The 99,742-nt window shown below is 30.5% G+C and carries 100 protein-coding genes, 1 riboswitch and 1 other annotated feature; of the genes, 6 read left to right on the top strand and 94 right to left on the bottom strand.

The window, feature by feature from the left end:
* Nucleotides 1-125: 125 nt before the first annotated feature.
* The 14 genes from ispG to KIB46_RS03735 all read right to left on the bottom strand — a co-directional run bounded on the left by ispG (nucleotide 126) and on the right by KIB46_RS03735 (nucleotide 15,084).
* Nucleotides 126-1,175, bottom strand: a complete 1,050-nt coding sequence (gene ispG / locus KIB46_RS03800) for a flavodoxin-dependent (E)-4-hydroxy-3-methylbut-2-enyl-diphosphate synthase (protein WP_291670906.1) — start codon at nucleotides 1,173-1,175, stop codon at nucleotides 126-128.
* 14 nt (nucleotides 1,176-1,189) lie between these two features.
* Nucleotides 1,190-2,203 carry a M50 family metallopeptidase gene (locus KIB46_RS03795; protein ID WP_156558848.1) on the bottom strand — a complete coding sequence of 338 codons (1,014 nt, stop codon included), beginning with the start codon at nucleotides 2,201-2,203 and terminating at the stop codon, nucleotides 1,190-1,192.
* A gap of 11 nt (nucleotides 2,204-2,214) precedes the next feature.
* Nucleotides 2,215-3,375 carry a 1-deoxy-D-xylulose-5-phosphate reductoisomerase gene (gene dxr / locus KIB46_RS03790; RefSeq protein ID WP_156558847.1) on the bottom strand — a complete coding sequence of 387 codons (1,161 nt, stop codon included), beginning with the start codon at nucleotides 3,373-3,375 and terminating at the stop codon, nucleotides 2,215-2,217.
* A 19-nt stretch (nucleotides 3,376-3,394) separates the two neighbouring features.
* On the bottom strand, nucleotides 3,395-4,360 hold the full coding sequence (locus tag KIB46_RS03785) for an AI-2E family transporter (protein WP_363290124.1): 966 nt from the start codon (nucleotides 4,358-4,360) through the stop codon (nucleotides 3,395-3,397).
* Nucleotides 4,361-4,445: 85 nt separating this feature from the next.
* A complete protein-coding gene (locus tag KIB46_RS03780; protein WP_291670905.1) occupies nucleotides 4,446-5,240 on the bottom strand; it encodes a phosphatidate cytidylyltransferase in 795 nt (264 codons plus the stop codon).
* Between the two features lie 15 nt (nucleotides 5,241-5,255).
* The gene (locus KIB46_RS03775; RefSeq protein WP_156558844.1) at nucleotides 5,256-6,026 is read right to left on the bottom strand and encodes an isoprenyl transferase; all 771 of its coding nucleotides are present in this window, start codon (nucleotides 6,024-6,026) and stop codon (nucleotides 5,256-5,258) included.
* A 69-nt stretch (nucleotides 6,027-6,095) separates the two neighbouring features.
* Entirely contained in the window at nucleotides 6,096-6,653 is a 558-nt protein-coding gene (gene frr, locus KIB46_RS03770) for a ribosome recycling factor (protein ID WP_291670904.1), read from the bottom strand.
* A 10-nt stretch (nucleotides 6,654-6,663) separates the two neighbouring features.
* Nucleotides 6,664-7,377 (bottom strand): UMP kinase, encoded by a 714-nt coding sequence (pyrH, locus tag KIB46_RS03765; protein WP_027097532.1) that lies wholly within the window; start codon nucleotides 7,375-7,377, stop codon nucleotides 6,664-6,666.
* 70 nt (nucleotides 7,378-7,447) lie between these two features.
* Nucleotides 7,448-8,359, bottom strand: a complete 912-nt coding sequence (tsf, locus tag KIB46_RS03760; RefSeq protein WP_027097531.1) for a translation elongation factor Ts — start codon at nucleotides 8,357-8,359, stop codon at nucleotides 7,448-7,450.
* Nucleotides 8,360-8,448: 89 nt separating this feature from the next.
* Nucleotides 8,449-9,150: a 30S ribosomal protein S2 gene (gene rpsB, locus KIB46_RS03755; protein WP_156558843.1), complete on the bottom strand. Its 702-nt coding sequence runs from the start codon at nucleotides 9,148-9,150 to the stop codon at nucleotides 8,449-8,451.
* Between the two features lie 307 nt (nucleotides 9,151-9,457).
* Entirely contained in the window at nucleotides 9,458-10,234 is a 777-nt protein-coding gene (gene codY / locus KIB46_RS03750; RefSeq protein ID WP_156558842.1) for a GTP-sensing pleiotropic transcriptional regulator CodY, read from the bottom strand.
* Between the two features lie 153 nt (nucleotides 10,235-10,387).
* Nucleotides 10,388-12,493 (bottom strand): type I DNA topoisomerase, encoded by a 2,106-nt coding sequence (gene topA, locus KIB46_RS03745; protein WP_156558841.1) that lies wholly within the window; start codon nucleotides 12,491-12,493, stop codon nucleotides 10,388-10,390.
* Between the two features lie 41 nt (nucleotides 12,494-12,534).
* Complete coding sequence (gene dprA / locus KIB46_RS03740) at nucleotides 12,535-13,545, bottom strand: DNA-processing protein DprA (RefSeq protein ID WP_156558840.1); 1,011 nt, start codon at nucleotides 13,543-13,545, stop codon at nucleotides 12,535-12,537.
* A gap of 15 nt (nucleotides 13,546-13,560) precedes the next feature.
* Nucleotides 13,561-15,084, bottom strand: coding sequence for a YifB family Mg chelatase-like AAA ATPase (locus tag KIB46_RS03735; RefSeq protein WP_156558839.1), 1,524 nt, complete (start codon nucleotides 15,082-15,084; stop codon nucleotides 13,561-13,563).
* 151 nt (nucleotides 15,085-15,235) lie between these two features.
* Here KIB46_RS03735 and KIB46_RS03730 point away from each other — a divergent pair, with 151 nt between their 5' ends.
* A complete protein-coding gene (locus KIB46_RS03730; protein ID WP_156558838.1) occupies nucleotides 15,236-15,601 on the top strand; it encodes a YraN family protein in 366 nt (121 codons plus the stop codon).
* A 495-nt stretch (nucleotides 15,602-16,096) separates the two neighbouring features.
* Here KIB46_RS03730 and KIB46_RS03725 read toward each other — a convergent pair whose 3' ends face one another.
* The 20 genes from KIB46_RS03725 to pta form a co-directional block, all read right to left on the bottom strand.
* Nucleotides 16,097-16,903: a ribonuclease HII gene (locus KIB46_RS03725; protein WP_156558837.1), complete on the bottom strand. Its 807-nt coding sequence runs from the start codon at nucleotides 16,901-16,903 to the stop codon at nucleotides 16,097-16,099.
* Between the two features lie 16 nt (nucleotides 16,904-16,919).
* The gene (gene ylqF / locus KIB46_RS03720; protein ID WP_291670903.1) at nucleotides 16,920-17,762 is read right to left on the bottom strand and encodes a ribosome biogenesis GTPase YlqF; all 843 of its coding nucleotides are present in this window, start codon (nucleotides 17,760-17,762) and stop codon (nucleotides 16,920-16,922) included.
* An 81-nt stretch (nucleotides 17,763-17,843) separates the two neighbouring features.
* Nucleotides 17,844-18,191 carry a 50S ribosomal protein L19 gene (rplS, locus tag KIB46_RS03715; protein WP_291670902.1) on the bottom strand — a complete coding sequence of 116 codons (348 nt, stop codon included), beginning with the start codon at nucleotides 18,189-18,191 and terminating at the stop codon, nucleotides 17,844-17,846.
* Nucleotides 18,192-18,311: 120 nt separating this feature from the next.
* Nucleotides 18,312-19,028 (bottom strand): tRNA (guanosine(37)-N1)-methyltransferase TrmD, encoded by a 717-nt coding sequence (gene trmD / locus KIB46_RS03710; protein WP_156558835.1) that lies wholly within the window; start codon nucleotides 19,026-19,028, stop codon nucleotides 18,312-18,314.
* Complete coding sequence (rimM, locus tag KIB46_RS03705) at nucleotides 19,018-19,515, bottom strand: ribosome maturation factor RimM (protein WP_156558834.1); 498 nt, start codon at nucleotides 19,513-19,515, stop codon at nucleotides 19,018-19,020. Before rimM ends, trmD begins: the two co-directional genes overlap by 11 nt.
* A gap of 58 nt (nucleotides 19,516-19,573) precedes the next feature.
* The gene (locus KIB46_RS03700; protein ID WP_027097519.1) at nucleotides 19,574-19,801 is read right to left on the bottom strand and encodes a KH domain-containing protein; all 228 of its coding nucleotides are present in this window, start codon (nucleotides 19,799-19,801) and stop codon (nucleotides 19,574-19,576) included.
* A 46-nt stretch (nucleotides 19,802-19,847) separates the two neighbouring features.
* A complete protein-coding gene (rpsP, locus tag KIB46_RS03695; RefSeq protein ID WP_027097518.1) occupies nucleotides 19,848-20,093 on the bottom strand; it encodes a 30S ribosomal protein S16 in 246 nt (81 codons plus the stop codon).
* A 36-nt stretch (nucleotides 20,094-20,129) separates the two neighbouring features.
* Complete coding sequence (gene ffh, locus KIB46_RS03690; RefSeq protein ID WP_291670901.1) at nucleotides 20,130-21,485, bottom strand: signal recognition particle protein; 1,356 nt, start codon at nucleotides 21,483-21,485, stop codon at nucleotides 20,130-20,132.
* 19 nt (nucleotides 21,486-21,504) lie between these two features.
* Nucleotides 21,505-21,834, bottom strand: coding sequence for a putative DNA-binding protein (locus KIB46_RS03685; protein ID WP_027097516.1), 330 nt, complete (start codon nucleotides 21,832-21,834; stop codon nucleotides 21,505-21,507).
* Between the two features lie 81 nt (nucleotides 21,835-21,915).
* Nucleotides 21,916-22,827: a signal recognition particle-docking protein FtsY gene (gene ftsY, locus KIB46_RS03680; RefSeq protein WP_291670900.1), complete on the bottom strand. Its 912-nt coding sequence runs from the start codon at nucleotides 22,825-22,827 to the stop codon at nucleotides 21,916-21,918.
* 17 nt (nucleotides 22,828-22,844) lie between these two features.
* The gene (smc, locus tag KIB46_RS03675) at nucleotides 22,845-26,399 is read right to left on the bottom strand and encodes a chromosome segregation protein SMC (RefSeq protein ID WP_291670899.1); all 3,555 of its coding nucleotides are present in this window, start codon (nucleotides 26,397-26,399) and stop codon (nucleotides 22,845-22,847) included.
* A gap of 15 nt (nucleotides 26,400-26,414) precedes the next feature.
* A complete protein-coding gene (locus KIB46_RS03670) occupies nucleotides 26,415-26,510 on the bottom strand; it encodes a DUF4044 domain-containing protein (RefSeq protein WP_195259236.1) in 96 nt (31 codons plus the stop codon).
* Between the two features lie 124 nt (nucleotides 26,511-26,634).
* Complete coding sequence (locus tag KIB46_RS03665) at nucleotides 26,635-27,633, bottom strand: radical SAM protein (protein WP_291670898.1); 999 nt, start codon at nucleotides 27,631-27,633, stop codon at nucleotides 26,635-26,637.
* Complete coding sequence (gene rnc / locus KIB46_RS03660; protein ID WP_156558831.1) at nucleotides 27,626-28,324, bottom strand: ribonuclease III; 699 nt, start codon at nucleotides 28,322-28,324, stop codon at nucleotides 27,626-27,628. The genes KIB46_RS03665 and rnc overlap by 8 nt, the downstream gene beginning before the upstream one ends.
* Before the next feature lie 98 nt (nucleotides 28,325-28,422).
* Complete coding sequence (acpP, locus tag KIB46_RS03655; RefSeq protein WP_027097511.1) at nucleotides 28,423-28,653, bottom strand: acyl carrier protein; 231 nt, start codon at nucleotides 28,651-28,653, stop codon at nucleotides 28,423-28,425.
* Between the two features lie 84 nt (nucleotides 28,654-28,737).
* On the bottom strand, nucleotides 28,738-29,736 hold the full coding sequence (gene plsX / locus KIB46_RS03650; protein WP_291670897.1) for a phosphate acyltransferase PlsX: 999 nt from the start codon (nucleotides 29,734-29,736) through the stop codon (nucleotides 28,738-28,740).
* Nucleotides 29,737-29,791: 55 nt separating this feature from the next.
* Nucleotides 29,792-29,974 (bottom strand): 50S ribosomal protein L32, encoded by a 183-nt coding sequence (gene rpmF / locus KIB46_RS03645; RefSeq protein WP_027097509.1) that lies wholly within the window; start codon nucleotides 29,972-29,974, stop codon nucleotides 29,792-29,794.
* A 2-nt stretch (nucleotides 29,975-29,976) separates the two neighbouring features.
* The gene (locus KIB46_RS03640) at nucleotides 29,977-30,486 is read right to left on the bottom strand and encodes a DUF177 domain-containing protein (protein ID WP_156558829.1); all 510 of its coding nucleotides are present in this window, start codon (nucleotides 30,484-30,486) and stop codon (nucleotides 29,977-29,979) included.
* Between the two features lie 97 nt (nucleotides 30,487-30,583).
* Complete coding sequence (locus tag KIB46_RS03635; RefSeq protein ID WP_291670896.1) at nucleotides 30,584-31,780, bottom strand: acetate kinase; 1,197 nt, start codon at nucleotides 31,778-31,780, stop codon at nucleotides 30,584-30,586.
* A 27-nt stretch (nucleotides 31,781-31,807) separates the two neighbouring features.
* Nucleotides 31,808-32,809 carry a phosphate acetyltransferase gene (gene pta / locus KIB46_RS03630; RefSeq protein ID WP_291670895.1) on the bottom strand — a complete coding sequence of 334 codons (1,002 nt, stop codon included), beginning with the start codon at nucleotides 32,807-32,809 and terminating at the stop codon, nucleotides 31,808-31,810.
* 214 nt (nucleotides 32,810-33,023) lie between these two features.
* Here pta and KIB46_RS03625 point away from each other — a divergent pair, with 214 nt between their 5' ends.
* Nucleotides 33,024-34,235: a nucleotidyltransferase gene (locus KIB46_RS03625; protein WP_291670894.1), complete on the top strand. Its 1,212-nt coding sequence runs from the start codon at nucleotides 33,024-33,026 to the stop codon at nucleotides 34,233-34,235.
* A gap of 50 nt (nucleotides 34,236-34,285) precedes the next feature.
* Nucleotides 34,286-35,461: a sporulation integral membrane protein YlbJ gene (gene ylbJ / locus KIB46_RS03620; protein WP_291670893.1), complete on the top strand. Its 1,176-nt coding sequence runs from the start codon at nucleotides 34,286-34,288 to the stop codon at nucleotides 35,459-35,461.
* Here ylbJ and KIB46_RS03615 read toward each other — a convergent pair.
* The 6 genes from KIB46_RS03615 to KIB46_RS03590 all read right to left on the bottom strand — a co-directional run bounded on the left by KIB46_RS03615 (nucleotide 35,441) and on the right by KIB46_RS03590 (nucleotide 41,204).
* Nucleotides 35,441-35,986 carry an ATPase gene (locus tag KIB46_RS03615; protein WP_156558824.1) on the bottom strand — a complete coding sequence of 182 codons (546 nt, stop codon included), beginning with the start codon at nucleotides 35,984-35,986 and terminating at the stop codon, nucleotides 35,441-35,443. The genes ylbJ and KIB46_RS03615 overlap by 21 nt on opposite strands.
* A gap of 13 nt (nucleotides 35,987-35,999) precedes the next feature.
* Nucleotides 36,000-36,479 (bottom strand): pantetheine-phosphate adenylyltransferase, encoded by a 480-nt coding sequence (coaD, locus tag KIB46_RS03610; RefSeq protein WP_156558823.1) that lies wholly within the window; start codon nucleotides 36,477-36,479, stop codon nucleotides 36,000-36,002.
* A 10-nt stretch (nucleotides 36,480-36,489) separates the two neighbouring features.
* On the bottom strand, nucleotides 36,490-37,038 hold the full coding sequence (rsmD, locus tag KIB46_RS03605; protein WP_156558822.1) for a 16S rRNA (guanine(966)-N(2))-methyltransferase RsmD: 549 nt from the start codon (nucleotides 37,036-37,038) through the stop codon (nucleotides 36,490-36,492).
* A 66-nt stretch (nucleotides 37,039-37,104) separates the two neighbouring features.
* Nucleotides 37,105-39,141 carry an ATP-dependent DNA helicase RecG gene (recG, locus tag KIB46_RS03600; RefSeq protein ID WP_291670892.1) on the bottom strand — a complete coding sequence of 679 codons (2,037 nt, stop codon included), beginning with the start codon at nucleotides 39,139-39,141 and terminating at the stop codon, nucleotides 37,105-37,107.
* A gap of 51 nt (nucleotides 39,142-39,192) precedes the next feature.
* Nucleotides 39,193-40,842: a DAK2 domain-containing protein gene (locus tag KIB46_RS03595; RefSeq protein WP_156558820.1), complete on the bottom strand. Its 1,650-nt coding sequence runs from the start codon at nucleotides 40,840-40,842 to the stop codon at nucleotides 39,193-39,195.
* 11 nt (nucleotides 40,843-40,853) lie between these two features.
* The gene (locus tag KIB46_RS03590) at nucleotides 40,854-41,204 is read right to left on the bottom strand and encodes an Asp23/Gls24 family envelope stress response protein (RefSeq protein WP_027097498.1); all 351 of its coding nucleotides are present in this window, start codon (nucleotides 41,202-41,204) and stop codon (nucleotides 40,854-40,856) included.
* A gap of 197 nt (nucleotides 41,205-41,401) precedes the next feature.
* On the opposite strand from KIB46_RS03590, the gene rpmB reads away from it, so the two are divergent.
* Nucleotides 41,402-41,593, top strand: a complete 192-nt coding sequence (gene rpmB / locus KIB46_RS03585) for a 50S ribosomal protein L28 (RefSeq protein WP_027097497.1) — start codon at nucleotides 41,402-41,404, stop codon at nucleotides 41,591-41,593.
* A 272-nt stretch (nucleotides 41,594-41,865) separates the two neighbouring features.
* Here the strand turns inward: rpmB and KIB46_RS03580 are convergent, their stop codons facing one another.
* The 19 genes from KIB46_RS03580 to KIB46_RS03490 form a co-directional block, all read right to left on the bottom strand.
* Nucleotides 41,866-42,501, bottom strand: coding sequence for a thiamine diphosphokinase (locus KIB46_RS03580; RefSeq protein WP_156558819.1), 636 nt, complete (start codon nucleotides 42,499-42,501; stop codon nucleotides 41,866-41,868).
* The gene (gene rpe, locus KIB46_RS03575) at nucleotides 42,501-43,151 is read right to left on the bottom strand and encodes a ribulose-phosphate 3-epimerase (RefSeq protein ID WP_156558818.1); all 651 of its coding nucleotides are present in this window, start codon (nucleotides 43,149-43,151) and stop codon (nucleotides 42,501-42,503) included. Before rpe ends, KIB46_RS03580 begins: the two co-directional genes overlap by 1 nt.
* Nucleotides 43,145-44,014 carry a ribosome small subunit-dependent GTPase A gene (gene rsgA, locus KIB46_RS03570; protein ID WP_291670891.1) on the bottom strand — a complete coding sequence of 290 codons (870 nt, stop codon included), beginning with the start codon at nucleotides 44,012-44,014 and terminating at the stop codon, nucleotides 43,145-43,147. Before rsgA ends, rpe begins: the two co-directional genes overlap by 7 nt.
* Nucleotides 44,015-44,146: 132 nt before the next feature.
* Complete coding sequence (gene pknB, locus KIB46_RS03565) at nucleotides 44,147-46,126, bottom strand: Stk1 family PASTA domain-containing Ser/Thr kinase (protein WP_291670890.1); 1,980 nt, start codon at nucleotides 46,124-46,126, stop codon at nucleotides 44,147-44,149.
* A gap of 1 nt (nucleotide 46,127) precedes the next feature.
* Entirely contained in the window at nucleotides 46,128-46,847 is a 720-nt protein-coding gene (locus KIB46_RS03560; protein ID WP_156558815.1) for a Stp1/IreP family PP2C-type Ser/Thr phosphatase, read from the bottom strand.
* Between the two features lie 19 nt (nucleotides 46,848-46,866).
* Entirely contained in the window at nucleotides 46,867-47,910 is a 1,044-nt protein-coding gene (gene rlmN / locus KIB46_RS03555; RefSeq protein ID WP_291670889.1) for a 23S rRNA (adenine(2503)-C(2))-methyltransferase RlmN, read from the bottom strand.
* 8 nt (nucleotides 47,911-47,918) lie between these two features.
* Nucleotides 47,919-49,238 (bottom strand): 16S rRNA (cytosine(967)-C(5))-methyltransferase RsmB, encoded by a 1,320-nt coding sequence (gene rsmB, locus KIB46_RS03550; protein ID WP_291670888.1) that lies wholly within the window; start codon nucleotides 49,236-49,238, stop codon nucleotides 47,919-47,921.
* A gap of 12 nt (nucleotides 49,239-49,250) precedes the next feature.
* Nucleotides 49,251-49,940 carry a zinc metallopeptidase gene (locus KIB46_RS03545; RefSeq protein ID WP_156558812.1) on the bottom strand — a complete coding sequence of 230 codons (690 nt, stop codon included), beginning with the start codon at nucleotides 49,938-49,940 and terminating at the stop codon, nucleotides 49,251-49,253.
* Between the two features lie 14 nt (nucleotides 49,941-49,954).
* On the bottom strand, nucleotides 49,955-50,881 hold the full coding sequence (fmt, locus tag KIB46_RS03540; RefSeq protein WP_156558811.1) for a methionyl-tRNA formyltransferase: 927 nt from the start codon (nucleotides 50,879-50,881) through the stop codon (nucleotides 49,955-49,957).
* Nucleotides 50,882-50,898: 17 nt separating this feature from the next.
* Nucleotides 50,899-51,342, bottom strand: a complete 444-nt coding sequence (gene def / locus KIB46_RS03535; protein WP_156558810.1) for a peptide deformylase — start codon at nucleotides 51,340-51,342, stop codon at nucleotides 50,899-50,901.
* Nucleotides 51,343-51,353: 11 nt separating this feature from the next.
* Nucleotides 51,354-53,561: a primosomal protein N' gene (gene priA / locus KIB46_RS03530; RefSeq protein ID WP_291670887.1), complete on the bottom strand. Its 2,208-nt coding sequence runs from the start codon at nucleotides 53,559-53,561 to the stop codon at nucleotides 51,354-51,356.
* Between the two features lie 45 nt (nucleotides 53,562-53,606).
* Nucleotides 53,607-54,797 (bottom strand): bifunctional phosphopantothenoylcysteine decarboxylase/phosphopantothenate--cysteine ligase CoaBC, encoded by a 1,191-nt coding sequence (coaBC, locus tag KIB46_RS03525; protein ID WP_291670886.1) that lies wholly within the window; start codon nucleotides 54,795-54,797, stop codon nucleotides 53,607-53,609.
* 2 nt (nucleotides 54,798-54,799) lie between these two features.
* Nucleotides 54,800-55,018 (bottom strand): DNA-directed RNA polymerase subunit omega, encoded by a 219-nt coding sequence (rpoZ, locus tag KIB46_RS03520; RefSeq protein ID WP_156558807.1) that lies wholly within the window; start codon nucleotides 55,016-55,018, stop codon nucleotides 54,800-54,802.
* Nucleotides 55,011-55,634, bottom strand: a complete 624-nt coding sequence (gmk, locus tag KIB46_RS03515) for a guanylate kinase (RefSeq protein WP_291670885.1) — start codon at nucleotides 55,632-55,634, stop codon at nucleotides 55,011-55,013. Before gmk ends, rpoZ begins: the two co-directional genes overlap by 8 nt.
* 1 nt (nucleotide 55,635) lies before the next feature.
* On the bottom strand, nucleotides 55,636-55,905 hold the full coding sequence (gene remA, locus KIB46_RS03510; RefSeq protein WP_027097482.1) for an extracellular matrix/biofilm regulator RemA: 270 nt from the start codon (nucleotides 55,903-55,905) through the stop codon (nucleotides 55,636-55,638).
* Nucleotides 55,906-55,924: 19 nt separating this feature from the next.
* Nucleotides 55,925-56,806 (bottom strand): YicC/YloC family endoribonuclease, encoded by an 882-nt coding sequence (locus KIB46_RS03505; protein ID WP_156558805.1) that lies wholly within the window; start codon nucleotides 56,804-56,806, stop codon nucleotides 55,925-55,927.
* An 869-nt stretch (nucleotides 56,807-57,675) separates the two neighbouring features.
* Nucleotides 57,676-59,043, bottom strand: coding sequence for an NCS2 family permease (locus KIB46_RS03500; RefSeq protein ID WP_156558804.1), 1,368 nt, complete (start codon nucleotides 59,041-59,043; stop codon nucleotides 57,676-57,678).
* Nucleotides 59,044-59,123: 80 nt separating this feature from the next.
* Nucleotides 59,124-59,221, bottom strand: a riboswitch (purine riboswitch).
* A gap of 86 nt (nucleotides 59,222-59,307) precedes the next feature.
* Complete coding sequence (locus KIB46_RS03495) at nucleotides 59,308-60,303, bottom strand: asparaginase (RefSeq protein ID WP_291670884.1); 996 nt, start codon at nucleotides 60,301-60,303, stop codon at nucleotides 59,308-59,310.
* A 190-nt stretch (nucleotides 60,304-60,493) separates the two neighbouring features.
* Complete coding sequence (locus KIB46_RS03490; protein WP_291670883.1) at nucleotides 60,494-60,895, bottom strand: PBECR2 nuclease fold domain-containing protein; 402 nt, start codon at nucleotides 60,893-60,895, stop codon at nucleotides 60,494-60,496.
* Between the two features lie 151 nt (nucleotides 60,896-61,046).
* On the opposite strand from KIB46_RS03490, the gene KIB46_RS03485 reads away from it, so the two are divergent.
* Entirely contained in the window at nucleotides 61,047-62,072 is a 1,026-nt protein-coding gene (locus KIB46_RS03485) for a branched-chain amino acid aminotransferase (RefSeq protein WP_291670882.1), read from the top strand.
* Between the two features lie 32 nt (nucleotides 62,073-62,104).
* Here KIB46_RS03485 and spoIVA read toward each other — a convergent pair whose 3' ends face one another.
* Nucleotides 62,105-63,583, bottom strand: a complete 1,479-nt coding sequence (gene spoIVA, locus KIB46_RS03480) for a stage IV sporulation protein A (protein WP_156558800.1) — start codon at nucleotides 63,581-63,583, stop codon at nucleotides 62,105-62,107.
* Between the two features lie 244 nt (nucleotides 63,584-63,827).
* Here spoIVA and KIB46_RS03475 point away from each other — a divergent pair, with 244 nt between their 5' ends.
* Nucleotides 63,828-64,352 (top strand): hypothetical protein, encoded by a 525-nt coding sequence (locus KIB46_RS03475; RefSeq protein ID WP_156558799.1) that lies wholly within the window; start codon nucleotides 63,828-63,830, stop codon nucleotides 64,350-64,352.
* A 31-nt stretch (nucleotides 64,353-64,383) separates the two neighbouring features.
* Here KIB46_RS03475 and KIB46_RS03470 read toward each other — a convergent pair whose 3' ends face one another.
* The 34 genes from KIB46_RS03470 to KIB46_RS03305 form a co-directional block, all read right to left on the bottom strand.
* Nucleotides 64,384-65,376 carry an NAD(P)H-dependent glycerol-3-phosphate dehydrogenase gene (locus tag KIB46_RS03470; protein ID WP_156558798.1) on the bottom strand — a complete coding sequence of 331 codons (993 nt, stop codon included), beginning with the start codon at nucleotides 65,374-65,376 and terminating at the stop codon, nucleotides 64,384-64,386.
* Nucleotides 65,376-66,695 (bottom strand): ribosome biogenesis GTPase Der, encoded by a 1,320-nt coding sequence (gene der, locus KIB46_RS03465; protein ID WP_156558797.1) that lies wholly within the window; start codon nucleotides 66,693-66,695, stop codon nucleotides 65,376-65,378. The genes KIB46_RS03470 and der overlap by 1 nt, the downstream gene beginning before the upstream one ends.
* Nucleotides 66,695-68,029, bottom strand: coding sequence for a DUF512 domain-containing protein (locus tag KIB46_RS03460; RefSeq protein ID WP_156558796.1), 1,335 nt, complete (start codon nucleotides 68,027-68,029; stop codon nucleotides 66,695-66,697). The genes der and KIB46_RS03460 overlap by 1 nt, the downstream gene beginning before the upstream one ends.
* 351 nt (nucleotides 68,030-68,380) lie before the next feature.
* Nucleotides 68,381-69,043 (bottom strand): phosphate signaling complex protein PhoU, encoded by a 663-nt coding sequence (gene phoU, locus KIB46_RS03455; RefSeq protein WP_156558795.1) that lies wholly within the window; start codon nucleotides 69,041-69,043, stop codon nucleotides 68,381-68,383.
* Between the two features lie 15 nt (nucleotides 69,044-69,058).
* Nucleotides 69,059-69,808, bottom strand: coding sequence for a phosphate ABC transporter ATP-binding protein PstB (pstB, locus tag KIB46_RS03450; RefSeq protein ID WP_156558794.1), 750 nt, complete (start codon nucleotides 69,806-69,808; stop codon nucleotides 69,059-69,061).
* 9 nt (nucleotides 69,809-69,817) lie between these two features.
* Nucleotides 69,818-70,699, bottom strand: a complete 882-nt coding sequence (pstA, locus tag KIB46_RS03445) for a phosphate ABC transporter permease PstA (protein WP_156558793.1) — start codon at nucleotides 70,697-70,699, stop codon at nucleotides 69,818-69,820.
* Nucleotides 70,699-71,589 carry a phosphate ABC transporter permease subunit PstC gene (pstC, locus tag KIB46_RS03440; RefSeq protein ID WP_291670881.1) on the bottom strand — a complete coding sequence of 297 codons (891 nt, stop codon included), beginning with the start codon at nucleotides 71,587-71,589 and terminating at the stop codon, nucleotides 70,699-70,701. The genes pstA and pstC overlap by 1 nt, the downstream gene beginning before the upstream one ends.
* Nucleotides 71,590-71,608: 19 nt before the next feature.
* Complete coding sequence (locus KIB46_RS03435) at nucleotides 71,609-72,478, bottom strand: phosphate ABC transporter substrate-binding protein (protein ID WP_156558791.1); 870 nt, start codon at nucleotides 72,476-72,478, stop codon at nucleotides 71,609-71,611.
* Between the two features lie 189 nt (nucleotides 72,479-72,667).
* A complete protein-coding gene (locus tag KIB46_RS03430) occupies nucleotides 72,668-74,344 on the bottom strand; it encodes a HAMP domain-containing sensor histidine kinase (protein ID WP_291670880.1) in 1,677 nt (558 codons plus the stop codon).
* Between the two features lies 1 nt (nucleotide 74,345).
* Entirely contained in the window at nucleotides 74,346-75,044 is a 699-nt protein-coding gene (locus KIB46_RS03425; RefSeq protein ID WP_156558789.1) for a response regulator transcription factor, read from the bottom strand.
* A 12-nt stretch (nucleotides 75,045-75,056) separates the two neighbouring features.
* On the bottom strand, nucleotides 75,057-75,791 hold the full coding sequence (gene pgeF, locus KIB46_RS03420; protein ID WP_156558788.1) for a peptidoglycan editing factor PgeF: 735 nt from the start codon (nucleotides 75,789-75,791) through the stop codon (nucleotides 75,057-75,059).
* 145 nt (nucleotides 75,792-75,936) lie between these two features.
* The gene (gene nrdR, locus KIB46_RS03415) at nucleotides 75,937-76,389 is read right to left on the bottom strand and encodes a transcriptional regulator NrdR (protein ID WP_027097462.1); all 453 of its coding nucleotides are present in this window, start codon (nucleotides 76,387-76,389) and stop codon (nucleotides 75,937-75,939) included.
* Between the two features lie 75 nt (nucleotides 76,390-76,464).
* Entirely contained in the window at nucleotides 76,465-76,731 is a 267-nt protein-coding gene (locus KIB46_RS03410; protein ID WP_156558787.1) for a YlmC/YmxH family sporulation protein, read from the bottom strand.
* A 312-nt stretch (nucleotides 76,732-77,043) separates the two neighbouring features.
* Nucleotides 77,044-77,817, bottom strand: coding sequence for an RNA polymerase sporulation sigma factor SigG (gene sigG, locus KIB46_RS03405; protein ID WP_049179053.1), 774 nt, complete (start codon nucleotides 77,815-77,817; stop codon nucleotides 77,044-77,046).
* A gap of 81 nt (nucleotides 77,818-77,898) precedes the next feature.
* Nucleotides 77,899-78,603, bottom strand: a complete 705-nt coding sequence (gene sigE / locus KIB46_RS03400; protein WP_156558786.1) for an RNA polymerase sporulation sigma factor SigE — start codon at nucleotides 78,601-78,603, stop codon at nucleotides 77,899-77,901.
* A gap of 11 nt (nucleotides 78,604-78,614) precedes the next feature.
* On the bottom strand, nucleotides 78,615-79,418 hold the full coding sequence (locus KIB46_RS03395; protein ID WP_291670879.1) for a sigma-E processing peptidase SpoIIGA: 804 nt from the start codon (nucleotides 79,416-79,418) through the stop codon (nucleotides 78,615-78,617).
* Between the two features lie 366 nt (nucleotides 79,419-79,784).
* On the bottom strand, nucleotides 79,785-80,906 hold the full coding sequence (gene ftsZ, locus KIB46_RS03390) for a cell division protein FtsZ (RefSeq protein WP_156558784.1): 1,122 nt from the start codon (nucleotides 80,904-80,906) through the stop codon (nucleotides 79,785-79,787).
* Between the two features lie 13 nt (nucleotides 80,907-80,919).
* Nucleotides 80,920-82,137 (bottom strand): cell division FtsA domain-containing protein, encoded by a 1,218-nt coding sequence (locus tag KIB46_RS03385; RefSeq protein WP_291670878.1) that lies wholly within the window; start codon nucleotides 82,135-82,137, stop codon nucleotides 80,920-80,922.
* 294 nt (nucleotides 82,138-82,431) lie between these two features.
* Nucleotides 82,432-83,487, bottom strand: coding sequence for a type IV pilus twitching motility protein PilT (locus KIB46_RS03380; protein ID WP_156558782.1), 1,056 nt, complete (start codon nucleotides 83,485-83,487; stop codon nucleotides 82,432-82,434).
* Between the two features lie 100 nt (nucleotides 83,488-83,587).
* Nucleotides 83,588-84,286 carry an RNA polymerase sporulation sigma factor SigK gene (sigK, locus tag KIB46_RS03375; protein WP_027097454.1) on the bottom strand — a complete coding sequence of 233 codons (699 nt, stop codon included), beginning with the start codon at nucleotides 84,284-84,286 and terminating at the stop codon, nucleotides 83,588-83,590.
* A 138-nt stretch (nucleotides 84,287-84,424) separates the two neighbouring features.
* Nucleotides 84,425-85,963, bottom strand: coding sequence for a penicillin-binding transpeptidase domain-containing protein (locus KIB46_RS03370; RefSeq protein ID WP_291670907.1), 1,539 nt, complete (start codon nucleotides 85,961-85,963; stop codon nucleotides 84,425-84,427).
* Between the two features lie 123 nt (nucleotides 85,964-86,086).
* On the bottom strand, nucleotides 86,087-86,704 hold the full coding sequence (udk, locus tag KIB46_RS03365; RefSeq protein WP_156558781.1) for a uridine kinase: 618 nt from the start codon (nucleotides 86,702-86,704) through the stop codon (nucleotides 86,087-86,089).
* A 22-nt stretch (nucleotides 86,705-86,726) separates the two neighbouring features.
* Nucleotides 86,727-87,962 (bottom strand): U32 family peptidase, encoded by a 1,236-nt coding sequence (locus KIB46_RS03360; RefSeq protein ID WP_156558780.1) that lies wholly within the window; start codon nucleotides 87,960-87,962, stop codon nucleotides 86,727-86,729.
* Between the two features lie 5 nt (nucleotides 87,963-87,967).
* Entirely contained in the window at nucleotides 87,968-88,612 is a 645-nt protein-coding gene (locus KIB46_RS03355; protein WP_156558779.1) for an O-methyltransferase, read from the bottom strand.
* A gap of 14 nt (nucleotides 88,613-88,626) precedes the next feature.
* Complete coding sequence (gene mltG / locus KIB46_RS03350) at nucleotides 88,627-89,679, bottom strand: endolytic transglycosylase MltG (RefSeq protein WP_156558778.1); 1,053 nt, start codon at nucleotides 89,677-89,679, stop codon at nucleotides 88,627-88,629.
* 82 nt (nucleotides 89,680-89,761) lie between these two features.
* Nucleotides 89,762-91,588 carry a translational GTPase TypA gene (typA, locus tag KIB46_RS03345; protein ID WP_156558777.1) on the bottom strand — a complete coding sequence of 609 codons (1,827 nt, stop codon included), beginning with the start codon at nucleotides 91,586-91,588 and terminating at the stop codon, nucleotides 89,762-89,764.
* 136 nt (nucleotides 91,589-91,724) lie between these two features.
* Nucleotides 91,725-93,392, bottom strand: coding sequence for a ribonuclease J (locus KIB46_RS03340; protein WP_156558776.1), 1,668 nt, complete (start codon nucleotides 93,390-93,392; stop codon nucleotides 91,725-91,727).
* A 40-nt stretch (nucleotides 93,393-93,432) separates the two neighbouring features.
* On the bottom strand, nucleotides 93,433-93,894 hold the full coding sequence (locus tag KIB46_RS03335; protein ID WP_156558775.1) for a Fur family transcriptional regulator: 462 nt from the start codon (nucleotides 93,892-93,894) through the stop codon (nucleotides 93,433-93,435).
* A 25-nt stretch (nucleotides 93,895-93,919) separates the two neighbouring features.
* Complete coding sequence (locus tag KIB46_RS03330; protein ID WP_027097445.1) at nucleotides 93,920-94,189, bottom strand: DUF1292 domain-containing protein; 270 nt, start codon at nucleotides 94,187-94,189, stop codon at nucleotides 93,920-93,922.
* 75 nt (nucleotides 94,190-94,264) lie between these two features.
* Nucleotides 94,265-94,684, bottom strand: coding sequence for a Holliday junction resolvase RuvX (gene ruvX / locus KIB46_RS03325; protein WP_156558774.1), 420 nt, complete (start codon nucleotides 94,682-94,684; stop codon nucleotides 94,265-94,267).
* Nucleotides 94,685-94,736: 52 nt separating this feature from the next.
* Nucleotides 94,737-94,994 carry an IreB family regulatory phosphoprotein gene (locus tag KIB46_RS03320; protein WP_156558773.1) on the bottom strand — a complete coding sequence of 86 codons (258 nt, stop codon included), beginning with the start codon at nucleotides 94,992-94,994 and terminating at the stop codon, nucleotides 94,737-94,739.
* A 133-nt stretch (nucleotides 94,995-95,127) separates the two neighbouring features.
* Nucleotides 95,128-97,767 (bottom strand): alanine--tRNA ligase, encoded by a 2,640-nt coding sequence (gene alaS, locus KIB46_RS03315; RefSeq protein WP_291670877.1) that lies wholly within the window; start codon nucleotides 97,765-97,767, stop codon nucleotides 95,128-95,130.
* A 52-nt stretch (nucleotides 97,768-97,819) separates the two neighbouring features.
* Nucleotides 97,820-97,998: a binding site (T-box leader), on the bottom strand.
* 73 nt (nucleotides 97,999-98,071) lie between these two features.
* On the bottom strand, nucleotides 98,072-99,103 hold the full coding sequence (locus KIB46_RS03310) for an AI-2E family transporter (protein ID WP_291670876.1): 1,032 nt from the start codon (nucleotides 99,101-99,103) through the stop codon (nucleotides 98,072-98,074).
* On the bottom strand, nucleotides 99,081-99,581 hold the full coding sequence (locus KIB46_RS03305; protein WP_156558770.1) for a PRC-barrel domain-containing protein: 501 nt from the start codon (nucleotides 99,579-99,581) through the stop codon (nucleotides 99,081-99,083). Before KIB46_RS03305 ends, KIB46_RS03310 begins: the two co-directional genes overlap by 23 nt.
* Nucleotides 99,582-99,742 lie beyond the last annotated feature (161 nt).

Raw genomic sequence — 99,742 nt, 5'->3', positions numbered from 1 at the left:
AATGGATATTTATGTATATTGGGAGATGCTTTTGCATCTCCTTTTATTTTTATCTAGTTTTTATTACTATCTCTGCCTACTAAAATTATACTCTAACGATAAATTTTTACATCAATTAGGTTTAATTAAAGCAACTTTATTTCCTTCATTAATTCTTCAATTAAATCCTCTTCTTTGCACTTTTTAATTATTTCACCTTTTTTAAATATAATTCCTTCGCCTTTACCTCCAGCTATGCCAATATCAGCCTCTCTAGCCTCTCCTGGTCCATTAACTATGCATCCCATAACTGCAACTTTTATATCTTTATTATTGCCTTCAAGTCTTCTCTCAACTTCATTTGCAATTTCAATAAGCTTTATTTGTGTTCTTCCACATGTTGGACAAGAAACAAATTCAAGCCCACCCTTTCTTAACCCCAAAGCCTTTAACATTTCCTTTGCAACTTTAATTTCCTCAATTGGATCACTTGTAAGGGAAACTCTTATAGTATCTCCTATTCCTTCTGCAAGTAATGTACCAATACCTATACTTGACTTTATTGTTCCTCTAAATGGAGTTCCCGACTCAGTAACTCCTAAATGAAGAGGATAATCAACCTTTTCACTCATAAGCCTATAAGCATCTATCATCATTCTAACATCTGAAGATTTAATAGAAATTACTATATCCTTAAAATCTACTGCTTCTAATATTTTAACATGAGCTAATGCGCTTTCTACTAATCCTTTAGCTGTAGGCTTTCCATCTCTCTCTAGAATCTCTTTTTCTAAAGAGCCTGAATTCACACCAATTCTTATTGGAATATTTTTAGCTTTACAAGCTTCAGCAACCATTCTAACTCTTTCAATACTTCCAATATTCCCCGGGTTAATCCTAACTGCTGATATACCATTTTCAACAACTTTTAGAGCTAATCTATAATCAAAATGTATATCTGCAACTACCGGAATAGGTGATTGTTTTACTATTTCTTTAATTGCTTCCGCAGCCTCCATATCAGGCACTGTACATCTTATAATTTCACATCCTGCATTATAAAGTTCTCTAATTTGCTTTAATGTAGCCTCAACATCTCTTGTATCTGTATTAGTCATAGATTGGATTGTAACAGGAGCATCTCCTCCTACATATACCTTTCCTACTTTTACTTTTCTTGTTAACTTTCTATCCATTTTATCCTACACTCCTAAAAACTAATAGGGAAAATTATATCCTTTATTGTTACTAATATCATAATTCCTATCAGTAGCATAAATCCTACTGTATTTAGAACCCCTACTATTTTATCTGGTACCTTTCTTCTTGTTATTAATTCTATAAATAATATAACTGCCCATCCACCATCTAAAGCCGGGAATGGTAATAAATTAAACACTGCTATGCTAACAGAAAGTATTGCAACTAGCTTCATTAAATTCCACACACCTACTTCTGCTGCACCTGCTGACATCTTAATTATTGTAACAGGACCTCCAACGTCAGTTTTTAAATTGGCTTCTCCTGTAAATATCATTTTTAACCCTTTAAAAGTTTGAGAAATCAAAGATGCAGTTTCATTAAAACTTTCCTTTATACTGCTTAATATACTAGGATTTTCTTCACCCTTGAAATAAACTCCTATCATATACCTTCCTTCATCCTCTATATATGCAGGTTGTATCGTTACTGTATCTTTTAATCCTCCTCTTTCATACTCAAGGTCTATTGTTTTGCCTTTATTCATATTTACGCCAACAGAAATATCGCTATTTGTAAACACTTTACTTCCATTTACTCTAGTTATTTTGTCTCCTGGCATTAATCCTGCTGAAGCAGCTGGTGTTCCAGCCTCAATTCTATCTAAGCTTGTAGTTACAAATCCAAAAATATTAAATATAGTACTTAAAATAACTATTGCTAATACAAAATTCATGAAAGCTCCAGCTAAGATTATAGAAATTCTTCTTAATGGTGATTTAGCTGAAAAACTCCTTTCGTCATCTACAGCCTCTTCTTCCCCTAACATTTGAACATATCCACCTATAGGTAATAACGAAAGAGAATATCTTGTTTCCTTCCCTTGATGTGAAAGTATCTTTGGTCCCATACCTATAGAAAATTCAACAACCTTAACCCCATTTAATTTTGCTGCTATAAAGTGTCCAAATTCATGTACTATGATTAATAAACCAAACCCTAAAATCGCCAAAATATAATTCAATGTCTTTCCTCCTAACCTCTATTACACGCTACATACTCTCTTACTTTTTTATCTAATTCAATTACGTTATCTAAGGATAACTCTTTTTTGCATTCAACACTAAAGTAATTTATAGCTTCTTCAATAATATCTCCTATTTCTAAGAATTTTATCTTCTTATCTAAGAAAAATTGCACAGCAACTTCATTAGCAGCATTTAAAACTGTTGGAACTAAGCCACCCTTTTTTCCTGCTTCATACGCAAGTCTTAGACATTTAAATGTTTCTAAATCTGGTTTTTCAAAAGTTAATTTTGATATTTCCCAAAAATCAATAGATTTAGCTACTTCTTCTTTTCTTTCTGGATAATTCAATGCATATTGTATAGGAAGCCTCATATCTGGAGATCCAAGTTGAGCTATTATACTTGCATCCTTATATTCAACCATAGAATGTATAATACTTTGAGGATGAACTACAACTTGAATATTATCATAACTACAATTAAACAACCAATGAGCTTCAATTACTTCAAGGCCCTTATTCATTAATGTAGCTGAATCTATTGTAATCTTCTTTCCCATACTCCAGTTTGGATGATTAAGAGCTTCTTCTAAAGTTATCTCCTTTAAATCATCTATCTTTCTTCCTCTAAAAGGGCCTCCAGATGCAGTTAATATTATCTTCTTTAAACTATCTAAGCTATTCCCTCTTAATGACTGAAATATAGCACTATGTTCTGAATCAACCGGAAGAATTTTCACTCCATTATCCTTTGCTGCCTGCATAACTAATTCACCTGCAACAACAAGAGTTTCCTTATTTGCAAGAGCAATGTCTTTCTTTGCTTCAATAGCTGCCATTGTCGGCTTTAAACCTATCATACCTACAACTGAAGTAACAACAATATCTATTTCTTCAAGGGATGCTATTTTTATTAACCCTTCCATTCCTTCAAGAATCTCAATATCAAAATTATTCTCAGTGCAATATTCTTTTATCTTTAAAGCTGAGCTACTATCCATCATTCCTACATATTTCGGCTTAAACTCATTTATTATTTCTATCATCTTTTCTACAGATGAATTAGCAGTTACCCCAATCAATTTTAACTCTTTATTAGATTTTCTAATTACATCTAAAGTTTGAAGTCCTATTGACCCTGTTCCCCCTAATATTGAAAGTTTCTTCATGTCTTTATCCTCCTAATTGCTACTTATCTTCTCCATAGATTATATCCTTAGCTAGAATCCCATACATAGGGCCTACAACTATTCCAAGAATCCCAAATAACTTAACACCTATATATATAGATAATAAAACTAATAAGGGATGTAATTCTAGTTTATCACTTAAAAATTTTGCTTCAAGCACTTCTCTAATAACTTGAACTAAAATATATAAGCATATCAACCCAAAAGCTACTATATAATCTTCCACTATAATATTGTATATTATTATAGGTACAAATACAATTATTGTTCCTACATAAGGTAATATGTCTAATATTCCACAAATAACTCCAAGTAAAACTGCTTTTGGAACCCTAAACATTATGAACCCTATAATTATTTCAAGGGTTGACATTAATACTAATATAGCTTGAATACCTATCATTTCCTTAAAGTTACCACCTTGATACTTAGCTTTATATAATATATCTCTTGGTATTAATCTTTTAACTAAATCCTTCATTTTTTCTTTATCCACTAAAATAAAAAAAGCACATATATTGCCTATAAAGAATGCTGCTATTCCTTCTCCTGTTGTTATAGCACTTGTTTTTATAAAATCCTGATTTAATATAGATATAACACTACCTGCAATACTTTTTCCATCTCCTATATCAATAAATCCAATATAAGTTCTAATTAAATCTTCTATAAGTTTAATATTTCCCTCATATAATTTTTTTAATAAAATGAATATACTACCACCAAGATAAATAATAAATATAACTAAAGCTAAATTTACAAATAAAATTGATAACGCTCCGGCAATTTTATCATGTATATTTAACTTTATAAAAAACTTGTATAATGGACTTGCAATGAGAAACATTATAACCATCCATATAAAGGGTTTGAAATAGTATTTTATAATTAATGTTAGAATCGTTATTATTAATAAAAGCATAATCAAATCAATTAGTTTTTTATATCTTCTTATAAACTCCAAAAAACCCCCTCCCTTGCACATACATTAAAATATATGCAAAGAAAAGGGGTTATATTTGCAGAAATAAAACATAATATTTTTTAATTTACAATGCTAATATAAAAGTTAAGTAATAGAATACTATTAATCCTGAGAATAATATTGAATCAAACCTATCTAATATACCACCATGACCTGGAATAAGATTACTATAATCCTTTATTCCTACATATCTTTTTACAGAAGATGCTACTAAATCACCAAACTGACTAAACACTCCACATAATGCTCCTATAATAAAGAAATGATATATTGGAAAAGTAGCTATATATCCTTGAGCAACAAATCCTAATATTCCACAAGAAATTGTTGATCCTATAAGTCCTCCAATAGAACCCTCTATAGTTTTCTTAGGACTTACTTTTGGGCATAACTTTGTTTTTCCAAATAATCTACCAGCATAATATGCAGTTGTATCTGTCATCCATGATCCTATAAATATTAGCCATACATAAAAAGCTCCACCGCTTTTTTCACTTACTAGGTATATAAAACTAAACAAAATGCCCACATATAAGAATCCTAGCAAAGTAATTGCAACATCAATAAATGTATACTTTAAGTCTACTACAGGTATTATTAAAAGTATAAATGTTGCTAAAATTATCATAAAAATAAGCTTTTCAAAATCATTATCAAACAAATAGAATAGTATTAATAAAATATATCCTACCATTTCAATTGGTTTAAAGTCTTTTTCTTTTAACGCTTTATAAAATTCATACATTCCTAAAGCAGATAAAATGAAAGTAAATATTTTTAGAGGTAAACCTCCCCAAAATATAAATAATATAAATGGTGCTATCATAAGTGCACCTAGATATCTGTTATCTGATTTCAATACCTTCACCCCAATCTATTTTATTCCACCAAAACGTCTATCTCTGTTTTGGTAATCATAAATTGCTCTTTGTAAATCATTCTCCTTAAAATCAGGCCAATTAATATCTGAATACCAAAACTCTGAATATGCACATTGCCATAAAAGAAAATTACTTAATCTTTGTTCTCCTGATGGTCGAATTATTATATCTGGGTCTGGCATTCTTGCAGTATATAAATAATTATTCACTAGAATATCATCTATATTATTTATATCTATTTTTTCATCTTTATAATCATTGGCTATTGCTTTTATTGCTCTTATAATTTCATCTCTTCCACCATAATTTAAAGCTACATTCATAACTATTCCATTATTATTTTTTGTTCTTTCTTTAGCTCTCTCTATTTCCCTTATGCACTCTTCTGGTAGTTTAGAGATATCTCCAAGAACATTTATAACAACACCATTTCTATCTAATTCATCTATTTCTTGCTTTAAGTATTGAACAAGTAACTTCATTAGCGCTCCAACTTCTTCTTTAGGCCTCTTCCAATTTTCAGTTGAAAATGCATATAAAGTCATGTATTTAATGCCAAGTCTATCCCCTTCTTTAATTATGCGTCTTATTGTTTCTACACCAGCTTTATGCCCCATAGTTCTTGGAAGATTTCTTTGTTTTGCCCATCTTCCATTACCATCCATTATAATAGCTACATGTTTAGGGATATTATTCATATCTAATTCTATATTTTCGTCATTATCCAAGCTATTCTTTTTCTTATTCTTAAAAAAACTAAACAAGGTTGGCCCCTCCCATAATATCTAATTAACAAAAAACCTGCCCTTGGAGCAGGTTTTTTATTTGCTAGCCTAAATTGACATTATTTCCTTTTCCTTAGCTGAAATTATGTTGTCAATTTCTTTAACGTAAGAATCAGTTATTTTTTGAACTTGATCCTCACCCTTCTTAACTTCATCTTCTGACATATCTGAATCCTTCTTTAATGCTTTTATCTTTTCATTAGCATCTCTTCTTACAGATCTAACTGCAACTTTAGCATCTTCACCTGTCTTTTTAACATTCTTAACTAAGTTCTTTCTAGTTTCTTCTGTTAATTCAGGTATTATTAATCTTATTACTGAACCATCATTTGAAGGATTTAATCCTAAATCCGACTTAAGTATAGCTCTTTCTATATCTTTTAGTAATGGTTTTTCCCAAGGTGTTATCATAAGTACTCTTGGTTCTGGAGCAGATACATTGGCAACTTGATTAAGTGGACATAAGCTTCCATAATACTCTACTTGAATTCTATCAAGCATAGTTGGATTAGCTCTTCCTGCTTTCATAGTCGATAACTCTGAATTAAGAACTGAAATAGTCTTTTTCATTTTTTCTTCTGAATTCTTAATAATGTCCTTGATCATTTTAACCCTCCTACTTTTTTGATACAAGCGTTCCTATTTTTTCGCCTTGTGCAGCTCTTTTAATATTTCCAGGTTCATCTAAACCAAATACAAGTATAGGAATATTATTATCCATACATAAAGAAGTAGCTGTTGAATCCATTACCTGTAATCCTTGTTCAAGAACCTCTATATATGATAGTGTATCATATTTTTTAGCATCTGAATACTTATGAGGATCCTTATCGTATACTCCATCAACTTTTTTAGCTAATAATATTACATCTGCTTCTATTTCTGCTGCTCTTAATGCTGCAGTTGTATCAGTTGAAAAATAAGGGTTTCCAGTTCCTGCGGCAAAAATTACAACTCTTCCTTTTTCAAGATGTCTCATAGCTCTTCTTCTAATGAAAGGTTCTGCAACTTCCTTCATTTCTATAGCCGTTTGTACTCTTGTCATTACTCCAACTTGTTCTAATGAATCTTGTAATGCTAAAGCATTTATACAAGTAGCTAGCATTCCCATGTAGTCAGCAGTAGTTCTATCCATACCTTCACCGCTTCTACCTCTCCAAATGTTACCACCACCAACAACGGCACCTACTTCAATCCCCATATTCACAAGTTCTTTAATTTCTAAAGCTATTCTTGTAGCTACATTAAAATCCAAACCGAATCCATTTTCTCCAGCTAAAGCTTCACCTGATATCTTTAGCATCACTCTTTTATACTTAGAATTAGACATCTCTATACCTCCAACGTAAATTCCTATATCTTTAAAAAAAGAGAACACTTAGTGTTCTCTTTGGTTTTAACTATTTACCCATTTGCTTTGCAACTTCTGCAGCAAAATCTTCAACAACTTTTTCTATACCTTCGCCTCTTTCAAATCTTACGAAGCTATTAACAGTGATTGGAGAACCAACTTCTTTAGATTTTTCTTCAACAAGCTTTGCTATGCTCTTATCTCCATCTTTAACCCAAGCTTGATCTACAAGACATACTTCTTTATAGTATTTCTTGATTCTTCCTTCAACCATTTTATCAACGATCTTTTCTGGTTTTCCTTCATTAAGAGCTTGAACTCTGTAGATTTCTCTTTCCTTTTCTACAGCTTCCTTATCAACACCTTCTTCATTTAAGAATAATGGGTTTGCAGCTGCAACTTGCATACAAAGTTCTTTAGCTAAATCTACAACTACTTGAGATTCAGTTTCGCATCCTAATTCAACAACAACACCAATTCTTCCACCACCGTGAATATAAGTTTGAACTGCACCATTAGCAACTTCAACCTTCTTGAATCTTCTTACTGTCATGTTTTCACCTAAAGTAGCAATTAAAGCAGTTAAAGCTTCTTGAACTGTTTGTTCTTCATTGTACTTTTCGTTTAAGAATTCTTCAACAGTTGTAGCTGTTGTATCAACAACCATCTTAGCTAGTGAATCAGCAAAAGCTACAAATTGTTCATTAGCAGCAACGAAATCTGTTTCACAGTTAACTTCTACGATACCAGCCTTCTTATTATCTTCTGTAATATATGTCTTAACAAGACCTTCAGCAGCAACTCTTCCTGCTTTCTTTGCAGCAGCAGCTAATCCTTTTTCTCTTAAGAATTCTACAGCCTTTTCTATATCTCCATTAGTTTCTGTTAAAGCCTTTTTGCAGTCCATCATTCCTGCGCCAGTCATTTCTCTTAATTCCTTAACTGATTTTGCAGTTATCATATTCATTTCCTCCTTTATATTAAGTAACCCTTATCATTTAGGTTAAAAGGTAAATGAAGAATACTTCACCTACCTTTTTACATAGCTAATTATTCAGCTAATTGCTCACCTTGTCTTCCTTCGATGATTCCGTCAGCCATTTTAGCAGTTATTAACTTAACGGCTCTTATAGCATCATCGTTACCTGGAATTACGTAATCAACTTCTTCTGGGTCACAGTTAGTGTCAACTATAGCTACTACAGGAATTCCTAAAATCTTAGCTTCTGAAATAGCATTCTTTTCTTTTCTTGGGTCAACTACGAACATAGCTCCGATGTTTTCGCAGTCTAAGTTTCTGATTCCACCAAGGTTCTTTTCTAACTTTTCTAATTCTCCCTTAAGCTTTATAACTTCTTTCTTTGGAAGAACTTCGAAAGTTCCATCTTCTTGCATTCTTTCGATTTCAGCTAATCTCTTAATTCTAGTCTTTATTGTTTCGAAGTTAGTTAACATTCCACCTAACCATCTGTTGTTAACAAAGTGCATGTTTGATCTTATAGCTTCTTCTTGGATAGCTTCTTGAGCTTGTTTCTTTGTTCCAACGAATAAGATATCTTTTCCTTCTGCAGCAACTTCCTTAATAAAGTTGTAAGCTTCTTCAGCTTTCTTTACAGTCTTTTGTAAATCTATGATATAGATTCCGTTTCTTTCTGTAAAGATGTAAGGAGCCATCTTAGGGTTCCATCTTCTAGTTTGGTGACCAAAGTGTACACCAGCTTCTAATAATTGTTTCATTGATATTACTGACATTTTCTTACCTCCTGGTTTTTCCTCCACTACCTTCTTCACAAGCAGCCACCTAATAGGCACCAACTACCTGCATTGGGTAATGTGTGTATTTTATTACCTTTGTTAGTATACCATAAGGTTCTTATTGTATCAACAAAATTTTATATTATTTTTATCCTTCTTAAAATAATATAAAAAATACTCATTACGATTTTCCCCTTCATAAAAATAACTATTCATAAAATACACTTTTTCACATAATTATGTATTTTATCATTTTATATATTAAAAAATCTGTATCTAAAACAGATACAGATTTTAAAACAAACTATTTAATCTTTTTCAACTCATCTAATAACTTTTCATTAAGTATTCTTATATGAGTTCCCTTCATTCCAAGAGATCTTGACTCTATTACCCCAGCACTTTCAAATTTTCTTAAAGCATTAACTATAACACTTCTTGTTATACCAACTTTATCAGCTATCTTTGAAGCTACTAAAAGCCCTTCAGTTCCATCTAATTCATCAAATATATGCTCTACAGCTTCAAGTTCTGAATAAGATAAAGTACCAATAGCTAGTTGTACAACAGCTTTTTTTCTTGCTTCTTCCTCTATCTCAACTTGTTTTCCTCTAAGCATTTCTATTCCAACTATTGTTGCACTATATTCAACTAAAACTAAATCATCGTCAGTAAACCTTCTACCAAATCTTGCAAGTTGTAACGTTCCTAATCTCTCTCTATTTCCCACTATAGGAACAATTGTTGACAGCTTGTCTTCTGCCATACAGTCTCCTTCACCTTCAAAAACACAAAAGCCCTTATTAGGTAAATTAGATATGGTTTCTGTAATATTAAGAAGCTTTTCATTGTAATCAGCAGGAAATCTTCTTTCTTCTATTACTTTCTTCTTCATCACGTGACATTCGAAATCTTTCGCAAAAGTATATCCTAGTATTTTTCCTTTTCTACTAGCAATATACACGTTACATTCTAACACTTCGCTTAAAAGCTTACATATATCTTCAAAAGCAACTGGCTCTGTTCCTGATTTCTGCAATATCTTGTTCAACATTCTTGTTTTACTAAGTAATGATGACATATAACTCCCCCTTAAATAATCTATCAAAATTCAAGTATATTTTAATTTTTCATAATTTTAAAAATTTTTATTCTTTTTTTACTATAGACTATTTCAGTTTATCACACAGATCCGTTTATTTCAACTCCATTTTTGTTCTTTCGACATTGCTCACTATTGATTTTCGTCTTTTTCAGTTTTTTCTTCCTTCTTAATAACTTCTTTATATCCACATTCACTATTTGAACATTGTACATAATTTCCATCTTTTTTAGAATATTTCAAAACCATATACGCATTACACTTAGGACATTTGTCTTTTACTGGTTCATTCCAACTTACAAACTTACATTCAGGATATCCTGAACAACCAAAGAACTTTTTACCTTTTTTACTCTTCTTAACCACAATCTTTTTACCACATTCAGGACATGGCACATCTAGCTCTTCCACTATTGGCTTAGCATTTTTGCATTCAGGATAACCTGGACATGCAAGGAAGTCACCATATCTTCCTCTTTTTATAACCATCATTCTTCCACACTTATCACATGGAACATCACTAACTTTATCTTCAATAACTACTTTTGCCACTTCTTTTTCAGCCTTATCTATAGCTATCTTTAATGGTTTGAAGAATTCATCTACAACTTCTCTCCATTCTTCGCTCCCCTCTTCAATGTGGTCTAGCTTCTTTTCCATTTCAGCCGTAAACTCTACATCTACAATTTGATTGAAGTAATCACTTAAGATTTTATTCACTATAAATCCTAACTCTGTAGGAATAAGATTCTTCTTTTCTCTAAGTACATATCCTCTACTTAATATTGTTGAAATAGTAGGTACATATGTACTTGGTCTTCCTATTCCCTTTTCCTCCATAAGTTTTACAAATGAAGCTTCAGTAAATCTTGCAGGAGGTTGAGTAAAGTGTTGCTTTCCTTCTATAGATTCCTTCTTTAAAACTTCTCCCTCTTCTAAAACTGGAAGAATAACTCCTTCAGCATCTTCTTCATTAGAATACTGATATAATTTCATAAACCCATCAAAGTCAATTGTTGATCCACTAGCTTTAAATTTATAATCACCATTCATTATATCTATTGAGTTTGTATTCAATCTACATGAAGCCATTTGACTTGCCATAAATCTATTCCAAATTAATGTATATAATTTATATTGCTCACTAGTTAAGTTTGCTTTTGCAACCTCTGGAGTAATTTCAACATAAGTAGGCCTAATAGCTTCATGAGCATCTTGGATATTTTTCTTTCCTTTATACTCCCTAGGTTTTTCTGGTGAATATTCTTCTCCATAAGTACTCTTAATAAATTCTAAAGCCTTTCCTTGAGCCTCTTCTGAAATTCTAACAGAGTCTGTTCTCATGTATGTTATAAGTCCAACTGTTCCATGCCCCTTAACTTCAACACCTTCATATAAAACCTGTGCTATAGACATGGTTCTCTTTGTCATAAAATTAAGCTTTTTACTTGCTTCTTGTTGAAGTGTACTTGTAGTAAATGGTGGAAGTGGATTTTTAACCTTTTTACCTTTTTTTATCCCAGCTACTACAAATTCACCTTTTTCTAGTTCTTCAACTATAATTTTAGCTTCATCTTCATTTTTTATTTCAATCTTTTTGCTATTTTTTGTAGATAACTTAATAGGAAATTTCTTCCTTTCCTTTTTCATTACACAATCAACTGTCCAATACTCTTCTGCATTAAAAGCTTTTATCTCTTCTTCTCTATCACAGATAAGTTTTAAAGCGGCTGATTGAACTCTACCTGCACTTAACCCCCACTTTACATTTCTCCATAAAATAGGACTAATTTCATATCCAACTAGTCTATCTAATACTCTTCTAGCTTGTTGAGCATCCACTAAATTTATATTTATTTTTCTAGCTTGTTTTATTGATCCTTTTACAGCAGTTTTAGTAATTTCATTAAATACTATTCTACATTGAGAATCTTCTGATATCTTTAAAAGATTTGCTAAATGCCACGAAATTGCTTCTCCCTCACGGTCAGGGTCAGTTGCAAGATAAACTTTATCAGCTTTTTTTGCTGCTTTTCTTAACTTATCTATTAATTCTCCCTTACCTCTTATTGATATATACTTCGGTTCATAATTATTTTCTATATCAACGCCCATCTTACTTTTAGGCAAATCTCTAACATGCCCCATAGATGCTTCAACTGTATAATTTTTTCCTAAATATTTTGCGATTGTCTTAGCCTTTGCAGGTGACTCTACTATAACTAAATTTTGACCCATATAAAAACTCCATTTTTATGGAGCCTTCACCCCCTTAAAACTCACGTAATCTTTGCATAATAATTGCCAGGAAGGCTAACTATTTCATTTCTAATTTGCATTTCAAATAATACCTTAAACAAAGCAGCCCTGTCAATACAAGACTTTTCAACGATTTCATCTATATGTGTTGGTGACTTTGCTATAACAGATAATATTTTTCTCTTTATTGGAGATATTATTCCTTCCTTCTTTGGAATTTTTAATTCCAAAATAGAATATAAGTCCTCCATTCCACTAAAAATCTGTGCACCATCCCTAATAAGCTTATTACATCCATTACTTCCTTTTGAAAAAATTGATCCTGGAACAGCCATTACTGATTTCCCTTGTTCTGCAGCATAATTAGCCGTAATTAAAGAACCACTTTTACTTGATGCTTCTGCAACTATTACTAACCTACTTAACCCACTAATTATCCTATTTCTCATTGGAAAATGGTATGGAAGTGGCTTAGTGCCTGGTAAAAATTCTGAAATAATCAATCCAGTATCTTCAATCTTTCTAAATAATGATGCATTTTGTTTAGGATACACAACATCTATACCACACCCTAAAACAACAATAGTGTTTCCACAATCTTCTAATGCTGTTTTATGTGCTACTGAATCTATCCCTTTAGCACCACCGCTTATTATTGTGATATTATAGCTAATTAATTCTTTTGTCAATAGTTTTGTAATTTGTGCGCCATACTGAGTACACATTCTTGAGCCAACTATACCAACTATATCTTCATTAAGTAATTTTATATTTCCTTTATAAAACAAACCATATGGTGGTTCATCTATATTTTTTAAATCCTCAGGATATTGCCAATCATTATATGTAACAAGACCTATATTTTCTTTAGCTAATATCCCTGCATATTCCTCTGCATCTTGTAATGAAACATTGCTAAAAGTACTATTTAATTCATCATAAACAACTTTTTCGTTTCCATATCTCTCAATAAGAGATATTTTATTCGAATTTGATATATTTAACATTATTAACCATATCTTATATTTCATAAACTGTCTACCCCCTTACACAATTTCTCCATGATAATCTCTCCTATAATTTATTCCCTCTAGAATATTTTCTTCTAATATATCTTTATTTCCATCTAGGTCCGCAATAGTTCTAGATATCTTTATAAGCTTTCCATATCCTCTTAATGAAGGACTATTTAAATCAAAATAATTTTCTAGTATTCTCTCTATATTTTTTGAAACTCTACACAATTCAAAAACATCTCTTCCTCTTATTTCTGAATTATATTTATATTTAGTTCCTTTTAACCTTTCTCTCTGAAATTCTATTGCCTTAGTTACTCTCTCTTTCATTTTCAAGGAAGAATACATTTCATTATTATTTCTTATTTCTTTATATCCTACCTTTGGTACATAATTATATACATCAATTCTGTCCCTTAAAGCTTTTGACATTCTATTTAAATATTTCATTTTTTGATTTTCACTACAATTACATCCATCTACATCCCCATTTTCTAACCCACTCTTACCACATGGACAAACATTAAATGAACCTACCATTATAAAATCACAGGGTAATTCATAGCTTCCATATAATCTATTAATTTTAATTTTTCCTTCTTCTAATGGTTCCCTCAAAACCTCTAGCACATCTCTTTTAAACTCTAATATCTCATCTAAAAACAGTACTCCTCTATGAGCCAAAGTAATTTCTCCAGCTTTAGCAATATTTCCACCACCAATTAAAGCTCCTTTTGTAATGGAGTGATGAGGATTTCTAAATGGTCTTTTTACATTATATAATTTATCACTACCTGCTATACTATAAACCTTAGCAACCTCAAGCTCTTCCTCTTTATTTAAATCAGGTAATATAGATGGAAGCGCATTTGCTAACATAGTTTTTCCTGATCCTGTACTACCGTAAATAAGTATATTATGATTTCCTGCAGCAACTATCTCCATTGCTCTTTTAGAACTTTCTTGCCCTATAATATCACTGAAATCTAAATATTTTTCATTAGAAACTTCTTCTAATAAAAAAGAATCATAAGGCAACATATCTTTGTAATTCAAAAAAGATATACTTTCTTTTAAATTACTAAAAGGATAATATTTTGCTTCCTTGATGTACTTACATTCATTTAAGTTTTCATAAGGTAGTACAAAATTCATTTTACCTTCACTAACACCAGCTAGTATTATTGGCAGTGTCCCCTTTACCCCTTTAATATCTCCTGCTAAAGATAACTCTCCAAACAGAATGTAATCTTCTATATACTTAGAGTTAATTTGTCCAGAGCAAGCTAGTATACCAATAGCAATAGGTAAATCTAATAATGAGCCTATCTTTTTTACATCTGCTGGTGCTAAGTTAACTACTATCCTTCCTAGAGGAAATTCAAATCCACTATTTACTATTGCTGATCTCACTCTTTCTTTTGCTTCTTTTATAGCAGCATCTGGTAATCCAACAATACTAAAGTACGGAATTCCTCTTGTAATATCAACTTCAACATCTATAAGCTGTCCTTCTAATCCAGAGTAGGTGGCACTAATTATTTTTATTGCCATGCGCTCAATCCCTTCTATACAATTTCCTTTTAGATTATTACCAATATAATTTATACTAAACATAAAATCTAGCTTAGATAAACTAAATAAGGGTAATAATTATTTATATAAATATATAAACACTTAAATATATAAATATGGGAGTTATAAAATGAAAAATATGAACAAACTAATAGGCAACCACGGTGAAGACATTGCCGCTAATTATTATTTAAACAATGGCTATACTACTCTTGATAGAAATTTTCTAATAAAGAAAGGCGAGCTGGATCTAATTGCTAAAAAAGATGATGTCATTGTATTTGTTGAAGTAAAATCTAGAAGCAATAACTCATTTGGTACACCTTGTGAATCTGTAACTTTCTCAAAGCAAAAAAATATAAAGTACTTATCTAAATGCTATTTATCTATTCATAACCTCTATAACTATTATGTTAGATACGATGTAGCAGAAATATATTTTAACTACTACGATAATTCATATAAATTAAATATAATAAGTGATGCTTTTAGATAAAATTAAAAGATTAAAGGAAACCATGTTGAAGTTCACCTTGCCCATACAAAGTAACGTTAAAATTCTTGTGGTACTTTTAAAATCTTAGAATGTATTGATTTTATTAACTACACTGTAAACAAAATGAGAAACAACTCATGGTCACCATATGCTTGTGTTGGGGAGGCTATTGCTACTGGTAGGTATAACATTCTCAAATGGTTTGCACCAAGACACTGTACAACTATATATATCTTGGATCTATGGCTGTAAAAATACAAATTCACCAATGAAACTACGTATAAATACAAAGTTTACTAGATTTACTAATTTATCTACAATTGAAACTGAAGCTGAATACTCTCCCAAGAAGATTTATTTTAATTACACTTAGCAATTTAAACAACTTCAAGTGTTTAAATCATAAATACAGATTAGTTCAATTTGTTATTGCAATTTATAATATAAAAAACAAAAAGAACCCTTAAATAAAACTTTAGAGTTCTTTTAGATAATTTATAATATTTTTGTCAAAAAACTTTTTCTATGTATTTTACATGGCCCAATTGTTTTTAAAGCTTCTACATGCTTAACAGTTCCATATCCAGCATTTTCATCAAAATAATATTCAGGATACTTCTTCGAATATTCTTTCATCAAGTTATCTCTATATACCTTTGCTAAGATTGAAGCAGCAGCAATAGTAGCACTTTTAGCATCACCTTTAATAACATATTTATTCTCTATAGTAATATTTTTTACTAAATAACCATCAGACAAAACTAAATCAGGTTTTATTTTTAAACCATAGCAAGCTTCTAAGAATACATTATTGTTACAGTAAGCAATTCCTTTACTGTCTATATCTTCATTTGATGCTTGGGCTATATGATATGCAAGGGCTTTTTCTTTTATTATTTCGGCTAATTCTTCTCTCTTCTTTTCAGAAATCTTTTTAGAATCATTTAGCCATAAAATTAGTTCATCATCAATTACATTTAAATCTAAAATTACAGCGCAAGATACAATAGGACCAGCAAGTGGACCTCTTCCTACTTCATCTACCCCTGCAATATATTGATAGTTTCCAAAATTCTTATCAAAAGCATACATTTCTTTAACTCTAGAAATCTCTTTCATAATTTTATCTCTATTCTTTTGAAGAGATTCTCCTAGTTTCACAACATTTTTTCTACTATCAGAAAGAAGTAAATCTATGTACCTTTTAATTAATTTACTATTATAATCTTTTTCTATATTTATATTAGAAACAATTTTCTTTATCTCATTAAACTTAAGTTGATTAAAATCTACACTATTCATACCCTAATACCTTTCACTATGGACGTTCCAAAGTTATATTTCCAATTTTTCCGCCTCTAAATTCATCTAAAAGAATAACTGCTATTCTCATATAATCAATTTCGTTGCCCTTCATTAAACATCCTCTTTTTCTAGCTATAGCATCCAAAGTATATAAAGGATTTTCAAAAATCTCATCTATCTTATATCTTTCTTTTAATTTTTCAGGATAATAAGTTTGTAATCTTTCTACAAGCTTATAAGCTAATTCTTCTGAATCCATTACTTCATCCTTAATAGCTCCAGTAAAAGCAAGATTTAATGCTGTTTCTTCATCTTCAAACTTTGGCCATAAAACACCTGGAGTATCAAGCATTTCTACACCTAATGGAGTTTTTATCCATTGCTTATTTTTAGTAACTCCAGCTCTATCTCCTGTTTTAGCTATATTATTCTTAGCCATTTTATTTATAAATGTAGACTTACCGCAGTTAGGAACTCCTACAACCATTACTCTTGTTATTATTTTTACTAAACCTTTTGCCTTTAATCTATCATGCTTTTCTTTTAACAACTCCAGAATTGCAGGCTTAATTGCATTAAGACCACTTCCAGTTAAACAATTAACTTCAAGTACCTTAACATTTTCAGAGGATAAGTGCTTAATCCATTGCTTTGTAACACTCTTTTCTGTTAAATCACTCTTGTTTAATAAAATTATTCTTGGCTTATCTCCCACCAATTTATCTATATCTGGATTTGCTGAACTTCTAGGAATTCTAGCATCTCTTATTTCTATAACAGCATCCACTAACTTTAAATTTTCTTTTATTTCTCTTTGAGTCTTTTTCATATGACCTGGAAACCAGTTTATTGCCATATAATTTCCCTCCTTCAGGCTAGTTTAATTCTAAATATTAAAAAAGGAGACTTCATAAAAGTCCCCATTTTTATAAAGAAATTATCTAACTAATTCTTTAACCTTAGCAGCCTTACCTACTCTGTCTCTTAAGTAGTATAACTTAGCTCTTCTTACTTTACCTCTTCTAGTAACTTCAATCTTTTCGATGATTGGAGCGTTCATAGGGAAAGTTCTTTCAACACCAGTTCCGTAAGCAACTCTTCTTACAGTGAAAGTTTCTCTAATTCCACCGTTTTGCTTCTTAATAACTGTTCCTTCGAAAGCTTGAACTCTTTCTCTGTTACCTTCTTTAATTTTTACGTGAACTCTTACGTTGTCCCCAACGTTGAATTTTGGTAAATCAGTTCTGATTTGTTCTTGCTCTATAGCTCTTAATATTTCGTTCATTGTGCATTCCCTCCTTAAAGATAATTTGACGTTCTTACCGAAGCCTAGTTCAGCAGAGGAGCGCCCGTACTAGCACAAACTATATTCTAGCATACAACTTTATCTAACGCAACATAAATATTATAATCTATCATCCTTTAAAATTTTTATATCCTCTTTAGTAAGTTGTATATTTTTATAGAGATCTTTTCTTCTTTCTTTTGTTATAAGTAAAGATTGTTTTCTTCTCCACTTTCTTATATTTTCATGATGACCAGAAAGCAATACCTCTGGTACTCTTTCACCTTCATATACTTCTGGTCTAGTATATTGTGGATATTCTAATAAGCCATCAGAATAAGATTCATCCATAAAACTTTCTTCTTTACCTAAAACACCCGGTATAAGCCTTAAAACAGAATCAATAACAGGAATAGCTGCCATTTCTCCTCCAGTAAGAACAAAATCCCCTAAAGATACTTCCATATCAATATGCTTATATGTTCTTTCATCTATACCTTCATAATGACCACATAAGAAAATTAAATTTTCTTCTTTTGAAAGTTCTTGTGCCATTTCTTGATTAAATGTTTTACCTCTAGGTCCTAGAAAAATTACCTTTCCTGAATTCTTTTCTTTTGCGGCTTTTATAGAATCAATTATTGGTTGAGGTGTCATAACCATTCCTGCACCTCCACCATATGGATAATCATCAACTTTCTTATGTTTGTTTAAAGAATAATCTCTTATATTATAATACTCTAAATTTACAAGACCTTTTTGCCTTGCTCTTCCTATAATAGAATGATCAAATATGGAAAACATCTCTGGAAAGAGAGTTAAAATACTAATCCTCATCTTGCCATTCTCCTACTGGTCTTATAAGAACTTTCTTTTCATCTATATTAACATCTAACACTATATCTCTTAGAACTGGAATTAATAATTGTTTAGGTTTCTCAATCCAATAAACATCATTATTAGGAGTTTGTAGTACATCGTATATTTTACCTAGATTTTTTCCATTTGTATCATATACTGTACATCCAACTAAATCTACAACATAATAAGTATCCTCTGGAAGTTCAGGCTCTTGATCCCTTAAAACTTGTAAATACTTTTGTTTATACATTTCCGCATCATTCATAGAGTCTATTCCCTCTAATTTAAGAATAACTCTATCCTTTTGAAACTTTACTCCTTGAATTTCAACCCACTTATCATCAATTAAAACTTTTCCATATCTTTTAAAATTGTTAACATCATCAGTAAAAGCCATTACCTTTACTTCTCCTTTTATTCCATGAGTATTAACAATTTGACCCACTTTGAAATATTCACTCACACTTGTTCCCTCCTGTGTAAATGTATAAAAAGAGTTAGGGTGTACCTAACTCTTTCATTTAGATTATTTCTACTACTACTCTTTTTTCTTCTTTAATTGCTGCAGCCTTTACTACGGTTCTAATAGCTTTCGCTATTCTTCCTTGTTTCCCAATAACTTTACCCATATCATCTTGAGCAACTTTAAGTTCTAAAATAATTGATTGCTCACCAACTACTTCATTTACTTCAACTTGCTCCGGATGATCAACTAAAGCTTTGGCTAATATTTCAACTAATTCTTTCATATAGTGCCTGTAATTATACGATAACTACAGTGTTCACCTCCAAAAATTACTTGTTAAGGCCTGCTTGGTCGAATAATCTCTTAACTACATCTGTAGGTTGAGCACCATCGTTTAACCATTTAGTAGCTTTTTCTTCATTAATCTTAACTTCAGCTGGTTCAGTTATTGGATTGTAGTATCCAATTTCTTCGATGAATCTACCATCTCTTGGGCTTCTTGAATCAGCAACTACTATTCTGTAGAAAGGAGCCTTCTTAGCACCCATTCTTCTTAGTCTTATCTTTACTGCCATTGTAATTTCACCTCCTTTTAAAATATACTTATATTTCTAACTCATGAAAGGCATTTTTCCAAATAAACCTTTTCTAGATTTCTTTGTTAATGATTTAACCTGTTTCATTTGTTTCTTCATTGCTTCATAGCCTTTAATAAGTTTATTAACTTCTTGAATTGTTGTACCTGCACCTAATGCAACCCTCTTCTTTCTAGAAGATGATCCAATTAAAAGTGAAGGATTTCTTCTTTCCTTTAAAGTCATTGATTGAATAATAGCTTTAGTTTTATCTAATTGCTTTTCACTCTTTTCAAAATCAATTTTTCCAACATTTTGAGACTCCATTCCAGGAATCATCTCCATAATCTTGTTTAAAGGACCAAGCTTTTTCATCTGTTCCATTGCAGTTAAAAAGTCTTCAAAATTCAGTTCATTGGTCATCATCTTCTTAGCTAAGTCACCAGCTTCTTTTTCATCAATAGCCTCTTGTGCCTTTTCTATTAAAGACAATACATCTCCCATTCCCAAAATTCTTGATGCCATTCTCTCTGGATGGAAAACTTCGAAATCGCTCATTTTTTCCCCTACACCAATATACTTAATTGGCTTTTCAGTAATGCTTCTTATTGATAAAGCTGCACCACCTCTTGTGTCACCATCTAGCTTTGTTAAGATAACCCCTGAAACATCAAGTTCTTTATTAAAACTTTCCGCAACATTAACAGCATCTTGACCAGTCATGGAGTCAACAACCAATAGTATTTCGTTAGGTTCAACTGCTGATTTCACATCTTTAAGTTCTTGCATAAGCTCTTCATCAATATGTAATCTACCAGCTGTATCTATAATAATTACATTATTACCATCATTTCTTCCTTGTTTAATTGCTGCCTTAGCAATGTCAACAGGTGACACTTTATCTCCCATAGTAAATACAGGAATATCTATTTGTTTACCAACTACTTGTAATTGCTTAATTGCTGCAGGTCTATATATATCACATGCAACTAATAAAGGTTTTTTATTATCCTTTCTTAATTGAAGTGCTAATTTTCCACACATAGTTGTTTTACCAGCACCCTGTAAACCTACTAGCATAATTACAGTTGGTCCATAACTTGAATAATTTAATTTACTCTCACTACCGCCCATAAGATTAGTAAGTTCTTCGTTAACTATTTTTATAACTTGTTGCCCTGGTGTTAAGCTTTCTAGAACGTCGCCTCCAACACACTTAGAACTCACATTAGATATAAAAGTTTTTACAACCTTATAGTTAACATCTGCTTCTAATAAAGCAAGCTTTACCTCTCTCATAGCCTCTTTTATATCTTTTTCATTAAGCTTCCCTTTTCCCCTTAATTTCTTAAAGGTACTTTGAAGTTTTTCTGATAATCCTTCAAAAGCCATATTAAACCTCCTAAATATATTACAACTCTTCTAACTTAAATCTTAATTCTTCAAGTTCTTCATTAGATAAAGAATACTTTTCTTTAAAGTCTTTTAAAAGAACTGTAATCTTTTTTTCACGTTTTATACTCTTTTGAAGTAAGTGAAGCTTACTCTCATATGATAGAAGTAGCTTGTAACATCTTTTAATTAAATCATGGATAGCTTGACGGCTTGTGTTATTTAATTCAGCAATTTCAGCCAAGGATAAATCCTCATTATAATAAAGCTCCATAATGTTACCTTGTTTTTCTGTTAATAATGGGCCATAAAAATCCATTAATAAAGAAATTTCAACTCTATCTTCCATATAATCACCTTACCCACAAAAGAGATAATAACAGAATAATTTATGGGTGTCAAGTATTTTTACTTAACACCTTTAGAAATATTAAAATAAAGCTTCTGCAAAAGCTTCTGCATCAAATTCTTGTAAATCCTCTATACCTTCTCCAACTCCAATATATCTAACTGGAATATTTAAGGTTTGTTTAATTGATATTACAACTCCACCCTTTGCAGTACCATCTAACTTTGTAAGTATTATTCCGTCGATAGGACATGCTTCCATAAATTGTTTTGCTTGTATAACAGCATTTTGTCCTGTTGTTCCATCCAATACTAATAAAGTTTCTTTTTTAGCTTCGCTATATTCCCTATCAATTATTCTATTTATTTTTGACAATTCATTCATAAGGTTCTTTTTATTATGAAGTCTACCTGCAGTATCACAAATAAGTAGATCTACATTTCTTGATTTTGCAGCAGTTACAGCATCAAAGACTACAGCTGCTGGGTCTGACCCTTCACTTTGCTTAATTATATCAACACCAGCTCTTTGACTCCACACCTCTAGTTGGTCAATGGCAGCAGCTCTAAATGTATCAGCTGCTGCTAAAAGAACTTTTTTACCTTCTGCTTTATTCTTAGCTGCAAGTTTTCCAATAGAAGTTGTTTTACCAACTCCATTAACACCAATAACTAAAAGAACCTTTTTGCCTTCTTGATCTTCCTCTACTTCAGAGCCTTCCATCATCATCTCTTTAATAACAGATTTTAATGTTGGAATTACTAACTCTGTATCATTTATTTTTTCTTTTCTAATCTTATCTCTTAGCTTTTCTATGATTTCCATAGTTGTATCCATACCAATATCAGAAGTTATTAAAATCTCTTCTAACTCTTCATATAAGTCCTCATCAATTGTTACTGCCAACTTTAAAGCTTCGTTAATCTTATCAGTTAATCCATTTCTTGTTTTTGATAATCCATCCTTAAGTTTGTCAAATAATTTTCCAAACATACTTCTTCCTCCTAGTTCTATTTTGTTAAGTCTACTGATACAACCTTTGATATACCCTTCTCCTCCATTGTAACGCCATACATTACATCACTAGCTTCCATTGTACCTTTTCTGTGAGTAATAACTATAAATTGAGTTCCTTTAGAGAATTCTTTTAAAAATTCAGCATATCTATATACATTAGCATCATCAAGTGCTGCTTCAATTTCATCTAATATACAGAATGGGGTTGGCTTCATCTTTAATATTGCAAACAATAATGCAATAGCAGATAAAACTTTTTCTCCACCTGACATAAGATTAATATTTTGAAGTTTCTTTCCTGGTGGCTCTACATTTATGTCTATATTAGCAGTTAGTTCATCACCTTCTGCAAGAATAAGCTCTGCACTCCCCCCCTTAAATAATTCTTTAAAAGTTTCATTGAAGTTTTTATTTAACACCTTAAAATTGTCTTTAAACACTTCCTTCATTTTGCTAGTCATTTCATATATTACAGATAACAGTTCTTCTTTTGATTTTTGTAAATCTTCTTCTTGAGAAGACATAAACTCATACTTTTCTTTAACTTCATCATACTCTTCAATTGCAGCTAAATTAACAGTTCCAAGAGCTGTAATTTTTCTTTTATAACTATTAATACTTTCTTTTATATCATGGACATTCTCAATATCTATTGCTATTTCTTCTGCTTCAGCTAATGTTAGGTCCAATTCCTCATTTAACTTTGTGTAATGATTATCTCTTTCCATTTCATATTTAGCTCTCTGTACTTCTTGCTTGTTTAATTCACCTTCTTCTTTATTTATTATATCTAAGGTTTCATTTATTAAACTATCTTTAACCTTAAAGTCTTCTTTTAATTTAGCTTTTTCTACTTCCTCTTCTTTAAAACTTTCCTCAAGTTCAATAAGTCTATTCTTCTCTATCTCAATTCTATCTAATCTTTCATGTATATTATTATTTAAGATTTGAATATTCTCTCTATTGTCTTTATTTTCATCTTCCATGAACTTAGCTTTTGAGATATTTTCATCTATTTCTTTTTCTTTCTTTGATATTTCACTTAACTTACCAGTTAATGCTTCATCTAAAGACGCCTTATTAACCTTAAGTTCAGTAATATATTCTCTTTCTTTATTAAGCTTCTCCTTAGCAACCTTTACGTCCTCTTCTAGGGATATAGCTCTTTCTTTATTCCAACTATTTTGCTCTTCTATTTTTTCTAGTTCATTAGTTTTTTCCTTTAATTTATCATTTAAGCTTTGTATATCTTCGTCATTTCTTTTAGACTCAAGCTTAGAAACCTCTAAACTATTTTTTAACTTTTCAGATTCATTTTTTAAAGAAATTATTTCAGATTCATTCTTTGCAACCTCAACATTTTTAGCATGAATTTCATCTCTATCATTTAATATACTTTCATCTAAATCTGACACTTTCTTTTTAAAACTATTGTACTCATTTAGGGATTCTTGTAATTTTTGCTTTTTACTTTCTAACAGTTCACCTATCTCTTCAATTTCTCTTTTTCTTCCAAGAATATTAGTATGCTTACCCTGTATACTTCCCCCAGTTAAAGCTCCTCCTGGAGATATTAATTCTCCTGATAAAGTTACTATTCTATAACTATTGTTACTATTTCTTGATAATCTTAAGGCTGAATCCATATCTCTACATACAATAGTTCTTCCTAAAACATTATTAATAGCTTTAGTATACTTATCTTCATATTTTATTATATCTGATGCTATTCCAATAAATCCTTCCATTGAAGTAATTCTTGTATCCAACGACAGCTTGTTTCCTCTTATATTGTCTAGTGGTAAGAATGTTGCTCTTCCTATATTATTCTTTTTCAAATAATTAATAAGATCTTTTGCTATCCTTTCATTCTCAGTAATTACATTTGATATCCCCGCACCTAAAGCTATTTCTATAGCTGTTTCATAATCTTTTTCAACAGTAAAAACTTCTCCAAGAACTTTAGTGCCATCTGCTTTTGGTGTTAAGCCCTTCTCTATTCTTTCCATAAGAATTTTTACTGATCTATTATATCCTTCATAATGCTTTTCTAAATTGGATAACATATTTTTATTTGCTTCAAGTTCATTAATATTTTTATTAAGAAGTTTTATCTCATTATCCTTTTTGGTTATTTTAGAATTTAATATTCCTATTTCTTTTCTCTTCTCATATATAGAAGCTTCTAAATTTCCTATTTCACCTTTTATTGTCTCTACTTTATTTTTCAAACTTTCTAAAGTAGCTATATTTATCTTTATATTTCCTTCTAAAGACTGAATAGAAGATTTTAATGTTTGTTCCTTCTCAATCCTTAACTTAATTTCATTATTTATTAATGTAACAGAGTTTTTAATTTCAGAATTACCTCTTAATAACTCAAATTCATCCTCTTTTAATTTTTTAAGTTCTTCATCCATATTATTAATATTTTTTATGGATTCGCTATTCTTATTTTCTAATAAAGAGATTTCTTCTTCCTTCTCTCTTTGTTCTTCTCTTTTTATTAAAAGTTCTTGTTCAACTCTATCTCTTTCCTCTTTTATAATAGAAATTTTATTCTTATACTCATCTAAACTTAAAGTATTCTTCTCTATTATAGTTTCAAGATTTTTTATACGCTCTCTAAATACATCTATATCATTTGAGATTTTAGATATACTTTCTTTTTTCTCATAATACTCAGCTTTCTCTTGTATTGTCTTATTTTCTATTCCTTCTATCTTACTCTCTATTTCTTTTAACTTTTCTTTTTCAGTTAATAAAAGATTTTTCTTTTCATCTAATTTATTTCTCTTTTGTATTACGGCTTCACTATACTCTTTTAATGTCTTTTCAATATTATTTATATAGTGAACTAATAAAGATACTTCACTTACTCTTAACGTATCATATAACCCTCTATATTCAATAGCTTTTTCTCTTTCTATTCTTAATGGTTCAATTCTCTCTTCATATGTAGATATAATATCTCTAATTCTCACAAGGTTTTCATCTGTATTAGAAAGCTTCTTTTCAGCTTCTTCTTTTCTAGATTTATACTTTACAATACCAGCTGCTTCCTCTAATAAAGCTCTTCTTTCCTCAGGTTTTCCACTAAGAATAGCTTCAATCTTGCCTTGTCCTATTAATGAATATCCTTCTTTACCTATACCAGTATCCATAAATAGCTGAGTAATATCCTTTAATCTACACTTAGTTCCATTTAAAAGATATTCAGTCTCACCTGATCTAAATATTCTTCTTGAAACAGTAATTTCATTATAATCAGAACTTAATGAACCATCTGTATTATCAAGAGTTAAAGATACTTGGGCTAACCCTACAGGTTTTCTATATTGAGTTCCTGCAAAGATTACATCCTCCATCTTTCCTCCTCTTAATGTCTTTACACTTTGTTCACCCAAAACCCATCTAACTGAGTCAGAAATATTACTCTTCCCACTTCCATTGGGTCCAACTACAGCAGTTACACCTTTTTTAAACCTTAATTCTGTTTTGTCTGCAAAGGATTTAAATCCTCTTATTTCTAGCGACTTTAAAAACAATACGCCCACTCCTTACTAGTGAAATATAGCTGGAATTAATCCCAAGATAAAAATAATCACCATAAATGTTGCTAATATATATTTCAATTTATCTCTTGTCTTCTTTTTCATAAAAACACTTCCTATCTTCTTTATAAGTTTATCTTAACCTTGTACAAAATTCAATATTTCTTAACTCTTAAGAATAAAATAACCCGAATTATAAAGTTTTTTATAATTCAGGCTACCTCTCCACTTATTTAAAAACAATCTGTCCTCTTTCTAAAGTGTCATCTCTTTGAACATCTATTTTGAATCCCTCAGATAATAACTCTTTAAAATACTTTTTCTTATTTGCATATAACTTACTTAAATCCCTACTATTTAAACAGATTATTCCCTTTTTACTTTCCTTAAACTCTTCACGTATTCTATCACTAATGAGACTACCTTCAACTAACTCTCTAAAGGCTGGATGGAACGGACCGTCTACAATATCTTTTCCTTCTGTAATAGTATCTGTAGGCTGAAGTCCTATTCTTATAACTTGAACACCAGCTTCCAAATACATTTTATATAACTTTTTACATATAGAAACCGCTTCATCTAGTGTATAAGGAATATACTCTCCCCTATTATACATAACTGCCATTGGAGTATCCTTAATAACAAGAGAAGGATATATTCTACAAATGTCAGGCTTCATACTAATAGACCTTTCAACTGTTTCTATGTCTTTTTCAAAACTATCTCTAGGTAATCCAGGCATAATTTGATGCCCTAGTGTAAAGCCATACTCTTTTATAAGTTTTGATGCATCTTCAACCTGTTTTATTGTATGTCCTCGTCCTGCACCTATTAAAACATCCCCAACTAAGGATTGCACTCCTAATTCAATTATGTCTACACTGTAATCTTGTAAATAACTTAGTATATAATCATTAATATAATCTGGTCTAGTTGACATTCTTATCTTATCTATAAGACCTTTATCTTTATATTCTTTTGCAACAGAAAGCAACTCTCTTTGTTTTTCTTCTCTTATTCCTGTGAATGTTCCTCCAAAGAATGAAATTTCTATAGTTGCCTCTTTATTATCAATTGTTTGTAAATATTCTTCAACAGTATCGTATACCGTTTGGGTTGTAACACTTTCTTTTGATCCTGTTATTCTATCTTGGTTACAGAATACGCACTTATGTGGACAACCTTCTTGTGGTACAAACAAAGGTATAATATAATAATTTTTACTCATCAATTACCTCCAGTTTAACTAGTGCTTCTTTTGCTGCATTTTGTTCTGCCTCTTTCTTGCTATATCCTTCTCCACTTCCCAATAATTTACCTTCTACATATAAGTTGACAAAAAACTTTCTTCTATGTGGTGGTCCCTCGTGTCTACAAAGTTCATATTTTATATCAATATCTCCATCCTTTTGTAAGTATTCTTGCAACTTAGTTTTAAAATCCAAAATTATCTTATTATCTATAGCTTTTTTAATAATATCATTAAAATTAGATAGTATAAATTCCTTAGCAACTTCTAACCCCTTATCAAGGTAAATAGCTGCAATAATAGCCTCCACTGCATCAGCTTGTATAGATATTCTATCCCTACCACCAGTTAATTCTTCACCTTTGCTCATCATTATAAAGTCAGATATTCCAAGCTTTCTTGCAACATTATATAAGGAGTTTTCACAAACAATTAAACTACGTAATCTCGTTAGTTCTCCTTCTAATTTGTTTTTATAATTTGAAAATAAATATTCTGTAATTGTTAACTGTAACACAGAATCACCTAAGAACTCTAATCTTTCATTATATTGAGATTCCTTAAACTGTTTTGCATATGAGCTATGAGTAAAAGCTGTTTGTATTATTCTTTTATTATTAAAATTTATCTTCAAGTTTTTTTCTACATTACTTAAATTAAAGTTATTCATACATACCTCTCTTCTAAGTTTATTCTTCAATCTTTAGCTTACTAATAAATTCAAGAATAAACTAAAATACAAAATCCCGCGAAAGATGCGGGATTACATTATTCTTCGTGATGAGTTTTTACATAATTCACAACATCTCCAACTGTTTTAAAGTTTTCAACGTCTTCATCTGGAATTTCCATTTCTAGTTCATCTTCTAAAGCCATAATAAGTTCAACAATATCTAATGAATCCGCATTTAAATCGTCTATAAATGATGAATCTAAAGTTATTTCTTCAACATCAATGCTTAATTTATCAGCAATAATTTCTTGTATTTTTTCAAACATTATATTCACCTCCTAAGTCCTTTCATTTAGATGATAGTATATATATTTTTATTCGTCAATATAACTTAGAAATAAAATCTAATATTATTTTTCTTTGTGAAATTCTTTTTTCATTGTATCAAGAATTCCTCTTTCATTAAATAATATAGTTTGTCTTATAGCATTTTTAAATGCCTTCCCATCAGAACTTCCATGTGCTTTTATACATATGTTATTAACCCCTAAGAATGGTGCCCCACCAACTTCTTTATAATCAAACTTAACCATTAACTTTTTAAATACAGGTTTTAATAATGCTGCTCCTAATTTAGGTATTAAAGGTGCAGAATAAATTTCGTCCTTAATCATTTTCAAAAGAGTAGAAGCAGATCCTTCATACATCTTTAAAACCGTATTTCCAGCAAAGCCATCAGTAACTAATACATTAACATCTCCTGTAGGAATATCTCTTGGTTCCACATTTCCAACAAAATTAAAGTCTTCTTCCTTTAACAACTGATATGCTGCTTTTGTAAGCTCATTTCCCTTTTCTTCTTCCGCTCCAATATTTACAAGACCAATACTAGCATTATTAGTATTAAACATAGCTTCATAATAAATTCTACCCATCTTTGCAAATTGAGCTAGATATTGAGGCTTACAATCCACATTTGCCCCTACGTCAACAACCATAAAGTTACCATTTCTACCTGGCATTATAGGTGCAAGTGCTGGTCTTTCAACCCCTTTAATTCTTCCTATTATAAATGTACATCCTGCCAAAAAAGCTCCTGTGCTTCCAGCAGAAATAATGGCATCACATTCTCCTTCTTTAACTAAATGTAGAGCCTTTACAATACTAGAATCTTTTTTCTTTCTAACTGCCATTACAGGATGTTCATTAGTAGTTATTACTTCAGTAGCATCAATTATTTTTACTCTATCCTTTGGATAATCATACTTTTTAAGTTCTTCTGCTATGATATTTTCAGGCCCAGTTATATACATCTCTACGCCTTCAAATTCTTTTAGTGCTTGAACAACACCTTCCACAACAGCTTGCGGTGCATGATCTCCCCCCATACCGTCTATAGCTATCTTCATATTATTCTCTCCTTTTTTATCTGAATATAAAGAAAAGAAAGTCTAATGACTTTCTTTATTCTTCAGTAACTACTACTTCTTTACCCTTATAGTAACCACAGTTCTTACATACTCTGTGAGCAAGTTTCATTTCGTGACATTGTGGACACTCTACGATCCCTGGTAAGCTTGCCTTAAAAGTTTGAGCTCTTCTTGAATCTCTCTTTGCTCTATATGTCTTTCTAGCTGGATTTCCCATTGTTACACCTCCTTATTATCTAACAACGCCTTTAAGCCTGCCAATCTAAGATCTACATCTTCATTGTTACAGTTGCACGCTTCTTTATTAAGGTTAGCGCCACAACTTTGGCATAGGCCTTTGCAATTTGTGCTGCAAAGTCTCTTAATAGGTAAGGTTGATATTATTGAATTTTCAACAATTTCTGTGATATCTAATGTATCACTTTTTACAAAAACAACATTTTCATCTTCACAATGTTCGCTGTCATTTGTAAACCTTTCTTCTATATCAATATCTATTGGATAGATAAAGGTATCTAGGCATCTAGAACATTTTAATTCTAAATCTACTTTAACATGAGCTTTAATCGTTATTATATCATTATCAGATGTTACTTCCCCCTTAACATCTACTTCGCTTAAAGGTTTAATATAATCCCCTTCAAAGTAGAATGGTTCAGTTTCCACCTTATAAGTAATATCTTTTTTTCTTTCTTTTCTAGAAATAAGATCTGAAAACTGTATCTCCATAAAAACGACTCTTTTTGAGCCTTTTCACTCCTTAGCTAAAATATTTACTGAATAAACACAATTTATTATATAAACTGCATGGTTAAAAGTCAAGGGATTAATTTAACAATTCTACTGTTTCTTTTGCTATCATTAATTCTTCATTAGTTGGAACAACATAAATTTTTACTTTTGATGCATCTTTAGACACTTCTTTAAGTTCTCCACGAACGTTATTCTTATCCTTATCTATTTCAACACCAAGGAATTCAAGACCTTCAACACATCCTTCTCTTGTTTCAATAGCATTTTCTCCTACACCAGCTGTAAATACTATTACATCTACTCCTCCCATTGCTGCTGCATAAGCACCAATTTGACATCTAACCTTATAATGATATAAATCTAAAGCCAACTTAGCTCTTTCATTGTTTTCTTCATAAGCTGCTGATCTTATATCTCTAAAATCAGAACTTACTCCTGATACCCCTAATATTCCTGATTTTTTATTTAAAATATCATTAACTTCTTCTACAGAGTATCCTAACTCTTGTATTAGATAAATAACAACTGCTGGGTCTATACTTCCCGATCTAGTCCCCATAACAATTCCATCTAATGGAGTAAATCCCATAGTAGTATCTATAGATTTTCCATTCTTAACTGCTGTTAAACTTCCTCCATTACCTAGATGGCATGTTATTATTTTTAAATCTTTTATATCCTTCCCCATAGCTTCTGCTACTTTATTAGATACATATTTGTGACTTGTTCCATGGAATCCGTATTTTCTTATTCCATGCTTTTCGTACATTTCATATGGTAAAGCATACATATACGCTTCTTTTGGCATTGTACCATGAAATGCTGTATCAAAAACAACAGCCATAGGTGTATTAGCCATAAGTTTCTTACAAGCTTCTATTCCGATTATGTTAGGTCTATTATGAAGAGGTGCAAGTTTTACGCATTCTTCTAAATAATTCATTACCTCATCATTAACAAGTACTGACTGAGAGTACTTTTCTCCACCATGAACAACTCTATGACCTACTGCATCAATTTCGCTCATATCCTTTATTATTCCATGCTCTTCATCTATTAAAGCATCTAACACATGCTTTATAGCATCTTCATGATTAACCATTTTTTCCTCAACCACGTATTTATCTTTACCACTTATCTTTTGAGTTAAAATAGATCCACTAATTCCTATTCTTTCTACTAACCCTTGTGCAAGCACCTCTTCATTTTCCATATTTATTAACTGATATTTTAATGATGAGCTACCACAATTGATAACAAGTACCTTCATTATTAGAGACACTCCTTTTTAGCTTTATTATTTACTACTTTGAGCTTGAACAGCTGTAATTGCAACAACCTTTACTATGTCTTCTGAACTACATCCTCTTGATAAGTCATTAATTGGCTTAGCAAAACCTTGACATATTGGTCCGATTGCTTCTGCCTTAGCAAATCTTTGTACTAATTTATATCCTATATTTCCTGCTTGTAAATCTGGGAATACTAATACATTTGCTTTTCCTGAAACCTTGCTATTAGGGGCTTTTTGACTAGCTACTGACTCAACTATTGCTGCATCTAATTGCATTTCCCCATCTATTAATAAATCTGGTCTTAATTCTTTCGCTTTTTCTGTAGCAGTTCTAACCTTTGATACTAACTCATGGTCAGCACTTCCCATAGTTGAGAACGAAAGCATTGCAACTCTAGGTTCAACCTTACATAAGTTCTTAGCTGTTTCTGCAGTAGCAATTGCTATAGCAGCTAATTGATCTTCATTAGGATTTGGGTTAACTGCACAATCAGAGAATAAAAGCATTCCTTCTTCTCCATATACAGAATCAGGCACCATCATTATAAAGAAACTAGATACAACCGAAACTCCTGGAGCTGTCTTTATTATTTGTAAACCTGGTCTTAAAAGATCTCCTGTTGTGTGAACAGCACCTGATACCATACCATCTGCGTCACCAAGCTTTACCATCATTGTCCCAAAATATAACGGGTCTCTAACTATTTTCTCAGCTTTACTCATAGTCATGCCCTTATTCTTTCTTAATTCATAGAAAGCTTCTATATATTTGCTTAAGTTTTCTGATGTTTCAGGATCTATAATTTCTACCCCTGTTAAATCAACATTTAAAGCAGTAGCCTTGTTTAATATTTCTTCTTTGTTTCCTACTAAAATAGGATGTGCATATCCTTGCTTATATATTTCTTCCGTAGCTACTATTGTTCTTTCTTCGTTTCCTTCTGGAAGTACAATTCTTTTTTTATCTGCTTTTGCTACTTCCAATATTTTATTCATCAGTTTCATGTTCATTTCTCCTTTCAAAGACACGTTGTCTCTTCATCTTATACTATACTCCTACAACACATACTATTTCAACCTTAAAATCCCCTATTTCCCAAAGTCTTTAGATTAAAAATTATCTTAATTATCAGAAAAATCCTCTCTATTTTATGTTGTGACCTAAATGAATATATTTTATGTTATAATATCTCTATATTTTCAGTATAGGAGGAAAGCTATGAATATAACTGGCTTAATAACTGAATATAATCCATTTCATCTTGGTCATCTTTATCATCTACAAAAAGCAAAGATAGATACAAATTGTGATGGTGTTATATGTATAATGAGTGGTAACTTCATGCAAAGAGGAATCCCAGCTATAATTGATAAGTGGGAAAGAGCTAACATAGCAGTAGCTAATGGCGTTGATTTAGTAATAGAACTACCTTTAGTATATTCTATATCTTCAGCTGAAGGTTTTGCTCACGGAGCATGCAGCATACTAAACTCCACAGGAGTAGTAAACTCTATTTACTTTGGAAGTGAGTCTGGTAATATTGAAGAACTGAAAAGAATCTCCCAGGTATTAATAAGAGAGCCTGAGGACTTTAAATCAAATCTAAAGCTTCAACTTGATAAAGGTGTGCCATTTCATACAGCAAGAAAAATTGCTTTAAAGAATTGCCTTCATGATATTTGTTGCGAAGAAATTATCGGTAGTTCTAATAACATTCTTGCTATTGAATATATAAAGTCTTTATCAAAATTAAATAGTTTCATTGTTCCATATACATTAAAAAGGCAAGGAGCAAATTATAATGATTCAGAACTTAACAATATTTTTTCTTCTGCCACTTCAATTAGAAACGCTTTAAAAAATAGTGGTAGTTTAAAAGAAATTGAAAATGCTGTTTCTAAAGAAACTTTCTCATATTTAAAAAAGTTAAAAGAGGAAAAATATAATTTTGTATTTAGCGATGATATGTTTCAATATGTAAAATATAAAATTTTAACTTTAGGAGAAACTCTCAATAAAGTTTATGATGTAAAAGAAGGTTTAGATAATAAGATAATAAAAGAAATAGCTAACTCTAAAAGTATAGATGAGTTAATTTTAAATATTAAGAGCAAACGATATACATATACGAGAATAAGCAGAATTCTAACATCATTCTTTTTAGGATTGGAAAAATATGATATTGATAAACTTGTTCATGAAACACCTAATTATATTAGACCACTTGCTTTTAATGAAACTGGAAGTAAAATACTTAAGGAAATAAAAAAGAAAGGTGATATAGAAATATTAACAAAATTGCCTAAAAAGCTTAATGATAAATACTTAGAAATTGATTTACTAGGAACTAAAGCTTATTCTATCCTTAATTCTTCTGTTTCACCTTATGATGATTATTTAAAAAGTCCAACATTTTTTAGGAAAAAATAATATTGTAAAGCCATAGGAAATATAAATACTATATAGATTGGAGTGATTTCATGTTAAGTATTATTTTCTTATGGCTTTTAATTATTCTATTAATTCAAATTTTATTTAAATTAATAGATATAAAAAAGAACTATATTATATCTTTTTTAATAAGCATACTTATAATTTTATTTTTTGTTAATTTAAAAGTATCTATGGCATCTGCAATTGAGGGATGTAAACTATGGTTTAAAGCAATGGTTCCTACATTATTTCCTTTTTTAGTAATCTGTAACTTATTAATATCTTATGATGGTATTTCCTTATATTCAAAAGTATTAGGTCCTTTTTTATGTAAACCACTAAGCTTATCAAAAGTATGCTCTTTCCCACTAACTGCCAGCTTTTTATGTGGATACCCTCTAGGAGCAAAGTATTGTACTGACATTTATGATTTAGGTTATATAAATAAAAAAGAATATTTCAGACTACTTAATATAGCTTCTAACTGCGGTCCTTTATTTATTGTAGGTTCAGTTTGTACTGCAATGCTAGGAAATGTAAAATTTGGGTATTTACTATTAATAGCAAATTATATTTCTTTAATTCTTATAGGACTATTTACAAGAAAGAATAAAGAAATATCCAATAATAATTCATCTAACTTATCAAGTCCAAAAATCAATTTTGGTCAAGCCTTTAAGAACGCAATAGATAATGCAATTTCTACTACCATACAAGTTGGTGGATTTATAGTCATCTTTTCAGTAATTATCGGCATAATAAAAAATAATGCTAATATAAGCATTATTTTTAATAATTTAGAATCATTTTTAAGTTTACCTAAAGACTCTATATATGCACTTTTTCTTGGCAGTATTGAAATCACTAACGGTTGTAATATAATAGCCAATTCTACATTAACAATACCATTAAAACTAAGTATAATAAGCTTCTTATGTTCTTTTTCCGGGCTATCAATAATAGCTCAAGTAAGTTCTTTTATTAGCAAGCATAATGTACCTATGTTTAGATATACTTTACTTAAGCTAGTTCAAGGAACCATAAGCTTTATAATAACCTTTATAGTTGCAAAGTTATTTGTAGGTAGTATAGCAACTTCTACTATAGTAACTCCTACAGTTCCTTATATAACAACATTTATGTATTTTATACCTTTTATAATAATTTTAGGTATATATGCAATAGGGAGAACCTTTAAAAAATTACTTTTTCATATCTCGTAGTTCTTTAATATTATCTTTAATGGTAGAGCTTATACCAGTGAAATTCTTATCTACGTCACTAGCAACTTCTTCAAAGCTTACTTGTAAAGCCTTTATAAGCTCTGCCTTCTTTACTTCTAATTCTCTATCAAGATCTGTTAATATTTCATCAGAATAGTCTCTTGACCCTAACCTTATGGCTTTTGCATCTCTTTGAGCAGCCGACACTATTTCCTGTGCTCTAATTTTAGCTTCTTTTACAACATCATGATTTTCAACATTTTGTCTCATCATTTCCATTGTTTCTTTCTTTATTGAGTCATACTCTTTTTTAGCTTCTGATAAAATTCTTTCTCTTTCATTCATAACCCATTGTGCCTTTTTAAATTGATCTGGTAGATAGTTTATTATTTGATCTATTACATCAAGTACTTCTTTCCTATCAACCATTGTTTTCCCACTAATAGGTACCTTCGGAGAATTTTCAATTAAATCTTGAAGATATTCTAATAATTCTACGATATTAACGTCCACGTTCTTATCCACAATACCACCCAACCTATTCCTTTATTTTTTTTACAATATCTTGAACTATATCACTAGGAACTAGTCCTTCTACACATCCACCAAATTTAGCAACTTGTTTAACAGCAGATGAACTTAAATATGAATATTGAGCAGAAGTCATCATAAATAAAGTTTCCACTTCTGGATCCAACTTATTGTTCATCAATGCCATTTGAAACTCATATTCAAAATCCGAAAAAGCTCTTAATCCCTTTAAAATTACATTTGCATCATACTTTTTCATAAAATCTATTAATAATCCATGAAAACTTACCACTTCAACATTAGGTAAATCTTTTGTTACTCTTTTTATTAACTCAACTCTCTCATCTATGTTAAACAATCCCTTTTTATCTACATTAACTAGTACCCCAACAATAAGCTTATCAAAGGTCTTTGATCCTCTTGTTATAATATCTAAATGTCCATTTGTTATTGGGTCAAAGCTTCCCGGATAAACAGCTATCTTCATTTTCTTCCCCCTAATATTTATAGAAACATACTGTAGTGTTTCCATATTTCTTACTTCTATCAAGCTTTATATCTTTATATCCTTCATATATCTCTTCTACAGAATCTATCTTTGTAACTATTATTCCATCCTCTACTAACATATCATTTTCTTCTATTAGTTTAATAGCTTCTGGAATCATTTCCCTACAATATGGAGGATCTATAAATATTAAATCAAATTTCTTACTCTTCTTCGCTAATAATCTTAAGGCATCATAAGAATCCATATTCATAGGATTACAAAAATCCTCAAATTTTAAATTTTTAACATTTTCCTTTAATAAAGGAAAAGTTGTGGAACTCTTATCTACTAGGTATACTTCCTTAGCCCCCCTACTTGCAGCTTCTAAACCTAAACTACCAGTCCCTGCAAAAACATCTACAACTACAGCATTAGGAATATATCCTTGAATCATGCTAAACATTGCCTCTTTAACTCTATCTAAAGTTGGTCTTGTTTCTAAGGTTGCTGGAGGAATTAATTTACGTCCTTTTGCTTTTCCTGCTATAATTCTCACTTCTTTTCTCCTCCTCGAAGTTTTATCACTAACATTTTATCATATTAGATAAATATATACAATTTATTAGTTAAAACATATATATTTGCTACTTTTTTCTAATCCTTGCTTAACTTCATATACTAGACGTTTATTATTCAAACCCTCAGACTCTAGCATTTTATTAGCTTCTCCCCTTGCACATTTTAAAATATTAATATCTTCATATATATCTGCTAACACTAGTCCTTCATCTCCACTTTGTCTCATCCCAAATACTTCACCAGTTCCTCTAAGCTTCATATCTTGCTCTGAAATGAAGAATCCATCTGTAGACTCTGTCATTATACTCATTCTTTTCTTAGTTACATTGCTCTTTGCATTAGCTATTAAAACACAATAAGATTCATATTGCCCTCTCCCTACTCTTCCTCTTAGTTGATGCAGCTGAGCCAATCCAAATCTTTCTGCATTTTCAATAATCATAACTGACGCATTAGGCACATTTACCCCTACTTCTATAACTGTAGTTGAAATTAAAACCTTAGTTTTATTTTCTTTAAATCTTGTTATTATCTCATCTTTTTCAGAAGGCTTCATTTTACCATGTAGAATTTCAACCTGAATATCATTAAATATTCCTTCTTTGAGTTTCTTATATATACTTTCTACAGAGTTTAACTTTTCCTTTTCATCCTCTTCTATTAATGGACAAACAATATAAACTTGTCTTCCCTTTTTAATTTCTCCAAGAGCTAATTCATAGGCACTATTTCTTGCTGATTCATTAAAAAATCTTGTATCAATTTTCTTTCTTCCAGGAGGAAGTTCATCTATTGCAGAAACATCTAAATCTGAATACAGATATAGTGCTAATGTTCTTGGAATAGGTGTAGCAGTCATTACCAACACATCTGCCCTTGCCCCCTTATTTATAAGCTTACTTCTTTGCTCTACTCCAAATCTATGTTGTTCATCAGTTATAACAAGGCCAAGTTTATTAAAATTAACATCCTCCTGAATTAGAGCATGAGTTCCTATTACAACTAAAGGTTTACTATCTGCAATTCTTTCTTTTATTCTTTTCTTTTCCTTTGCAGTAGTACTACCTGTAAGTAGTTCAATTTCCACTCCAAATTGTGATAATAACTTTTTAGCTTCTTCATAATGCTGACTTGCTAAAATTTCAGTAGGAACCATAAAAGCTGATTTATATCCATTTGTATATGCATTATATATTGCTATTAATGCTACTACAGTCTTACCACTTCCTACGTCTCCCTGAACTAATCTATTCATAGGATATGTACTTTTTTGATCTCTTAATATTTCTCTTACAACCCTTGCTTGTGCTCCAGTCAATTGGTAGGGAAGCGCTTCTCTAAGCTCTCCCATTCTTTCATTGTCCCAAGGAATACTAATACCTTTATTATTTTGTTTAATTTTTCTTTTTAATAAAAGTAACTTCATTGAATAAGTAAATAACTCTTGAAACTTTAATCTTGTTATGGCCTTTTCTAACATTTCCTTATCTTTAGGGAAATGAATTTCTCTTATAGCTTTATCTAAGGAAATCATTTTATACTTTTGACACATTTCTATTGGTAAATTTTCTGTTATCTTTATTGAATCAAGAACCAAACTAATAAGCTTTGTTATAAGTTTATCTGTTAAATCTCCCTTTAGGGGATATTTAGGTATTATTTCACTCTTTAGAGCATCTTCACACCCCACTAACGGATTAACTATCTCCAAAGTCTTTCCAACCCTTTTAAACTTTCCTATCAAATTATATGTAACACCAATTCTATAATTATTCTTTATGTATGGTTGATTAAACCACTTACCATCAACTCTATGCCCATTATAATCAAATTCTATTGTTGTTATAGTTTTTCCTGTTCTCGTTCTAACATCTCTTTTAAAAGCAACTACTTTACAACTTAGTATTTGCTTTTCTTCACCGTTAATCTCTTCAAAAGGTATGTTTCCATTAACAAATTCATAATCTCTTGGAAAATATAACAATAAATCAAGAATATTAAATATAGATACTTTATTAAGTTTTTCTAATACTTTAGGTCCTACTCCTTTTAAAGTAGATACTGAACTATATATATCCATTTTTTACTCCTTATATAACAAAAAGCACCCAAGGTGCTTTTTGAAAGAAATTTATTCTACTGATATAAAGAAATAATAAAGTGGTTGGTCTCCCTTATAACATTGAACATCACATTCATCATACTTTTCTTCTAGCTTAGAAATAAAACCATTTACTTCATCTTCATTTATATCTTCACCATAGAAAACAGTTATAAGCTCGCTATCTTCATCAACCATGTTTTCGATAACTTTTTCAGCTACTTCATAAGTATCTGCTCCAACTTCCTTAATCTTACCTTCGATTAATCCAAGTTTGTTACCTGCTTCTACCTTTTGGTTACTTCCTTCTAATTCAGTATCTCTTACAGCATAAGTTACTGAACCAGTTTTAACAGACTTCATTAATTCCTTTAATTCTTCTTCGTTTTCATCAACTTCTGCTTCTTGGTTAAACATAGTTACACAAGTAATACCTTGTGGTATTGAAGTTGTTGGAATTACTCTAACATCCTTCTCTGATATTTCTGAAGCTTGGTTTGCTGCCATAACAATATTCTTATTGTTTGGTAATATAAAAATATGTTCAGCATTTAGCTTGTTTACACACTCTAGTATATCTTGAGTTGATGGATTCATAGTCTGACCACCTTCAATTACGTAATCAACTCCTAAATCCTTAAATATATTTGATATACCTTCTCCCATAGCTACAGTAACAAATGCATATTTTTTAGCTTCTGCAGCTACTTCTTCATGTGCTTCTACTTCAGCATTAGCATATTCTTCTTCACTCATAAGAAGTTCTCTGTGTTCTTCTCTCATATTATCTATCTTAATCTTAGATAATTCTCCTAATTTTACTGCTTTTGCCAATACATCTCCAGGATCATTTGTATGGATATGAACCTTAATTACATCATCATAACCAACAACTATCATTGAGTCCCCTAGTGGTTCAATTTCATCTTGGAATGCTTTTGCATTGCTTGCATCACCTAAAATTATAAATTCAGTACAATATCCAAATTTAATGTCAGCTTCTGCAGTAGATTTTGCACCAACTGCTCCACCTTCGCTTACCTTTATATCCTTAACTTCTGCTTGAATTCCTTCTTTTAATGCAGCTGTCATACCTGAAAGGATTATGTATAATCCCATTCCTCCTGAGTCAACTACCTTAGCTTTCTTTAATGCTGGTAATAAATCTGGTGTCTTATCAAGCATAATTTTTGCAGCTTTTGTAGCTTCATCCATTAAATCTGCAACATCTGTCGCTTCAATTTCAATAGCTGCTTCTGCTGTTGCTCTTATTACTGATAGGATAGTACCTTCTGTTGGTCTCATTACAGCCTTATATGCTGAATTTGAGCCTTCTTTTAATGCCACAGCAATTTGAGCAGCATCTGCCTCTTCTAATCCTTCTAATCCCTTTGATATACCTCTTAATATTTGGGAAAGGATAACTCCAGAGTTACCTCTTGCTCCCATTAAAGCACCTTTAGCTAGTTTTTTAGAAACCTCTCCAATTGAAGTTGAGTTTATATTTTCAATTTCCTTAACTGCTGCCTTGAATGTCATAGACATATTAGTTCCTGTATCTCCATCTGGAACAGGGAAAACATTTAAAGAATTTACAAAATCGCTTTCCTCAGCCAATCTATTACTAGCATTCACGACCATGTTATAAAAATCACGGCCATTTATTGATTTATATTCCATCAGATTACCTCCTACACTCTTACCGCTTGAACATTAACTGTTATAGAAGAAACCTTTAATCCTGTAAAGTTTTCTACATTGTAACGTACCTTTTGTACTATATTGTTTGCAATAACAGAAATCTTAGTTCCGTATTCAACCATAACAAATAATTCTATATTTAACTTCTCATCTTCTGTAAGAGTCAACTTTACTCCCTTGCTTAAATTTTCAACTCTCATTAGTTCCCAAAAACCTTCAGTAGCGTTCTTAGATACCATTCCAACAACACCATAGCATTCCATAGTTGATAAACCAACTATTTTTGCTAAAACCTCATCAGAGTAATGTATATATCCATTTTCTTTAGAAAATCCAACCATTACAATTCCTCCTCATACTATCCTTAACTTCTATTTTAGCTTAGAAATATATTTTATTCAAGAATTATCTACCACAATACCTATCTCATCTCAATTTATTTTATATTTTACTTGCAAATATTATACTAGATGTGGTAAAATCGTATTTGTCCTATTGAAGAGAACTTTATCTTCACTATATAAGGAGGTGTTTTCAAGTGGCAAGAAGATGCGAAGTATGTAATAAAGGTGTTGTTTCTGGAGTACAGTACAGCCATTCACATCGTCAATCAAAGAGAACTTGGGCTCCTAACATAAAGAGAGTAAAGGCTTTAGTTAACGGAACACCAAAGACAGTTCACGTATGTACAAGATGCCTTAGATCTGGTAAGGTTCAAAGAGCAATATAAGTTCAAATAGAAAAATGCAATGCTTAAGCAATGCATTTTTTTATGCTTTAAAAAGCCGGAAGTTTATAACCTCCGGCTTTTTCTATTTTCTATTCATTTTAAAGTTATGTATTATTTTTTTCTTCTAAAGAACCTTATAAAACTCGAAATGAATCTTGGTAATTTTATAGCTACTATCTTCATAAAATCCTCCCATTTAAATTATTAAAAAACCACCAAATTTTCTCTTTATTCTATTGTATGAATAAAAAGTCAATTTGGTGATTACTTTTTTAATCTTTAGGAAAATTAACTAAAATTACTCCACTTTCAAATGTAATTCTTATATCTTCATCCAAAAACTCATTACATATAGCCCTAGGCTCCAATAATTTCATATCATAGTCTTTTAATTTATACTTTCCACCTATTATATTAAGTTTTTTAACCTCATCGCTTAAAGCATGAAAACTAATTGTTTCTCCATAACTTCCTTTAAAAGTTGCCTCTTTATTTACAACAAACATTCTATTATTATCATCAATAATTTCTAAATGAACATTATCAATTATTGAATTCATAAAAAGTCCTAAGTTGCCAAGCATATGATCAACTCTTGTGCCTGTTGCTCCAAATAAAAGAATTTTATCTGCCCCATTTTCAATAGCTGTAATATATCCCAAATGAGTGTCTGAATAATCTTTTTCTGAATTATAAGTTAATATATGAATATTTTTATTATTTAATACCTCATATACATCCTTATTTATAGAATCAAAGTCACCTAAGGCTAAGTCTATATGAATATCATATTCTACTAATGTATTACATCCCTTATCTACTCCAATTATTAAATCACCTTCTTGGATATAGCTCTTTAGTAACTTTTCTGATGGAGGTGTGCCACCACTTACAATAATTGCTCTCATTAAACACTTTCCTTTAATAATTTAATGTTTTCTTCAATCTTATTGTCCTTAAATACTGCTGATCCTGCAACAACAACAGTAGCTCCTGCTTCAACAATTTCCTTTATGTTGTTAGCTCCTACACCACCATCTACTTGTATCATTAAATCATTGTTATATTTTTTCTTTAACTCATTTACTTCTCTTATCTTTTCAAGAGAATAATCAATAAACTTTTGACCTCCAAAACCTGGATTTACAGACATAATTAAAACCATATCTAATTGTGGTATTAAATCCTTTATTAGACATACAGGTGTACCAGGATTTAATGCTAGTCCTACTTTTACGCCTTTAGATTTTACATATTGTATTGCTCTATCTATATGTACCTCTGATTCATAATGAATTGTAATTAAATCTGAACCTGCATCTACAAAATCATCTATAAATCTAGTTGGGTTTTCAACCATTAAATGAACATCAAAAACCTTATCACTCTTATCTCTTAGAGCTTTAACAACAGGAGCACCTATTGTTATATTTGGAACAAATGCTCCATCCATTACATCTATATGTATCCAGTCGGCACCTGCTTCAGATACCCTCTTAACATCCTCTCCTAGTTTTGCAAAATCTGCTGATAATATTGACGGTGATATTTTTACCATCTATATTTCCTCCCCTCAAGTATTTCTTCTAATGTTCTTATATAAAATTCATATCTATGTTTATTAATTTTACCTTCTTCAACAGCTTCCTTTATTGCACATCCTGGTTCTTTATGGTGTAAACATCCTCTAAACTTGCATCCATTATTAAGTTCTTCAAACTCAGGAAAACAATATTTTAAATCATCCTTATCAATAAAAGTTACATCTAATGTAGAGAATCCCGGTGTATCTACAATATATCCACCTGATACTTCTATAATTTCACTATGTCTTGTAGTATGTCTACCTCTACCTATTTTTTCACTAACAACACCTGTTTCCATGTGTTCTCTATCACTTAATGTATTTATTAATGTAGACTTTCCTGCACCTGATGGACCACATAAAACAGTTATATTATCCTTCATTCTTTCTTTAAGTAACTCTATACCTTCACCTTTTTTTGCGTTTATATAAAGCACTTCATATCCAATATCATTGATTTTCTTTTTTACTTCTTCTCTTTCTTCATTTGTTACTAAATCTATTTTATTTAAACATACTATTGCTTCAATATTATTGCTTTCGCATAGTACTAAAAATCTATTTAATAAGTCAAAATTTAAATCTGGATTTTTTATAGCAAATACAACAAAAGCCAATGTTACATTTGCAACTGTAGGTCTAATAAGTTCTGATTTTCTTTCATGAATATCTTCTATTACACCTTTGCCATTTTCAATTTTAATTGTAACATCATCTCCAACCATAGGTTTCATATCCTTATGACGAAATTTTCCTCTTGCTTTACATTCTATTATTCCTTCAGATGTTTTTATATAATAAAAGCCACCTATACCTTTAATTATTTTTCCTTCCATACTTCCTCCATGATTGTATTTCTATTATATATAATAACCAGATTTAATCTATAATTGCAATTAATTTTAGAAATTAAGTCAAAATAAAAAGGAATCTACACATTAAATGTAAACTCCTTCTTCATTTCTTATTTATTCTTTAGGATCAGCTGGTGGTACTTGTTCTTCAACTTTTTCAGAAAATATAGTAACCTTTGTAGACTTCGTTATCGCCTCTGGAGGATCCCATTTTACTACAACACCATTACTATCACCATTAATAACTACCTTAGTAAAACCAGCATCCTCTAGTGCCTTTTTAGCATCTGATGCCTTCATTCCTACTTTAATAAAGCTATCAACAAATACTTTTTCTTCTTTTAATTTACCAATCTTAAGTTGAATCTTAGTTCCTTCCGCTACTGAAGTTCCATATGCATGAGATGTCCATGCTATCTTTCCAACTAACTTCTCATCAGTAACTTCAACTTCTCCAACTACACTTCCATCTAAATTTAACTTAGTTAATTCTCTAATTGCTTCATCTCTATCTTTTCCAATTAAATCTGGCATTGGTTGATAAGTAGTTTTCTTTCCTTCACTTACAACTATAGTTATTGCTGCATCTTCAGTTATTTCTTTATCTTTTTCAGGATTTGTACTTATTACTTTACCTTTTTCTATATCATCTGAAAACTCATACTTAATATCATAGTTTTTCAAATTTAGTTTATCTAAAGTAGCTTTTGCGTCTGCTTCAGTTTCTTCAACTAAATTTGGCATTTTTATCTTAGTAACACCTGCACTAGTTATAACTCTTACCTCTGATCCCTTTTCAACTTCTTTTCCTGCTTCAGGATCAAATTTAATTACAGTACCTTCTTCCTCATCACTCTTTTCAGTTCCTGCATCTACATACTCTAATCCTGCATCTTCAATTGCTTTTTTAGCTTCTTCAAGAGTCATTCCTTTTAAATCTGGAACCTTAACAGTTTTAGTACCTGAGAATCCCCCAGATATAGCAAATGCTCCTACACCTAATAAAAGTAATCCTAAAACTACAGCCACACCTATTATTAAGTTTTTATAAGATTTTTTCTTTTTCTTCTTACCATCATACTCATCATCGTCATCATCTTCATCATAGTAGTCATCATCATAATACTCATCATCTTCATCATCTTCATCATCTTCATAATACTCATCTTCTAAAGCTTTATTAACAGACTTAGTATTATCTGGTGTATTAACACTACCCATGATTATTGTGTGTTCATTTTCTTCATTTTCAACAACATCATTAATCACAGCATTAGGATCTTCCTTAATCTTTTGAAGATCATTAATAATATCTCTAGCATTTTGATATCTCATACCTGGATCTTTCTCCATAGCCTTTATAATTAATTTATTAAGACTTTCTGGTATTTTCGAATTAATTTGTTTTGGTGGCACTACCTCTTCTTGTATATGTTTTAAAGCTATTGTTACTGGAGAATCAGCTTCAAAAGGAACTCTTCCAGTAACCATTTCATACAATACAACTCCTAGAGAGTATAAATCAGTTCTATTATCAACTAAAGTTCCTTTAGCTTGTTCTGGAGAAAAATAATGTGCAGATCCCATTATAGTTGTTGTATTTGTAAGAGTAGCAGAACTTGTTGATTTAGCTATACCAAAATCAGTAACCTTTATTAAACCTTCTTCTGTAACTAAAATATTTTGTGGTTTAACATCCCTATGAATAATATTGTTTTTATGAGCACATTCTAATGCTTTTGCAATTTGAATAGCTATAGTAATTGCAGTTTCATAATTTAATTTACCAAACTGTTTTATCAACTCTTTTAAAGTTTTGCCCTTAACATACTCCATAACTATATAGTTAATATCATCTTGGCTTCCAACATCTAAAATATTTACTATATTGTTATCTGAAAGTGCTGCTATAGCAGTTGCTTCCCTTTTAAATTTATTTACTATATCTTCGTTATCTGACATCTCTTTCTTCAGTACTTTTACAGCTACATATCTATTAAGCTTATTGCATCTAGCTTTATAAACAACAGACATGCCACCTTCACCTATTTTTTCTTCTATCTCGTACCTATTACCTAAAATTTCTCCTATCATCTTACATCTCTCCTCCAAACAACAAAACTGTTATGTTATCTCTTCCACCTTTATACTTTGCTATATTAACAAGTCTTTCACAGGCTAATGATAAATCTTTTTCTTCATTAATTACTTTGATGATATCTTCTTTAGTAAGTTCATTAGTTAATCCATCAGAACACAATATATATTTATTATAATTGTTTTTAATTATATCAAATATATCAACATCTACCTTATCACTTGTACCAATTGCTCTAGTTATAATATTCTTTTTTGGATGATTAGCAGCCTCATTTTCAGAAATAGATCCAGAATCAACTAGCTCTTGCACTAAAGAATGATCCTTTGTTATCTTTATAATTTCATTGTTAGTAATACCAAAACAAGAACTATCACCGACATTAGCTATTTTAGTCCAATCACGAGTAATTAAACAAGCAGTTATTGTTGTCCCCATTCCACTTAAACAATCATTTTTTAATGAATGTAAATAGATATCCTTATTAACTTTTTCTATTGCATTTTTTAATACTACATCTTTAGTATTTTCATTGAAATTCTCTCCAACATAGCTTATGATTCCTTCTGCTGCCATTTTACTAGCAACTTCACCAGCATTATGTCCGCCCATTCCATCTGCAACAACATAAATTTTAAAATTATTACATTCTAAATACTTGGCATAATCTTCATTTAAATTTCTGACCATACCTATATCGCTCAATATACCTACCATACAATCTCCCCCCTTTTAGTTATACTAGCTTAATGTCATTCTTTTTTATATAACTTCTTCTTAATTGTCCACAGGCCGCATTAATATCGCTTCCCATTTCTCTTCTAACAGTTACTTCTAGGCCAGTATTTTTTAATATATTTTCAAAGTTTTGAATTGTCTTTTCTGAAGACCTTTTAAAACTATTTTCTTTAACTTCATTTACAGGGATTAAGTTTACATGACATAACATTCCTTTTAGTAATTTTCCTAAAGCCTTTGCATCTTCGCTTCCATCATTAACGTCTTTTACTAAAGAGTATTCAAATGTTATTCTTCTCTTAGTCTTTTCTATGTAGTAATTACATGCTTCTAATATTTCTTTTATTGAATATTTATTAGCTATTGGCATAATCTCTTTTCTTTTTTCATCATTGAAAGCATGCAGTGAAATTGCTAGCGTTATGCTTAGCTCCTTATCTGCTAATTCATACATTTTAGGAACAATTCCACATGTAGAAAGAGTTATATGTCTTTGACCTATGTTCAAGCCATAATCTGCATTTACTATTTCTAAGAATTTCATTACATTATCAAAATTATCTAGTGGCTCTCCACTTCCCATTAAGACAATATTAGAAATTCTTTCCCCAGTAATCTTCTGAGCGACTAATATTTGCGAAATTATCTCACCAGCAGTAAGATTTCTTATTCTTCCCCCTAAGGTAGAGGCACAGAATTTACATCCCATTCTGCACCCTACTTGTGTAGAAACACATATTGAATTTCCATGTTTATACTTCATTATTACTGTTTCTATTAAATTACCATCCTTAAAAGCTAATAATAACTTTTTAGTACCATCTACTTTTGAAATATATTCTTCCTCAACCTTTGGAATTCCAAAATAAAAGTTATTGCTTAATTTATCTTTCAAGTTCTTCGGAATATTTTTCATTTCTTCAAAATTCCATACTTCTTTATATATCCAAGAAATAACTTGTTTAGCTCTAAAGGCACTTTCTCCATTTTCTTTCATCCAAGTTGATAACTCTTCTTGTGTATAATCTAATATATTCTCCATAGTTTCTCCTAGTTTTTCTTAATCTTAGCTACAAAGAACCCATCCATATATTCATTTGGTAATATTGTTAAAGTTCCCATTTGGTCGTAACAAAGATTTGCTCCCTTACCTATAAACACCTTTTCTATAGTTGCATCTTTGTGCTTACTTAAGAACCATTTAATATTTTCTTCATTTTCTTCTTTATTTAATGTACAAGTTGAATATACCATAACTCCACCTGTCTTTAAATATTCCCAAGCATTTTCAAGAATTTCTCTTTGAACTTCCACTATTTCCTTTAAGTCTTTTCTCTTTTTAGTCCATTTTATTTCAGGTTTCTTTCTTATTATCCCTATACCTGAGCAAGGTACATCTAGTAATACTCTATCAGCATAAGATACTAATTTAGCATCAAGTTTAGTAGCATCCATCTGAGCTAACTTTATGTTTGTTATTCCAAGTCTTTCATAGTTTTCTTTAACTAATTCTAACTTATTTTCGTGCAAATCAAAACCTAATACTTCACCAGTATTATTTAATAATTCACCTATATGAGTAGTCTTACCTCCTGGTGCACAACATAAATCTAGCACCTTCATACCTTCTTCTAAATCAAGTAAAGGTGAAATAAGCATTGCACTTTCATCTTGCACTGTTATTTTTCCATCCACAAAAGCCTGGTTATTTTCAATTCCCTTTCCACCTTTTATAGATATAGCTTCAGGACAAATGCACCCTTCCTCTATATTATATCCAGCTTCCTCAAGTTCTTCATATACCTCTTCATAATCTCCTTTAATGCTATTTACTCTAACAGTCATCTTTGGAGTATTATTTAATCCTTCTAGTATTTCAAGTGCTTCATGTTCACCATATTGTTTTATAAACATTCTAACCATCCATGGTTCAAATGATAAATCAAAGGCTATTTCATCAATTTTATTTCTAAATATAATATCAAATTTACCTTCTTTTTTAACAAAGTTTCTTAAAATACCATTTACTAATTTTGAATCTTTATCTGATATCTCTTTTGCTTCTTCTACTGCTTCATTACATGCAGCATATGAAGGAACCTTATCAAGATAGTTCATTTGGTATACTGCCACTCTTAAAATATTTAATATCTTTTTATCCATTATAGATATATCTTTTACAAAAGAAGCTATTATAGTATCTATAGTCTTTAATCTTCTTAAAGTTCCATATACGATTTCTGTAACTAATGCCTTATCCTTATCTGATAAATCAGAATTATTTAATTCATTAGATAAAATTATATTTGAATACGCTCCTTCATTGATTATTCTTTCTAGTATATTTATTGCTACTTTTCTACAGTTCATATCGCTACCTCTTTAATCATCTCTTCTACTTATTAAAATTAAACGTACTAATTGTAATACTGCCATTAATGCTGCTGCCACATAAGTCAACGCTGCTGCTCTTAATACCTTTTTTGCACCATCAACCTCATCCCCATATAATATTCCTCTACTGTTTAAAATTCCAAGGGCTCTACTAGATGCATTAAATTCTACTGGCAAAGTAATTAGTTGAAAAATCACTGTTGCTGAGAATAAGAATATTCCTATTGTCACTAATGGTTCAAATGAAAAGAATATACCTGCAAAAAATAATACCCATGAAAAAGAACTACTAAAATTCACTGCTGGTACTATTGCATTTCTTATAATAAGCGGACTATATTCTTGCTGGTATTGTATTGCATGACCTACTTCATGTGCTGCAATTCCTGCTGCTGCAATAGTTGACCCATTATATACCTCTGGTGATAGTCTTATTACACCACTCCTAGGATCATAATGATCTCCTAAGCTTCTTTCGCATCTTTCAATTGAAATTCCTTGAAGTCCTGCTTCATTTAACATCATTCTTGCTACTTGTTCACCAGTATATCCATTTAAGCTTCTAACCCTTTTATACTTATTAAACGCTGAATTCACCATCATTTGAGCTATAAAGCTTAAAATAACTGCTGGTATTAATATTAAGAATGTAGGGTCAAGGTAATATCCATAAGGCATCTTTAACCACTCCTCTATCCTAATTTTTCTTTTTTCTCAATCTTATGCCCATTTATATATTGTTCTATGGTTAAAGGCTTTCCATTTGGAAGCTGAATCTTTTTTACTAATAAAACATCACTTCCACAAGAAACCTTCATACCTTCCTTTGTTGCACTAATAATTGTGCCTGGCTCTTCTTTACTTTCTTCGTTTAATGGATTACTTTCATAAATTTTCATTCTTTCACCCTTAAAGTTTGTGAAAGCTATTGGCCACGGATTTAGCCCTCTTATAATATTATGAATATTTTTAGCACTATCATTCCAATTTATCTCTGCTATCTCTTTATTGAGCATTTTTGCATAGAATGTTTCATCGCTTTGCTTTTCTGGAATTATAGTATTATTTTTAATCCCTTCAATAGTATTAACTAAAAGGTCTGCTCCTCTATCTTTAAGTATATCATATAGTTCACCAGCAGTCATATTCTCTGGTATTTCTACTTCATCCTTTAATAGCATATCTCCAGTATCTAAGCCAACATCCATAAGCATAGTTGTATTTCCAGACTTCTTTTCACCTTTAATTATTGCCCAATTTATAGGTGCAGCACCTCTATACATTGGTAATAAAGATCCATGTAGGTTAATGCATCCATTCTTAGGTATATCTAACACTTCTTTTGTTAATATTTGACCAAAAGCAACAACTATTATAAAGTCAGGATTAATAGATTTTAATTTTTCTATCATCTCTCTATCATCCTTAAGCTTTATAGGTTGATACACATCTATATTATTTTCTAATGCAACTTCCTTAACTGGTGAAAAAGCTACTTTTTTACCTCTTCCTTTTGGTCTATCTGGCTGTGTAAATACTGCACAAACATCATATTTTTCAATTAGCTTCTTTAATGAAGGAACAGCAAAATCAGGTGTTCCCATAAAAACTATCTTCATAAGTTATCCTCCAGTTTCTACTTTAAATGGTCTACAAATAACACTCCATTTAAGTGATCATTTTCGTGACATATTGCTCTTGCTAATAATTCTTCTGCTTCTAAAATAAATTCTTCACCTTTTTCATTTAAAGCCTTTACTTTTACATAGTTAGGTCTTTCAACCTCTTCAGAAACTCCAGGTACACTTAAACATCCTTCTTCACCTATTTGGCATCCTCCTACCTCTAGTATTTCAGGATTTATAAATACTCTTGGCCCATAATCATCATATACATCTATTACGAAAATTCTCTTTAAAATCCCTACTTGCGGTGCAGCAAGACCAACTCCATCTGCATCATACATAGTATCTATCATATCCTCTATTAATGTTAAAGTACGCTCATTTATAACATCAACATTTCTACACTTCTTTCTTAAAACTTCATCGCCTTTAGTTCTTATATTTCTAATTGCCATTTTCCATCCTCCTAAGTCATATTATTTGGATTAATATCCATACTAATTCTTATTTCATTATATACACTCTTATTCAATTCATAAAGTATATCTTTTATTTTTAACTTTAATTTATTATCTAAGTTCCCTTTAATAATGATTTGCCATCTATAGTTATCCTTCAACTTGGTTATTATACATGGTACAGGTCCTAATATTTGAATATCTTCCCTACTATCTAGTAGTTTTCTCAAACTTTCTCCTACCTTATTCATAAATTCTTTTAATTTTACTTCATCTTTACTAATAGCATTTATTAAAAAGATAGTACTGAAAGGGGGATAATTCATTATTTTTCTAACCTTTATCTCTTCATTATAGAGATCATTATAATTGTTTTCTATGGCATATTGAAGGCTTAAGTTATTTGGAGTATAGGTTTGTATAACTACTTTACCTTTCTTTTCTCCTCTACCAGCACGACCAGCCACTTGCGTTATTATTTGATAAGTACGCTCTGAAGACCTATAATCAGGAATATTTAGCGATATATCAGCAGCCAATACCCCTACTAATGTTACATTCTTAAAATCTAGCCCCTTTGATATCATTTGTGTACCAATAAGAATATCTCCTTCTCCACATTTAAAAGCATTGTATATATTTTCATGAGAATCCTTATTTCTTGTTGTATCAACATCCATCCTCATTACTCTAGCTTTAGGAAAATACTTTTTTACCTCTTCTTCCACTCTTTGAGTTCCTGCCCCAAAAAACTTAACATACTTACTACCACACTCTGGGCACACCTTTTGTTCCCTCTGTGCTCTACCGCAATAATGACATATCAAATATCCATTTTTATGATAAGTCATTGATAAATCACATTCTGGGCATTTAAAAACATAACCACAACTTCTACATGAAACAAAGCTTGAAAACCCTCTTCTGTTAAGGAATAAAATTATCTGTTCTTTCCTTTCTAAAGCATCTTTCATCTCATTATATAGACTTCTACTTAATAAGGATAAATTTCTAGATTTTAATTCTTCTCTCATATCCACAATTTCCATTTGTGGAAGTGGTCTATTGCTTACTCTATTTTTTATTTCTACTAACTCCAACTTTCCATTTAAAGCCTCATAGTATGTTTCAATAGATGGAGTGGCTGATCCTAAAATATATTTACACCCTTTTATTTCACTAAGAAATTTCGCTACTTCTTTAGTTGAATACTTGGGATTTTGTTCAGATTTATATGTGTTTTCATGCTCTTCATCAATAATTATTATTCCTGGATTATCTAAAGGTAAGAATATTGCACTCCTTGCACCTACTACAAGTCTTGCCTCTCCTCTTTTTATTCTATACCATTCATCAAACCTTTCACCTTGAGATAATTTACTATGAAATAATGCAACATTCTTACCAAATCTACCCTTAAACCTTTCTATCATTTGAGGTGTTAATGATATTTCTGGAACAAGAACTATTGCGGATTTTCCTTCTTTTAAGGTTTCACCCACTAAATTCATGTAAACTTCAGTTTTTCCTGAGCCTGTAACCCCTTTTAAAAGAAATCCTTTTTTATCCGAATTAAGTATCTTATTAAAGGCACTTCTTTGTTCATCATTTAGAACATTTTTACTTTCTTCCATATAACTTCTAGTATTATATCTGTATACAACTCTGTCTTCTGTTAATAAATAACCATTTTCTATTAATTTATTTAATGAATATGACGATAAAGAATAATCATTAATTATTTCACTTTTAGTTAATTCCCCATCCTTTTCTTTTATTAAATTAACTATTTTCACATAATTATCTTTGTCTTTAAACTTTCCATCTAGTTCTTTATTAAAAACAATTACTGTTTTTTTCTTATTTTTAATTCCTTTTGACAATCCAGAAGGAATTATTGTTCTTATTGCATCTATGTATTTGCAAAGATAGTTTTCTCGTAAGAAATCAATTAACTTTAAATCATCTCTTGTTAAAATAGGAATATCATCAAGTATTGAAGAAATATATTTTATTTTTTTAACATTTTCTATCCCTTCGCACTTCAAACCTAGAACAAATGCTTCAGTAGGTTTATTTTTAACTCCAAAAGGAACCTTTACCCTATGTCCTACCTCTATAATATCAAGTAATTCTTCCTTAACTTTATAAGTGAAGGGTCTATCAATTTCTATTGCATCACTATTTATTATAACTTCAGCATATAATTCAAACAATTACCCTCACTCCTTTTAGATGTATAATATGAGAAAAAGCGCATTTTAGCGCTTTCCTCCTATAATGTCAAATAAATTTCTAGCCACTTCCCTTTTACTCATTTTCTCTAGGGAAAGCTCTTGTCCTTCTCTTGTAACGATAGTTACTCTATTATCATTTGAAGCAAATCCACTATCTTTTGATGTAATATCATTTGCTACAATATAATCTAAATTCTTTTTAATAAGCTTACCTTTAGCATTTTCAACAACATTTTGACTTTCAGCTGCAAACCCAACTAAAATTTGTCCTGACTTTTTCTCTCCTAATTCCTTCAAAATATCATTATCTCTAGTAAGAATTATTTCAAGATCGCCACTTCCCTTTTTAATTTTGTTCTCACTGTACTCTTTAGCTTTATAATCAGCAACTGCTGCTGACTTAATAACAATATCAGAAGTTTCAAAATGCTTTAAAACCTCATTTCTCATTTCTTCATTGGTGTTAATTTCAATTACATTTATCCCATATGGTGCAGCTTCATTTGTAGGTCCTGAAACAAGAACCACTTCTGCCCCTCTATCTCTTGCCTCTTCAGCTATTGCATATCCCATTTTACCTGTAGATCTATTTGAAATAAATCTAACTGGATCTATATTAGCTCTAGTTGGTCCTGCTGTTACAAGAACCTTTTTGCCTATTAAATCTTTCTTATCATAAAGTTCACTTAGAACTTTTTCTACTATATCTGAAGCAGGTGCTAACTTTCCTTTTCCCTCATCGCCGCATGCAAGCCTACCACTAGCTGGTTCAATAAATTCATACCCTAACTTTTTAAGTTTGGTTATATTTTCTTGAACTATAGGGTTAGTGTACATATTAGTGTTCATAGCTGGTGCAAATACTACTTTAGCCCTTGTTGCCATTATAGTAGTTGAAAGCATATCATCTGCAATACCATTGGCAACCTTTCCTATGATATTCGCTGTAGCTGGTGCTACTAAAAACACATCAGCCCTTTTAGCTAAACTAATATGTTGTATTTCCCAAGCCTTAGGTTCTGCAAACATATCTGTTGTAACAATATTTTGGCTCATAGATTGAAAGGTAAGAGGCGTTACAAACTCAGTAGCAGACTTTGTCATTATAACTCTAACATCTACATCTTTTTTTCGTAGTGCACTTATAACATCCAAAGCCTTATATACTGCAATTCCTCCAGTTACACCTAAAACAACACACCTTTTATTTTCCATGATTACTTAGTTGATTCCTTTACTCTCTCGTATCCAACTGCGCCTTCATTTACTTCATTTATTGCAATAGTTAAAGCCTTTTTAGAATCTACATCTACTAATTGTTTAGAACCGTCTATTAACTGTCTAGCTCTTTTTGATGTTACTATTACTAGTGAATATCTATCCTCTACCTTTTTTAATAAATCTACTACTGATGGATTAATCATTGAATTACTCATGACTTATGCCCTCCTCTAAATTCAAAATTGTTCCTTGTATTCTATCAACTCTACACTTTTCTGCAGTTAGTATATTTTCAATCTTATTAACCGCATTTTCTACAGTATCATTAACTACTGCATAATTATATTTAGAAATATAGTTAATTTCTTGATAAGCTGAATTAAATCTTCTCATTAAAGATTCTGGTGTTTCACTTCCTCTATTAATGATTCTTTGTTTTAATTCTTCCATTGAAGGAGGAAGTATAAATATAAATACTCCTTCTTCTGTATTTTCTTTTACTTTTAATGCACCTTGTATATCTATTTCAAGAATTACATCTTTTCCAGAGTCTAAAAGTTCTTTTACATTTGACTTAGGTGTACCGTAACAATTACCATATACCTCAGCCCACTCTAAAAAGTCATCTTCTTCTACTTTCTTCAAAAACTCATCCTTATTTAAAAAGTAGTAGTTAACTCCATGAACCTCACCTTGTCTTGGATCTCTTGTTGTAGCAGAAACAGAAAGGTGTATATCTTTATGTTTTTCTAAAAGTGCCTTACATATTGTGCCCTTCCCTGCACCTGATGGACCAGAAATAACTATTAAAACTCCCTTGTTTTTTGCCATATTAATCTTCAACCTCGTCTTCTACTTCATCCTTTGTAGATAATCTATGAGCTACTGTTTCTGGTTGAACAGCAGATAATATTACATGATCTGAATCTGTTATTATAACTGCTCTTGTTCTTCTTCCATATGTTGCATCAATTAGCATTCCTCTATCTCTTGCTTCTTGAATAATTCTTTTTATTGGTGCTGATTCAGGACTAACAATTGCCACTAATCTATTTGCAGAAACTATGTTCCCAAAACCAATATTAATTAATTTAATACCCATGTTCTAATCCTCCTAATTATTATTCAATATTTTGAACTTGTTCTCTTATTTTTTCTAATAAGTTCTTTATGTTAATGACTATATTTGTCATACCCATATCATTAGCTTTCGATCCAATAGTATTAGTTTCTCTATTCATTTCTTGAACTATAAAATCAAGTTTTCTACCTATTGGCTCATTTAACTCTAGTGTTTTTCTCATTTGATTTATATGGCTATTAAGTCTTGTAATTTCTTCATCTACAGCAGCTTTATCAGCAAAAATGGCTACTTCTGTAGCTATTCTTTCTTCGTCTAATTTAATGCCACTAGTTAATTCTTTTATTCTTTCTTCCAATTTACGTTTGTAATTTGCTGGAACATTCTCTGCTATTTCTTCAATTTCCTTAACATTTGTTTCTATATAAGATAACTTACATAAAATATCTTCCTTTAACTTTTCTCCCTCACTTACTCTCATATCATTCATCATTTCTAACGATGATATAACAAGAGGTTTTATTTCCATTAAAATTTCTTCTAAATTTTCTTCTTCAGCTTCTAAAGTTAAAACATCTGGAAATCTTGATAATCTTGTAGCTGTTATATCGTTAACAACTCCTAAAGTTTCTGATATTTCTTTTAAGCACTCATAATATCCCCTAGCAAGGTCCATATTCACTTTAGGAAGAGCATTACTTTTACTATAGCCTTTAAAGTTTATAAAAACATCTACCTTACCTCTATTTAGATAATTATTAATTATTTTTCTCACTTCATCTTCTAAAGCAACCATAAATTTAGGCATTCTTATATTAACATCAAGATATCTGTTATTCACACTTTTCATTTCTATAGAAAATAAGTGTTCTCTTCCCTCTTCGCTTTGAGCTCTTCCAAAGCTAGTCATACTTTTAGCCATAATTGTTCACTTCCCTCTCCCTTATTATAGACTCATATTAATTTATTTTTTCTTACCAGTCAACACTTCGTTAACAAACTGTTTACATTTATTTTTTCTCCTCTAAACTTTATGACATCCATTCATATTACTCCACTTATTTTTTAATAGCTTTTATATTATAACCCTCATGATATGATCTCCAACTTCAAACAGAAAATTAATAATATAACTGTAGATTCTTTATTTTTTGTCACCAACACAAATAGTATTTCAAATTTTAATTTGGTAAATAGAACCTTCTCATTAAAACTTCTAATGCTTCTTTAAGAAGCAAACAAACTTTATAAATATAAAACCGTTGAAGCTAACTACAATTTAATTCCAATTATAATTTACTAAGGAGCAAAAAACATTTTATCAGCTTCTTTTTTCTAAATAAAATCTATAAAGCCCTATTATAACTAAATATTTATATATTTATATATTTATTTCTTTAAAACAATATTTAAACATCTATTTATAAGCAATAAAGTTTAAAGAATTTGATTTGGAATATCCATATCAAGAAATTTCCAGAGCAAATTCTTTAACCTTACTACTCTAACCACATTTTTTTCTCTTGTCCATTTAATTTTAGATAAAAAAGGTGGGGTGGATATTTATTTTGCTTGTTCTGTCGCAAGCTCCAAGTCACAGAAAAATAAATCTCTATTCCCTTCTTACTTAAGGTAAGGAAATTATAAAATTACTATCCTTCATTTTATATTTTTTAATATAAAAATGTAATAATACCTTTGATTTATAGCTAATTGAAACTTTATACTTTCCTAGGCATAAAAAAAGTGGTTATACCCACAAAGGATATAACCACTTAATTACTATAAATATTAGATAAATATTAATTTCAATAAGAATAAGAACGCAAGTATTATCATTACCCAAGATACTTTCTTCTTATCTTCTTTAACAAAGAATGCATTGTATATTAAATTAATTGCTACATAAGCAATTACACCAAATGTCAAACCATCACCAATGCTATATGCAAGAGGCATCATAGCAATTGTAATAAATGCTGGTACACCTTCTGTTAAATCATCAAAATCTATATTCTTAACTGATCCTAACATTAAATATCCAACATAAATTAATGCTGGTGCAGTTGCACATGAAGGAATTGCTATAAATATTGGAGAGAAGAACATTGCTAATAAGAATAGAACACCTGTTGTTATTGCAGTCCATCCTGTTCTACCACCTGCAGCTACACCTGTTGAACTTTCAACATAAGTTGTAACTGTAGATACTCCTAGACAAGCCCCAGCTGTTGTACCAATAGCATCAACCAATAATGCTTTACCAGCATTAGGAACATTTCCATTCTCATCTAACATATTAGCTCTTGAGCAAACACCAACTAATGTACCAACTGTATCAAAGAAATCTACAAATAAGAATGTACAAACTACAACAAAGAAACTACCAATTGTTGTTGGATGTAACATATATCCAAAATCAATCTTACCAGCTATAGGTGCTATACTTTCGAATTTAAAAATCCCTTCTGGAAGATAAATACCAAGTGATGCTGCATAAGCAGGATCAAACTTTGCATATCCCCAAGCTACTAAAGTTGATACTAATATACCAATAAGAATTGATCCTTTAACACCTTTTTTATCAAGTATCGCAATAATTAATAGTCCTAATAAAGCAATTAAAAATGTAGGTGATGTAAATCTACCAAGTGCAACTAATGTGCTATCATTATTAACAACAATTCCAGAACCTTGTAATCCAATAAATGCTATAAATAAACCAATACCTGCAGTAACTGCATATTTCATGTTTTTAGGAATTGCATTTACAACAGCTTCACGTACTTTAAATAATGATAAAAGAATAAATATGATACCTTCTACAAATACTGCTGTTAAAGCTATTTCCCAAGGAATTTTATCTTGTCCTACTACTGTAAACGCAAAATATGCATTTAATCCCATACCAGATGCTAATGCAAATGGTAAATTAGCGAAAACACCCATTAAAATTGTAGATAAACCTGCAGCTAAACAAGTAGCTGTAACTAAAGCTCCTGCATCCATTCCTGCAGCACTTAAAATATTAGGATTTACAGCTATGATATAAGCCATAGTTAAGAATGTAGTAATACCTGCCATGATTTCTCTTTTGAAATCAACATTTTCGTTTGTAAAGATTTCTAATAATCTTCTTTTTTGTTTAACTTCTTGCATTTTTCTCCTCCTAAATAATAAAAAGGTCCTTATGAGCTAAAGAAAAGCAACAACTCATAGAGACCTTTTAAAATTTAATACTATACATTCAGTCCACTCATAGTCAGATATTTACGGTACCTGGTAGAAACTGTGACCCTTATTGACACATTATATGAGTTATTCGCTTTACGAATATTATTGTACAATGTACAAGTAATAACTGTCAATAGAAACGTATAAATTTTATATATATATTTGCGAATATTCGATTCATTTTATTGTTTATAATTCATTGTTATATAATCCATCTTCCATAAACTCTTTTATAGCACTGTATTCATTAGTATAACTTAAAGCTACCATCAACTTAATTCTAGCTTTTTGCCCTTGCATGGTATCTCCAAATATAGCCCCCTTATTTCTTAAATCTTTTCCCCCACCTTCATATCCATACGAATCAAAAACTCTCCCTTCAAAACACCTTGATACAATTACAACAGGAATATTTCTCTTTATAGCTCTTTCAACTCCAGGAACCATTTGAGGAGGAATATTACCTCTCCCTAAAGCTTCAATAACTATTCCTATGTAACCTTTCTCTATAGCAAAATCAATGAAAGAATAATCTGAACCTGATACACACTTTATTAGTGCTACATCCCCTTTAATATTATCTATTTTTACATGCTGTCCCTTTTTACACTTTCTATAAAATATTACATTATCATTATCCACTATACCTATAGGACCAAAATTAGGTGTTCTAAAAGCATTAAGAGCCATAGAGTTTGCTTTCGTTACTTCTCTTGCACTATTTAGCTCTCCATTAAAACACACTAGCACTCCTCTTCCAATAGCCTTTTCTGATGCAGCCGTACATATTGATGTAGCTAAATTAAATGGGCCATCATAACCTAACTCTGAGCTACTTCTCATGGCTCCTGTTATAACCACAGGCTTACTACTATCTAAAGTTAAATCTAACATATACGCTGTTTCTTCTAATGTATCTGTTCCATGAGTTATTACAACTCCGTCTATATCATCTCTTTCTAATAACTTATTAACAAATCTTGATAATTCAAACATAAGATTAGGTGTCATATGAGGAGATGGAAGACTAGAAAAGTTATAACTTTCTATTTCTGCATAATCTTCTATACCTGTTACCATAGTCATTATTTCTTCACCAGTTAATGAAGGTACTGCTGCCTTAATCCTCTCATCTACTTTCATAGATATTGTTCCACCATTAAAAACCACTGCTATTTTCTTCATGTCAAACCTCCATATTTTTCTAAAAAAATAACTTTTGGTAATATCCAAAAGTCATATAGTTTTTGGCAGGTCGGCGTATCCTGCATCTCTATTTACTAAATTTAGCGTGTGAGGAGCCATTTCTCACCTCAAAAATAACTATTCAATTTCTATATTATAATTCTTAGAAAATAATCTTTCAAGTATATAGTTACTCTATACTACAACTTAATAATCTCCCACCATATATCTTATTATCTATTTTACTTTTTGTGATTGGATATAAAGTAGAAACATAAATATACCCTTCATCTTTATCTACTTCCATTCCCAATAACAAAATACTATCTACCTTTTTTACAAACTCTATTGTTATCCTGTTATTTTCTTTTATCTTCGTTCCTATATAATCTGGATCTTTTAAAATACTTTCTATTACATTTATAAGATTATCCTTTACATTTCTACTTAACTGCTTATTATGGCGTCTTATTATATGCCTAATTACACCTGGTGAGATATATACATATCCGTAACACATAACCCCTAATTTTTCTGCTAAAGAAGTCTTAATTTCCCCTACTTTTTTATAAGCTTTATAATAACTTCTCATACATTACTCACCACGCCTTTTTTGTATTCTATTTACGCTTTATAGTATATTTTATTCTGCACAATTCAAATAAGATTACACTTTTTATTTACCTATTTAAAAATAGTGATAAAATATAATTATTATTAAAATAATTAGGAGGGCTATATTTATGGATACAACAAAAGAAATAAATTGGGACGAACTTGGTTTCAATTATATTAAAACAGATTTCCGTTACATATCTGTTTGGAAAGATGGTAACTGGGATGATGGCAAGCTTACAGAAGATAATATGCTTAGGATAAGCGAGGCATCAACAGCTTTACATTATGGACAACAATGCTTTGAGGGGCTAAAAGCATATAGAACAAAAGATGGTAGCATTCAACTATTTAGAGTAAATAGAAATGCTGCTAGAATGAATGACTCTTGTAGAAAACTTTTAATGCCTGAAATACCTGAAGAAAAATTTATAGATGCATGTATGCAAGTAGTTAAAGCAAATGAAAGATTTGTTCCACCATATGGTTCCGGAGGTACCCTTTACTTAAGACCATTTATGATTGGTGTTGGTGACAATATTGGTGTAAAACCTGCTCCGGAATATATCTTTTCAGTATTTTGCGTTCCTGTAGGAGCTTATTTCAAGGGAGGGCTTGCTCCAGTTAACTTCATGATTTCAGACTTTGATAGAGCTGCTCCATATGGAACTGGACAACAAAAAGTAGGTGGAAATTATGCTGCATCTATGGAACCACATAAAATAGCAGCAGAAAGAGGTTTTGCAGACTGTATATATCTTGATCCAGCTACTCATACAAAAATTGAAGAAGTTGGAGCTGCTAACTTTTTTGGAATTACCCATGATAATAAATTTATAACTCCAAACTCATCATCAATATTACCAAGTATAACAAAGTATTCACTATTGGAGCTTGCAAAAGATTATCTTCATCTAGAAGTAATTGAAGGCAATGTTTATATTGATGAAATTGATAAATTTAAGGAAGCAGGGGCATGTGGAACTGCTGCTGTTATTACCCCAATTGGTGGAATTGAATATAAAGGTAAACTTCATGTTTTCCATAGCGAAACAGAAGTTGGTCCATTAACAAGAAAATTATACGATCTTCTTGTTGGAATTCAATTTGGTGATGTTGAAGGACCAAAAGGATGGATCTTTAAGGTTAAATAAAAGAAAACTCCTGAATTATCAGGAGTTTTTTCTTATAGAATTATGCAGATTAATCCACCATTACCTTCATTAATAATCTTTTGAAGTGTTTTCTGGATTTTTACCTGTACGTCTTCTGGCATCTTATATAACTTATTTTGTAATCCTTCCTTAACTAATACCTCTAAGGACTTACCAAACATATTACTTTGCCATAAACTTGTCGGGTCACTTTCAAACTGATCTAAAATAGCCTTAACTAACTCTTCTGATTCTTTTTCAGAACCCATTATAGGACTGATTTCAGTTTTAATGTCTGCTTTGATAAGATGTAATGATGGAGCACTAGCTTTAAGTTTAACACCAAACTTATTACCTTGCTTAACTATTTCTGGTTCTTCAAACTTCATTTCACTTAGTTGAGGTGCTACTAATCCATAACCAGTTTCTTTTACATCTATTAATGCATCCTTAACTTTGTCATATTCCTTCCTTGCTACATTTAGTTCCTTTACTAAAGACAATAAATCACTCTCTGAAGAAACATCTAAATCACAAATTTCACTAAGTACTTTATAAAAGATACCATCCTTAGGCTTCATAAGAATTCTTCCAGTTCCAACTCCTAAGTCTATTTCCATTAGTTGAGAACTACCTAAATTCTCTTCTTCTTTAAAGGAATCTAAAGAAACCTTAATATCTTTTACCTTTGATATGTTGATACTCATATCCTTAACTATGTTTAAGAAATCTTTCTTTAGCCAATGAGAAGGTTCAAGTCTTTCTAACCACTCTGGCATATCAATATTTATTTCTCTTACTGGGAATTCTGTAAGCACAGACTTAAATATATCCTCTATATCCCCTTCCCCCATATTATAAACATCAAGAATTTGTACAGTTACATTATACTTTTCTTCAAGTTCCTTTTTTAGAGCTTTTGTTTCAGGGGCATTTGGCTTCGCACTATTTAAAACCATTATAAACGGCTTATTTATAGATTGAAGTTCAGATATTACTCTTTCTTCTGCCTCTACATATTCCTCTCTAGTTATTCCAGTTATACTACCATCTGTAGTTACCACTATTCCTATTGTTGAATGATCTGTAATAACCTTTCTTGTTCCTATTTCTGCTGCATCCTCAAAAGGAATTTCATACTCATACCATGGAGTATGAACCATTTTTGCTTCCTCACCATCAAGATAACCCAATGCGCCTTTTACGATATATCCAACACAGTCTACCATACGCACTTTAAATACTAATTCATCGTCAAGACTTATCTCAACAGCTTCGTTAGGAACGAATTTAGGCTCAGTTGTATGAATACTCTTTCCTGACCCACTTTGTGGCAGCTCATCCTTAGCTCTTTCTTTTTTATAGTTATTATCAATCTTTGGTATTACCATAAGGTCCATAAACTTCTTTATAAAAGTTGATTTTCCAGTCCTTACAGGCCCAACAACTCCTACATATATGTCCCCTTGGGTTCTTTCAGCTATATCTTTGTATATATTGAAGCTGTCCAAGTTACGACCTCCTATATTATTTTTTAACAATATATATATATTCTTGATTTATAAAAGATATACTACCTTTTATATTTAACCTCAAATAATATATCTATTTTTCTATATATGATATGTTTCATACCTTTAGTAAATACCATATGAAATTAAACTATTTTTTCCTATAATTATAGAATCTATGCATATTATGTGTTAAACTATTATTAAGATAACATTTACAGTAATTGATAAAAGAGGGATTAATATGGAGAAGAGAGAAATCATAAAAAGATTAATTAACTTTCTTAAGGGTATAACTAAAAGATGTCTTATAATCGATACTAATAACACTGAAGGTATGTCCAAGCTTACCTTAAATATATTAGTGAAAGAATTTACTACCCCACTTAACATAGCAATTGTTTCTCCTTCAGAAAAATTCTTTAAAGAAATATTCCCTACAGCAAAAGATGGAATTAAGCTAAATATGAATTATTCTGTAGGTGTTCACAAAATTTCTTTCTATATATTTGAAAAGTCTTTTGTGAAAACTCCACCAAAGGATACGGAAATTTTAATTGTATATCCTATTGACGGAATAAAAGATAGAGATTTACTAAAAGTATTGGATGGAAGTAAAAAAATGAAAAAAGCTATTCTTTTAGCAGATTCAATCAAAGATATTAGTAAAACATTTAAAAAATTTAACGTTGACTTCTTTTCATTGAAGCCACATGAAGATGTAAGCTATTACGATGTCATGAAACAAAAATTATTTGATATCAAATAAAAGACCACGGAGTACCCGTGGTCTTTATCCTTTACCATCTTTCATTCTTTTTATTACGTTCCATAAGTTCTTTAACGCCTTCTTCTGCACTTTTCCCTTGGAATAGAACTTTATACAAAGAATCTGTAATAGGCATTGAAATATTCATTTTCTCTTTTAATTCATAAAAAGCCTTACAAGCTTTAACTCCTTCTACTACCATTCCAACTTCCTTTAAGGCAGAATCTAGAGTTTCACCTTTTCCTATTAAAATACCTGCTCTTCTATTTCTTGAATGCATAGAAGTACAAGTTACTATTAGATCTCCCATTCCAGTTAGTCCATAGAAGGTATCTTCTTTCCCTCCAAGAGCTACACCTATTCTTGAAATCTCCTTCATACCTCTAGTCATTAAAGCAGCTTTTGTATTATCTCCATATCCTATTCCATCAATTACTCCAGCAGCTAGTGCAATTATATTTTTAACAGCACCACCAATTTCTACGCCAACAATATCATCATTTGTATATACTCTAAAGTAAGATGTCATAAATAAATCTTGAATTTCCTTTGCACAGTCCATATCTTTCGATGTTACAACTAAAGTTGTTGGAATTTGAAGTGCAACTTCTTCCGCGTGGCTAGGTCCTGATAACACAACAACTTTATTAGGTAGCTCTTCATTAATAACCTCTGAAAGTCTTAAATCGGTTCCTTCTTCAATCCCTTTAGCTATTGAAACTATAGGAACATTAACATTAAGCTTTCCTTTTAAACTTCTTGCAACAATTCTAATTATATGGGAAGGAACAGCTAATACTAAATAATCAATTCCTTCTATAGCATCATCTAAGTTATTATAGGCAGTTAAATTTGATGGTATATTTAAATCTTTTATATACCTATCATTTTTTCTGCTGATGTTAATATCATCAACAACACTTTGATCCCTATCATATATAGATACTTCATTTCCTTTGTTTGCCAAAAGGATACCTAAAGCTGTACCAAAGCTTCCGCCTCCTATAAAACCGACTTTACTCATTACTTGTCCTTCCTCTCTCTATATTCTATCTCTATACCTGTTCCCTTAAAATCAAAACTTTCTCTAATTTGGTTTTCTAAATATCTTTCATAAGAGAAATGTCTTGCTTGTAGGTCGTTAACAAAGAATACAAACTTAGGTGGCTTTGTAGCTACTTGAGTAGCGTAATATATCTTTAATCTCTTTAATGCTACTACAGGTGGCTCTTTCATTAATACAGCCTTACTTATAACGTCATTTAATATACCTGTTGATATTCTCTTATTATAATTATCATAACACTTTTTAGCTAATTCTAAAACCTTATGTGTTCTTTGACCTGTTAAAGCTGAAATAAATAAGTATTCTGCATAAGATAAGAACTTAAGATTTTGTTGTAAGTCCTTTTTAAACTTATCCATTGTCTTATCATCTTTTTCTACTAAATCCCACTTATTAACTATAACCATTATAGCTTTTCTCATTTCATGAGCTAAACCAATTATCTTTTCATCTTGTTCTGTAATCCCCTCTGTTGCATCTATCATAAGTATACATACATCAGCTCTTTCTATTGAAGTAAGTGTTCTTACAGCACTATATCTTTCGATTTCTTCTTTTATTTTACTCTTTCTTCTAAGACCAGCTGTATCTATAAGAATAAACTTTCCTAAGTCTGTTTCTAAAGTACTATCTATGGCATCTCTTGTAGTACCTGGAACATTAGATACAATTACTCTCTCTTCTCCTAAAAGCTTATTTATTAAAGAAGATTTACCAACGTTAGGCTTACCTATCATTGCTATTCTAATGAATTCATCTTCCTCTTCTTCATTATCAAATTTATCAAAGTTTTCTACAACTCTATCAAGCATATCTCCAAGACCTAGACCTTGTGATGCTGATATTGTTATAGGGTCTCCTATTCCTAAATTATAGAATTCCCAAGCATTCTCTTCTTCTTTTAATGAATCAACCTTATTAACAACTAAAACAACAGGCTTTTTACTCTTTCTAAGCATGTTTGCAACTTCTTCATCAGCTGCAGTTATTCCTTCTTTACCATCAACGATAAATACTATAACATCTGCTGTTTCTATTGCAATATTTGCCTGTCTTCTCATTTGTTTTACAATGATATCATCTCTTTCTGGCTCAATTCCTCCAGTATCAATCATAGTAAAATTATAGCTTAGCCATTCTGCTTCTGCATATACTCTATCTCTTGTTACCCCCGGTGTATCTTGAACTATTGATATTCTTTTTCCTGCTAATTTATTAAATAATGTAGACTTACCTACATTTGGTCTTCCTACTATAGCAACTATTGGTTTACCCATTATATTTCCTCCTTGTTATATTCGTTTATTAATGATATAAGATCTTCCCCTGTATAATCACAAACAATAACTTTAACATCTAAAGCCTTCTCTATATCATTTATAGTTAAATCATCTAGCATAATACTGTCTTGAGGTGCAAGTTCATATCCACGTCTGAACATATTATCTGCCATAAATAAATAAGGTGTTCTTATCTTTCCTTTTAATTGCTCAATAATATCTCCTCCTGTTAATAATCCATTAACAGTAATAGTATCTCCAAAGAAATTATTTATTATCTTAAATACATCTATGTGTATTTTAGGATTCTTCTTCATTATTTTTTCTGCTGCACTCTTCACTTCATCATAAGCTAAAGTGCCAGTTATCATTGTATAACTTCCCCTTGTATTTAGATCTAATATATCTAAATCACTTTCTATTGCATCTCTAAAACATCTAGTAACTCCAACACCATCTTCTATTTGGGTAAAACCATTATAAAATTCTGCATCTGGAATTTCTTCTCCTGCAACAATGTAAAATTCATCTGAAAGTCTCACAAAGGGCTCGCCAACTTCATTATAAAATTTATTTTGAAGCTCTTTAACCATATCTATTGTATATTTTGAACCTTCTTTTGTAAAAGTATTTACTTTTTCAAGGCCTTCTCTAAATTTTGTAATACCTATAGGAACAACAGCTACATTATTAACCTGAGGATATAATTTATATAAATCCTTAATAGTTTTTTTAAGCTCTTCTCCATCATTAACATCTGGAATACATACTATTTGTGCATGCATTTGTATTCCTTCATCTGATAGCCTTTGCATTCTTTCTAAAACATTTCCTGCAAACCTATTTTTTAGCATCCTTACTCTTAACTCTGGATTAGTTGTATGTACAGAAATATTAATAGGGCTTATTCTATATCTAATAATTCTATCAATATCTTCTTCTTTCATATTTGTTAAGGTTACAAAATTTCCTTGTAAGAAAGATAGTCTTGAATCATCATCTTTAAAGTATAGAGTATCCCTCATTCCTTTTGGCAACTGGTCAATAAAACAGAACATACATTTATTACTACAACTCTTAGCTTTATCCATTATTCCCCCGCCAAATTCAATTCCAAGTTCTTCTCCATATTCTTTTTCTATCTCTATATCCCAAATTTCGCCGTTAGACTTTTCTATTTGTAATACTATCTCTTCATCAGCCGAAAGAAATCTGTAATCTATTATATCATCAATAATATTATCATTTATAGAAATTAACACATCATTAACTTCTATTCCAACTTCTTCTGCGATACTATCAGGAAGTACTTCTTTTATAACATTTTTCATTTTTTCACTCCCTTTTTGTATAAGTTTCTACCTATGCTATATTACCTTATTAATAAATTCAAGTCAATTATATTGCCAACTTAATCCTTTTTTAATTTTAACCAAAATTAATAAATGCATTCTTAAATAACCTTAATGTTTTTGACATAGAAAACTATTTTTAATATAAAAGGTGAATTACCTCTATAGTAACTCACCTTCTTACTCATTATTAAAATTAATAAACCACCTTTAGATAAATCTTTAGGTTCTTGTGCTACTTCCCCTGTATCCTTGGCTTGTTCATTTGATACCTCATCAATCTGATCATTGTATTTAACAAAAAAGACAAATTATTAAAGAATTTGTCTCCTATTCATTCAAGTCTACATATGTTCCTTTTTTTGAAAAAATCGTCCATTCACAAATATTAGTCACATGATCTGCTATTCTTTCTAGGTATTTTGTAACAAATAGTAATTGAGCACTTTTATTTGCTTTGCTATTGTCTAATTTTACACCCTTTAGCAACTCTCCAAATATACTACCATATAGCTCATCTATTTCATCATCCATGGCACAAATTTCATAAGCTTTATCTACATCACCCTCAATATAAGTTTCTATAGATAATCCTATCATTTTTCTTACTTTCTCTTCCATATCCCACAACGGAAGAGCTTCCTCTCTCGTTTCTCCACCATTTCCATTTACTTTTTTAACAATCTTGCATATATCAACTGCATGGTCAGCCATTCTTTCAAGGTCTGTTACTATTTTAGATGCAGTAAAGACATTTCTTAAGTCTTTAGCTAATGGTTGTTCCGTAGCTATAAATTTTATACATTCTTCTTCTATTAACTTCTGTAAGTTATCAACCTTATCATCATCTTTTATTATTTCTTCAGCTGACTTAACATCAGCGTTTCTTAAAGCTAACATACTTAAATAAATTTGTTTTTCCACCAAACTTGACATAAGTGTTAATTGCCTATTTATTTCATTAATCCTTGCTTTTTGTGAAGTTCTAGTCATAATACACCTCCTATTTTAACCGAATCTACCTGTTATATAATCCTCTGTTCTCTTATCCTTTGGTTTATAGAAAATATCCTCCGTTTTACCAAACTCAATTACTTCACCATTTAAGAAAAATGCTGTTTTGTCTGCAATTCTTCCTGCCTGTTGCATATTATGAGTAACGATAATAACAGTATATTTTTTCTTTAGTTCATCCATTAATTCCTCTACTTTACTAGTAGAAATAGGATCTAAAGCTGACGTAGGTTCATCCATCAATATAACTTCAGGAGATACAGCAAGAGTTCTTGCTATACATAATCTTTGCTGTTGCCCACCAGATAATCCTAAAGCACTCTTTTTTAATCTGTCTTTTGTTTCATCCCAAAGAGCTGCTCCCTTTAAGCTTCTTTCCACTATTTCATCTAATGTCTTCTTATCCTTTATACCGTGTATTTTAGGACCATATGCAATATTATCATAAATTGACATAGGAAAAGGATTAGCCTTTTGGAACACCATTCCCACCCTTTTTCTTAATGCAATTTCATCATAATCATCATATATATTTTTACCTTCAAATAAAACTTCTCCAGTTACTTTAACTCCTTCAATCAAGTCATTCATTCTATTTAATGTTCGTAAGAATGTTGACTTACCACATCCTGAAGGCCCAATTAATGCTGTAACCTCATTTTGATTTATATTCATATTTATATTTTTTAAAGCTTTATTAGTTCCATAATATAAATCTAAGTTTTTAGTTTCTATAATCGACATAATTTCCTCCTACTTTCCACCATAAGCCTTTAGTAATCTGTTTCCTACAACTCTTGCTAATATATTAAATAACAATACTGCTATTATTAGTACAGCTGCTGTTCCATTAGCAATTGCTGCTGCATCTGGAACTATAGCTTCGGAATTTAACTTCCATATATGAACTGCTAGGGTTTCAGCTGGTCTAAATAATGAGAATGCTGACTTCCCAGTTAAGCTAATTGTATTAAAGTTTAATCTTCCAGAACTTAATCCTGCTGTATAAAGGAAGGCTGCTGCTTCACCAAATATTCTACCTGCTGATAAGATAATCCCTGTTAATATTTCTCCCATAGCTATTGGAAGTGTTATCTTAACAATAGTTTGCCACTTACTAGCTCCTAAACCTAATGAAGCTTCCTTAACTCCCTTACTAGCAGTTTTTATAGCATTTTCTGAAATTCTTGTCATAGAAGGAATATTTAAAATGCTTACTGATAATGCACCAGCAATTATAGAATATCCCCATCCAGCAAAGTTAACAAAAACTAATAATCCAAACATACCTATTACTATTGATGGTAATGAAGACATAGTTTCAAGTGATAACCTTATAAATCTTACCAAAGGTCCTTCCTTAGCATATTCAGCTAAATATATTCCAGCTCCTATTCCTATTGGAACAGTTATTATTAATGATATTAAAAGCATATAGAATGAGTTAAATAACTGAGCTCCTATTCCTCCTCCTGGAGATGTTGTCTTAGATGCTCCAAACAAGAAACTAGGTTTTAACATTCCTAACCCTTGATATAAAATATATGCTATGAATGATCCTAAAAGAAATACAACAAAAAAGCTAACTATATATATAATTATGGTAGAAATCTTATCTACTTTCTTTGCATTCACTATACTTCACTCCTCTTTTCAATCTTTCTAATTGCAAGTATAAATAAGAAAGATATCACAAGTAATATTAACGCTAGGCTCCACAATGCATCATTCCAAGCTGTACCACCTACTGTATTTGCCATATCCATAGTTAAAATACTTGTAAGTGTAGATGATGAAGATAATAGTCCATCAGGAATCTTTACTGCGTTACCTATTACCATTTGTACTGCTAATGCCTCACCAAAAGCTCTTGCTATTCCTAAAACTACTCCTGTTAAAATACCACTTTTAGCTCCTGGAATAATAACATTTTTTATAGTTTGCCATCTTGTTGCCCCTAATCCATAAGAAGCTTCAATATGCTCTCTTGGTATGCTCTTAATAGCATCAATAGATAATGTTGCTATAGTTGGTAATATCATTAAGGATAATACTAATATACCTGCAAGTAATGAAAATCCCATTCCACCTATATGATTTTTTATAAAAGGCACTAATACAGATATACCTACCCACCCGTAAACAACAGATGGTATACCAACCAGTATTTCTAATGATGGCTTTATAAGTTTATTACCTAATCCTTTAGATATTACATTAACAAAAACTGCTAATGTAATAGCAATGGGTGCACTAATTATTACTGCACCCATTGATACAAAGGTTGATCCTAATATGAAAGCCAAAGCTCCAAAAGAGGCTGGTGTTTCACTTGGGTTCCAATTATTTGTAAACAGAAATTCTATTATTCCATAGTTTCCCTTAGTAAATGTTTGAATTCCTTTTTGACCAATGAATATTATTATTGATAATGTAACTGCTATTATTAACATTCCACATATTGTTGCAAATATTTTTCCTATATATTCATTAAATAGCCTCTCTTTAAAACTTCGTTTTTCCATACCTATCATTCCTTAACTATTATTCTACTTTCATTTCACTTCCTGAAATAAATCCTGTATCTTCTACTACTTTTTTATTATCTTCACTCATAATATAATCAATAAACTTCTTAGCTTCTGCTGTTGGTTCTCCCTTAGTGTACATGTGACCCCAAGACCAGAATGGATATTTACCAGTAGTTATATTTTCCTTACTAGCTTCAACACCATCTATAGCTACTTTAACCATTGACTTAGCTTCATCTGAATTTAAGTAAGAAAGTGCCAAATAACTAACTGCTCCATCATTTTGAGCCATTGCCTTTGCTACTGCTCCACTTGAATCTTGAACTGATCCTAATGAATCATTTTCTAGGTTCTTGTCTCCCCCTAAAACAGTTTTAACAAATGTTGCTCTAGTACCAGAAGATGATGGTCTATGAACTAAGAATATTTCTTTATCAGCTCCTCCAACTTCCTTCCAATTCTTAACTTTTCCTGAGAAAATATCTTGAATTTGTTGCTTTGTTAACTCTTTAACCCCAGCAGCTTCATTAACTACAACTGCAAATCCTTGAGCTACTACTTTATGATCAACTAACTCTTTTGCTTTATCTTCTTCTAACTTTTCATTTGCAAAAATATCTGAATTCCCAATATCTACGCTTCCATCTAATACTTGTGTTAAACCAGCACCAGATCCACCAGCTTGTGCATTAATTTCATAACCTGAATTCTTTTCTATAAAACCATCAATAGATGCTTCAACTAATGGAAGTAACGCTGATGAACCACTTAGTGTTACTGTTCCACCTTCTTCTCCTTCACTAGAGCCACAACCTACGAAAGCGCCTCCAATCATTGTTATAAGTAATGCCCCAACTATTAATTTCAAACTTTTCTTTTTCATTTTTATCTCCTCCAAAATTCTTAATGAAGATTTTCTTTACACTTATATTTTAGTTTCTTTAAGTTAAGACTTTATTATACAAATGTTAAGTATCTTTATAGCTATGTTAAATAGATTTTACAAACCGTTAATTATCCCTAAACATATATAAAAAGAGCTGAGCACTAAATAATTAGCGCACAGCTCTTTTTATATATGTTTTATTTGTACTATAAATTTACTTCCTACACCTAATACACTTTCAACCTTAATATTTCCATTAAAAGTTTTAACAATATGTTTTACTATGGCTAAACCTAAACCAGTACCTCCACTTTTTCTTGCCTTATCAACTCTATAAAACCTTTCAAATATTCTTGGTATATCTTCTTTGGGAATACCTATACCATTATCTTCTACAATTAAATTATAATTATCTCCCTTAGTAAAACTTGAGATCTTAACTGTTGAACCTTCATTAGAATACTTAATACTGTTTTCAACTATGTTAAGTACTAGTTGTAAAAACCTATCCTTATCTCCAAAAAGCAGGTCGTAATTTCTTTCGTCTAGTTCTATTGTAATATTTTTATTATCTGCTAAAACTCTTACCATATTTATAACATCATCTATTACTTTATTAGGTAAAAACTCATCTTCCTCACCTGAAATATCACTTTCAATCTTAGATAATATTAAAATGTCATTTATTAATCTTCCAAGCCTATCAGCTTCTTTTTCAATAATATCTAAAAACTTCTTACGTGTTTCTTCATCTTCAACATATTTTAATGTCTCTGTAAATCCTTTAATTGAAGTTAATGGTGTTTTAAGTTCATGAGATACATTGGCAACAAATTGACTTCTCATATTTTCTAGACGTTTTATATCTGATATATCTTGCACTGCAATTACTTTACCAATTCTATCAATACCATCTATTATTGAGGCTTTTTTTATTCTAAGCTCCCTCTCAACTGGATGAAGTATTTTTACTTCTTTCTCACTATCATCTTCTTCATTCAAAAAGGTATTTATATCGTAATCTTTAATATATTTTGATATCTTTTCCCCACTTATATCTCTTCTTATACCAAATACTCTTTTAGCATATGGGTTAATAGTAATTACTGTATCATCTCCATCAACAGCAATTACCCCACTTTCCATACTTCTTAAAATTAATTCTAATCTATTTTGTTTATCAACTACTTCTCTAATTTTCGCTTGTAATTGATCAGCCATATTATTAAATGTTTTTCCTAAAGAACCTATCTCATCATTTGAAAGAGATTTTACCCTAATATTAAGATCACCACCAGCTATACGTGATGTTACATTCTCTAAATTCTTTAAAGGCTCAATAATAGTTCTTACAAGCTTCATTGATAATGAAATAGAAAATACCATTACTATAGTTACAATACCAATACATACTTTAAGGTTAGTTGGCTCAAAAATATCTATTGTTTCAAAAGGTAAAGACACTCGAAGAATTGTACCATCCTCTAACTTTTCTGCGTAATATACAGTTTTTTTACCTGTTGTATCACTTATTCTAGTAGAATATCCTTCCCCATACTTGTTAGCTTTTATTACTTCATCTCTATCTTTATGACTATTTAAGTCTTTCTCTATACTATCATAAACAACATTTCCATTCTTATCTATCACTGTGCATCTAACAAGTGTATTATTTATTCTGTATCCCGATATAATATCATCATAATCACCATTTATATTAACAATATAATTAGTAAAATCCTTTAAACTCTTTTTAGTACTGTTTAGATCCTGGTAATTATATAGGACAATAAATGATGAAGATGCTATAATAAGTGCAAATAAAACAGTTATAATTACAGATGTTAATATCTTTTTTCTCATCTTACTCCACAGGATTAAATCTGTATCCCACTCCTCTTATAGTTTCTATAAACTTAGGATTTTTATCATCATCTTCAATCTTTTTCCTTAAATATCTTATATGTACATCTACTGTTCTAGTTTCTCCAATATATTCATATCCCCATACCTTATCAAGTAGAGTCTCTCTTCTAAGAATTTTCCCCTTATTCTTAATTAAAATCTCTAACAGTTCAAATTCCTTTAGAGTTAATTCAACTTTCTCATTATTAATTAATACTTCATGTCTTTCAAAATCTACTTTTAACCTTCCAAGTTCATAGATTTCTTCAGATATCTCATCTGAATTAGACCTTCTTAATACAGCTTTAACCCTTGCTAATAACTCTCTTATTGAAAATGGTTTTGTAATATAGTCATCTGCTCCAAGTTCTAAGCCTAATATTTTATCAAGTTCTTCACTTTTTGCAGTCAACATTATTATTGAGGTTTTTGATGTTTCTTTATTCCTCTTAATCTCCTTACATACATCTAGCCCGTCCATTCCAGGCAACATAAGATCTAATAAAAGCAAATCCGGTTTATGTTCTTTTACCTTTTTTAATGCATCTAACCCATTGTTAGCTGTAATAACTTTATAACCTGCATTTATCAAATTAAACTGTAATAACTCTACAATATGCTCCTCATCATCTACAATCAGAACTTTTTCATCAGCCATTTTTTATCCCCCTTATTTTAAAATAACAAAAGAAAATAATCTTCCATAATTTCCATTTGATTTTCTATATGAATGTAACCTTATATCTTCATTACAATAAGTACATAAATTTAATGTATATATATTTTCCTCTAAAACACCAATTTCTCTTATATCCTTTAATATACACTCCTCTAGAGATAGTCTTCTTCCATCAAATAAAACCTCTTCTGGTATTCTTGTCTCTTCTAAAAAAGTTTCTTTTAACTCTTGAGATACCTCATAACAACATTTTCTTATGTGAGGTCCAATATACACCTTCACATCTTTATATTCAGTGTTAAACTCTCTATTCATTAATTCAATAGTTTTCTTAGTAATAGAATTTATTGTTCCTCTCCAACCACTATGTATAGCTGCCACAACTCCCTTAACATCATCCACTATAATAACTGGTACACAATCTGCCGTAAATACCCCTATAGCTGTATTAGTTTTAGATGTTATTATTGCATCTCCTTCTTTTTCAATAAATTCTTTAATATCATCATTTGATAAAACATGTATAGTAGATGAATGTACTTGTCTAATATATGCAACTTCCTCTACTTCAAATTCTTCTATAATGGCATTTAGGGTTTTTACTCCATCTTCAGTATGCCTATTGAAATTCTTTCCTGTTTCTGCAGTTGAAAAAACTATCTTTGCCTTATCACTCTCAAATTCAATATATCCTTCTCTATTTACTGTAATATCTAAATACTCCATACTTCCTCCAAACTTATATATATTTTAACATCCTAACTATATTTTATCTATTTTTGTTAAATAATTTAACCTATCTTTAACGAAATTCATTAGAAATTAAAAAGAATTGAAAGTCCCCTTCCAATTCTATACATATATACAAAACTTATTTAGTCATAAGATTTTTTATTTCCTCTAAAAATGTATTTATATCTTTAAATTGTCTATAAACAGATGCAAATCGTACATAAGAAACTTCATCAATATCCTTAAGTCTATCCATAATCATTTCTCCAATATACTCACTAGCTACTTCAGTTAACATTCTATTAGATATATTCTTTTCAATATCATCTGCTATATCTTCAATTTGCTTTCTTGAAACTGGTCTCTTTTGACAAGCAGTTATTAACCCATTTATAATTTTTTCTTTATTAAAATTCTCTCTAGTAGAATCCTTTTTTATAACTAAAATAGGAATGTCCTCTATCTTTTCATAAGTTGTGTATCTTTTATTACATTTCAAACATTCTCTACGTCTTCTTATAGCCGTATGATCCTCAGTAGATCTAGAATCAACCACCTTGCTTTCTTCATATGCACAAAAAGGACATTTCATATTTATTCACCTTCCAAGCTAATCTTTACTTTATCTTAAGGTAATTATACATATTTTTATATATTTTTGCTAGTATTAATCAAAAATATTCTCATTATTGCTACAATCAATATTAACTAATATAACGTCTATTCCAACCTTAACTATATCACTCCAAAGAACTTCTACATCTTCAGTCTTTGAAAACCATCCTTTAGTCTCTCCTGGAAGTAAAATTGATAATATTTTGTGTTCATCACTGTCTATTTTTATGTCTTTAATAAATCCAACCCTACTACCTGTATTTATGTCAATTACCTCCATAGACCTCATAGCATTTATAGAATGTAAATTTTCCTCCATAAATATCACTCCCTCCATTACATAATTATATGTGCTAAATGTTTTAATATAACAAATTCTCATCCAATTTAGAATAAAAAGATTGATTGGATATTTATTTTGTTTGTTCCTTCGCTGCACTCCAAGTCACATCAAAACAAATATCCACCTCACTCTACTAAAGGTAAAGAAATTATAAAATTATTATCCTTCATTTTATATTTTTTTAATATGAAAATTGTAATAATCCCTTTTATTTATAGCTAATTAAAGTTTTATACTTTTCTTGATAGTAAAAAATAAGATGCAAACTTAAATTTGCATCTTATTAGTTCATACATGTTTTCTCATGTGTTTTAATGCTGTTTTTTCCAAACGAGATACTTGTGCTTGTGATATTCCAATTTCATCTGCAACTTCCATCTGAGTTCTCCCATTAAAAAACCTTAGGTTTAATATTAATTTTTCTCTATCACTTAACTTTTTCATGGCCTCTTTAATTGATATATTCTCTAGCCAATTCTCATCAGTATTTTTATTGTCACTGACTTGATCCATTACATATATTGCATCTCCACCATCATGGTATATAGGCTCATATAATGAAACTGGATCTTGTATTGCATCTAAGGCAAATACCACTTCTTCTCTTGGTATATTTAATTCCTTAGATATTTGAGAAATTGTTGGCTCCTTATTATTTTCTTTTATTAGTTTATCCCTAACAACTAAAGCCTTATAAGCTATATCTCTTAAAGACCTACTAACTCGTATAGGATTATTATCTCTAAGATATCTTCTAATTTCACCTATTATCATAGGTACTGCATATGTAGAAAACTTTACATTTTGGCTCAAATCAAAGTTATCTATTGCTTTCATTAATCCTATACATCCTACTTGAAATAAATCATCTACATTTTCTCCTCTATTATTAAACCTTTGTATAACGCTTAAAACTAATCTTAAATTTCCTTTTATAAAAGATTCCCTAGCAGAATTATCTCCTTGTTGCATCTTTAAAAGTAGTTCTCTCTTTTCCTTTTCTTTAAGTACTGGAAGTTTTGAAGTATTTACGCCGCATATTTCCACCTTGTTTATTATCAATGTCATCAATCCCTTCAGAGGTAATAACGTTCTGCATTAAACATTATCTCCGCTAGATGATACTTTTATACTAAAGACAAACTATATCATTCTACTAATTTCTTTTTTTAATCTATTTATAATTTTCTTTTCAAGCCTTGATATATATGATTGTGATATGCCAAGTAAGTCTGCCACTTCCTTCTGAGTTTTTTCTCTCTTTCCATTTAACCCAAACCTAAGTTGAACAATTTCTTTTTCTCTATCATTTAAATTCTTTAAAGCCATAAATAACAATTGCTTATCAACTTCGTCTTCAATCAAATTATAAACAATATCATTTTCTGTTCCTAAAATATCTGACAATAACAGTTCATTGCCATCCCAGTCTATATTTAATGGTTCATAAAAAGATATTTCAGCCTTTACCTTACTGTTTCTTCTTAAATACATAAGTATTTCATTTTCTATGCATCTAGATGCATAAGTTGCTAATTTTATTTTTTTCTCAGGATTAAATGTATTTACAGCTTTTATTAACCCTATTGTTCCAACTGATATTAAATCTTCTATATAAACTCCAGTATTTTCAAACTTTCTTGCTATATAAACTACTAATCTCAGGTTTCTTTCGATCAAAGTACTTCTAATGCTTTCTTCCCCATTTAATAATTTACCTACTAACTCTTCTTCTTCCTCCTTTGTAAGCGGTGGTGGCAATGCATCATTTCCTCCTACATAATGTAACTTTTTAGATAGAAATTTAAACTTTTGTACAATTCTGTTTAACAATACATCTAACTTCATATTATCCTCCTCTAAATAACTCCACGTGACAATAGAGCGTTGAATTCATTTTCTTTATTTAGTACTTCTTTGCATGGACAAATAATAGCTGAGATTTCCCTCTCTTCATCATCACTCTTTTTTAAAATAACCTTGTCCACCTTAAAACCTTTCATTTTTCCTCTATATCCAATACCGTTATATTGAATATAGTATGTGTTACTGTCAGTTTCTTGGAAATAATTGATATATTTCTCCTCAACAATAATACATGGTAAATTTGTTATAGACTCTCTTAGTTCATTTCCCGTGTCTAAGAACCCTCTTACTACATACCGTACTCCTCTAATATACAGCTCCACTTCATAAATAAAATTAGTGATTAACGCTCTTTCTCTTAAGTAACTTAAGACCCTGTCCGAAATTATATATACTAGCATAATGGATATAAGTAAGTACTGCATTGAAGCATTACTAATTACATAACTATGTTCAAAAGAATACTTATTTTCCCAAGTAGAAAATCCAAAGCTTATACCACTTAATAGAAAAGCTATTAATATATATATTCCTGTTGCTTTCAATTCCACTTTAAAATTATTACTTTCCCAAAGTATTCTTATCATTATCCACGCTACTAATATTTGAAAGGGAAATAAAGAAAAAATCTTTAATTCTGGAAATACAGAAACAACTGTATATACCGCACCTAAAGAAGATGCTAATATCAAGCTTTTATTATCATACTTTATATGCATCAGCTTAGCAGTTATAAGTAATATAAACATATCGATTACAAAGTTTTCTATCAATACTATGTCTAAATATATCTCCATATCTCCATCCCCTCTCGTTAAGATTATTATAGACCTAACTCAAATAAAATTTTGTCAGTTTTACTTAGTGTAAACAGTTTTTTTAACTGTTCTTTTTTACATTAATGCACAAAATAATTTTAATATGAGTAAGTTTTATTTATTTCCTTCTTTTTTTCATACTTTTGCAAATCATCTTATAATCCCATCTTTAGTAATATGATTATTTTATCTTTAAATATACAATATACTAATTTCAAGGCCTACAGCCTTTATTGCTAATAAAGCTTATAAAATTTAAACCAAATAGAATTTTGCCACAAAAAGAAAAGTCATGCAGAATAAAAATTCGCATGACTTCAAAATCAATTTCATAAAAATAATATATTAACTTTTTCTAGCTCTTCTTAAGAAAACTGGAATATCTAAATCATCACCATCATCTTCTCTAGTAGATTGAATTTCTGTTTTCTTTTCTTCTTCTGTAGTTGCTACTTCTTCTCTAGCAGTTTCTTGCTTCTTAGTTTCCTTAACAGGTTGAGTTGTACTAATTCCTTCCGCTTCAAATCCAGTAGCTATTACAGTTATTCTTATTTCATCATTTAAAGTTTCATCAATAACAGCACCAAATATAATATTAGCATCAATATCTGCAGATTCTCTAACAACATCAGCAGCTTCATAAACTTCTAAAGCACCTAGGTCAGCACCACCTGTAAAGTTTAAAATAACTCCAGTAGCTCCATCTATAGATGTTTCTAATAATGGAGATGCAATAGCTTGTTTTACAGCATCAGATGCTCTATTATCACCTTTACCATAACCAACTCCCATATGTGCTAAGCCTTTATTAAGCATTACAGCTTTTATGTCTGCAAAGTCAGCATTAACTACACCTGGTATAGTAATTAAGTCAGATATAGCTTGTACACCTTGTCTTAATACATCATCAGCTAACTTGAAAGAGTCAAGAAGTGTAGTCTTTTTATCAGCCATTCTTAATAATCTTTCATTTGGTATAATTACTAATGTATCAACCTTTTCTTTTAATCTTGCAATTCCCATTTCGGCATGCATCATTCTTCTTTTTCCTTCAAAAGGGAAAGGCTTAGTAACAACACCAACTGTTAAAATATCCATTGACTTGGCAATTTCTGCTACTACTGGTGCTGCACCTGTTCCAGTTCCACCACCCATACCAGCAGTTATAAATACCATATTAGCGCCTTTAATTGCAGCTGTTATTTCTTCTCTACTTTCTTCAGCTGCCTTCTGTCCAATTTCTGGATTCGCTCCAGCTCCTAGACCTTTAGTTAACTTTTCACCTACTTGAATCTTTTGATTTGCGTGAGATAACATTAATGCTTGCTTATCTGTATTTATCGCAATAAACTCTACGTTTTTTAAACCTTCAACTATCATTCTATTAACGGCGTTACTTCCTCCGCCACCACAACCTATTACCTTTATATTGGTTAATTCTTGCATATCTACTTCAAAATCTAACAAAATAATACCTCCTTTAGAAAATTTCATCTAGGAAGCTTCTAAACTTCCCCATTATTCCTAGATTGTTTTTGTCAACATAAAATTCATCTTCTTCAATTTCTTCCTTTATAGGACAATCATAAAGTAACTTTAATCTATCATATACTTCTTTAATTATAGATAAAGATGATATATTTGAAAAATCCTCCATACCTAAACAGTGGCTGTTAATAAGTTTAACTTTTTTATCCATCTGCTCTTTAATTACATCAAATACATTTTCGTAAAAGGATATACCATCTCCATACATGATTATACTACAAATTCCCTCAAAAAAGGAAGTCTTTTTTAACTCTAAGTTAATATACTCCACTATTTCTTCTATTCTTGCTCTTGTAACTTCATAAAATAATTTAGTAGAAACTACAGCTGTACCAACATTAACCTCTTCTTCTTGAAGAAGTCTTTCATATGTAGAACTATATATTTTCTTTATATTTTCTGCTTCTGATAATGTAAAGTTTCCACAAATAGATAAATCCCTAGTAATATTTTCTCCGCCTAATGGTACAGATGATGTATGTTTTAGAATAGCATTATTAAATATTGCAATATCAGATGTTCCTGCTCCTATATCTATAAGAGCTTTCATTCCTAATGAGTTTTTCTCGCTTAAAAATACCTTTCTACCACTTAATATATTTGGTACAAAACCTTCTAACACTAATCCACAATTATTTATAACCCTTTTGTATTTTTCAAGTTCATCAGAACTCCCAATTAATATAGAAAGATTAATACTTAATATATTAGCTCTCCATCCTACAATGTTTTCATTGAATATATTACCATCTATATTAAAAAAGTTAACTATTGTATCTACTATCTCTTCACCATCACCTAAAATAACATTTCTCTTACCTTTTTCTATAGCTCTTTTTAAGTCAGCTCCTCTTACTTTACCTTCACGCAAATTTACACTGCTAGTTACTTCTGATAGTCGAATATTTCTTGATGAAATACCAACATAAACATTACGTAACTTTTTTAATGTCTTCTGTTCTACTTCTTCAATTAATCCCATTAAACTTTGACAGCATTTTTCTTCATCTATAATAGTTCCTTTATTTATTCCATCTGAACTTTTAAAGTATGATCCAAGAATTTCTATATCATCATTATTTTCTCTTCCTAAAGAAATAGAAATCTTTTTACTTCCAAAGTCTATAGCTGTCAATGTTAATTCATTCATCTTTTCCTTGTCCCTCCCTTGTAGCAACTTACATTATTCTTATTCAACAAAAGATCTTTATTTCCTTTCTATTTTAATTTAATTATAAAATTTTATTTTTAAAAAATAAATTTGTTTTAATTTAGTATAAAAGTAATTAATTATAACCTAGTTTCTTATGCTTTTATTTATTCTCCTTTATACAAAAAATATAGTTTTATACAAATAAAAAAGTGGCTCTCTACGCTTTAGCGAAAAAGTCACTTTTTAGCCCTACCACATTTTAGTGTTCTGTGGTAATCCTATAATTGGGGTTTATAACATCATAATTCTTTTTATAGTTTCTCTATCAACTGAATATGTTAGAGCAGTTTCTTTAGATATAATTCCCTTTTTATACAACTCAGCTAAAGCCATATCCATTGTCTTCATTCCATACTTAGTTCCCGTTTGTATAGATGATTCAATTTGATGTGTTTTTCCTTCTCTAATTAGATTTTGTATACCAGGTGTTATTGTCATAATTTCAAGAGCTGCAACCCTGCCTAAACCATCTGCTGTTTGTACTAATTGTTGAGATATAATTCCTTGTAAAACAGCTGATAATTGAATTCTAATTTGTTGTTGTTGATGTGGTGGAAATACGTCAATTATTCTATCTATAGTTTTAGCAGCACCAATTGTATGTAATGTTGAAAATACTAGATGACCTGTTTCAGCTGCTGTAATAGCGATAGAAATAGTTTCAAGGTCTCTCATTTCTCCTACTAGAATAACATCTGGATCTTCTCTAAGTACCGCTCTTAATGCATTTTGATAACTTCTACTATCTTTTCCAATTTCCCTTTGGTTTATTATACACTTATTGTGCTTATGAAGATATTCTATAGGATCTTCTAATGTAACTATATGTGCCTGTCTTGTAGAATTTATTTCATTAATCATAGCTGCAAGTGATGTAGATTTACCACTACCTGTTGGACCAGTTACAAGAACTAACCCTCTTTGTTTTTCAACCAAATCTTTTAGTATTCTTGGATGTTTAAGTTCATCAAGAGTTGGAACCTTTAATGTAATTACTCTAAGTGCAATAGCATCACTATTCCTTTGCTTAAACACATTAACTCTGAATCTACCTACACCTTTTACAGAATATGATGTATCTGCTTCACCTATTTGATTATATCTTTCAAATCTTTCCCCTAGTATTTCTTTTGCAAATTCTTTTATATCTTCTGGCATAAGCTTATTAGGACCTATTGGAATAAGCTTACCATTTACTCTTACTGTTGGCTGTATTCCAACTGTTAGGTGTAAATCAGAAGCTTTTAGTTCAATAGTTCTAATAAGCAAATCATTCAAAATATACATGTATACCCCCACCTTTTTCAGTTAATTTTTGCTATTTATATAATATTCTATATAAATAGCTAAATTCCTTCAAAAATAAAGGAATTTAGCTTTCAAGTAATTATATCTTTGTATATAAAGCTTTTTGTAACTTTTTCAAAGCTTTTTTTTCAATACGCGATACATATGACCTAGAAATATTAAGGTTTACTGCTATCTCTCTTTGTGTCTTACACTTTCCATCTTCTAACCCATACCTCATAATTAAAATATCACATTCTCTTTTAGTTAACACTTCATACATTTTATTGTATAAAGATTTTATCTGAAGATTGCTTTCCACCTTTTCAATTACAGAATCTTTTTCACTACTTAAAACATCAATAAGGCAAATTTCATTACCTTCTTTGTCCACTCCTATTGGATCCTGCAAATAAACCTCACTCTTCTGTTTCTTATTATTTCTAAATAACATTAGTATTTCATTTTCTATACATCTAGAAGCATAAGTAGCAAGTCTAGTACCTTTTGATGAATCGAAGGAATCTATCGCTTTTATAAGTCCTACTGTACCAATAGAAATTAATTCATCTACATCTTTATTAGGAAAAGAATATTTCTTTACAATATGAGCAACTAGTCGGAGATTCCTTTCAATTAAGATACTTTTTGCTTTTTTATCTCCCTCTTTTAGTTTATTTAAGTATAATTCTTCATCTTTTTCATCAAGTGGTAAAGGAAATGTGTTATTCCCAGTAATATACCCAGTTAAGAATAGGGAGTTAGTTATAAGATTTAAAAAATTTGATAATATAAACACCTTACTCCTCCTAGTAATGCTTATTACTATAATATTCACTTGAAAAGATTTTCTTGACTAAATTTCTAAATAATTAATTTAATAAATTTTAAAGGATAAGAAAATATAAATTCGTATTTCCTTATCCTTCATACTTTTTTATTTAGCTATATTTCTTACTATATCAGAGAATATAGGAGCAGCAGTATTACTACCGCCTAGATCTTGCCCCTTATCATTTACAGAATTAATATTAGGAACTATAACCACCACAGTATAATACTTATTGTTATACTTATAATATCCTGTAAACCAACAATGTACTGAGTTTTCATCACTTGTATTTGCAGTTCCTGTTTTTCCCCCAACTTCAACTCCATCTACACTTGCCATTTTTCCAGTTCCAGAGTCTACCACCTTTTTCATGCCATTCATTATTATTTTACTAGTAGTACCACTAAATATTCTTTCTTTTTCAGTAGAATATTCTTTAACAACATTATCATCCTTATCTAATATTGCTTCTAACAAATATGGTTTTACATATTCTCCTCCATTTACTATTGCATTAGTTGCTCCAAGCATCTGAAGTGGTGATAGAGTCATACACTGCCCTATAGATATATTAGTCATACCATCTTCAATATTAGGTGCAATACCTTCTGTTTCATTCTGTCTAGGTGCAGTTACATTTAGAACTTTAGAAAATAGCCCTAACTTTTTGCAATAATCCATCATTGTAGCATACCCTACTTTTTCTCCTATTGCAGCATATACATCATTACAAGAATTTAATAAAGCCTGTTCAACAGTTTGAGTTCCATGTATCCCCAAGCTACATATCTTTCCTGTACAAGTATACTTATCATTCATAGTAACCAAACCTTTATCTAAAGCACTAGCTAATGTAATAAGTTTAAAAACAGATCCTGGCTCATACCCATTACCTTCAATACCTAAATTAACATTAGCCTCACTTTCATCTTTCTGAACCATTGCTTTTATTTTGCCCGTATCAGCTTCCATTATAGTTACCCCTATATTATTGAAATCTTTATACTTTTCAGAAACCAATACCTCTCTTACCTTATTCTCTATATCTAGATCTATAGTCAATTGTAAATTTCTATTATTTTCAGATATAGAAACTTCGCTTTTACCATAAACAGCTTTATCATCTAAATAGAATTTTTTAGTAGGTAACTCATTATCTTTTATATTGTTATATATTTCTTCTTGTATTGAATTACTTACTATATCTTCTTCTTTAGGTAGATTAGATAAGAAGTTACTAACTTTCCATGCCTTCTTTCTATCTACATTATCATATGAGTAGTAATATAAACCCTTAATATTATCTAATTTTTTTACTTTATTATAAGTTTCTTCTGAAACTGTGTAATATAACTTTCCAGTACTTTTCATAACATCAGTATAATTAAAATCACTATCTTCACCTTGCATTATAAAATTAAGTGCCATTAGATCTTCTAATGTTTCTTCATAATTATTTAGAGTAAATGGTTTTTTGTCTATGACAATTACATATTTCTTGTTATAATTCATCATATCTTTACCATTAGTATCTAGTATCATATAGCTTGAATTACTTATTTGTTCTGATTGATGATTTTGATACTGACTAAGAACTTGTTCACTTGGAAATAGCTGTAATACAGCTAATCTAATTGACAACATTATTAATATAGTTATAAAAAGAGATAAAACCCCTAACTCTCTTTTTTTCAATTTTCTTACCAAATAAAAACACCTCCCTCTGCCTAAATTCTAGACAAAGAGAGGTTTTTTTATTCAAATATATTATTTTAGTATATCTCTAATTTTAGCTACTAAAATATCAATTGCTACTTTATTATGACCACCTTCAGGTATAATTATATCAGCAAATCTTTTTGATGGTTCTGTAAATTGAAAATGCATAGGTCTTACAACTGATAGATATTGATCTACAACTGATTGTACTGTTCTGCCTCTTTCTTCAATATCTCTTAATAATCTTCTAATAATTCTAACATCAGAATCTGTATCAACAAAAGCCTTGATATCTAGAAGATCTCTAATTCTTTCATCCTCTAATATTAATATTCCTTCAACTATTATTATATCTTTAGAATCAACCTTTGTAGTTTCTTTTGATCTATTATGAACTGTAAAATCATAAATTGGCTTGTTTATTGATTCACCATTAATTAAACTCTTTAAGTGCTCAACTAAAAGAGTATTATCAAAAGCATTGGGATGATCATAATTGGTTTTAGTTCTCTCTTCCATTGAAAGATGGCTTTGATCCTTATAATAAGCATCTTGCTGAACCATTGCAATGTGTTCATCTCCAAAAGTTTCAAATAATTCTTTTGCTATAGTACTCTTACCCGATCCAGAGCCTCCAGTTATTCCTATTAATATTGGTTTCTTCATTAGCTTTCCTCCTAATTATGCATTAAAGCGTTAATACTTTTGTACCTTTTATTAACATATCATTTTTCTTTAAAGGTGTATCAACTTTAACTCTAAACATCATCATAGCCCTATTTGCCACATTTGTTTTAACCTTTTTATCTAAGTCAAACATATCTTCTAACTTAACATTAAAGTCTGGAGTATGAGCTCTTAAAACTTCAACTTCATCCCCTTCAAAGACTCTGTTCTTTTGTAAAACAGTTGCAGTTTTAGTTTCTTCATCATAGGATTGTACAATTCCAACAATATCATAATCTCTTATATATGATGATTCATCATAGTTTTGCTCACCCATTTTTCCATAATAGAAGCCTGTGTGATAGTTTCTATGACTTATTCTAGTAAGGGTATGCATCCATTCTTCTTTGAACTCATATCCCTCAGGATTAGCCATGTAACTATCAATAGCTTCTCTATAAGCCTTAACTACTGATGCTACATAAAACTCACTCTTCATTCTTCCTTCAATTTTAAAAGAATTTATACCACTCTTCATTAAATCAGGTATATGCTTAATCATACATAAATCCTTAGAATTCATTATGTATGTACCATTATCATCCTCTATTACTGGATAATATTCTCCTGGTCTAGTTTCTTCAACTAGGTAATACTTATATCTACAAGCATTTGAGCATATTCCCTTATTTGCATCTCTTCCTAGCATATAATTAGAAATTAAACATCTTCCTGAATATGCAACACACATTGAACCATGAACAAATGCCTCTAATTCACATTCTGCAGGAATATTTTCTCTAATTGTTTTTATTTCTTTAAAAGTTAATTCTCTTGCTAGAACTATTCTTTGACAACCTTGTTCATACCAGAACTTAACCGCCTTCCAATTAGTTATATTAGCTTGAGTACTTATATGTACTTCTAAGTTCGGAGCTGCTTCTTTTGCTGCAACAACAATAGATGGATCTGCAACTATTATTGCATCTATCCCTAAATCTGCTAATCCTTTTATATATTCCTCAACACCTGTTAAGTCATGATTTCTTGGGAACACATTCATTGTAACATATAATTTGGCTCCTCTATCATGGCAATATTTCACACCTTCTGCTATTTCTTCATTAGTAAAGTTATCAGAGAATGCTCTAAGGTTTAATCTACCTCCACCTATGTATACAGCATCTGCTCCAAAATCTATTGCTATTTTTAATTTTTCTAAACTTCCTGCTGGTGCTAAAATTTCTGGTTTCATCATATTAATTACCTCCTCTTAGTCACTGCAATTCCATCCCCCATTGGTATTACAGACGTTATTAAGCTTTCATCCTTTGATACCATCTCTAAGTATGTTCTCATTCTTTTTACTATAGTTATTTTTCTTCTTTTTACAAGTTCATCTGTTGCAACCATTCCCCTAAACAAAACATTGTCCGCTATTATGATTCCATCCTCTTTAAGTAATCTTAAACAATGTGGAAGGAAATGATTGTAGTGTCCTTTTCCTGCATCCATAAAAATCAAGTCAAAAGGTTCTTCTAATTGTTCAAGTATTTCTAAACAGTCACCTTCTTTAATCTTTATTTTGTCTTCAAGATTAAATTTCTTAAGATTTACCTTAGCAAGTTCTATCATTCTACTATCTCTTTCAATAGTAACTATTTCAGGTTCTGTACCTGATGCTTCATACATTAATATTGAAGAAAATCCTATGGCTGTACCTAACTCTAAAATACGTAATGGTTTCTTCATACTAACCATAAACTCTAAAAATTTAGCAGTTTCTTTTTGAACTATAGGCACTCCATTTTCTCTAGCAAAATCCTCTATATCTTTTAAGATACCCTCTCTATCTGAAATAAGCTCCCTAATATAGCTTTCCATATATTCAAAAGTAATTCCACTCATCCTAATCCTCCAAATTAATTGCTTGCACTACCTCTTTTTTTATTTTGTTCTGCATTAACTCTTTCATGTTCTTCATAATTAGTTGAAAAATGATGCTTGCCATTTTCACCATATAAAAGTACAAAATATAAATAATCAGTATCTGCTGGCTCTAAAACAGCTTTTATTGAGTTATATCCTGGACTTCCTACTGCTCCAACTGGTAATCCTATATTTTTATATGTATTATAAGGAGATTCAACCTTTAAATCATTGTATGATAAGATTTCATTTCCTTCATATCCTATTACATAATTTACTGTAGAACAAAATTCTAATTTCATACCTTTTGATATTCTATTATTAATTACTGAAGCAATGATAGGTCTCTCTTCATCTAGTCTTGCTTCTTTTTCAACCAATGAAGCCTTTATAATAATACTCTCAATATCATCTTTATTTATTTTCTTTCCTGTTTCTTTCTCTAATTTAGATAACTTTTTATCAAAATTATCTAACATAACTTTTATCATTGATTTAGCATCAAAGTTTTTATCAAAAAAATATGTATCAGGAAATAAATAACCTTCAAGGTTATACTTTTTATTAGAATCTACTTTAACATAATCAGGAAGTGGATAGTTTTTAACTTCATTAATAAATTCATCTCTTGTACATATTCCACTCTCTGCAATTACATCAGCAATAGTATCTATAGTATATCCTTCTTTTATTGTAACTTTAACTTGATTTTTCAAAAAATCTTCTGTAGTTAACATTTTTATCAACTCTTTTAAAGTTACGTCACTATCAACCTCATAACTACCAGGTATAATTTTAAGATCCTGCTTAGTTAATTTCAAATTAACTTTTATTAAGGTTTCATTTTTTATTACTCCCTCACTGTTAAGTCTATCTAATAGATTATAAAATCCTTCGCCCTCTTTAACTTCTATGGTTATCTTGTCAGAATCAGTTTTCAAGGGATTTTTTACGACATTATTATATGCAATAAACATTCCTATTATAGAAATCAACAAAATTCCTATAATAACAAGTACTATTTTCTTTAAATGAATACTCTTCATAAAATCCTCCTAAATATAAAAGTAAATAGCCTATTCTTAGGCTATTCACTTTATTATAATACTTTTTTAGGATTTAAGAAAGTTACTTTTTATTTCTGCTAATAAGTCTTCTTCTTTCGCCACTGTCTAATACTGTCTTTCTCATTCTTATGTTTTGTGGAGTTACCTCTACTAATTCATCATTATTAATGAATTCTAGACAATTTTCTAATGACATAACAACTGGTGGAACCAACTTAACAGCATCATCTGATCCTGATGCTCTTGTGTTAGTAAGCTTCTTACCTTTACATACATTTATATCTAAGTCTTCTGCTCTTCCACATACACCTACAACCATTCCTTGGTACACTGGTACACCAGCTCCTATAAATAATTGTCCCTTATCTTGTGCATTAAATAATCCATAAGCTATTGCATCTCCTGTTTCAAATGCAACAATTGATCCTCTACTTCTTGATGGAATGTCTCCCTTGTATGGTCCATATCCTTCAAATACATGATTCATGATACCATTACCCTTAGTATCTGTCATGAATTCATTTCTAAATCCTATAAGTCCTCTAGCTGGTACTACAAACTCTAATCTTGAATAACCATTTACTGCTGATGTCATATTAACCATTTCAGCTTTTCTTGGCCCAAGCTTTTCCATAACTGGTCCCATAAATTCTTCTGGAACATCAATTGTTAAATATTCCATTGGTTCAAGCTTTTTACCATTTTCTTCTTTATAAATTACGTTAGCCTTTGATACTTGGAATTCATATCCTTCTCTTCTCATTGTTTCTATAAGTATAGAAAGATGTAGTTCTCCTCTACCTGAAACTTCAAAGCAATCAGGAGTAATTTCTCTTACTCTTAAACTTACATTTGTTTCAAGTTCTTTCATTAATCTATCTCTTAAGTGTCTTGATGTAACAAATTCACCTTCTTGACCTGCAAAAGGAGAATCATTTACCATAAAGTTCATGCTTAATGTTGGTTCATCAATATGTACGAATGGTAATGCTTCTGGATTTTCAGCATCTGCTATAGTCTCACCTATATTTGCATCGGTAACACCACTTATAGCAACTATATCACCAAAACCTGCTTCATCTGTCTCTTCTCTCTTTAATCCATTATATACAAATATATTAGTAACCTTATAATTCTTTGTCGTTCCATCATTAGATACTAGAGCAACATTTTGGTTCTTTTTAACTTTTCCTCTATGAATCTTTCCTAAAGCAATTTTTCCTACGAATACGTTAGAATCTAATGTTGTAACCAGCATTTGGAATGGAGCATCTAGGTATCCTTCTGGGGGAGCAACATGCTTTATTATTGTTTCAAATAATGGTTGCATGTCTTCATTTGTATCTTCAACGTTATATCTAGCAAATCCATTTCTAGCAGAAGCGTAGATAATTGGGAAATCTAATTGTTCATCATTTGCTCCAAGTTCAACAAATAAATCAAACACTTCATCAATTACTTCTTCTGGTCTAGCATCTGGCTTATCTATTTTGTTTATAACAACGATTGGCTTTAATTCTAATTCTAATGCCTTCTTTAATACGAACTTTGTTTGTGGCATTGGTCCTTCATATGAGTCGACTACTAGTAATACTGAGTCAACCATCTTAAGTACACGTTCAACTTCTCCACCAAAGTCAGCATGCCCTGGAGTATCTACTATGTTTATCTTTACTCCTTCATGCATAACTGCAGTATTCTTAGAAAGTATTGTAATTCCTCTTTCTTTTTCTAAATCGTTAGAATCCATTACTCTTTCTTCTACCTTTTCGTTTGTTCTAAAAACGTTACTTTGTCTTAAAAGAGCATCTACTAGAGTAGTTTTTCCATGGTCAACGTGAGCTATAATAGCTATGTTCCTTATATCTTCTCTTTTATTTAATTCCATGCTTTGCCTCCAAATTCTTGGTTTTCAAATATGTAAACCTATAAATATTTTTTTCAAAAAGAAAATTGGATACGCAAGTACCCAATTTTTTAAACCTTTTTTATTTTAATCTTTTAAGCTTTAAAAGTCAACCTAATTATATCTCCATTATAATAGGTAAAATCATTGGTTTTCTCTTAGTTTTTTCATATAAGAATTCTCTTAACTCTTCTCTTATATTAGATTTCAGTGTAGCCCAGTCGCTAATTTTCTTTTCTTCGCACTCTTCTAATACATTTTTCACTATTTCTCTAGCCTCATCCATTAGTCCTTCAGATTCTCTAACATAGACAAAACCTCTTGAAATAATATCTGGTCCAGCTATAACTGTACTTGTTTCTTTTTCTATTGTAACAACTACTGTTAATATTCCATCTTGAGATAAATGCTTTCTATCTCTTAATACAATATGACCTACATCACCTACACCTAAACCATCTACAAATACTTGACCTGAAGTTACAGTTCCATTCTTTTTAATATAATTTCTTGCAACTTCAACTACATCTCCATTTTCTGCTATAACAAAATTTCTTTCTGGAAGACCTAATTTACAAGCTAATTCTGCATGTTGTTTTAGATGCCTGTACTCTCCATGCACAGGAATAAAAAATCGTGGCTTTACTAATGTTTGCATCAACTTTAATTCTTCTTGACAGGCATGACCTGACACGTGAACTTCAGCTAATGATTCATATATAACTTCAGCACCTTGTTTAAATAACTGATTAACCACTCTAGATACAGTCTTTTCATTTCCTGGTATTGGATTAGCAGAAATAATAACCGTATCTCCCTCAACTATACTAATCTTTCTATGTTCGGAAGATGCCATTCTTGCTAAAGCTGACATTGGCTCTCCTTGACTTCCTGTAGTAATGATTACTGCCTTATTATCAGGATATTTTAAAATCTGATCCAAAGAAATCAATGTATCTTCCTTTGATTCTAAATACCCTAGTTCTTTAGCAACCTGAACTATATTCTCCATACTTCTTCCAGATACAGCAACTTTTCTTCCATAACTCTCTGCTGCATCTATTATCTGTTGAATTCTATGAATATTAGATGCAAATGTAGCAACTATTATTCTTCCTTCTGCATTAGAAAATAGCTTCATAAAGCTTTCTCCTACAGTTCTTTCAGACATAGTATATCCAGGTCTTTCTACGTTGGTAGAATCAGCCATCATAACAAGTACGCCTTTTCTACCAAGTTCAGCTAATCTAGCAAAATCAGTTAGCTGACCATCTATAGGAGTATAATCAATTTTAAAATCACCAGTATGTAATACTACTCCTAAAGGTGTATGAATTGCTATTGCTACTGAATCAGCAATAGAATGATTTGTTTTTATGAATTCAACAGAAACAGAATTCAACTTTACTGTATCTCTTGGTTTTACAGTTATTAAAGTTGTTGAACCTAATAATCCGTGCTCTTTTAGTTTAGTTTCAACTATACCAAGAGTTAATTTTGTTCCGTAAACTGGAACATTTAATTGTCTTAAAACATAAGGCAACGCTCCGATATGATCCTCATGTCCATGTGTCAAGAAAATACCTCTTATTTTCTCCTGATTTTTTAATAAATATGATATATCTGGTATAACAACATCTATACCGAACATATCCTCATCAGGGAATCTAAGGCCACAATCTATGATAACAATATCATCTTTAAACTCAATTGCTGTAATATTTTTCCCAATTTCGTTTAACCCACCCAGAGGTATTATTTTGACCTTTGCTCTCTCTGTTCTCATATTTCCCCTCCTTTTACTTCACGTAAAAACTTTTGTTATATTACTTCTCATTTTTCTTCTGACATTCTTTACAAACACCATAGAACTTTAGAGCATGATCTACTATCTTAAATCCGTATTCTTTTTCAATTTCTTCTTCTAGTTCTTCTAATAAGTCATCTTCTACTTCTATAACCCCATTGCATTCATTACATACTAAATGATGATGTCTATGTGTTTCGTCACTATGAACTAATTCATATCTACTACATCCATCATTTAAGTGAAGTCTACTTAGAATACCTATATCTTCAAGTAATAAAATTGTTCTATATACAGTTGCAAGTCCTATTTCAGGGCAACTTTTTTTAACCTCATCATAAATCTCTTCAGCTGTTAAGTGCTTACCTTCACTTTCTACAATGGTATCTACTATAGCTCTTCTTTGAGGAGTTAGTTTATATCCCTTATTTTTTAAATCCTCTTTTAGTGCTACATAATCAATTTCTACATTTTTCCCCATTAACAACACCCTCTTCCTTTTCTAATTATTCGTCTAAATCCTCTTGCATTAAAAGTTCATATGTCTCTGCAACTAGATTAAATTCCTCATCATTATCTATAGTCATATAACTTTCGTTACCTTCTTCATCCTTTACAAACTTAAGTACATAAGCTTCCTCTACATCTAAATCTGCTGGAGTAACAACAACATACTCTTGGTTAGTATCCTCTATTTTAAAGAAAGTAATTACTCTCATTTTTTCTTCCTTACCTTCTTCGTTTAATAAATATATAAATTCAAGTTCTTTTACCATTTTTATATCTCTCCTTTTTGTTTATTTTAAAATTTCTTAATGGATATTGTCAATAATAATTTTCAATTGGGAATTTTATTTCATATTTGATAACCTATCTAGATAACCTTGTAAAATATATGTAGCTGCAATTTTATCTACTATCTTTTTTCTCTTGCCTCTTGAAAGATCAGCTTCTAACATTGCTCTATGTGCAGCAACTGTTGTAAGCCTCTCATCCCAAAGTTCAATTTTACATTCTATAGAATTCTTTAATAGTTCTACAAACTCCATTATTTTCTCTCCTGCAAAACCAATTGAACCATTCATGTTTTTAGGTAATCCAACTACTATAGTCTCTACAGCATATTCTTTACATAACTTCACTATTTCATTTATGTCTTCTTCTTTTTTCTTTCTCCTTATTGTTGTAATACCTTGAGCAGTAAATCCTAAGGGATCTGATATTGCTACCCCAATAGTTTTTTGCCCTATATCTAAGCCAAGTATTCTCATTTTGTGCTCCTATCCTAAATATATTAAAGGTGCCCGTATAAACGGGCACCTTCTACTTAATTTCTAAATAAGATTTTATTACTTCTTCAAGAATTTCGTCTCTTTCAAGTTTTCTTACCAAAGCTCTAGCTCCGTTATAATTTGTAATGTAAGTAGGGTCTCCTGATATTAGATAACCAACAAGTTGATTTATTGGATTATAACCTTTCTTTTGTAAAGAATCATAAACCTCTGTTAATATAGCTTTTGTTAATGCTTCCTTATTTTTTTGTACATCAAATTGCATTGTATGTTCTATATTTTTGCTCATATTCACCGTTGCCTAAAATGCAACTCCCCCCCTTACATATTGTTAAGGAAATTATATTTCATCATTAATAATATAACCACTTTTTATATTTCTATTCACATATAATTATACCTTATTTAATTGGAAATGTATACTACTTTACTAAAGATTCTACTATTTCATAAACCTTATCCACTGCTTCATTTATCTTTTCAGGGTTCTTACCGCCGGCTTGAGCCATATCTGGTCTACCGCCTCCCCCTCCTCCAACTATTGAAGCAACTTCTTTTATTACTTTTCCACAATGTACACCTAGTTGAACGCTATCCTTAGTAGCCATTGCAACTAAATTAACTTTTCCACCTACATTACTAATAAGTACCACTATACCTGACTGAACTTTGTCTCTTATTTTGTCTGCTAAATCTCTTAAAGCATTTCCATCAACATCTTCTAATGCATATGAAACAACCTTAACTCCATTTACTTCTTTAACAGAATTTAAAATATCGTCTTCAGCTCCCATAGTTAACTTACTCTTAAGTTCAGAAATTTCTCTCTCTTTCTCCTTAAGTTCAGCATTACTATTAGAAATTCTATTTAATATTTCCTTTTCACTACATTTTAAAGCATGACAAGCATCTATAAGAAGCTTTTGTTTGTCTTCAACATATTTAATTGCATTAAATCCTGTTAAGGCTTCAATTCTTCTGATTCCAGCTGCAACACCTGCCTCACTAACTATCTTAAATAGTCCTATTTCACCAGAATTATGCACATGAGTTCCCCCACAAAGCTCTTTAGAGAATTCTCCAACTCCTACTACTCTTACCTTATCTCCGTATTTATCGTCGAATAAAGCCATTGCTCCTGATTCCCTTGCTTCATCTAATGTCATTAAATCAGTTCCAACATTATAAACTTCCATAATCTTTTCATTGACTAATGTTTCTACCTTTTCTAACTCTTCCTTACTTAACCCTTGGAAGTGAGTAAAGTCAAATCTTAATCTTTCATCATCTACATATGAACCTGCTTGGTTAATATGATCTCCAACAACCTTCTTTAATGCACTATGTAGCATATGAGTTGCTGTATGATTCTTACAAACGTTACTTCTTCTAATTCTATTTACTTCTAAAGTAACCTTTGAACCTACTTTAACAGTTCCCTCTTCAACTTTAATATATTGAACAGTCTTACCACCAACATTTTTCTTTGTATCAAATACAACTATCTTAAATCCTTCACCATGGATTATACCTTTATCTCCAACTTGACCACCCATTTCAGCATAAAATGGTGTTTTATCTGAAACTAAGTACCCTTTTTGCCCTTCTGATAATTCTTCTCTAAATTCATTATCATCGGCTAAAACTAATACTTCACCTTCACAAGTAAGTGTCTCATATCCTAAGAATTCACTTTCTACTGAAGCATCAATCTTATTTATTGGAAGTTCATCACTACCCATGTAAGAAGATTCCCCTCTTGCATTTCTAGCTCTTGTTCTTTGATCTTCCATTTCTTTATCAAAAGCTTCTCTATCAACTTTTAATGACTTTTCTTCACATATTTCCTCTGTAAGTTCATATGGGAATCCAAATGTATCATAAAGCTTAAACGCCTTTTCTCCATCAAGAGTATCTTTTCCTTCTTTGATTAATTCATCAATATATCCAAGTAAAATATTCATTCCTGAATCAATAGTTTCATTGAATCTTTCCTCTTCTAATGTAACCATCTTCTTAATATAATCTTGGTTTTCTTTTAATTCTGGATAAGCTGGTGCATAGTTTTCTACCACTGAATCAACTACATCCTTTAAGAATATCCCCTTAATTCCAAGTAATCTTCCATGTCTTGCAGCTCTTCTAAGAAGTCTTCTAAGTACATAACCTCTTCCTTCATTACTTGGTGATACACCATCAGATATTAACATAGTTACAGCTTTTACATGGTCAGTAATTATTCTTAAAGATACATCCTTATTAGAATCTTCTCCATACTTAACTCCTGATAATTCACTTACCTTAGCTAAAATATTTTTAACTGTATCTATTTCAAATATATTATCTACGCCTTGCATTATAGTTGCAATTCTTTCTAATCCCATTCCAGTATCTATGTTAGGATGCTCTAATCTATTGTAATTTCCTTCTTCATCCTTATCAAATTGTGTAAATACTAAGTTCCAGAACTCAACTACTCTATCCTCATCTGCAGCCTTTAAGAAGTCTTCCACATTAGTTATTACACCTTCACCTCTATCAAAGTGAATTTCTGTACAAGGTCCACATGGTCCAACTCCAATTTCCCAGAAGTTATCATCCTTACCTAATCTGAAAATTCTATTTGGATCTACATCAGTTTTGCTCTTCCAAATTTCAAAAGCTTCATCATCTTCTAAGTATATAGTTACATAAAGCTTATCCTTTGGAATTTGAAGTACCTCTGTAATAAACTCCCAAGCCCATGGAATTATTTCTTCTTTAAAATAATCACCAAAAGAGAAGTTTCCAAGCATTTCAAAAAAAGTACCATGTCTTGAAGTCTTTCCTACATTTTCAATATCACCTGTTCTAATACATTTTTGACAAGTTGTTACTCTTCTTCTTGGTGGTTCTTGAAGACCTGTAAAATATGGCTTAAGAGGAGCCATTCCAGCATTTATTAATAATAAACTTTTATCATTCTTAGGAACTAAAGAAAAACTCTTCATTCTTAAGTGATCTTTACTTTCAAAGAACTTTAAAAACTCTTCTCTTAGATCGTTTGTTCCAATATTTTTCATATTAATTACCTCCATCTAAATTTAAATATAAAAAAGCCTTTCATCCCTAAAAATAAGGGACGAAAGGCTAAACTTCCGCGGTACCACCCTAATTATGCACAAAATAAAATGCATCACTTAGTATAATTATAGCTCCAAGGCAGCTTCGAAACTTTTTCTAGAAAGTTTTCACCAACCACTTTCTCTCTAAATAGAAAAACAAAATCTACTAATCCTCTTCACAGCTTAATATTAATTTTTCATCTCAAATTATATTTTATATAGAGAATTATGTCAATATTTTTGTATTCTTTATGGATTACTTCTAAAATATATAGTAATTTATATCTTCATATATAACCTTAATTATAACCCCTATTGGAACAGCTAATATCATACCAACAAATCCACAAAAGCTTTCTCCTATAAGTAGTAGTATTATAATGACTAAAGGATGCATGTTGGTGCTATTTCCTGTAATCTTTGGCGAAAGAATATTACCTTCCACCTGTTGTATTATTAAAATAGCCAATGCAGCCCATAACGCTTTGGTTGGAGATTCTAATAAGGCTATAAAAACTACTGGCACTGCTCCAAAAATAGGACCAAAGTAAGGTATTATATTAAAAATACCATTTAATATAGAAAGCCATAAAGGAAATTTCACTCTTACCAGAATCAAAGCTATAAATGTTATTATACCAACAATTAAGGACAATAATAGCTGCCCTACAATATAACTTTCTAACAATTTATTTATATCTTTAATAATCTTTTTAACCAGTTCCCTTTTTTTAATTGGTATAAGCAAAGAACATTTATTCCATATAAATTCATCATCTGCTAAGAAATAATATGTAATAACTGGCACTACTGCAAAGCTCATAATATCCTCACTAAATGCAATAATATGCTCTACTATACTTCCTGAAAATGAATTTATAAATGAGGATATTCTTTCTCTACCATCTTCATACAAGAACTTGAGAAAGGTAGAGTTTCCTATGTTAGATGTAAGAAAAAAATCTTCTATAGACTCCGTTAATTTATTTATCATTGGCCCAATATTATTCATTTCTTTAAACATTGTAGGTATTAATAGAACTATAGAAAATATAGCTATAATTAGTATGCCTAAAATAATTAATAAAGCTACCTTTTTTTCTTTTATCTTAGTATGTTTTGCAATATATATTTTTAAAGGCTTTAATATGTAAGCTATAATAAAGGATAGAAGTACTAAATTAAATATTTTCCTTATATTTAAATTAAAAATATATATGGATATTAAAACCAGAAATAATATACCTAAACTAAGTTTTATAATTATATTTTTATGCTTTTTTATAATATTCATTATTACTCACTTCATGAGGTATATTTTTAACTACTACATTAGAATCACCTAAATATAAAATGCAGTCTTCCCCTAAAACAGACTGATTTATTAAAATAACTTCACGTCCATATATCAATTTATCAATTATTCCTGCACCAACTATTATACCCTTTATAGAATAATCCTCCTCTTTTATTAATATATCCTCAACAACACCTTTAATAGTTCCATACCTATTAATTACTTCCATTCCTATTATCTCAGTTAGCTTTAATCCTTCTCCTTTTATACATCCCTTAACTAATATATCATCATCTATATTTAATATTTCATCAATGGGAGTATAATTATTCTTTAATTTCAAGGAGTACCCCCCTACTAATAGCCCAATTACCTTACCCTTATAGAAATCAATATATATATCTCTTACAGAACCTAATTTCTTTCCTTTTATATCATATACTGTCTTATAAAAAAAATCCTTAATCCTATACATCTAAATTCCCCTTTCATTAAGTACAGGAATAGTTTACCCATTATGGTATTTTTGATACAAAAAAAATGGAGCTGTCGCATTAGCGGAATAAAATCCGTTAGCGACAGCTCCTTTTTTCCTATTTTACGAATAACCTTTAGATATTATTTGTACTTAAACAC

This window comes from Clostridium sp. (genome assembly GCF_018372875.1).
Lineage (GTDB): Bacteria > Bacillota > Clostridia > Clostridiales > Clostridiaceae > Clostridium.
The sequence above is the reverse complement of the archived record's forward strand: the minus strand, read 5'-3'. Positions and strand labels throughout refer to the sequence as shown.

Bases quoted from the DNA above. Each gene is read 5' to 3' on its own strand.
- KIB46_RS03625 (WP_291670894.1), top strand. From the start codon at position 33,024: ATGAATATAACTGGCTTAATAACTGAATATAATCCATTTCATCTTGGT.
- ffh (WP_291670901.1), bottom strand. From the start codon at position 21,485: ATGGCTTTTGAAGGATTATCAGAAAAACTTCAAAGTACCTTTAAGAAA.
- KIB46_RS03485 (WP_291670882.1), top strand. From the start codon at position 61,047: ATGGATACAACAAAAGAAATAAATTGGGACGAACTTGGTTTCAATTAT.
- KIB46_RS03665 (WP_291670898.1), bottom strand. From the start codon at position 27,633: ATGAGTAAAAATTATTATATTATACCTTTGTTTGTACCACAAGAAGGT.
- plsX (WP_291670897.1), bottom strand. From the start codon at position 29,736: ATGAAGATAGCTATAGACGGTATGGGGGGAGATCATGCACCGCAAGCT.
- KIB46_RS03340 (WP_156558776.1), bottom strand. From the start codon at position 93,392: ATGAGAACAGAGAGAGCAAAGGTCAAAATAATACCTCTGGGTGGGTTA.
- KIB46_RS03725 (WP_156558837.1), bottom strand. From the start codon at position 16,903: ATGAATAGTGTAGATTTTAATCAACTTAAGTTTAATGAGATAAAGAAA.
- KIB46_RS03545 (WP_156558812.1), bottom strand. From the start codon at position 49,940: ATGCCTTATGGATATTACCTTGACCCTACATTCTTAATATTAATACCA.
- topA (WP_156558841.1), bottom strand. From the start codon at position 12,493: ATGGGTCAAAATTTAGTTATAGTAGAGTCACCTGCAAAGGCTAAGACA.
- KIB46_RS03635 (WP_291670896.1), bottom strand. From the start codon at position 31,780: ATGAAGGTACTTGTTATCAATTGTGGTAGCTCATCATTAAAATATCAG.
- KIB46_RS03320 (WP_156558773.1), bottom strand. From the start codon at position 94,994: ATGAGCAAAAATATAGAACATACAATGCAATTTGATGTACAAAAAAAT.
- ispG (WP_291670906.1), bottom strand. From the start codon at position 1,175: ATGGATAGAAAGTTAACAAGAAAAGTAAAAGTAGGAAAGGTATATGTA.
- KIB46_RS03500 (WP_156558804.1), bottom strand. From the start codon at position 59,043: ATGCAAGAAGTTAAACAAAAAAGAAGATTATTAGAAATCTTTACAAAC.
- KIB46_RS03370 (WP_291670907.1), bottom strand. From the start codon at position 85,963: ATGTTGTCAATTAGATTAGCTGTATTACAGCTATTTCCAAGTGAACAA.
- KIB46_RS03360 (WP_156558780.1), bottom strand. From the start codon at position 87,962: ATGATGAAACCAGAAATTTTAGCACCAGCAGGAAGTTTAGAAAAATTA.
- pstB (WP_156558794.1), bottom strand. From the start codon at position 69,808: ATGTCGATTATAGAAACTAAAAACTTAGATTTATATTATGGAACTAAT.
- KIB46_RS03305 (WP_156558770.1), bottom strand. From the start codon at position 99,581: ATGTATAGGATTAAGGATTTTTTTTATAAGACAGTATATGATATAAAA.
- rpsB (WP_156558843.1), bottom strand. From the start codon at position 9,150: ATGTCAGTAATATCAATGAAACAATTATTAGAAGCTGGTGTACACTTT.
- KIB46_RS03410 (WP_156558787.1), bottom strand. From the start codon at position 76,731: ATGGAGGAAAATTTACATTCTATAAATGCTATGAGGTCTATGGAGGTA.
- def (WP_156558810.1), bottom strand. From the start codon at position 51,342: ATGGCAATTAGAAATATAAGAACTAAAGGCGATGAAGTTTTAAGAAAG.
- KIB46_RS03355 (WP_156558779.1), bottom strand. From the start codon at position 88,612: ATGAGTGGAATTACTTTTGAATATATGGAAAGCTATATTAGGGAGCTT.
- fmt (WP_156558811.1), bottom strand. From the start codon at position 50,881: ATGAAGATAGTTTTTATGGGAACACCTGATTTTGCTGTTCCTTCATTA.
- rpsP (WP_027097518.1), bottom strand. From the start codon at position 20,093: ATGGCAGTAAAGATAAGACTAAGAAGAATGGGTGCTAAGAAGGCTCCT.
- rsgA (WP_291670891.1), bottom strand. From the start codon at position 44,014: ATGGAAGGAAAAATAATTAAAGGTATAGGTGGCTTTTATTATATAAAA.
- trmD (WP_156558835.1), bottom strand. From the start codon at position 19,028: ATGAGGATTAGTATTTTAACTCTCTTTCCAGAGATGTTTTCCATATTT.
- gmk (WP_291670885.1), bottom strand. From the start codon at position 55,634: ATGGCAAAAAACAAGGGAGTTTTAATAGTTATTTCTGGTCCATCAGGT.
- dxr (WP_156558847.1), bottom strand. From the start codon at position 3,375: ATGAAGAAACTTTCAATATTAGGGGGAACAGGGTCAATAGGACTTCAA.
- coaBC (WP_291670886.1), bottom strand. From the start codon at position 54,797: ATGGAAAATAAAAGGTGTGTTGTTTTAGGTGTAACTGGAGGAATTGCA.
- sigE (WP_156558786.1), bottom strand. From the start codon at position 78,603: ATGAAGTTAGATGTATTGTTAAACAGAATTGTACAAAAGTTTAAATTT.
- rlmN (WP_291670889.1), bottom strand. From the start codon at position 47,910: ATGGAGAATATATTAGATTATACACAAGAAGAGTTATCAACTTGGATG.
- KIB46_RS03470 (WP_156558798.1), bottom strand. From the start codon at position 65,376: ATGAGTAAAGTCGGTTTTATAGGAGGCGGAAGCTTTGGTACAGCTTTA.
- mltG (WP_156558778.1), bottom strand. From the start codon at position 89,679: ATGAAGAGTATTCATTTAAAGAAAATAGTACTTGTTATTATAGGAATT.
- alaS (WP_291670877.1), bottom strand. From the start codon at position 97,767: ATGAAAAATATTGGAACAAACGATCTAAGAGAAGAGTTTTTAAAGTTC.
- KIB46_RS03505 (WP_156558805.1), bottom strand. From the start codon at position 56,806: ATGGCTAAAAGTATGACTAGCTTTGGAAGAGCTCAAAGCGAAGAGGGA.
- codY (WP_156558842.1), bottom strand. From the start codon at position 10,234: ATGTCATCATTACTTAGTAAAACAAGAATGTTGAACAAGATATTGCAG.
- pta (WP_291670895.1), bottom strand. From the start codon at position 32,809: ATGAAACTGATGAATAAAATATTGGAAGTAGCAAAAGCAGATAAAAAA.
- KIB46_RS03380 (WP_156558782.1), bottom strand. From the start codon at position 83,487: ATGTATATTTTGAATGATTTGCTTATTAGAACTATTGAACTAAAAGCT.
- remA (WP_027097482.1), bottom strand. From the start codon at position 55,905: ATGGGTATTAAATTAATTAATATTGGTTTTGGGAACATAGTTTCTGCA.
- dprA (WP_156558840.1), bottom strand. From the start codon at position 13,545: ATGAAATATAAGATATGGTTAATAATGTTAAATATATCAAATTCGAAT.
- pyrH (WP_027097532.1), bottom strand. From the start codon at position 7,377: ATGTCTAATTCTAAGTATAAAAGAGTGATGCTAAAGATATCAGGTGAA.
- KIB46_RS03640 (WP_156558829.1), bottom strand. From the start codon at position 30,486: ATGGAGATACAGTTTTCAGATCTTATTTCTAGAAAAGAAAGAAAAAAA.
- KIB46_RS03430 (WP_291670880.1), bottom strand. From the start codon at position 74,344: ATGAGAAAAAAGATATTAACATCTGTAATTATAACTGTTTTATTTGCA.
- acpP (WP_027097511.1), bottom strand. From the start codon at position 28,653: ATGTTTGAAAAAATACAAGAAATTATTGCTGATAAATTAAGCATTGAT.
- KIB46_RS03490 (WP_291670883.1), bottom strand. From the start codon at position 60,895: ATGAGAAGTTATTATAAAGCTTATAAAAAAGTAGGGGAAATTAAGACT.
- rpe (WP_156558818.1), bottom strand. From the start codon at position 43,151: ATGGTAAAAATATCACCGTCAATATTATCAGCAGATTTTGCAAAACTA.
- ylqF (WP_291670903.1), bottom strand. From the start codon at position 17,762: ATGGCAATAAACTGGTTTCCAGGTCATATGAAAAAGACTCAAAGAGAA.
- typA (WP_156558777.1), bottom strand. From the start codon at position 91,588: ATGGAATTAAATAAAAGAGAAGATATAAGGAACATAGCTATTATAGCT.
- nrdR (WP_027097462.1), bottom strand. From the start codon at position 76,389: ATGAAATGTCCTTTTTGTGCATATGAAGAAAGCAAGGTGGTTGATTCT.
- udk (WP_156558781.1), bottom strand. From the start codon at position 86,704: ATGAAGAAACCAATATTAATAGGAATAACTGGAGGCTCTGGATCGGGT.
- KIB46_RS03735 (WP_156558839.1), bottom strand. From the start codon at position 15,084: ATGGCAATAAAAATAATTAGTGCCACCTACTCTGGATTAGAAGGACAG.
- KIB46_RS03580 (WP_156558819.1), bottom strand. From the start codon at position 42,501: ATGAGAGCAATTATTGTAAGTGGTGGCACACCTCCATCAGAAAAGTTA.
- KIB46_RS03685 (WP_027097516.1), bottom strand. From the start codon at position 21,834: ATGGAAGATAGAGTTGAAATTTCTTTATTAATGGATTTTTATGGCCCA.
- der (WP_156558797.1), bottom strand. From the start codon at position 66,695: ATGGGTAAACCAATAGTTGCTATAGTAGGAAGACCAAATGTAGGTAAG.
- KIB46_RS03330 (WP_027097445.1), bottom strand. From the start codon at position 94,189: ATGGTAAAAGAACTTGAATTTATATATTTATTAAACGAAGAAGGTAAG.
- KIB46_RS03595 (WP_156558820.1), bottom strand. From the start codon at position 40,842: ATGGAATATAAATCAATAAATGGCCGTGATTTTTATAACATGGTCGTG.
- KIB46_RS03310 (WP_291670876.1), bottom strand. From the start codon at position 99,103: ATGAATATTATAAAAAAGCATAAAAATATAATTATAAAACTTAGTTTA.
- rplS (WP_291670902.1), bottom strand. From the start codon at position 18,191: ATGAACGAAATATTAAGAGCTATAGAGCAAGAACAAATCAGAACTGAT.
- KIB46_RS03700 (WP_027097519.1), bottom strand. From the start codon at position 19,801: ATGAAAGAATTAGTTGAAATATTAGCCAAAGCTTTAGTTGATCATCCG.
- KIB46_RS03425 (WP_156558789.1), bottom strand. From the start codon at position 75,044: ATGGCTGATGAAAAAGTTCTGATTGTAGATGATGAGGAGCATATTGTA.
- ruvX (WP_156558774.1), bottom strand. From the start codon at position 94,684: ATGAGAATACTTGGCTTAGATATAGGGCAAAAAACTATTGGGGTAGCA.
- KIB46_RS03395 (WP_291670879.1), bottom strand. From the start codon at position 79,418: ATGGAGATATATTTAGACATAGTATTGATAGAAAACTTTGTAATCGAT.
- rsmB (WP_291670888.1), bottom strand. From the start codon at position 49,238: ATGAACTGTAGAAAAGTAGCAATAAATATACTAGAAAGAATAATCAAT.
- KIB46_RS03670 (WP_195259236.1), bottom strand. From the start codon at position 26,510: ATGAAAAAGAAGACAAGAGATAAATTGAAATATATATTAGCAACATTT.
- coaD (WP_156558823.1), bottom strand. From the start codon at position 36,479: ATGAAGATAGCTGTTTATCCGGGAAGCTTTGACCCAATAACAAATGGA.
- rnc (WP_156558831.1), bottom strand. From the start codon at position 28,324: ATGAATAACTTTAATTTAAGTAATGTAGAAAAAAACTTGAAGATAAAT.
- KIB46_RS03475 (WP_156558799.1), top strand. From the start codon at position 63,828: ATGGAGAAGAGAGAAATCATAAAAAGATTAATTAACTTTCTTAAGGGT.
- pstC (WP_291670881.1), bottom strand. From the start codon at position 71,589: ATGGAAAAACGAAGTTTTAAAGAGAGGCTATTTAATGAATATATAGGA.
- recG (WP_291670892.1), bottom strand. From the start codon at position 39,141: ATGGATATATATAGTTCAGTATCTACTTTAAAAGGAGTAGGACCTAAA.
- ylbJ (WP_291670893.1), top strand. From the start codon at position 34,286: ATGTTAAGTATTATTTTCTTATGGCTTTTAATTATTCTATTAATTCAA.
- rpoZ (WP_156558807.1), bottom strand. From the start codon at position 55,018: ATGAGTAATTCAATGATTAATCCATCAGTAGTAGATTTATTAAAAAAG.
- KIB46_RS03435 (WP_156558791.1), bottom strand. From the start codon at position 72,478: ATGAAAAAGAAAAGTTTGAAATTAATAGTTGGGGCATTACTTATAACA.
- KIB46_RS03460 (WP_156558796.1), bottom strand. From the start codon at position 68,029: ATGAAAAATGTTATAAAAGAAGTACTTCCTGATAGTATCGCAGAAGAA.
- frr (WP_291670904.1), bottom strand. From the start codon at position 6,653: ATGATCAAGGACATTATTAAGAATTCAGAAGAAAAAATGAAAAAGACT.
- ftsY (WP_291670900.1), bottom strand. From the start codon at position 22,827: ATGTTTGGAAAATTATTTGACAAACTTAAGGATGGATTATCAAAAACA.
- KIB46_RS03495 (WP_291670884.1), bottom strand. From the start codon at position 60,303: ATGAAGAAAATAGCAGTGGTTTTTAATGGTGGAACAATATCTATGAAA.
- KIB46_RS03385 (WP_291670878.1), bottom strand. From the start codon at position 82,137: ATGAATGAATTAACATTGACAGCTATAGACTTTGGAAGTAAAAAGATT.
- KIB46_RS03730 (WP_156558838.1), top strand. From the start codon at position 15,236: ATGAAAAATATGAACAAACTAATAGGCAACCACGGTGAAGACATTGCC.
- tsf (WP_027097531.1), bottom strand. From the start codon at position 8,359: ATGATAACTGCAAAATCAGTTAAGGAATTAAGAGAAATGACTGGCGCA.
- KIB46_RS03335 (WP_156558775.1), bottom strand. From the start codon at position 93,894: ATGGGGAAAAATGTAGAAATTGATTATGTAGCACTAAAAGAGGATTTA.
- KIB46_RS03560 (WP_156558815.1), bottom strand. From the start codon at position 46,847: ATGGTAGGTATATTGAGCGATATAGGTATGGTCAGAAATTTAAATGAA.
- pknB (WP_291670890.1), bottom strand. From the start codon at position 46,126: ATGATAGGAGAAATTTTAGGTAATAGGTACGAGATAGAAGAAAAAATA.
- pgeF (WP_156558788.1), bottom strand. From the start codon at position 75,791: ATGGAGTATTTAGATATTACAGTAAATAGAGAAGGATATATTGAATTT.
- rpmF (WP_027097509.1), bottom strand. From the start codon at position 29,974: ATGGGAAATCCAGCTAGAAAGACATATAGAGCAAAGAGAGATTCAAGA.
- phoU (WP_156558795.1), bottom strand. From the start codon at position 69,043: ATGACTAGAACTTCACAAAAAGCAAGGATTAATGAAATAAATAGGCAA.
- KIB46_RS03590 (WP_027097498.1), bottom strand. From the start codon at position 41,204: ATGGTTGGATTTTCTAAAGAAAATGGATATATACATTACTCTGATGAG.